The organism is Candidatus Didemnitutus sp. (genome assembly GCA_019634575.1).
Lineage (GTDB): Bacteria > Verrucomicrobiota > Verrucomicrobiia > Opitutales > Opitutaceae > Didemnitutus.
The window spans coordinates 288,358-400,009 of record JAHCAY010000001.1 but is presented as its reverse complement, the minus strand read 5'-3'; the positions used below and the strand labels follow the sequence as shown (position 1 = coordinate 400,009).

Sequence of the window (111,652 nt, the reverse complement as noted above, 5' to 3'; positions counted from 1 at the left end):
GTCGTCGTCGGGCTGATCTCGGCGTTCTCGTTCATCCTCATTAACACGTTGGGCACCACGCGTGGCGCGGCGCTGCAATCCGCGCAGGGCATGTTGGCGAATTTGATTGTTGCTGCGCGCACCAAGGCGGCCGCCTCCGGCCAGTCGAGCCGTATCCTGATCCAGTTCGACGCAACGAGCAACACAGCGGCGACGCGTTTTCTGAGACACCTCGTGCTGCAAGTTCAGGTCAGCGGGACGTGGCAGTCACTGACCGAGGTCTATTTGCCGGAAGGAACGTATATTCTCCCGGGGAACTACGCATTGCCCTTGGGCTTGCTTGCCGCGACCGATACGCCGTGGACGCGGCCTAGCGATAACCAGGATATGCGTTCGACCGCGTTGCGGAGCGGTAATATCACCGTCGCGGCGATCAATGGGGGCACCACTGAACAATGGACAGGCATGGTCTTCTCTGCGAACGGCACTACCACGAACTCCAACGGGGCGCTCATTGTTGCTGCCGGTCGACCGCGCGCCCCAGCGTCGTATGGTTCGGGGGAATCGCCGGTGGAATTATTGCACCCTGAGCAGGTGCGTGGCTTGAGTATCAGCACGTATGGCGTGGCTGCGTTGATCAACAGCCGTGCGGGCTTCTGAGCGATGAGACGTCGTGGATTTTCTCTCGTGGAGGTTGTGATTGCCGTTGGAGTGTTCGCCGGAGCCATCGCCGTGGTCCTTGCGTTGCTGCCGTCGCTGACTGCGCAGTCGGCTTCGTCAGCAGACGCGCTCGTGGCGCAACGCCTGCCGGATGCGGTGCGAGTGGAAATGCAGAGACTGGCCACGATAGGAAGCTTCGACGCTTTGGCGACCAACGTGCCAGTGATGACCGGGCCCTTGGACAACGGGCTAGCGTTCGTGGCTGCGCGTGATGGGGCTCGATTACACACGCTGAATTATCTGTCGACGGCGACTGGCGACGTTCTGTTGCTGCGCGAACAGTATTTTCTGGTCGAGATTTGGCGCTTCCCGGCGGCGCCGCTTGCTTACGAAGCCACGGGGGCTGTGTTGCCGGTCTACGTTCGCGTATCGTGGCCTTATCGGGTGGCCGATGCTGGTTCGCCTGTCGCCCTTGAGAACCGCAACTCACTTACTTTCACCTGCGCGATCAATCGATGAAACGTCGAGTCCAGGGCTTCACGTTACTTGAGCTGTTGGTGGCGGTCACCCTCACGCTGGGCATGGCTGCGGTGATGCTCGCCGTCACCACGGGCACTCTGAACGTCTGGCGCCGCTCGCAGGATCGTTTCTCCACGTCGGTGCAAGCGAAGCTCGCGTTGGACTTCCTAGAGCGAGACCTGCATGCTGGAGTTTTCCGTTCGGACGCGGCGACAACGTGGCTGGCGGTGGATGTCACGAACAGTTCTGGCAGCCTGGTAAGCCGGGGGTGGCAGGTTGCGTCGTTGATGAAGCCGTCGACTGGCGAAAGCCTGAATCTGTTGCCCACGAGCGATGACGGGCGCAATTCCCCTATTTCAAACGCCCGTTTCGGAGTGTCGGGGACTTGGCTACGGATGATCAGCACGGTGGCCGAGTCCGGCACGGATGGTGCGTTGCCAAGAGCGGTCGCTTATCAGGTGGCCCGGCGTCCGCAGACCGGTGCCATCTCGGCAACAAATCCTGCCGAGGTCCGTTACGCGCTCTACCGGGCAGCGGTCTCCTCATCGACCAGTTTTGCAAACGGCAACGACGTCACTGCTGGTTACGGAACCGCGCTTTCCGTTGTGAACGCCAGCGACGCGATTCTTAGCAATGCTGTCGATTTTGGTGTGTGGCTCTACGTTCAGGCTGCCGATGGTTCGCTGCGACGCATTTTTCCGGCTGATGCCGGCGACATTTCACACGCCGCTCGCGACTCCGGTGGCGCGCCGGACGCCAACCGTTATCCCAGTGTCGCTGATGTGATGATTCGCGTGTTGTCAGAGGAAGGCGCTCGTCAGGTCGCTGCCATGGAGCAGGCAACGATCGCGCGGCCGTCCAACTACACCAGCGACGCCGAATGGTGGTGGTCGGTTGTCGAGGCGAATTCGAGCGTCTATGTCCGACGCATCGAACTGAAAGGCGGTGCACGGTGAGACGTGGGACGTGCGGCTTCGCGCTGGTGCTCACCCTCGCGTTGTTGGGCTTATTGGTGTTGGCCGTTTTCGCACTCAGCGCACTTGTCCGCGTCAATGGACAGGTGTCCGCAAGCAGTGCGGCGCAGTTGCAGGCGCGGCAGAATGCCTTGTTGGCACTCGGGATTGGCTTGAGTGAACTGCAAAAAAACGCCGGCCCTGATAGTCGCATCACGGGAATGGCTGGTGTCGCCGGCGTGCCGAACGCGGCGGCGAGTTCCACTCGATACTGGACCGGAGTTTGGCGGGACGATGGCACTTTTGTTTCGTGGCTAACCTCGGGGGCGATTGCGTCAAACAATGCGGGAACCGATACCATCGAGTTGGTGGCCACTAGCAGTGTTGGCACGGCTTCATCGACATCGGTCAATGTGGAGAAGGAACACGTGATCGCTGGAAAGATCCCGATCGGCATTTTGGGGACAACGGTGGGGAAATATGCCTTCGTTGTGCTGGACGAAGGCTCGAAGTTAGGGGCTGGCTCAGACGGCGTGACTTTAGCGAATTCGAATGCTGTGCCGCGGATGAGTTCAGGACTCTTGACTAACCAGCTAAATCTTCGCACGGCGCTTCAAAACAACCCAGCGAACGTGCTGAAAGCTGTGTCGTTTGAGCAGCTATCGATGATTTCGACGCCCGCGTTGACCCCTTCCGTCCTTCAAGACACCTTTCATTACGTCACTCGATCCAACAGATTCGTAAGCGGCGGGCAGTTGATGACAGGGGCGGTAAATCTAAATTCCACTAACACGCTCCTCTGGCGGTCGATCCTAGATACCTACAACTCAGTTACGGGAGTGCCGCAGATTTCGGCGAGCCTAGTGACGTCGCGTGGTCGTGCTATCGGCGATGGTTTCGCAGCTTCGAATACCGGGAAGTCCTCTGGGGGACCATTCACGTCGGTCGCCGGATTCAGTGCGTATCTCGCGACGATTTTTCCTGGGTCGAGCTCTCCAACGGCGGCGCAAATCGTCCAAGCGCTGGGGGCGATGCTGCAGGTCCGATCGGATACCTTTCGCATCCGTGCCTACGGAGAAGCGCTGAATGCTGTCGATTCAACGCAGACCGAGGCGGTCGCATATTGCGAGGCGATCGTCCAGCGCACGCCTGACACCGCGCCGAACGGGCTAGGGCGGCGCTTTGTCGTGACTTATTTTCGCTGGCTGGGGCCTGGTGACATCTAGAAAAATCTTGTGGATTTTTTCGGAAAACTATGGCTTTTACGCCGTTCCGCAGGCCCTCCCGGCCAACGGTAAACGCCAGGGTAGCTCAGTGGTAGAGCAGGGGACTCATAAGCCCTTGGTCGCCGGTTCAATCCCGGCCCCTGGCACCAACCTTCGCCCCTTCGGGGACTACGGTTGGCGGGCCAACCTCAGACGATCTGACCATCGCAGACCCGCCGGGTTGACGTTGATGAAAATGGGGCGTTGAGCCTTCGGACATCGTTCATAGCTTTCGAGCACGGGCCATGCATGTATTACGCTTACATCCTGGAAAGCCTTTCGCGCCCCGGTGAACGCTACACAGGCAGCACGTCGGACCTGAAATCGCGGCTTCGTGAGCACAACGCCGGTCTCTCCGCGCACACGGCGAAATTTCACCCGTGGCGCATCGTTTTCTACGCCGCATTCGAAAACGAACCCAAAGCACGCGCCTTCGAACGATACCTGAAGACCGGCTCCGGTCGCGAATTCTCCCGCCGCCACTTTTGATTCCAACTGGCTGGCCGGGCACTTGCCCGCCGGAGTCCAAGCAAAGCTTGGCGTAGGCGGGTCCGTGTGTTTCGTCGCTACTGTGGTTAAGCAAACCTACGATCTCGTCATCCTCGCCGCCGGCATGGGCAGCCGTTTCGGCGGGCTCAAGCAAGTCCAGCCTGTCGGGCCGCATGGCGAGCTGATCATCGAGTATTCGATCTTCGATGCGCTGCGCGCGGGCTTCGACCGGCTTGTGCTCGTCATCCGCAAGGACATCGAGGCCGACTTCCGCGCCACGATCGGCCGCCGCCTCGAGTCGCGCATGGCGGTCGAATACGTTTTTCAGGAACTGGACGATTTGCCGGGAGTGGCGCGAGCGAGCTCGCTGCCTACGCGGACGAAGCCGTGGGGCACGGGCCACGCGGTGCTGGCGGCGCGCGACGTCGTGAAGCGACCGTTCGCCGTGATCAATGCCGACGACTTCTACGGTGCTTCCGGCTACCGCGCGCTCGCGGCGCATTTTGCCGCGTCGCGGGACTACGCGCTCGTTGGCTATCCGCTGCGGCAAACGTTGTCGGAGCACGGCAGCGTGAGTCGCGGCGTGTGCGCGGTCGATGCGGCGGGTCGGTTGAAGCACATCACCGAGCTGACAAAGATCGAACAGACCGCGACGGGCGTGCGCTATCTCGACGGCGCAGGCGCCGCGCAGCCGCTGACCGGCGACGAGACGGTGTCGGTGAACTTTTGGGGCTTCACGCCGGCATTACTGCCGCAGTTGCAGGCTCTGTTCGCGGAGTTTCTCGCCGCGCGCGGCGCCGATCCGAAGGCGGAATTCTATCTACCGACGGCAATCAGCGACCTCAATGAACGCGGCGCGGCCAACGTGGCGTTGCTGCGCAGCGAGAGCGCGTGGTTCGGCATCACGTATCGCGAGGACTTGCCGACGGCGATGAGCGCGGTGCGCGAGTTGGTGGCGGCGGGGCAGTATCCCGCGCCGCTGTGGAGCTGAGCTTCGTAGCGCAGGCTTCCAGCCTGCTGGGAGCGACGGGACAGGCTGGAAGCCTGCGCTACCTCGACTTGGCCCGTTTCAACTCAGTTCCGCGAGGATCCCGCGCAGTTCGCGCTCGGGGTCTTCGTGGTTCTGCTCGATGGCGAGTTGCAGCGCCTGCTCGAGCCATGGCTTCGCATCGGTCGCGCGGCCGAGCGCGAGCAGCGTTTTGCCGAGGAGAATGCGGGCCATCATCCAGTCGGCTTTCTTTGCCGCGCAAAATTCGAGATGCGGCACGGCTTCGGTGTCCTTGCCCTCGCGCAGCAGGGCCTGCGCGAGGCTGAAGCGGAACATCTCGTTCTCGGGCTGCGCGGTCACGAGGGCGGCAAAGCGGGCGGAGCTCATGGCTGGGCGCGGTGCGCCGGTTTAGGTTGCTGGTTGAGGTGTAGTTTCAGGCGGAAGGAAAAGCGAAGTCGGCGGCCAGGGGCGTGTCGCGCTTAAACTTCGACTTCCAACTTAAACCGCGCGGTGCGACTGCGTCGCGCCTTATTCGGCGAAAATCACGATCGCGGTCGCGTTGTCGAGGCCGCCGCGCTCGCGTGCGAGTTCGACGAGGACGCGCGCGGCGGTCTCGGGTGCGTGGGCGTTCGCGAGGTGTTTGGCGATTTCGTGCGGCGTGATGCACCGCGTGATGCCGTCGGTGCAAAGCAGGTAGCGGTCGCCGGTCTCGATGGCGTGCGCGTCGATGTCGCCTTCCAGCGGCGGCGGCTGGCCCACGCAGCGGGTGAGGGCGGCGCGGTTTTCCGACAGGAGGTAGGTGGGTTCGCCGCGCGCGGCGCGGGCGCGCATCTCATTTTCCAGATTATGCTCGCGGGTGAGCGCCTCGAGGTCGCCGGCGCGGAGCCGGAACATGTAGCTGTCGCCGACGTGCACGACGTTCACGGCACCTTCCGCGAAATGCGCGAGCGTCAGCGTGGTGCCGATGCCGTAGCGCGGACTGAGCTGGCGGCCGAGCGTGAACACGGCGTCGTTGGCGCGCGCGAGCGCAGCAGAGTAGTCGAAGGGTTTCCGTGCGTCCTTGAGAAACCACTCGGCGAACTCGTCGAGTGCGGCCCGGCTCGCGGCGGCACCGGCGGGCAGGCCGCCGATGCCATCGGCCACGGCGTAGAGTTGCAGGCCGTCGTCGCACAAAAAGCTGTCCTCGTTCTGCTGCCGGTAGCAGCCGATGTCGGTGAGGGCGGACGAGCGCAGCTTCATGTTCGGCTCCAAGTTGCGCGGGCCGCGCTCAAATGAAAGGACGAAAAATCCGTTCGCGGTCGGAGCGCGTGAGGCGTTCGTAGCGCGGCGTTGGCAGGCTGGCGACGAATTCGCGGCCGTAGGCCTTCGTGAGCATGCGCGGGTCGAGAATGGTGACGATGCCGCGGTCGGACTTGCTGCGGATTAGCCGGCCGATGCCTTGGCGGAATTTGCCCAGCGCCTCCGGCAACGCGAGCTGGGCAAAGGGATTTCCTCCCTCCGAGGCGACCCATTCGGCCCTAGCTTGCGCGACCGGGTGATTGGGTGGCTCGAACGGCAGGCGCGTGATGATCACCTGCGAGAGGGCGTCGCCGGGCACGTCGATGCCGGTCCAGAAACTCTCGGTGCCGAAGAGCACACCGTTGCCGGCTTGGCGGAGTTTCTCGGCGAGTTCGGAACGGGAGACGCCCGATTCCTGGACGAGGCATTTGCGACCGGCGGCGCGGTAGTCCGGCTCGAGTCGCGCGGCGACGGCGAGGAGATCGCGGTAGCTCGTGAACAACACGAGTGAGCCGCCGCGCACTGCGAGCGTGCAGAAGCGCACGTAGTCGGTGATGGCGTCGAGCGCGAGTTTGCCCTCGGCGGAGGCGGACGGCTCCGGCACGTCGGCGGCGAGGTAGACGCGCATGTGCCGTTCGTAGTCGAACGGCGATTTTTCGATCACCGTCTCGACGGCATGTGCGCCCACGCGCTCGCGGAACGGCTCGATCGAGCTGCCGGTGGCGAGCGTCGCGCTGGTGAGCACGCACGAAGTTTCGCGCTGGAAAAGCCGGCGGCGCAGCTCGGCGGAGACATCGAGTGGCGCCGAGCGCAGGCTGACGACGAGTTCCTTGCGGCGGTCCACCATCTCGGCCCAGTGCACGTCGCCTTCGCGCGCAAGATCGAGCCAGGACTTGATCGCGTCGCGGTAGGCGGAGAGGCGCTTCTGCTTCGTTTCCACCTCGACGTGCGCGATGTTCTCCGGCGGCAGGCACGTGCGCAGTGCGTCGAGGCGCGCGACGACGCTGTTGAGCGGACCGGCGAGGAGGTGTTCGACGGCGTCGGCTTCGCGCCAACGCTGGAGGCTCGATCCCGCGGGAATTTTCTCCGCGACGGTGGCGAAAAAATGGTCGGCTTGCTCGGCGGCGATTTCCACGGCGCGCTGTCCGCCGGTGTCCTTGTGGCGGACGAAGAGGCCTTTCTTGCGCTTCGGGTTGAAGAGCGCGTGGAGCTGTCGCCGCAGTCCGGCGGAAGTGAGCGCGAGGCCGAGGTGTTCGGTCGCGATGTCGGGCACGGTGTGCGCCTCGTCGAGGACGAGGAAGTCGTCGAGCCGCAGGATGCCGCGCGCGAGCGACTTTTCCTGCGCCGCCTGCACGGCCATCAGCGTGAAGAGCAGGCTGTGGTTGACGATGACGAGATTGGCGGAATCGCGGCGCTTTTTGGCGCGCTGGTAGAAACACGCGGCGCTGTCGCAGTGTTTCGAGGAGCAGGCGTCGGAGTCGGCAGAGACTTCGTCCCACACTTCGGGCGCGACGCGTTCGGGCAGGTCCGCGAGCAAGCCGGTTTCGGTTTTCAGCGCCCAGGCGGCGAGGCGGGCGAGTTGCTCCTGTTCGGGCGTGGCGAAGAGTTCCGTCTTTTCCTGGAGCGCGCGGGCGAGTCGGGTCGTGCAGAGGTAATTGCCTTTGCCCATCAGCACGGCGCTCGTGAAGTCGCGATACGCAGCGAGCTCGGGCGCGGCGGCGAACAGGCGGCGGCAGTTCGCAAGGTCCTTGTCGCGCACCTGTTCCTGCAGGGTCTTCGTGTGCGTCGAGACGAGAAACTGCCGGCGCGTGTCGACGGCGTGGATGATGCCGGGGATGAGATACGCGAGGCTCTTGCCGACGCCGGTGCCGGCCTCGCAGAGCAGGCTGGTGTCGCCCTCCATGGCGGCGGCCACGGCGTGCGCCATGCGTTCCTGCTCGGGGCGATGTTCGAGACTGAGACTCGTGCACAGCCAGCCGTCGTCGGCGAACACGGCCGACGTCAGCTCCACGGCGCGCGAGACGGCCGCGCCGCCGCCCTCGTTGAGACTAATCATCAATTACGACTGAGCTGATGACTTTCAAACGGGGCAAATTTATTTGCGAGCGTTTGCCCTCGAAACAACTCTGAGGGCATGGCAGCCGAAGCGAAACCAGGTGCGGAATGGACGCACGAGTTGATCAAGTTCCTGCAAACGCAGCCCGCAGTGGCGGCCGTGCGCGTGAACTCCGCGGACATGACTGTGTCGGTCGCCACGCTCGGGAGCGTCGACTCCGCGCAGCTCGAACAACAAATCCAGCAAGTGCTGCTCGCGATCGAGGCGAAGCTCGCCACCGGCCGCGCGCGCGGCGAAGGACCGACGACCGAACCGGGCTTCGTCGTGAAGCAGACGGGAAGCGTGACGACGGTCGAGCGTCCGACGTGCGAGACGGCGCCGAAGTTTTACCAGTGGAAGGAATACGCGCTGCCGGAGGAGGAGCACGCGACCGACGAGGCGCACGGGCACGGGCACGGCCACGGCGGCGAGGAAGGCGAGTGGAAGTTGCTCGGCACGCTCGCGGCGATTTGCGGTGTAGCGGGCATCGCGGGCTTCGTAGCCGAGAAATTCGGCGCGCCGAACTGGGCGCAATTCGCACTCTACGGCATCGCCCTCGTGGCCGGCGGCTGGGATGCGGCGATCGATTCGTGGGAGAACTTGCGCGAACGCCGGCTCGACATCCATTTCCTGATGCTGGCGGTCGCGCTCGGCGCGGTGTGCGTCGGCGCTTACGGCGAGGCGACGCTGTTGCTGTTCCTCTTCTCGGCGTCGGGCGCGATGGAGGCTTACGCGATGGATCGCACGCAACGCGAGGTGTCGTCGTTGCTGCACACGGCGCCCAAGGAGGCGACGGTGATCGAGGCGGACGGCGCGCAGCGCGTCGTGACGATCGATCAGCTCACGGTCGGGCAGCGCCTCGCGGTGAAGCCCGGCGAGATGTTCGCGGCCGACGGCGAGATCGTGAAAGGCGAAACGGCGAGCGACGAGTCGACGCTGACCGGCGAGGCGGTGCCGGTGGAGAAGAGCGTGGGCTCGCACGTGTTCAGCGGCACAATCAACATCTGGGGCTCGGTCGAAGTGGATGTCACGCGCCTGCCGAGCGAGAGCACGCTGCAAAAAATCGTGCGCCTCATCCAGACTGCGCAGAAATTGAAGGCGCCGAGCCAGCGGCTCACTGATCGCTTCGGCGGGAATTACACGCTGCTGGTGCTCGGCGCGGTCACGGCGATGTTCCTCGTGTGGTGGCTCGGTTTCGGGCTGCCGCCGTTCAAGAGCGTGGACGGGCACGCGTCGGCGTTCTACCGCGCGATGACGCTGCTCGTCGTCGCGAGTCCGTGCGCGCTGGTGTTGTCGATTCCGTCGGCGATCCTCGCGGCGATCGCGTGGGGCGCGAAACACGGCGTGCTTTTCCGCGGTGGCGCGGCGATCGAGAAGATGGCCGAGATCGACACGGTCGCGCTCGACAAGACGGGCACGCTCACGACCGGCGAATTGGCGGTCGTGGCGGTCGAGAGTTTCCCGGCGGGGCGCGAGCGCGAGTTGCTCGAACTGGCCTACGCGCTGGAACGCCACTCGCATCATCCGATCGCGCGGGCGATCACGCATCACGCGCGCAAGGAGAAGGTCACGGTGCGCGAGGTGGCGCGCTTCGAATCGATCACCGGACAGGGCGTGCGCGCCCAGGTGGGCGACGGACACGCGTTCCTCGGACGGCGCGAACTCGTGGCGGCCGGACCGTTTGCGCAGTGGCTCGAAAAGGTGCCGCCGGCACCGGCGGAATTTTCCGAGGTGTGGGTCGTGGCGCCGGGCATCGTCGGGCGCTTGTTGTTGAAGGACCAACTCCGCGCCGAATCGCGCGGCGTGCTGGCGGCGCTGAAGGCGAACGGCATCCGCACCTACATGCTCACCGGCGATCGCCGGCACACGGCCGAGTCCGTCGCGAAGGAACTCGGCGTCGATGAAGTCCGCGCGGGCCTCTCGCCGGAGCAGAAGGTCGAGATCGTGGACGGCTTTCGGCAGGAGGGGCGCAAGGTCGCGATGGTCGGCGACGGCGTGAACGACGCGCCGAGCTTGGCCGCCGCCTACGTTTCCGTGGCCATGGGCGCGCGCGGCAGCGACGCGGCGCTCGAGCAGAGCGAGGTCGTGCTCATGCACGACCGCATCGAGAATTTCCTCGCGGCACTGCGCCTCAGCCGACGCGCCCGCGCGATCATCAAGCAGAACCTTTTCATCTCGCTCGGCACGGTGATCGTGATGGTCGGCGTGTCGCTCGTGGGCTCGATCCCGCTGAGCCTCGGCGTCGTGGCGCACGAAGGCAGCACCGTCGTGGTGTGCCTGAATTCCTTGCGACTGCTGTTGGGGAAGAACGACTGAGGCGCAGTAGGCAGCGATCACGCCTAACGAGAAGGCACGTGAACGGCACCATACTCAAGAGTGAAAAGACGCACAATAAGCATTATGTCTTAAATCAGGAGGGACGTAATGCGCGGTAAACGGAGTTGCCCGAAGACACTGGTCCAATTTCGCCCGTCCCTCGCCATTTGTGACCACCGTCAGCCCAATAGCATTCCCGTGATTTGGGCAGCGATGCCTTGCACGACTGTGCTTCCACCGTCCTCAATCAGGTAGTGACCGACGCCCTTGAGCAGCATGTGGCGCGCCTGCGGGAGGAATTCGCGCCAGCGGGTGAAATAATGCAGATTGAAACAGAAATCGTCTGCGCCCCACAGCACTGCAACGTCGCGCTCGCGCAGCAGCGGCAGGCGCCGCTCGATGTCGGCAAGCGCGCGATCCGACGCGGTGCCCCGCCCGCTCGGGATGTCGACGACGAACCGGTGCGTCGCGATCCGGGTCGCCCAGGAATCGTAGGGAAACAGGAAACCGCGTTTCACGTCGGCCGGCAGCGGTTTTGAAACCGCCATCCATGTCGCGGGCCAGGCAAAGCCGTTGCCGCCGCGGACGATCAACTCCCCAAGGAGCGGTGCCCGGCAGAGACGGATGCGCCACGGGACCACGGCGTCGGCGAAGGCGGCGGTGTTGAGAATGACGACGCGGCCGAGCTTCTCCGGCTGCGGCAACAGCGCGCCGAGTCCGATCGGGCCTCCCCAGTCGTGCACCACGAGATGGATTTTCCGAAGCTGCAGCGAATCGAGCAGTGCACGGAGATTCGCGACGTGATTGGGCAGCGTGTAGTCCCACCGTTGCGGTTTGTCGCTGAGTCCGCAGCCGATGTGGTCCGGCACGATGCAGCGCATCTGACCGCGCAGCGCGAGGACGACGTCGCGATAGAAAAACGACCACGTTGGATTGCCGTGCACCATCACGACGGCTTCGTCGCTGCGCGGCCCCTCGTCGAGATAGCTGAGCGCGCCAGCGGGCGTCACGAAACGCTGCGGCGCGAAGGGATACAGCTTTCGCAGCCAGTCCGGGAGTTGGGCGGCGGGCGTCATCACCATTCGAGAGCGAGCATGAGGCTGTTGATGCCGCTGCCGATGCCGAGGAGTGCCACCTTCTGGCCGGCGCGCACGGCGCCCTGCTCCATGGCGCGCGCGAGTGTCGTCGGCAGCGCGGCGGATCCGGTGTTACCGAGCGTCTCGAACGACGAAAAGTCCTTCGCGAGATCAAGGCTGAGCGTCTCGTAAAGCTTGCGGCGGTGCGCGCTCCCGACTTGGTGACAGATAAAGCGGTCGGGCGTCGCCTCGTCCCAACCGCTCTCCTGCTTGAATTCGCCCCAGGTGCGGCGCGCGACGTCGATGCCGGCGATGAGCAATTGCTCGGAGTCCGTCTCCATCGCGAGGCCGTCGCCGGCGCTGTCGCCCTGGCAGAGGTCGCTGTGGGTCGTGTCGGCCAGCGCGGCTCCGGCGACGAGGCGATGCCGGGGCGCCCCGGCGGGCAGCTCGTCCTCGTGACAGACGACTGCGGCCACCGCGGCGGAACCGATGGTGAGGTTGGCGAAGAACGGCTTGATGGCGTTGCGGTCGAGGTTGGCGGCGAGCAGGTGCTGGATCGTGCGCTCGACCAGCGGGCGGCCGTTTTCGCCGGAGACGACGATGCCGGCGCGGATCTGGCCGGCGTCGATCATGCCGCCGAGCAGAACGAGACCGTTGAGGAAACCGAGGCAGGCGTTCGACACGTCGAAGACCTGCATGCCACCGCCGAGGCCCATCTTGTGGTGCACGAACGTCGCCGTGGCCGGCTCGAGCATGTCGCGGCAGACGGCGCTGTGCATCAGCACCTGGAGTTTCGCGGCGGGAATCCGCGAAATGCCGAGCAGCTTGCGCCCCGCAGCGGCGCTCGCGTCTGAGGGCCGCGTGCCGGCGGACCACATGCGTCGCTCGCGAATGCCGGACATCAACTCGAGGCGCCCTTCCGGCAGGCGCAGGCGCTCATACATCGGGCGCAGACGCGCCTCGATGTCGGCGGACGACCAGATTTCCTCCGGCTCGACGGCGGCGATGGACTCGATGCAGGCGTGACGGAAGCGCATCGCTTACTTCTCCGGCCGCATGGCGAGGCGGATGATGTCCTTGTCGAAATAGTTCGAGCCGAGACCGGCGTCGACGACGAGTGTCGTGCCGTTCACGCCGCTGCTGCGCGGACTGAGGAGGAAAAGCGCCGCGTTCGCCACCTCTTGCGTCTCAAGCGCGCGTTTGCGGAAGGTCATTTTCTCCGCGTAAAGGTAACTTTCGAGGTAGCCGGGGATGCCGGCCGAGGCGCTGGTCTTGAGCGGGCCGCTGCCGAGGACGTTGACGCGGATGGCGGTGTCGGCACTGAGCGATTTGGCGAGGAACCGCGCGCAGGAATCGAGCGCGGCCTTGATCGGCCCCATGTAGCCGTAGTTGTCGGGCGTCACGAGCAGCGACGAGATGCCGATGGTGACGATCGAGGCGTCCTTCGCGAGGTGCGGCTTGAAGGCGCGTGTCAGCTCGACAAGCGAGAAGGCGGAGATGGCGGTCGCCTGGAGGAAGTCGCCGCGCTTCGTCTCGGCGAAGGTCTTGAAGCCCTCGCTGTAGTTGGCGAACGCGATCGAATGCACGACGCCGTGCAGCGGCGCGAAGCCCGCGGCGGCGACCTCGGCGGCGAGGCGCTCGCAGGCGCCGTCCTGCTCGACGTCGCAAAGGAAAACCGGACGGTCGGCCAGCAGCGCCTCGAGCGATTTCCGGCGCGCCTCGGAGCGGACGGCGTAGACGACGCGGGCGCCCTGCTCCTCGAGCGACTTGGCGATCAGCCACGCGACGCTCTTCTTGTTGGCGACGCCCTGGACGAGGAAGGTCTTTCCGGCGACCTGGAGGAAGTCGTTCATGCGGTCGTGACCTGGCCCTCGGGCTTCTTCCACGCGACGGCAAAGTCGACGTTCATGACCTTCTTGCCTTCCGGCGTCTTCATCACGCCCGTGAGAAAGTGGAACTCGCCGACCGTTTCCTTGCGCTTCACCTCGATGGTGACGGTGTCGCCGGGATAGACCGGCAGGCGGAAGCGGATGTCGGAGACCTTGGAAAGCAACGGCACGCCGCCGCCCTGCCCGGCCGCGCCGGCCATGAGCTTCGCCATGAGGCAGGCGCCGGTCTGGAAGACGGCCTCGCTGAGCAGCACGCCGGGCGTGATCGGCGCGCCGGGATAGTGGCCGCGGTAGAAATCCTCCTCGGCGCGCCAGGTGCGGCGGGCGACGAGCGTCTCGCCTTCGTGGGAGACGATCGCGTCGACGAACAGGAACGGCGGACGGTGCGGGATGAGTTGCTCGACTTCGTTCACGGGAAAATCAGGCGGCGGTGCGCTTCGCCGCGGCGAGGGCCTTGTCGATCTGGTTCGCGACGATCACGCCGTAGTTGATGGTGCCGAGCCAGCCCGACATGATGATGCCGACCGAGCCGGCGTGGTAGAGGCCGGGCAATTGCATCGGCAGGTCCATCGAAATTTTCAAACCCTCGAACTTCGTGCCGAACGACGTGCCGTGCCAGTGTTTCGTGTAGTATTCCACGGTGCGCGGCGTCGCGGCTTCCTTCCACTCAACCTTGCCGCGGATGTCGGGGATGAAACGCTCGAGCGAAGCAAGTGATTCCTCGATAAGGCGCTCCTTGTGCTTCGCGTAGTCCTCGTCGGACATGCCCTGCCAATCCTGATAGCGCGCGTTGATCGATACGACGACGGTGTAACGGTCGGTGCCGGGCCGCGTGTCCGGGTAATACATGGAGAACGTGCGACTCGTCGTGTGCAGGTCGACGAGGGCCTCGCTCGAGAACTTCGGCTCGTCGGAGGTGAACACGAGGTCGCCGATGTGCGGGAGCGTCTCGCCCTTCTTGATGCCGAGGTAGACCTGGCAGGAGCTGCTGTTGACGCGCACGGCCTTGGTCGCGGCGACGAACTCGGGCGTGAAGCTCTCCTCGCCCGCCATTCGCAGGACGGTGTTCTTGACGTTCGAATTCGAGAGCACGGCGCCGCAGCGGATGGTTTTGCCGTTGGCGACGACGCCGCAGACACGTTTCCGGCCGTCGACTTCCTCAGTGAGAATTTTTTCGACGAGCACGTGTTTGCGAATCTCGACGCCGTTTTTCTTCAGCTCCTCGGCCATGCGCTTGATCAGGACATCCGTGCCGCCTTGGAACGTGAAGACGCCCTTGCTCATGAAGTTCGAGAACACGATGCCGAAGGTGATTGCCGGATCGTCCATCGTGGAACCGTTGGCGTAGGCGATCGGCTCCATGAGGAGGCGCTTCACATCGTCGCGACCCGGGAAGTAACGCTCGAACATTTGCCCCGTCGTCTCGGTGTTGTTGTCGTAGAAATTCATCGCGCGGAGATCGGTGAAGAATTTCTCCACGGTCTCGGCGGGGATATTGAATTTTTCGACTAGCTGACGCGTGAAGTCATCGCGGTCGAACGTCGTGTCGATCTGGAACTGCGGGTTGATGAACCGCACACCCTTGAGTTGCACGATGGCGTCGGCGATGTCCTGGCTCCAATACTTGCGGCAGGATTTGATCATGCCGTGCGGGAAGCCGTGCAGCGAGATGTCGAAGATGTGTCCGCCCTTGCGGGTGAACCAGGTCGCGAGGCCGCCGAGTTGGTAGTGGTGCTCGAGCAGCAGGACTTTGTGGCCGCACTTGGCCAGCACATTGGCGCCGGTCAGGCCGCCGAGGCCGCTGCCGATGACGATGACGTCGTAGTGATCGTGGGTTCCTTTGAGCCAGTCGTAGGCCATGAAAGCGCCCGAACTAAGAGTGCGCGCGGAGGCAGGGCAACCGGGAAGTTGAGGCGACGGACGCGACGGTATTCGAGGTGGTCGCCGGTGTCCCTACCGGCGACACGAACGTTGTTACCGCTGAGATGCTCCTTGTGGCCGCTGGCGACAGCGGCGACCACCTTAAGCGAGGAGTAACTCGGCCGGCGACGCTGATCCTACTTCGCGTTTCCCTGCAGCACGTGGTAATTCGCCATCGAGATGCCGCTGAGCATGGCGCCGATGATGCCTAAAAAGCCCTGGTCGGTGCCGCAGAGATAGAGATTCGAGAGATGAGTGCGGCCGTCGCGGATTTTGCGCGGGGCGCCGTAGATCGCGCCGTTCAGGTGGCCGGTGAATTTTTTCACGGTGCGCGGCGTGAACATGTCGGTCGTGAGCAGGTTCGCGGCGAGTGTGGCATCGTCGACCGGTGGCAGGAAGCGCCGCGCGCTGCGCTGGATCGCATCGAACCAGTGTCGTTTCTCGGTCTGATAGATTTCCTCGGGCAAATTTGCCCAGCGATCGAAGTTCGCGAGGCAGGTCACGCGCACGAGGCCCTCGGGCAAATCCGCGCCGTCGGGATAGGCGAAGTTGTTCGGAAAGCAGATCACACCGCTGCGCAGGTCGACCGGCTCGCTGGCACGCTCGTAGGCGAAGCGTGGCGAGTCGTTGAAGAAAATGATCGTGTCGTCGCCCCACCCCCAAGTCGCCGGCGCGGATTTGAACACGGAAATCGTCTCAGCGTAAGAGAGCTGGCCGGTGTTCGCGTCGGCTTCGGCGGTGTGTGCGGGTTCGCAGAGGCGCATCGTTTCCGGGTAACCGGCGGACGAGATCACGTGGTCGGCGGTGATCTCGGTGCCGTCGTCGAGCACGAGCGTCGCGGCGCGGCCGTCACGTTCGACGATGCGCGCGACACCGCATTTCATCCGGCGCTCGCCGCCGGCTTGGCGGAATTTTTCCAGCAGCACACGGATGATCACGCGCACGCCATCGAGCGGCCGGGCGAAGCCTTCGAGGTAGAGCGCCTTGAACATGATCACGAACTGCCCGAACTCCATGTCTCGCTCCTGCGCGCTGCCGTAATACATCACCGGGCAGAAAATCATATCGGTGAGCAGCGGGTCGCGGAGGTGCTGAGCGACGACTTCGCGCGCGGAACGCGGCTGCGCGTCGAGCGAGACGTCGTCGTAGGTGCGGACGAGTTGAACCAAGGCGCCCCACCCGGCCGCCTCATGCGGGAATTTCTCGCGCACTTCGGCGTCGAGCACGGCAAAGTCGTTGGTGAAGCGCAGCGTCGTCTCGCCGCGCGAGCCGAAGGCGATTTTCGACTGCTTTTGCGGGCAAAGGGCGAACTCGTCGCGGTCGATGCGGAGCTGGCGCAGGAGCTTCGTGAGCGGCGTGCCTTTGACGCCGGGCGGCACGAAGTTGGTCATCGCGTGCAGGCCGACGTCGAACTTGCGCCCGGCGATGCTGTAGAAGCTGTTCAGACCGCCGGGGGCGTTGTGGCGCTCGAAGATGCAGACGCGTTTGCCGAAGTGCGCGAGGCGGATGCCGGCGGCCAGGCCGGACATGCCGGCGCCAATGATGACGGCGTCGTAGTGCGATGACTTCATCTCAAGACAGAAGAGGAACCACAGATGGACACAGATTCACACAGATAGACCGGGCTCGTTTTGCAAACGCCCGTCCGGCATCTGGGTCGATCTGTGTTCATCTGTGGTTCAAAGCGGGGTTGCGCAAAGAAAAAGGCGGGGTCGGAGACCCCGCCCTACAAATTGAAACCGAGCGCTGACGGTTAGGCCTTGGCCTGGAACTTGGGGGTCAGGTATTCGGCGCAGCTGTCGAGCGAGGCGAGCTGCATGTAGTCGGCCTCGGGAACCTCGATGCCGTGGCGCTTGCGGAGCTCCATGACGATGTCGAGGAAGTCCATGGAATCGAGCTGGAGCTGGTCGCGCAGGCGGACGTCGGGCTTGATAGCCGTGAGGTCCTCGTCAGGAGCGATGTCGGAGATGATGTCGATAACCAGCTTCTTGCAGGCGTCTTTCGTCATGGTGTGCGGAGGTGAGATCAGTCGGTAAATCGCTTGATGATGAGCGTGGAATTAATTCCGAGCATACCGAAGGAATTATTCAGGATGGCGTCAACCCGTTTAACCGCCCGCGGCTTGTTGAGCACGAGGCCCGGGATATCACACTGGGGATCAAGCTCATCGACATTGATCGTCGGGTGGACGACGAGGTCGTCGAAGCTGGGCAGGTTGCCGGCCAGCTCGAGCGCGCCGGCCGCGCCCATGCAGTGGCCGATGAAGCTCTTGGTGTTGTTGATCGCGACGGGTTCCTTGCGGTCCTTGAACACGGCGGCGATCGCCTGACACTCTTGGATGTCGCCTTGGGGCGTCGAGGTCGCGTGGGTGTTCACGATGTCGATGTCGTCGACGGTCATCCCGGCGTTCGCGAGGGCCTTGCGGACGCACTCGGCCTGGCGTTCGGGGTTGGGCAACACGTAGTCGGTCGCGTCGGAGTTGACGCAATAGCCGGCGATCTCGCCGTAAATTTTCGCGCCACGCGCCTGCGCGTCTTCGAGGCGTTCGATGGTGTAAAGGCAGCCGCCTTCGGAGATGACGATACCGTTGCGGGCCTTGTCGAAGGGGCGGCTGGCTTTCGTGGGGTCGGAGTGCGCGGCGAGCGCGTTCTGGCTCTTGAACCCGGCAAAGATGCCGAAGGTCTGCGGGCTCTCGCTGATGCCGCCGGCGATGGCGATGTCCACCTCGCCGAGGCGCAGCATCTGCGCAGCGTGGATCAGGCCCATGTTGCCCGCGGCGCAGGCGGCGCCGATCGTGTAGGCGGGGCCGGTGATACCGAGATTGAGCGACACTTCGCCCGCCGGATTGTTGGCCACGGTCCTCGGGTTGTGGTGGTGCGTCCAGAACTTCGTGTCGTATTTGAACTGCGAGATGTTGTAGACCTCGTTCTCGGTCTCGACGTTGCCGTGCTCGGTGATGCCGACGTAGATGCCGACGCGGCTCTTGTCGCGCGTGTCGAGATTCACGCCGGCGTCAGCCAGCGCCTCGCGCGCGCAATACACGCTGATGCTGCCGGCGCGCGTGCCGATACGGACGTCCTTTTTCTTCTGATACTTCAGCGGGTCGAACGTGCACATGCCCGCGGGCCAGCGTCCCATGTAGCGGACGTCGACGGTCGTGATGCCGGAAACGCCTTGCAGCAGGTTCTGGCGAAACTCGGCCAACGTATTGCCGTTCGGTGCGGTGAGGCCGACTCCGGTGATGACGATGCGGGTTTGCTTCATGTGGCGGGCGGGAAAATGGACACGGAATTGCCTAGCCACCGGAAATGCAAACCCAATAGAAACTCGCCTCCCCATGAAAGTCCTCGTTGCCGGCGGCGCCGGCTACATCGGCAGTCACTGCGTGCGCCAGCTCCAAGCCGCCGGCCATCAACCCGTCGTCATCGACAATCTCGTCTACGGCCACCGCACGGCGGTCGCACCGGACGTGCCGTTCTACGACGTCGATTTCGGCGACGCCGCCGCGATCGGGCGCGTGTTCGACGCGCATGCGATCGACCTCGTGATGCACTTCGCCGCCTACTGCTACGTCGGCGAATCCGTCACCGACCCGATCAAGTATTACCGCAACAACGTCGCCGCCCCGCTCACGCTGCTGGAGACGATGCTCAAGCGCGGTGTGCGGAAATTCGTCTTCTCCTCGACCTGCGCCACCTACGGCATCCCGCAGCGGATGCCGATCACCGAGGACCTGCCGCAGGCGCCGATCAATCCCTATGGCCAGACCAAGCTCGACTTGGAGAATCTGCTCAAGGCGCTCGCGCGCTCCCATGGTCTGAGTTTTGCCGCGTTCCGCTACTTCAACGCGGCCGGCGCCTCCGAGGACGGCGTGATCGGCGAGGACCACGATCCGGAAACGCATTTGATCCCCGTCGCGATTGGTGCCGCGCAGGGTCTCCGCCCTGCCCTGCAGGTTTTCGGCACCGACTATCCGACGCCGGACGGCACCTGCCTGCGCGACTACGTCCATGTCGACGATCTCGCCCGCGCGCACATCGCGGCCTTCGACAAACTCGGCGCGCCCGGCACGCAACTCTTCTACAATCTCGGCACCGGCACGCCGACTTCGGTCCTCGAGGTCATCAAAGCCGTCGAAAAGGTCAGCGGTCTCAAGGTTCCGGTGAGCTATGCGCCGCGTCGTGCCGGCGATCCGCCGGCGCTCTACGCCGACGCCACCAAGGCGAAAACCGAGCTCGGATGGACGCCGAAATACACGCACATCGACCCGATCGTGGCGACGGCGTGGCGCTGGCATCAAGCCCGGCCCAAAGGCTACGGCGACCGCAAATAGGCCGTCAGCGCGGGTCAGTGTTTTTTGGCCGCGCGCCTTTTGGGCGCAGGCGTTTCAGCAGACGGCAGTTTGTCGCCGAACAGCTGTGCCAGTGCCGCGCGTTCGTTGCCCGGATTCGCAGTCGCAATCGCCGCGAGCAGACGCGCGGCGAGCTCCTCGATCGATTCGGCTCCACCCGCGCTCGAATCCGCCGGTGTTTCGGTCGGCGCGGACGGCGGAGCGCTCGTCGAGCTGTCCGCAGCCAGTTCCTCCTGCTCACCGGCCTGCCGGACTTCGTCGGGCAAATCGCGCGGCAGGATCGCGTCGCCAGTCGCGGCGACGGCGCTGCGATAGACAACGTTCTCGAGTTCGCGGACGTTGCCCGGCCAGCGATAGCGGCAGAACAGCGCGAGCGCTTCCGGTGAAACTTTGCGCACCTTCGTCTTCTTCGCCTTGAAGAGTCCCTGGAGGAAAAAGTCGACGATTTGCGGCACGTCCTCGACGCGTTTGCGCAGCGGCGGGAGCTTCACGCGGACGACGTTGAGCCGGTAGTAGAGGTCCTCGCGAAACTTCTTCTCTTTGACGAGCACCTCGAGGTTCTTGTTCGTCGCGGCGACGACACGCACGTTGACCTTGATGGTCTCGATGCCGCCGACGCGCTGAATTTCGCCTTCCTGGAGCACGCGCAGGATCTTTGTCTGCGTGGTCGGCGTCATGTCGCCGATCTCATCGAGAAAAATCGTGCCGCCGTCGCAGAGCTCGAATTTGCCGAGGCGCTGCGCCGTGGCGCCGGTGAACGAACCGCGCTCGTGGCCGAAGAGTTCGCTCTCGATCAGGTTCTCGGGAATCGCGGCGCAATTCACCGCGACGAACGCTTTCGCGGAGCGATGGCTGTGGCGATGGATGGCGCGCGCGACGAGCTCCTTACCGGTGCCGGACTCGCCCGTGATCATCACCGAGGCGTCGGAGGCGGCGAATTGGCCGATGGCTTTGAAGACTTCCTGCATCGCGGGCGAAGTGCCGACGATGCCTTCCTTGTGCTCCTCGGAATTCACGACCGGCTGGTAGCTGCTGGCGGACTTGCTGTCGGCCTGGGTGCGCAGCGCACTCTCGACGAGCGCGAGCAGCTTCGGCGGATCGAACGGCTTCACCACGTAATCGTAGGCGCCGTATTTCATCGCCTCGATCGCGGTCTGCGCCGTGCCGTAGGCCGTCATGAAGATCACCAGCTGCCGCGGGCTCGCGGCGCGGATGTGTTGCAGCGTCTCGAGGCCGGTCATGCCGGTCATGCGGTTGTCGAGCAACACGACGTCGGGCGCCTGCTTCTTAACCGCCGCGACGCCTTCCTCGCCGCTCGCGGCCTCCTGGACGCGGTAGCGTTGGGAGCTGAGCACGCGGTTGAGCGAGTAACGCACCTCGGTGTCATCGTCGATGACCAGAATGGTGGGTGCCGGAGTGTCGGTGGACATGGATTGTATTAGCGCTTTCGGAAGCGATGGTTCTACTTAGGGCCGATGTTAGGGTGGTCAATTAATCTGTTCCGCGTCTTTGGCATACAGCTCGCGATCCATGTGAGCTTTTTGCTGCTGCTGGCCTATTTCGGCTGGGAAGGCTGGCAGGAAGCGGGCGCGACGGGGGCGCTGTGGAGTTTGCTCGTGGTGACGTTGTTCTTCGGGTGCGTGGTGTTGCACGAATTGGGCCACTCGCTGACGGCGCGGCGCTACGGCGTGCAGGTGCCTCGCATCCTCCTGATGCCGATCGGCGGCATGGCGGAGTTCGACCGCATCCCGCGTCAACCCGCGGCCGAACTGCTGATCACCATCGCCGGGCCGGCGATGAACTTCGTGCTCGTGGCGGTCCTGCTTCCGCTTGTGTGGCACGACCTCTGGTCGGAGCAGTCCGTGCCCGCCTACGGTTCGCAAATGACTCTCATCCAACTAGCGCTCGGCAACCTCGTGATGGGCACTTTCAATCTGCTGCCGGTGTTCCCGATGGATGGCGGGCGCATCCTCCGCGCGCTGCTCGCCCGCAAAATGGACTACCTCAAGGCCACGCGTCGCGCCGTCGTCATCGGAAAAATCGCCGCGCCACTGCTCGCGTTGGCGGCCGCCTATTTTCTTCACTGGTATCTGCTGTCGGCGCTTTTCATCTTCATCTTTTTCGCGGGCGACGCGGAATACCGCATGTTGCTGCGCCGTGAGCGCGAGGCGGCCTACTGGACGGAATGGACCCAACGCATGGCGACAGCGCAGGCTGCCGCCGCAGCGAATCCCGACGACCCTTCCCCGCCGCCACCGCCCCTCATTTTCCACGGTCCGAACTAAGTTCGGCATCTCTTCCAAAAAGGCCTTGCATTCGCCCGGCAAACTCCGCTTTTTGGCCCTTCGCAGTTCTTTGTGGGCTCGTAGCTCAGTTGGCAGAGCGCCTCAATGGCATTGAGGAGGTCGTCAGTTCGATTCTGATCGGGTCCACCACTTTAAACGAAAAACCGCCGGAGCGATCCGGCGGTTTTTTCTTATCCTCAACGAATTGTGCGCGACAGCTCAATCGAGGTCGCGCATGCGGAACGTGAGCACCCACGTGCTCGTCTTGCCGTCCGGCCGGCGTTTGCCCCAGGCGAGACGTTTGAACGACGCGACGGCCGCCTGATCGAATTCCGCACTCCCGGAGGAGCGCGCGACGCGCACATTGCCGATCTCGCCGTTGGCCGTCATGAGAAAGGAAATGTCGGCGGTCAGCGAGTCCGAGACGCCGGTGGGTTTCAGTTCGTCGAAAATCGGTTTCAGCTCGTTTTTCAGCAGCGTCTGGTAGACGAGCAGCTCGTCGGCCTCTTCGCGGGAGAGGGCTTTGCCGCGACCACCACCGTTAGTGTTCGTATCCGAGCCTTGGAGAACGCCGTCCTTGATCCCCTTCACGTCGACGCCCTTGACGCCAGCGTTCGCCTTCGCGGCGCGGGCTTCCGCGGCTTTGCGCGCGGCTTCCTGCTTCGCGATCTCGCGGTCGATTTTCTTCTTCTCGTTCAGATAGGAAACGATCCGCCGGTTGTTCATCTGATCGACGACCTTCTTGGCCTCCTTGGTCAGTGTTTGCTTGGGCTTCGGCACATCCTTGGTCTTCGGCTTCGGCGTCTCCTTGGGCGGTGTCGGCATCACGTCCTCCGGCGGCGGGGTTTTCACCGTCTCGACGACCGGCTCGGGTTGCGGAGCGACTTCGGGCTGGCGGATCGGTGCGTTGACGGGCGGCGTGATTTTCGGCGCCGTGAGGGTGTTGCCGAGCTTGGGCGCGACGAGCTCGCCCGGCGCCGTCGGCGGGCCGACCACGAGATCGAAGATCACCGGCGGCCGCTGCTGCGACTGCACCTGCGCGATGTAGAGCGATAGCCCCGCGACGATCGCCGCCACTGCAGCGTGCAGCAGCAGTGAGGCGAAATAGGCGCTGGGGGAATTCGCGCGCATCGGCGCTCAGGGTGTCTGTGTATCGAAAGTGACCTTGGAGAGGCCGTTCTGTTTCAACGCGTCCATCACGCTGATGAAATGCTGCGCCGTCGCCTTCTGATCCATGCGGATGCGGAAGACCGGCGGTTTCGCTTCGGCGGCGTAGGTCGCGAGGGCTTTCTTCAGATTGGCAATCGGCACTGGTTTGCTGCCGAGCGTGCACGTGCCGTCGGCCTTGATGCTGATCGTCTCGAAACGCGTGTCCTTGTCAGGACGCGCCTGCTCGCTCTTCGACTCGACGGGCAGATTCACCGCAACCGTCTGCTCCGACTGGATGAGCGGCGTCGAGATCATGAAGATGATCAGGAGCGTGAACGCCAAATCGATGAGATTGGTGACGTTCAGATCCGAAATGGGATGCGCGGCGCGCGCGCGGCGGAAAGTGCGGGCCATGGCGACGGCTCCTTATTTCTGCATCTCCAATTCGATGCGGTCCGCGAGCGTGCTCGCGTAGTTCTCGATCTCCGTCGTGAGCGTCTTGGTTTTGTTCAACAAGACATTGTAGCCCACGACCGACGGAATCGCCACCACGAGGCCCGCGATCGTCGTGAGCAATGCCGCCGAGACGCCGGGCGCAAGCGTCTGGATGCTCGCGGTCTGCATCACCGACACAGCGCTGAACGCCTCCATCACGCCCCACACCGTGCCGAGCAGGCCCATGAACGGCGCGACCGTGACCATCGTCGCGAGCCACACCATGCTTTCCTCGTAGCGGAGCACCTGCCGCGCGAGCGCGCGGGAGATGGCGTTCTCCGCGTGTTCGAGGCGCGCGTGCAGCGAGTCGTCGCCCTTCTCCTTGCCGATCGCGGCGGCACGCCAGTAAGCCTCGGACGCGTCGGCGAAAAGATCCGCGTAGGGAATCGAGCGCATGTTGCGGAACGACTCCGGCAGATCGAGCAGCTTGCGCTCCTCGCGCAGGCGTTGTTCGAACTGATTGTTGCGCGCGCGCAGCTTGTTCAGTTCGGAGTTCTTGCCGAGCATCACCGACCAGGCGACGACGCTGAAAATCAGCAGGATGGTGGTGATGACTTGGCCGACCGGATCACAGCGGGCGAAGACTTCGATGATGTTGGTGGTGGCGAGAAAAAGCGGCGCCGAGGCGAGGCTGAGCATGACGCGCCGAGTGTTGGCGCGATTGTTCGGCGCAATCAAGGGGTTTCCTCCCGTGCGCGCGCGGAAAAACGGTTGCCGACCGTCGCTGCCGCACGTTTCGTTTTCTCACCTCCCGCATTCCCATGCCCAACAAGTCCAAACCCGCTGGCAAACTCATCTCGTTCGAGGGCTCCGAAGGCTCCGGCAAGTCCACGCAAATCATGCGTCTCGCCGAGCATCTCCAGAAACTCGGCCGCGAAGTCATCGCCACGCGCGAGCCCGGCGGCACGGAGATCGGCGAGCAAATCCGGAATATTCTCATCCACAACCACCGCGGCGACGAGATGTGCGCCGAGACCGAGCTCCTGCTCTTCACCGCCGCCCGCGCCCAGCTCGTTCGCGAGGTCATCGCCCCTGCCCTGCTCCGCGGCGCCGTCGTGCTCAGCGACCGCTACCTCGACTCGTCCACCGTCTACCAAGGCGTCGCGCGCAACCTCGCGCCCGACCCGGTGAACCAGATCAACCGCTTCGCCGTTGGCAACGTCATGCCGCACCTCACGATCGTTCTCGACGTGCCCACCGAGGTCAGCCTGCAACGCGTCCGCCAGCGCGCCTCCGATCTCCCCGACCGCATGGAGCGCGAGAACATCGAATTCTACAACAAGGTCCGCGAAGGCTACCTGCTCCTCGCCCGCCAGTGGCCCGAACGCGTCGTCGTCATGGACGGCACGCAATCCGCCAAAGCCCTCGAAGAGCAAATCTGGGGCGCCGTGCAACTCCGCCTCCTCGACCTCCAAACCAGCTGAGCCCGCGCGCCGGTCCTCTGCCGACCGGGCTCCGTTCTCAGTCTTCCGTCCTCTGTCCTCCGTCACTCCAGCTCCCTGGCCCGACACGCTCGCCGGCACACCTGCCGTCTCCGTGATCGAGCGCGCGATCGAACGCCGCCGCCTCGCCAACAGTCTCCTGCTCCACGGCGAAAACCTCGGCACGCTCGCCACCGTCGCGCACGGCATCGCCGACCGCCTGCTCAACGACCCGCGCTCGCCCAGCCAGTATTTCGCGCCGAAGCAGCACCCGGACTTCTTCGCCCTGCGCCCCGCCGGCAAGATGCGCCAGATCGGCGCCGACGCCACGCGCGACCTCATCAACCGCATCCAAGTCTCGCCGCAGGTCTCGCACCGCAAGGTCGCCGTCGTCTACGAGGCCGATCGCATGAACGTCGCCGCAGCGAACATTTTTCTCAAAACCCTCGAAGAGCCGCCCGCGAGCACCACGATCCTGCTGCTCACGACGCGCCCTTACTCGCTTCTCGCCACGATCCGCAGCCGCTGCCTGCTCTTCCGCTTCACCGACAGCGGTGCCGAGGCTCTCGCCGGCTGCGAGACCGACTTGATCGCGTCCTGGCAGCAAACGCGCGCCGACTACGCCGCGTGGCTCGGCAAGCTCGCCGACGGCGCTGCCGACAAGCGCGCCGTGGCCGACCAGGTGATCTCCGTCTACGGCCTCATCACGCGCTTCAATGCCGTGCTCTCCGCCGCCACCGAACAGGCGTGGAAGCAGCAAAAGGAAAAGCTCCCTGACGACCTCGACGACGACGAGGTCGACGCGATCCAGACCGGCATCACGAACGGCATCCGCCTGAAACTCTTCGCCGAACTCGAGCACGCCACCCGCGACTTTGCGCAAGCCCGCCTCGCCGCCGGCGACGAAACCGCGCGCCGCTCCACCGTCGCCGCCATCGCCCAGCTCGAACACGACGTCGGTCTCCTGCGCCTGAACTTGAACGAAGCCGCCGCGCTGGAAAATTTCCTCCTCAGCTCGCTGCGGATCTGGAGCCGGAGGTGACCTTGGGGCGTGGTGGTGACCGCGCCGCCGGAACACCGCCTTGGAGGGCGCGGCTACCGCCGCGCCGCGAACGCCTACCCGTATGCGCTACCTCGCGTCATGCCAGCTCAGTTCGTTCATCTCGCCGTGGAATGGCCATGCATCTGATGAATCCACCAAACCCGCCCTAACCGGATTCTGCTGAACATACTCCCACTTGGCTCCGTAGCTCTCGTGACGACGTAGCTGCGTGTCCCAGAAATTCTGCTGCCAAAGATCACGGCCAAGCCCCGAGGCTTTAGCGCTCGTTGCCTTCCAGAAGCTAACCCACACGCGCAATGAGGAAGGAGGAATCGTTCCGGGTGAGCAAAACAGATGAACGTGATCCGGCATCACGACATAGCGGCCAACCAACCAGCGATCAGCCGTGCGCCAGGCTTCGCGCATACATTCATGCATTCTCACATTGGCCAACAAGGGCTGACGGTTACGTGTGCAAACTGTGAGGAACACGATACAGGAACGATCGTTGTTCTCCAATCGCACGTGGTGCGCTGGGCGATGGCGTCTTGGCCACTGCGAAGATTTGAAATCCATTTGGGACCCACGCAAAACTTGGGACCGCGCCAAGTGCGCAGCAATCCCGTTCACGGCGCGGCAGTAGCCGCGCCCTCCCAAACGATACCCCGTTGGGCGGCGCAGCTACCGCCGCGCCACGAGCCACATTCAGGCCGCGCCCCGATATCCTTGACGGGAATTCGCCTTGTCTTGGCGCGGCGGCGGCTGTCTGTGGTTCCTTCCGCGGGATGAACTCAACCAACACCAAGGCCGCGCCGACTCTGCTGCAGATCGCGTGGCCGATCTTCATCGAACAGTCGTTGCGCATTCTGATCGGCGTCGTGGACACCTTCATGGTGAGCCATGTGTCCGACGGCGCGGTCGCCGCGCTGGGCGTGGCCAACCAGTTTGTCGTCCTCTCGTTGATCTGTTTCAACTTCATCGGTATCGGCGCGAGCGTCGTCATCACGCACCACGTCGGCGCGGGCGACGCGAAAGGCGCGGAGAAAATCGTCACGACCGCCATTGCGGTGAACACCTGGATCGGACTGGTGATCAGCACCGTGGCGTTCACCTGCGCGACGCCCCTGCTGCGGCTCATGCAGTTGCCCGACGAACTCATGGTGCACGCCCGGCCGTTCCTCACGCTGATGGGCGGCACGTTGTTCATGGAATCGATGAACGTCTCCCTTGGCGCGTCGCTCCGCGCGCACGGCCACACGCGCGACGCCATGGTCGTCACCACGCTGCAGAACATCATCAACATCGCTGGCAGCTGCGTGCTGCTCTTCGGTCTTTTCGGCGCGCCGAAGATGGGCGTGACGGGTGTGGCGCTCGCGAGCGTGTTCAGCCGCGTCGTGGCCAGCATCATTCTCTGGATCCTGCTCGACCGCCGCTTGCATCTCATGCTGCGCGCGCGGGATTTCGTGGATTTCAGCTTCGATCGCATCAAGCGCATCCTCCACATCGGTCTCCCCGCCGCGGGCGAGCACATGAGCTACTGGGTGTCGCTAATGGTTATCACCAGCTTCGTCGCACGCATGGGCGCGGAGAGCCTCGCGATGATGACCTACACGCGACAGGTGCAGTTGCTCGTGATTCTCTTCTCCATCGCGCTCGGTCTCGGCACCGAGCTGCTGATCGGCCGCCTCGTCGGCGCCGGCGATTTCGAAGGCGCCTATCGCGAGGTGATGCGGAGCGTGCGCATCGGCCTCGTCATTGCGACGACCGGAATCGTGCTCGTGGCAATCTTCGCTAAGCAACTGCTCGGGCAATTCTCGCACGATCCCGTCGTCATCGCCGGCGGCGCGTTTCTCCTCTTGATCTCCGTGCCCTACGAGCCGGGCCGCGTCCTGAACATCGTCATCATCAATGCGCTTCGCGCGACCGGCGACGCCCGCTTTCCGATCTCGATCGCGGTCTTCTCGCAATGGTGCTTCAGCGTGCCGCTGTGCTGGCTTTTCGGTCTGAAATTCGGCTGGGGACTCGTCGGCGTCTGGGTCGCCATGGCCGTCGAGGAGTGGGCGCGCGGCCTCATGATGCTGCGCCGCTGGACGAAGCGATCCTGGCTCCCGCACGCACAGCGCAGCCGCGACGCCGTCGCGCGCGGCGGACGGCTGCCGATGGTATCTGAAACGTAAGCCGCCCTACTCCTCCAGCACCGCGCGCACGAACGCCGCGCGCGCGTCCATGTGCGGATTGTGGCCGGACTCCGGAATTGTCGTCAGCTGCACCCGCGGAAAGTGCCCGCGAATCGCCTCGTGGTCGCTCTCCTGCACGTAGCGCGATCGGCCGCCGAGGATGAACTGCGTCGGTCCCTCGTAACGGTCTGCGGACGTCAGTGCGTCCTTCTCTAGTTGCGGCAATTCGCGCGTCAGCACCGGCAGATTGATCGCCCAAGCCCATTCGCCCGCGTCCGTGCGCACGAGATTTGTCGTGAGAAATTTCCGCATGCCGAGGTCGGGCACTCGCGCCTCAAAACGCATCTCCGCCTCCTGTCGCGACTGGAGATTCGCGAGGTTCAGCTCGTTCATGGCCATGAACTCCGCGCGATGGCCTTGCCAGCTGTAGTCGCGCGGCGCCACGTCGACCACCACGAGTCGCTGCACGCGCGCGGCGTGGCGGCAGGCGAGCAACATCGCGATCTTCCCGCCCATGCTGTGGCCGACGATCGTCGCAGCCGGCAGCGCGTGCGCGTCCATCCAAGCAAGCACGTCCTCCATCATCAGTTCGTAGCTCATCGCATCGGCGTGCGGCGACCGCCCATGGTTGCGCGCATCGAGCGCGATCACATGGAAGTGCGCCGCGAGATCGCGCCCCGTCGTCTGCCAATTGCGCGATGAGCCGAGCAGCCCGTGCAGCACGAGCATCGGCGGGTGGCCGGCACCGCCCAAATCCACGGAAAACAGTTCAACGGACGACATTGCGCTCCCATCGTAAGACTCCCGCGCCGATGGCCAGCCCATTCGCGGATTTTGCCTTGCTGGCCTTCGGGCTCTGACCTCTGACTTCTCGCTTCATGGCAGAAAAGCTCACCCCGATGATGCAGCAGTATTTCGAGGTCAAACGCGGCCTCCCGGCGAACACGCTGCTGCTTTTCCGACTGGGCGATTTCTACGAGATGTTCTTCGAGGACGCCGAAGTCGCCTCGCGCCTGCTCGGCATCACGCTAACCAAGCGCCAGGACTACCCGATGGCGGGCATCCCGTTCCACGCCGCCGACAACTACGTCACCAAGCTCCTCGCTGCCGGCAAAAAAGTCGCGATCTGCGACCAAGCCGAGCCCGCCAAAGCCGGCAAACTCGTCAAGCGCCAGCTCACGCGCATCCTCTCGCCCGGCACCACGCTCGCCGCCAACCAGCTCGAAGCCGCGAAAAACCACTACCTCTGCGCGCTCGAGCTGAATAAACACGGCCTGCACGCCGCGTGGCTCGACGTCTCGACCGGCGAGTTCCGCGTCGCGACCGACGCTCGCCCGGAAAACCTCCTGCCCGTCCTCACTGCGCTCGACCCCGCAGAACTCGTCCTGATCGAAGGCGACCTCGAGAAGTGGAAAGCCGCGCCGCACGACGACCACGTCACGCACAACCTCGCGCACTTCTGCGCCGAGCGCCTCATCACCGAGTTGCCCGGCTACCATTTCGAAACCTCCGGCGGCGCGAAGACCGTGATGGACGCGCTCGGCGTGCTGAACCTCCAAGGCTTCGGTCTCGCCAACAACCATGCCGCCCTCGGTGCCGCCGGTGCCGTCGTTTACTACGCGACGGAAAATCTCTGCGCGAAGCCCGAGAACCTCCGCTCGCTCCAGGAATACCGCAGCGCCCACACGCTGCTCCTCGACCCGGCCACGTTGCGCAATCTCGAGATCTTCGCCTCCATCCGCGGCACGCGCGACGCCTCGCTGCTCGGCGCTATCGACCGCACCACGACCGCCGCCGGCGCACGCCTGCTAGAACGCTGGCTCGCCGCGCCAACGCTTGATCTGCCCGAAATCCGCCGCCGCCAGACCGCCGTCGGCGAGTTCGTCGCGCAGCCGAGCGACCTCGCGAACGTCCGCGAACTGCTCAACAAGGTCCGCGACATCCCGCGCATTCTCGGCCGCCTGCAAAACCGCCTGCGCAATCCGCGCGAACTCGGCGGCGTGCGCGACACGCTCGCGCAAATCCCCGCCATCATCGCCTGCCTCGATTTGCTCGACTCGCACCTCGTCGGCAGCCACGGCGGCGAGATTTCCAAGGTCCGCGCTCGCCTCACCGACTTGCCCGCGCTGCGCGACCTGCTCGCGCAAGCGCTCGCCGACGAGCTCCCGAACGATCTCGCCGACGGCAACTACATCCGCGCCAGCTACGACGCGGAACTCGACCGGTTGCGCAGCCTGACGACCGACAACAAAAGCTGGCTCGCCGAACTCGAGCGCCGCGAACAGGAGCGCACCGGCATCAAGAGCCTCAAGGTCCGCTTCACGTCCGTCTTCGGTTACTACATCGAAGTCACCAAAGCCAACGTCCACCTCGTCCCCGCCGACTACGTCCGCAAGCAGACGACGGTGAACGGCGAGCGCTACGTCACCGAGGACCTCAAGCTGAAGGAAAAGGAAATCTTCTCCGCCGAGGAAAAATCCCTCGCCCGCGAGCAAGAACTCTTCGCCTACCTCGTCGGCGCCGTCCTCGCCGAAGCCGCCGCGCTCCAACGCACCGCCGAAGCGCTCGCCGAACTCGATGTGCTCGGCGGCTGGGCTGTGCTGGCGCGCGAATGGGATTATTGCCGGCCCGACCTCGACGAGGGCGACTCGCTCTCGATCACCGACGGCCGCCACCCGGTCGTCGAGCAGATGATGAAGCAGGAGCGCCTCGGCCTCGCGGGCAGCTACACCTTCGTGCCGAACGACGCCGCGCTCTCCGCCACCGACGCGCAGATCATCCTCCTCACCGGTCCGAACATGGCGGGCAAATCGACTTACATCCGCCAAGTCGCGCTCATCACGCTCATGGCGCAGATCGGCTGCTGGGCGCCGGCGAAAGCCTGCCGGCTCGGACTCGTGGACCGCATTTTCTCCCGCGTCGGCGCCAGCGACGACCTCGCGCGCGGCAACTCGACCTTCATGGTCGAGATGAACGAGACGGCGAACATTCTCAACAACGCCACCGACCGCTCGCTCATCATCCTCGACGAGATCGGCCGCGGCACGTCGACCTACGACGGCCTCTCGATCGCGTGGGCCGTCGTCGAGCACCTGCACCGCTCCGCCGACCGCGGCCCGCGCACGCTCTTCGCCACGCACTACCAGGAGCTGACTCAGCTCGACAAACACCTGCCGCGCCTGCGCAACTTCTCCGTCGCGGTCAAAGAGTGGAACGACGACATCGTCTTCGTCCGTCGCGTCGTCGAAGGCGCCGCCGACCGCAGCTACGGCATTCAAGTCGCCCGTCTCGCAGGCCTGCCGCTGACCGTGATCGATCGCGCAAAGACTATTCTCGCCCAGCTCGAATCCGATGAAGTCACCGTGACGCTTCCCGCCGCACCGCAGGTGAAGCCGAAGAAAAAAATCACGGTCGAGCCGGCTGACGACTCGCAGCTCAGCCTGCTGTGAGCGCTAGGGGCTCTCCAAGGTGAATCCGAGGTGCTGCGCCGCGGTGCGCATTTGTTTATCCGTGGTCACCAATGCACCCGCGCCGCTCTCCTCGAAGCTCGCGAGGTGGAGCGCATCGAGTGTTTTCATGGGTGCAACGGGATGACACGCTAACATTATTTGCGATGCGCGAGCCAGCACGTGGTGGTTGAGCGGGACGAGATGGAAATAGCCCAAGCTCCACTTCATGCGAAAGCGGCTCAACGCCCCCGTCCGAATTTCCTCCGTCCGCTTCTTTTCTCGCTCGAGTCGCAGGAGGGCCGATTGAAACTCGAGCATAGCGAGCCGCGATGAACACAATTGTTGTCCTGCAACCAAGGCAGCGATCGCCTCGCTCTCCGGTTCGCGCACGTGGAGCTTCAGCAGCACAGACGTATCCAGATACAACAACACGGCCAAAATCAAACGTCCCGCTCTGCTCGAATGGCTGACGTTGAATCGGACAAAAGCGGCATCGACCTCAGCCAGGCCATGTCGGGCTCGAACGCCTTTACCTGTGGTTTGGGCTTGTAGCGCGACAACGTAGCCTTCGGCACGCCGTCGCTTGTAATGATAATTTCTTCGCCGCGAGCCGCGCGTTCCAAAAGAGCCGACAATTGATCCTTGGCCATACGCACACTCACTTCGTGAGGCTCAGTCGCGTAGGAAGAGGCCGGTTCAGCAACGCCCGTTTGCCGAGATTTCTTTTTTGCGCGCATGTGGCCATGCGTGGCCACATACATATCCGAGTCAACGTTCAATATCTTTGCTCAAACTCCGCCGGCAGTGGCGCGTGCGCCTTGAAGTGGTGCGTTGCGCCGGCGAATTCGTAACTGAAACTCGTCTCAAGCGAGTGGAGGAACAGGCGCTTCTCGCCCGTGGCCTTTGCGAAGGCGCGGTTCAGACCGAAGTCGCCGTAGGTCTGGTCGCCGACGATCGGCAGGTGGCGCTTGGCGCATTGCACGCGGAGCTGATGGCTGCGTCCGGTATGCGGCTCGAGTTTGATCAGCGACGTCGAGAACGCTCCTTGCTGGTGCCGCACGAAGCTGAATTGCGTCACGGCGGGTATGTGGCCGGCGCTCACGCTCGTGCGCACCTGGCCGCCCTTCTTTTGGACCGCGAGCAGATCGCGCCAGAGTTGAACCCGTTCCGAGGGTTTGCCGAAAACGAGCGCGTGGTAGACCTTGCGGATTTGTTTCCGCGCGAACTGCTCCTTGATCGCCCGCGCCAGCGCGGCCTCCGCCGCGACGAGAATTACTCCCGAGGTCGCACCATCGAGGCGGTTCAGGAGCCAGACGCGCCGCTCCACTCCCGCTTCGTCGGTCCAGATCCAGCTCTCCGCCGCTTCGTCGTAGCGGCAGGTCAGCAGCGAGCGCGGTTCGTCGGCGCGCGAGTTGGGATGCGACAGCACGCCGGCGGGCTTGTCGAACGCCGCGAGGCTATTGGCGTCGTGCGCGCACAACTTGACGCCGAACCCGAGCGGGATGGCCGACCAAAACTCTGCCCCGACGGCGCTCACCAGTAATAGAAACTGAACGTGATCGTCTGCTGTTTGCCGAGCACGGCGATCATCTGGTCGGTCCACTTGCGGTAGGGCTGGCGCATCGTCAGTGCGTTCGTGCATGCGTAGGTGCCCTGCTTGCCGGCGGTCTCCTCGGTGTTCACCACGGAGACTTCGCCTTCGGCATTGAGCGTGAAGGTCACGAAGACATGCGTGCCGGACTTCGGCGCGATGCGCGATTCGTCGAGGATCGAATACCACGACGCCTGCACGATCTCGACGAACTCCTGCATGTATTCGCCGTATTCGCTCCAACGCGCGTCGATGCCGAGGATGCCGATGTTTTGCACGCCGGCCAAACGGTTCTGCAGCACGTTCGGGCGCGCTTGGGTGAGTCGCGGGCGGGCCTTCGGCTTCGGGCGTTGTTCCTGGACGTCGGGGCTCTCGGTGAGGCCGCCGGTCGCGCTCTTGCCGTTCTTTGCGCCTTCCTGGAACTGCGCGGCATTGTTCGAGGGCGACTGGCTCTGCGAAATGTTGCTGCCGACGCCGTCCTCCGACTTGCCGTCGATTTTTTCGGTGCCTTGCAAGGGGATCTGCTCGGCGCGGGCCTGCTGGGCGGCTTGAGGCGTGGCGTTCTCCAGCGCGTTTTGCATGGCGGTCACCGCGGCGCCGTCCTGCGGGCGCGCCATGTCGCCGGAGACGATGGCGGAGTCGTTCTTGATGTCGTCTCGCCCCTTGATGCTCGGGCGGTTCTCCGGATCGGTCTCGGTCGGCTTCTCCTGCTGCGCCGACTGCTGGTTGCGGTTCGAGTAATTGTTCGTCTTGTCCGGCGTGTTTTCGGGCGCGTCCGGGTTCGTTTCGACGAACTTGAAGGGGTCGGGCTGCTTCGGCTGCGGCTCGGGTTGCGCGAGCTCGAAGTTGAACTCCTTGCCGCGGTTCGCCTTCGCGACCCAATCGAGGTTCGAGTGCGAGCCGGCGAACTTCTCGACCGGGAACAGCGGCGCGAGGCACAGCAGCAGGACGTGGAAGAGCAGCGTGCAGAGCAGGCCGATCGCGATCGAGCGATTCGAGGGCGCCTGGACCGGCGAGCTGGGCTCGGGCGCGGTGTCGGGACGCAGAGGATTGGTCGAGGTTACCACTTTCGGGGCGGATTCAGCGCATCAGACCCGCGCGAGTCAAAAGTGTTCTCGTTTCTTCGACGGGAAGGCCGACAATGTTCGTGAGCGACCCGGTATATGACGCGACGATCAGGTCGCCGTGCTCTTGGATCGCGTAACCACCGGCCTTGTCGAGGGTATGGACGCATTCGAGGTAGCGCGAAATGGTCGGCTCATCGAGGGCTTTGAACGTCACGCGGCTTTCCACGATCTCGTCGACGCGCAGACCGTCCGCGCCACCCCACAGCGCCAGCCCGGTGAAAACCGAATGCGTGCGTCCGCTCAACCGCCGCAACATCGCGCGCGCCTCGGCGGGATCGGCGGGCTTGTTCAGCACATGGTTGTCGATACAGACTGTCGTGTCGGCGCCGAGGACGACGGCGTCCGGATGGCGCGCGCTCACCCACTCGGCCTTGAGGGCGGCGTTGTGCAGCACCAAGTGCCGCGGGTCGGCATCCGGAGCCTCGTGCTCGGTCACGGCGGCCGTGACGATCTCGAAGGGCACGGCAAGCTGGCCGAGGAGTTCGCGGCGGCGGGGCGAGGCGGAGGCAAGGATGAGGCGCGGCACGCGGCACAGTTGGCAGGGAAATCGCCGTCCGGCTAGCGGGAAGTAGCTGTTGCCAGCCGCCCGCCCGGTGCCCACGTTTCCGGCGACATGCGGATCGGACTGGCTCAGATCAACACCATCGTCGGCGACCTCGCGGGCAACCAGACACGCATCCTCGACGCCTACCGCCGCCTCGTCGCCGACGGCGCGGAGATCGTCGTCTTTCCCGAACTCGCCGTTTGCGGCTACCCGCCGCGCGACCTGCTTTTCCGGCGCCGGTTTATCGCGGACGTCGAACGCGCCACTGCCGAACTCGCGGCGCAAATCGGCCCTGTGCCGGCGTTGATCGGTTTCGTGGCGGCCAACCCCACTCGCGAAGGCCGGCCGGCTTTCAACGCAGCCGCTTTCTGTCACCATGGCACCATTCGTCGCGTGGCGCACAAATGTCTCCTGCCGACTTACGACGTCTTCGATGAGGACCGCTATTTCGAACCGGCACGCGAACCGGCAACCATCGAATTCGGCGGCCGCCGCATTGGTCTCACCATTTGCGAGGATATCTGGGCGAACGATCTCGGGAGCGCCCACCGCCGCTACCATCTCGACCCGATTCGCTCGCACGCCGCCGCGCAGGTCGACCTCATGATCAATCTGTCGGCGAGTCCCTGGCACTTGGCGAAAAACGCCGTGCGCCTCGAGCTCATCGCCGCTGCCGCGCGCACTTGCGGTTGTCCGATCGTCTATTGCAACTCGGTCGGCGGAAATGATGAGCTTGTTTTCGAGGGACGCAGCGTGGTCGTCGATGCCGTGGGGCGCCCGCTGGCTGGGCTCGCTGCCTTTCAGGAAGAGCTGCGCGTGGTGGACGTCGCCGCCGCAACGCCCGCCGTCGCGGCGCTGCATCCGACTTACGCCCAGGATGAGCTCGCGGACATGTTCGACGGCCTCGTGCTCGGCGTGAAGGACTACGCGCGCAAAACGGGCTTCCGACGTGCGCTGGTAGGGCTCTCGGGCGGCATCGACTCGGCGGTCGTGGCGGTGTTGGCCGTTGCTGCGCTGGGCGCGGAGAACGTCACTGGCATCAGCTTGCCCTCCGCGATTTCGAGTGCGCACTCGCGCGACGACGCCGCTGCGCTCGCGCGCCACCTCGGGATCGCGTTTCATACGATCTCCATCGCCGACACCGTTGCCGCCGCCGATGCCGCGCTCGCTCCGCAATTCGCCGGTCACGCCCCTAGCGTCGCCGAGGAGAACATCCAGGCGCGCGCGCGCGGCCTGTTGCTCATGGCGATGTCGAACAAGTTCAACTCGCTCCTCCTCACCACCGGCAACAAGAGCGAGCTGGCTGTCGGCTATTGCACACTCTACGGCGACATGTGCGGTGGACTCGCCGTCATCTCGGATGTGTTCAAGACGCAGGTCTACGCACTCTCCCGCTGGATCAACCGCGAGCGTGAGATCATTCCGCAGAACACGATCGACAAGGCGCCGAGCGCCGAGCTGCGCCCGAACCAGACCGACCAGGAAAGCCTGCCGCCCTACGATCAACTCGACGCCATCCTCCGCGGCTACGTCGAGGAAGGCCTGTCGCGCGCCGACCTCGTTGCGCAGGGCTTCCCTCAAGCGGTGGTGCACGACGTCGTCCGCAAAGTCGACCTCAGCGAATACAAGCGCAAGCAAGCCGCCCCCGGCCTGAAAATCACGCCCCTCGCCTTCGGCGTCGGCCGCCGCATCCCGATCGTGCAAAAATACGTGAGCTGAATTCCGCAGAAAACGCGCGGCTCCGATTCATCCCCATCGCTAACCTTTTCCCGATGACCAGTTCCGAACAACTCTTTGAACGCGCCAAACAGCTCATCCCCGGCGGCGTGAACTCCCCTGTCCGCGCCTTCCGCTCCGTCGGCGGCGCGCCGTTCTTCACCCGCTCCGCGCAGGGTGCCACGCTCACGACGGCGGACGGCCGCGAGTTGATCGACTTCGTCTGCACCTGGGGCCCCGCGATCCACGGCCACAACCACCCGCGCATCAAGGCCGCCATCGCCGACGCACTCGAGCGCGGCACCTCGTTTGGCACGCCCAATCCGCTCGAAGTCGAAATGGCTGAGCTGATCGTGAAGTTCTTCCCGTCGATCGAGAAGGTCCGCATGTGCTCCAGCGGCACGGAGGCCACGATGTCCGCCATCCGGCTCGCCCGCGGCTTCACCAAGCGCGACAAGATCGTGAAGTTCGCCGGCTGCTATCACGGCCACAGTGATTCCCTGCTGGTCGCCGCCGGTTCCGGCGCCCTCACGCACGGCCATCCCGACAGCGCCGGCGTGCCCGCGGCCTTTGCGCGTGAGACGATCGTCCTCCCCTACAACGACGCCCCCGCCCTCCAAGCTGCGTTCGCCGCCAATCCCGGCCAGATCGCGTGTGTGATCCTCGAACCCTACATCGGCAACGTCGGCTTCATCAAACCGGACGCGGGCTACCTGCAATCCGTCCGCCAACTCACCGCCGCGCACGGCACCGTGTTGATCTTCGACGAAGTCATGACGGGCTTCCGCCTCGCCCGCGGCGGCGTGCAGGAACTCGAGAAAATCACGCCCGACCTCACGACGCTCGGAAAAATCATCGGCGGCGGTCTCCCCGTCGGGGCCTTCGGCGGCCGCGCCGAGATCATGGATTATCTCGCGCCGCTCGGTCCCGTTTATCAGGCCGGCACTCTCAGCGGCAACCCGCTCGCGATGGCCGCCGGCATCATGTCGCTGCGCATGCTCGACGAGTTGAATCCTTACGCACGCCTCGACGCGCTCGGTCGCCAGGTGGTCGCCGCCGCGAAATCCGCAGCGTCCGCCAAAGGCATCCCGCTCCAAGCCCCGCAAGTCGGCTCGATGTTCAGCCTGTTCTTCACGCCGACGCCCGTGCGCGACATGCCCACGGCGCTGAAGTCCGACGCGAAGCTCTTCGGGCGGTTCTTCCACGCCTGCCTCGACGGCGGCGTCTACCTGCCGCCGAGCGCCTACGAAGCGTGGTTCCTCAGCACCGCCCACGAAGGGAATGCCATCGCTCGTGCTTGCGAAACCATAGCGAAGGCCATTACGTCGCTCTAAGAAACGGCCCTTCGTGCCGTTTACCTAGAGCACCATGCGATTTTTCTCCCTCCACGCCCTCGCTGCCGCATTGCTCATCGGCGTCGCGGCGCAGGCGCAGCCGGCGAACGCTCCGGTGCTCCCGCTCTCGGAGTTGCAGCCCGGCATGAAGGGCGAGGTCTGGACCGTTTTCCGCGGCACGCAATCCGAGCCGTTTGCCGTCCAAGTCACCGGCGTCCTCCAAAACGCCCTCGGCCCCGGCAAAAGCCTCATCCTCTGCGAACTCACCGACCCACGCGTCCAACCCATGGGCGCCGTCGCCGGCATGAGCGGCAGCCCGCTCTACATCGACGGCAAGCTCGTCGGCGTGCTCTCCTATCAAATCCAGCGTTTCGAGACCGTCCGTTACGCCGGTTTCACGCCCATCGCGGACATGCTCGAAGTCAGTGCGCTCCCCGCGAGCCTGCCCGCGCCCGCGACGACCCTGCCGATCCCGGTCAACGGCTCGCGCGCGCGCGAAGGTCGCACCGCGCCGCGCGCCGGCGGCAGCACGGATTTCCAGCCGTTCCGCCCCGTCTTCTCGCTCGGCGGCATTGCGCCGCAAGTCGCGGAAGTCATGGCCCCGCAATTCGAGGCCATCGGCCTCAACGCCGTCGCGCTCGGCGGCAACCTCGGCTCGGCCGCCGAGGAAACGCCGACCGCCCCCGCTGCGAATCTCAAACCTGGCGGTGTCGTCGCCGCCGCGCTCGCCGTGGGCGACGTCTCGATGGCCGCCAGCGGCACGGTTTCGCACATCGACGGCACGCACGTGCTGGCGTTCGGTCATCCGCTCATGACGCTCGGCGCCACCGAGGTGCCGATGGCGGAGGCCGAGATCGTCACGATTCTCCCGAGTTCGCTCAACTCCGTCAAAGTCGCCAACACCGGCCGCGTGATCGGCTCGTTTTCGCAGGACCGCCTGTCCGGCATCTACGGCGAGGTCGGCCGCATGCCGCACCTCGTGCCGGTCGAGATCAGCCTGCCCGCGCGCCTCAATCGCAAGAGCCTCCACTTCTCGGTCGTGCAACACGAGATGCTGTTGCCCACCATCGCCGCCACCGGCCTCACCCAGGCCGTGCTCGGCTCCAACGAGGCCGGTCTCACGCGCGGCTTCCGCCTCCGCGCCACCGTCGAATACGCCGGACGCGAGCCGCTCGAATTCAGCCGCCTCTATCCCGGCCCGCAGGGTTTCGCGCAAGGCGTCGGCGAGTTCACGCAGAATCTCCAGCAGTGGCTCTTCAATCCCTACGAGCGCACTTTCCCGGGAAAAATCCGCTTTGCCGTCGAGGAAACCGCCGAGACGCCCGTCGGCTACCTCGAACTCTTCCAAGTCTCCCGCACGACCGCCTCCGCCGGCGACGCGCTGACCGCCACGATCAGCTGGCGCGGTTTTCAGTCGGAAAAATCCACCGAGACCGTCCGCATTCCTGTGCCGCCCGAGTGGACCGGCAAGGACCTCGACATCGTCCTCATGAACGGCGGCCGGCTCGACGAACTCACCGGTCGCCCGCGCACGCTGAACGTCAGCCAGCTCCGCTCCTTCGACGAATACCTCGACGTGCTGCGCGACGCCCGCGACAGCGATGGACTCTATCTCGCCGTCGTCGAACGCACCGAGCTCTTCACCGACAACACCGCGACCACCGTCGAATTGCCCGGCTCCTTCGAGCGCATCGCGCGTTCCGCCGACGCCGCGCGCTACCAGCGTCGCGAGGCCGCGCTCCCGCTCTGGGAAGAGCATCTCCTGCCCGGCCGCCTCTTCAACGCCTCCGTGCGCCGCCCGCTCAAGGTCACGGATTGAGCCGCGCCCGCCGATCCGCGGACTCTCGATTTCTCATGCGCCTTACCGCTCTCCTTGCGTTCGCCGCCCTCGCGTCGACGCTCGCTGCCGATCCGCTCTCCAAGCAACTCGAGATCGACTTCTTCCGCGAAGTCCCGGCTCGCAACATCAAGGGCCTCGCCGTCCGTTCCGACGGACGCCTGCTCGTCGGACCCACCGTGCGCGAACTGCCCGGCGCGATTCCCGCCGACCTGCTCTGGACCTTCGTGCGCGCCGGCGACGACAAAGCCTGGCTCATCGGCACCGGCCCGGAAGGCAAAGTCTTCCGCGTGAACACCGATGTGCGCACCGACTACCAGCCCGAGCTCGCCGTCGATCTCGACGCCACGCACGTCTTCGCGCTGTGCGCGCTCGACGGCGACGCGTTCCTTGCGGGCACTTCGCCGCAAGGCACGCTGAATCTCGTGCGCGGCGGCAAACTCATCGCGTCGGTCGCGCTGCCCGCCGATTCGGTTTTCGCCATCACGCTCCTGCCCAAGGACCCCACGACCGCCCTCGTCGCCACCGGCAATCCCGGACGCATTTACCGCGTCGACCTCGCCAAATTCGCCGCCACCGGCGAGGCCAAGGGCAAGCTTGCCGCCAGCGAACTCGCGAAGCACGGCATCACGACCTTCGGCGAAATGCGCGACCGCAACGTCCGCTCCCTTCTCGCGCTCCCCGACGGCCGCGTCATCGCCGGCTCGGCGCCGAAAGGCAACGTCTACGCCTTCCCCTCCGCCGCCAGCTCGAGCGCCGGAGCCTCGGCCAAGCCGGCCGCGCCGCTCCTGCTGCTCGAGAACCGCGAAGCCGAGACCACCGACCTCCTCGCCGACGGCGACGGCTCGTTCTACGCCGCCATCACCTTCTCCGGCGCGACCGGCGAAGCGCGCCTGAATCGCACGCCCGCGCCATCCGGCGCCGCGAAACAGGAACCGCCCGCGGACGACACTGCCGACGCGCCGCGCGCCGAAAAATTCACCGGCCGCGCCCAGCTCGTCTATTTTCCCGCCGGCGGTTTGCCCGAGACGGTCGTCGCGCGTTCCGGTGCCGCGTTCTACCGCCTGACATGGCACGATGACGCCGCGAATCGCTGGATTCTGATCAGCGGCGGCGAGCAGGGCGAACTGCTCGCCTACGCCCCCGCCGAACGCCGCAGCGTGAATCTCGGCGCCGTCGCCTCGGCGCAAGTGAACGCCATTCTCCCGAGCCACACCGGCACGCGCGGGCTGTTTCACTTGCTGCGCAACAACGCCAGCGGCCTCTCGCAGCTGAACTTCTACGAAACCGCCGACCGCTCGCTCGAAACCCGCAAGCTCGACCTCGGCGCCGCCTCGGAAATCGGCCAGGTGCGCTTCGCCCGACTCGAAGGCGCGGCCGCCGATCGCGTGCGCGTCGCGCTGCGCACGAGCTTCGGCAGCGACGAGCTGGAGGGCTGGACCGACTGGACCGAACTCAAGCCGCTTGACGGCGGCTGGTTCGCGCCGGGCCTGCGCGGTCGCTACATGCAACTGCGCGTGACGTGGCAGTTCCTCCTCGGTGCCGAACCGAACATCGACAAAGCCACGCTCTTCTATCTCCCGCAAAATCGCCGCCCGCAGCTGAACGATTTTCGCATCTTTCCCGCCAACCTCGGGCTCGTGCCCATGCCGGAGCAAACGTCCGTGGCTCCGACCACGACGCTCGGCCAGTTGCTCTTCCCCTCGCCGCGCGACACGAAGGACGACGGCGCGAGCAAACGCAAAGGCGGCCTGCTCAACAGCCCGGTCGTGCCCGCGCCAGGCGCGCAAATCGTCTACTGGACGCTTGCCGATCCGGACGACGACAACCTCGCTGCCACCTTCTCGATCAGTCCCGAAGGCAAGGACGAGTGGACCGACCTCGCGATCAACACCACGGACTCCTTCGTGCAGTTCGACGTCAGCCACCTCCCCGAGGGCCGCTACCGCTCGCGCCTCGCCGTGCGCGAGCAGGCGCCGCGCCCCGAAGCGCAGCGTCTCAGCTACACCTTCGAGACCGATTATCTCACCGTCGACCGCACGCCGCCCGAGATCCTCGCCGCCAAGGCCGAGCACATCGGCGGCGTCTGGCGCATCACGATCGACGGACACGACGCCTTGAGCCTCCTCGAAGGCGCCGAATTCGTGCTCAACAACGGCGCCCACCTCACGCTCGAGCAACCTGCCGACGGCATCCTCGACAGCCGCCGCGAAACCTTCGTCGCCGAGTTCACCGACGCCAAAGCCGCCAATGCGACCTCCGTCGAAATCACGCTCTACGACAAGTCCGGCAACAGCGCCGCCCGCCGCGTCCCGCTGAAGTAGCCGTGTAGCGCAGGCTTCCAGCCTGCAACGAACACCCTTGCCGGCCGGAAGCCTGCGCTACCCGCGCGCCGTCCGCCGCGCGCGGATTTCCCTCCTAATTTGCCCGAAACGCGTTCACGTTCGCGGCGCCATGGCCCTTCTCGGCAAAATCAACCGCCTCCGCATCGTCCGCTTCGCCCCGCCCGGCTACTACCTCGACGGCGGCAGCCACGGCGAAATCCTGCTGCCGAGCCGCTACATCCCCGCCGGCACGACCCCGGGCGACGAGATCGACGTGATGATCTACCGCGACACCGAAGACCGTCTCGTGGCCACGACCGACAAGCCGCTCGCGTGTGCCGGCGAATTCGCCGCACTCCGCGTCGTGAGCCTCACGCCGCGCATCGGCGTGTTTCTCGATTGGGGACTGGAAAAGGACCTGCTCCTGCCGATTCGCGAGATGTCCGGCCCGGTCCAACCCGGCGACAAGGTCGTCGTGCTCGTCATGGTCGACCCGCACACCGACCGCCTCGTCGCCACCGCGCGCTTCAATCGCTTTCTCGACCGCACTCCCGCGCACTACCACGAGGGCGAGTCCGTCCGCCTCCTCGTTGCCAGCCGCAGCCCCATCGGCTACAACATGGTCATCAATCACGCGCACCGCGGCCTGCTTTATCACACCGACGTCCCGAAGCCGCTCGCGATCGGCGACTGGGTCGACGGCTACATCCGCGCGATCCGGCCCGATGGAAAATTTGATCTCGCTCTCGGCAAAGCCGGCTATCGCCGCATCGCCGCGCTCACCGACCAGATCCTCGCCGCACTCGAAGCGAAGGGCGGACAGCTGCCTTACGGCGACAACAGCATTCCGGAGGAAATCCGCGAAGCGTTCGGAGTGAGCAAAAAGGCGTTCAAGCAGGCGATCGGCGCGCTCTACCGCGAACGCAAGATCGTGATCGAACCGAACCGCATCCGACTCGTTTAGCCGCTCGCGCTCAGGCGCGCGGGTGCGCCTTGGCGTAGATTTCCTTCAGCCGCGCGACACTGGTGTGCGTGTAGATCTGCGTCGTCGCCAGATTCGCATGACCGAGGAGTTCCTGCACCGCGCGCAGATCGGCGCCCGAATTCAGGAGGTGCGTCGCAAATGAGTGCCGCAGCTTGTGCGGCGAGAGATCCATCGGCAGATCGGCGACCGCGAGGTAGCGCTTCACGATCAGCTGCACCGCGCGGACCGTCAGGCGATCATGTCGCTCGGTGATCAGCACGGGATGGGTCGGCTTCGGGTCGGGCACGAACTCGTCGCGGAATTTCGTCAGCACTGCCATTGCCACCGCGCCGAGCGGGCAGATGCGTTCCTTGCGGCCCTTGCCGAGCACGCGCGCGCTGCCGGTGCCGAAGTCGATCGCCCCGTAATTGAGCCCCACCACCTCGCTGACGCGCAGTCCGCCGCCGTAAATCAACTCGAGCGCGAGCCGGTCGCGCCAGGCGGTGAACGTGTCGATTTCGTCGCGCTGGAGGAGTTTTTGCGGACCGGCGAGCAGCGTCGCGCTCTGCGTCTCGGTGAGAAATTTCGGCAACGTTTTCTCCAGCTTCGGCAGCGGCACACCGGCGAACGGATTGCGCGGGAGTCGTCCGCGCCGCTGCCAGTAGCGGAAAAACGCGCGCAAACCCGAGACGTGGTTGTGCAGCGTGCGGCGACTGAAACGGCGCTGGCCCTCGATCACGAAGTCCCGCATGTCGCGCGTCGTGAGACCGGCGAGCCCGCGCGCTTGCCAGCGCGCCCCGGTCTGCGTCCAGACGTAGAAATCCTCGAACGCCTGCCGGTAGTTCCGCACCGTGTAGGCCGAATAGCGCCGCTCCTTCGCGAGGAAATCCAGAAACGGCGCGAGCCACTCGGCCACGAGAGCGGCCGGGACCTTCGTTTCGGGCGTGGGCGCCTCCTCGGTCACGATTTGCCTGTGGCGCGCGCCTCGACTTCGCGCGTCACGCGATCGCATTCGCGGCGCAGCGCCATTTCGGGATCGATGCCGCGCGCGCGGCAGGCCGCGGCGATTTCATAGAGCGCGCGGCCGGCTGCTTCCGGCGTGAGTCCGTCCGCGCGGTGGGCGATTGCGGCCGCGTCCACGATGCCGTCCGCCGGCAGCCGCTGCTTGGCGATGCGTTTGTCGATATCCTCGGCGAACATCAACGCCGGCAGACGTGGCGGTAACTTCTTGAAGAGTTGCGACTCCGTCTTCCCCGCCGCGGCTTTCTCCTTGGCCTTGATCCCCTCCCACACGTCGATGACCTGCTCGGAGTTCCCCGCCGTGGCATCGCCGAAGACATGCGGATGACGGCGGATGAGCTTCTCGTTGATCTCGCGCGCCACGTCGTCGAAGTTGAAATCGCCGCGCTCCGCGGCGAGCTGTGCGTGAAAAACGATTTGCAGCAACACGTCGCCCAGCTCCTCGCGCATGTGCGGGATGTCGGCCCGATCGATGGTGTCGAGCAGTTCGCTGCACTCGTCGATCAGGTGGCGGGCGAGGGTTTGGTGGGTTTGCTCGCGATCCCACGGGCAGCCGTCCGGGGCACGGAGGCGGGCCATGGTCTGGCGCAGGTCGTCGATGGCGCTCATGCGCCCACTCTTCGCGTCACAGCGGCGGCGGCAAGAAACTTGTGGTTGCGCTGCCCGGGCGTTCGCCAATCTTGGGCGCTTCTCTCTGCATGGACAAACTCGCCGAAATCATGGCGCACAAACGGCGCGAGATCGCGCCGCTCCTCCGGCCGGTTTTCGAGGAGGAGCTCGCCCGCCTCAACGGCGCCCTGCCGCCGGTGCCGTCCTTCGCGAACGCCCTGCGCCGCGCCGACGGGAAACTGGCCGTCATCGCCGAGATCAAGCGCCGCTCGCCCTCCGCCGGCGCGATCAGCGAAGGCACCAAGGCGATCGATCAGGCCAAGCGCTACCAGGCCGCCCGTGCCAGCGCGCTCTCCGTGCTCACCGACGAGAAGTTTTTCGGCGGACGTATGGCCGACCTCGAGGAGGTCACGCAGTTTTTCCAAACGCAGCCCCCCGCCCTGCCCTGCCTGCGCAAGGACTTCATGGTCCACCCCGTGCAGGTGCTGCAGGCGCGCGAAGCCGGCGCGAGCGCGATCCTCATCATCGTCCGCGCCCTCGACGACTCCGAGATTTCCCAGCTCCACGCCGGTGCGAAGGCCGCGGGCATGAGTGCGCTTTTCGAGATCCACGATGAAAAGGATCTCGAACGTGCCGTGAACCACGGCGCGACCGTCATCGGCGTGAACAACCGCGACCTCGCGATCTTCAAGTGTGACCTCGCGCTCTCGGAGCGGCTCATCCCGCAGTTTCCGAAGGAAACCATCGCCGTCAGCGAGAGCGGCATCTTCACGGCGCGCGATGCCGGTCGCGTCCGCGCCGCCGGCGCCCAGGCCGTGCTCGTGGGCGAGGCGCTGATGCGCGCCGACGACCCGGCCGTGCTGATCCACGAATTTTCCACCGCATGAACACCCCGCAGTTTCCCTCCGACCCACGCGTCGCCGTCGGCGGCCTCTACTACTTCGGCCGCATGGCCGACAAGATCCGCAAGCACGCGCGCGGCGAGTTGCGCGCCGACTTCGTGCCGAACCTCGGTAAAGGCATGGACGCCCGGCTCTGCAGTTTCCTCGGCGTCGATTACGCCGCGCTGTCGCAGTTCGTCCTCACCGGCGCCTCCGACGCCGCCGCCCTCGCCTGGTGCATCAAGCAGGGCCGTCCGCTCAACGACGACCTGATCGTGATCTGGAACGACTTCGTCTCCAAGCGCGGTTGGAACGACGCCGCGACGCCGAACCTGGAGAAGCAAAAGGCCGAGGCCGGACTCGCCGGCCGCGCCGACATCCGGACGATGTTCGAGTTCTGGGCCATCGACGAAGGTCGCCAGAGCTGAGGCATGCCGCTCACGCTCACCGGCACCCGCGAATTGCTCGCCCGCCTCGGCCACTCGCCGAAGCGTTTCCTCGGACAGAATTATCTCATCGACGGCAACATCGTCCGCAAATCCGTCGAACTCGGCGCCGTCGCGCCCGGCGACACCGTGGTCGAGGTCGGACCCGGCCTCGGCACGCTCACCTCGGCGCTGCTCGCCGCCGGCGCGGAGGTCTTCGCCGTGGAAAAGGATGCCACCATGGCCGCGCACCTGCGCGGCACGCTCGCCGTCGAGCATCCCGGCAAGCTGCACCTGATCGAGGAGGACGCGGTCGCGCACCCGATCGCCGGCTTGCCGCCCGAGCGTGCGGCGAACTTCAAGATCGTCGCCAATCTCCCCTACGCCATCTCCACGCCGTGGATGGATGCCGTCCTCGGCGGGCCGTTGCCTCAGCGCATGGTGCTCATGCTCCAGCAGGAGGCGGCCCAGCGCTACGTCGCGCAGCCCGGCACAAAGCAGTTCGGGGCGATCTCGATCTTCATCCAGTCCGCGTTCGCCGCCGACCCCGGACACAAGGTCCCCGCGACCTGCTTTTATCCGGCCCCCGACGTCGAGTCCTACCTGCTCAATCTCGCGCGCCGGCCGGAGCCGTTCATCTTCGCTCCGACGGTGAAGCGCCTCATTCGTGAGTGCTTTCAGCAGCGGCGGAAGCAAATCGGCTCGCTCCTGCGCGGCAAGTTGCCCGATGGCGGCGCGGCGTGGCTCGCCCATCTGCCGGAAGCCGGCCTCGATCCCCGCGCGCGTCCGGAGCAGATTCCCGTGGCACTCTGGCAACGTCTGGGCGTCTAAGGCCGAGGATCGTCTTCGCCCGTGCGTCTCGTGCGCGGCGATCCAACCGAATCCCAACCTTCATGCCTGCGCTTGAAATTCCGCTCCGTGCCCGCACATTCTGCCACCTCGTGGTTTTTCCCCCGTGCATCCGCCGCCTCGCCGCCTTTTGCTTCGGCCTGCTCGCCTTCGCGGCCGCACGCGCCCAAGTAGCGACGCCACCGCCCACTCTCTACGGCGAGGTCAAGGGCACGACCTACGTCGCGCCGGGCGCCCGGTTCCGCATGACCATCCCGGTCTTGCCCGAGCTGGGCGGCCAGATCCGCGACACCGAGAACGTCGTCACCTTCGACGATCCCGTGAGCACGCACGTCAGCATCGCCTGCTTCCCGCTCGATCTGTCGAACAAGTGGGAACTCGAGACGCGCGGCATCCGCGACTACCTGGAGTATTTCTTCAAGGAGTTCGTCTTCCCGGACTTCGCCCAGCGCTTCCCGGGCTCGACCAACGAGGCGAGCCTCTACAGCCCGCAACTGCGCGACGGCGCGTTGTTCGTCTTCTCGCTGCTGCCCGGTGGCTCCGCCTTCGAGGCGCGCTCCAGCGTGCTCGAAGGCCCGGTGAACGGCCCCGCCGTCGCCAAACGCGGCACGCTGCTCTTCGTCCAGAACAACAACATTTTCATTCTCACCGCCGAACTCGCCGAGCGCGTCACGCAACGCTCCGCCTTCCAGAAGACGCCCGAACAGGAGAATGAGATCCTGCGCAGCCGACTCGTCGAGCTGGCCAACCGCATCCAATTGCCCAAGCCCTCCGGCGCCGCCCGTTGAGTCGGCGTGCCCTCGCCCCGATTTTTCTCCACGCATGAAAGTCCCCACCCTCCTCGTCCTGTCCCTTATGCTCGCCGCTCCGCTGTCTGCCCAGTTCGACCTCGCCACGCCCAAGGCGCCCGTCGCCGCGAAGAAGCCGAAGGACGTGACCGTCCACGAGGACAAGCGCATCGACGACTACTTCTGGCTGCGTGAGAAGGAGAACCCCGAGGTCAAAACCTACCTCGAACAGGAAAACGCCTACACCGAATCCGTGCTCGCGCCGGCCAAGGAGCTGCGCGCCGCGCTCTTCAAGGAAATGCGCAGCCGCATCAAGGAGGACGACACCGGCGCCAAGGTCCCCTACCTCGGCTGGCTCTACTACACCCGCACCGAAAAGGATAAGCAGTATCCGATCTTCTGCCGCATCGCGGACAAAGCCGGCGCGACCGAAGAAGTCCTCCTCGACCTGAACAAACTCGGCGAAGGCAAACCCTACGTCGCGGTCGGTCATTACCGCGTCAGCGACGACGGGGCGCGCCTCGCCTACTCCGTCGATTGGACCGGCTACCGCCAATACGAGGTCTTCGTCATGGACCTCGCCACCAAGCAACTCGTCCCGCAGCAAATCGGCCTCGTCTCCGATCTCGAATGGGGCGCCGGCCACGACGTGCTCTACTACGTCACGGAAAACGAGGCGAAACGCTCCGACAAACTCCACCGTTGGACGCTCAGCACCGCGCGCCATGAGTTGCTCCGCACGGAAGACGACGAACTCTTCAACATCGACGTGTCCAAATCGCAGGACGGCCGCTGGCTCTTCAGCACCGCCGAGAGCAAGGTCACTTCCGAGGCGTTCGCGCTCCGCGCCGACGCCGCCACCGGCACCTTCAAATCGCTCCTCCCACGCACCGAGAACGTGAAAGTCTACCCGGAGCACCACGGCGACTATTTCTACTTCGTCACCAATCGCGACGCCAAGAACTACAAGGTCGTCCGCGCCCCCGAATCGCACAGCGCACAGACCGAGGACGTCATCCCGCACAACGCCGCGGTGAAGATCGAGACGCTCACGCCCTTCGCGCGCTACATGGTGATCGAGGAGCGCGAGAACGGTCTCCCGCATTTCCGCGCGTTCAATTTCGCCACCGGCAAATCCTCGCGCCTCGAGATGCCCGAGGCCGCCTACGAAATCTCGCCCGCCTCCAACTGGAATTACAACACCGACGAGTTCCGCTTCGAATACCAGTCGATGTTGCGCCCGCGCTCCACTTTCGCCGCCAACCTCGCCACCGGCGAACGCACGCTCGTGAAGCAGCAGGAGGTGCTCGGCGGCTTCGACCCGAGCCACTACCGCGCCGAGCGCGTCTGGGCCACCATGCGCGACGGCGTCAAAGTGCCGCTCTCGATTGTCTACCGCGCCGACCTCGACCGCACGAAGCCGCAGCCGTTCTGGCTCTACGGCTATGGTTCCTACGGCATCAGCATGCCGATCACCTTCAGCGCCAACCGCCTCAGCCTCCTCGATCGCGGCGTCATTTTCGCCATCGCCCACATCCGCGGCGGCGGCGAACTCGGCGAGGAGTGGCGCGAAGCCGGCCGCATGGAGAAGAAGATGACCACGTTCAACGACTTCGTGGACTGTGCGCAATGGCTCGTCGACGAGAAGTGGACCACGCCGCAGCAACTCGTCACCTCCGGCGGCAGCGCCGGCGGCCTCCTCATGGGCGCCGTGCTCAATCAGCGGCCCGACCTCTTCCGCGCCGCGCTTGTCGTCGTGCCGTTCGTCGACGTCCTCAACACCATGCTCGACGCGTCGCTCCCGCTCACCACCGAGGAATACGTCGAGTGGGGCAACCCGAACATCCGCGAACAATACCTCTGGATGCGCGCCTACAGCCCCTACGACAACCTCAAGCCCGCCTCCTACCCGAACGTCCTCGTCAACGTCTCGTTCTACGACAGCCAGGTCCCGTATTGGGAAGGAGCCAAATACCTCGCGAAGCTCCGCACGCTCGACCACGCGAAAGGCAACGCCACGCTCCTCCACACCAACTTCGGTGCCGGACACGGCGGCGCTTCCGGCCGTTACGACGCCCTGCACGACACCGCGCGCGACTACGCGTTCTTCCTGAGCGCCCTCGGGGTGACGAAGTGACTTTGGAGGGCGCAGCTACCGCCGCGCCGCGAATCGCCATGAAATCCTTCGTCTCGCTTCCCGCCTCCCTCGCTGCCTTCGCTCTCGCCGGTGTCTCGCTCGCCCACGCGCAATCTCCCGCCCCCACTCCGTCCATGAAACCCTACGGCCTCGTCCTCCACGGCGGCGCGGGCGTGATCGAACGCTCCGCCATGTCGCCCGAGCTCGACGCGCAATACCGCGCCACGCTCCAGCAGGCCCTCGACGCCGGCTATGCCGTCCTCGACCGCGGAGGCATGTCGCTCGACGCGGTCATCGCGGCCGTCACGATCATGGAGGACTCGCCGCTCTTCAACGCCGGCAAAGGCGCCGTGCTCAACGCCGATGGCTTCTGCGAAATGGACGCCTCGATCATGAACGGCGCCACCCTCCAGGCCGGCGCCGTCGCCGGGATTCGTCACGTCAAAAACCCGCTCCATCTCGCGCGCGACGTCATGGAGAAATCCAAGCACGTCTTCCTCATCGGCGAAGGCGCGGAGAAATTCGCCTGGTCGCTCGGCTACGAGAACACGCCCAACGAGTATTTCCAGACCGACTTCCGCCGCAAGCAGCTCGAGCGCGCTCGGCAGCTCGAATTGAAGAAGGACAACGGCACCGCCGCCGTCCCGCTCGATCTCACCTCGCCGGGCGTGCGCGACGAGCTGCATTTCATCCGGGAGCAGAAATACGGCACCGTCGGCTGCGTCGCCCTCGACCGGCACGGCAACCTCGCCGCCGGCACCTCGACCGGCGGCATGACCAACAAGAAATTCGGCCGCGTCGGCGACGTGCCTGTCATCGGCGCCGGCACCTACGCCAACAACGCCACCTGCGCCATCAGCTCCACCGGCTGGGGCGAGTTCTTCATCCGCGCCAACGTCGCACACGACATCTCCGCGCAAATGGAATACGCCGGCAAAGCCCTCCGCCCGGCCGCCGCCGCGACCCTCGCCAAAGTCGCCCGACTCGGCGGCGACGGCGGCGTCATCGGCCTCGACGCCCACGGCAACGTCATGACCGACTTCAACTCCGCGGGCATGTATCGCGCCTACCACATCGCCGGCCAGGCGCCCGTGGTCGCGATCTACGGCGACGAGCCTCGTTGATCTGCCAGTGAAGATCCTCGCCGTCTCGGGCAGCCTGCGCGCTGACTCGTCCAACACGCTTCTGCTCCGCGCCGCGGCCCGTCTCGCCCCGCCCGACTGCACCCTCGAATTGTTCGACGGCATCGGCGACCTGCCCCACTTCAATCCCGACCGCGAGGAGGAGCCGCACGCGGCGGTCGCGCGCTGGAAATCCGCCGTCGGCACCGCCGACGGGCTGCTCTTCAGCACGCCGGAATACGCCCACGGCATCCCCGGCTCCCTGAAGAACGCGCTCGACTGGCTCGTCGGCAGCACCGAGATCGTGGGCAAACCCGTCGCCCTCCTGAACGCCTCGCCGCTCTCGACCTACGCCCCCGCCGCCCTCGCTGAGGTATTGCGCGCCATCTCTGCCGACGTCCGCGAGCACGCCGCCATCGAAGTAAACCTCCGCGGACAGCGCCCCGCCGGCTTCGACCCTGCCGCCGACCCGCGTTTCGCCGGCCCCATCCGCGCAGGGCTCGATCAGCTTGCCGCCGCAATCCGCGCTCGACGCGGCCCCGCCCGCGAGTGAAATTCCCGGCTTACCCCCACGCATGACCAAACGTGCCTTGCTTGAACAACTCATCGCGCATCTCTCGGCGGAAGTCGAAGCGATGACCAAAGCCGCCCTCGCCACTCACGCCGAGGCGACCGACGACGAGAACAAGGCCGAGGACAAATACGACACGCGCGGCCTCGAGGCCTCCTACCTCGCCCACGGCCAGTCGAAGGCCGCCGAGGAAGCCGCGCTGGCCCTCGCCCAGTTCCGCGCGCTCTCGCCCCGCGATTTCTCCGCCGCCGACCCGATCGGTCTCGGCGCGCTCGTCGTTCTCGAAAACAAGGGTGCCCGCTCCCGCTATTTCATCGGCCCGCGCGCCGGCGGCACGGAGATCGAGGTCGAAGGCGAGACCGTGATGGTCGTCACGCCGCAATCTCCCCTCGGCCGCCAGCTTCTCGGCCGCCGCCAGGGCGAGTCGCTGATGCTCGATGTGGGCGGCCGTCGCGCCGAGAATCAGATCGCCGCGGTCACCTGACCGAGCAAGTGGAGTCGCTCGCAAAGTAGCGGGAGCCTCCAGCTCCCGTCGCTCCGTGGCGGTCAAAACGGGAGCTGTAAGCCCCCACCACCTTGCACCAATCGGCCCTCTGATCGCGGCGTCGCGCATCGGATAACGGCCCCCGCGTTTCGCCCTTCGCGCGATCGCCGGACCTGCCTCGCGCGCCAACGCCACGCGAGCAAAATAGCGCGGCGAGGACTTTCCCCTTGCTGGCGATTTTCCGGGTGCTGAACTCGACGGTTCATTCGCATGTCCGCCACTCCGGCTCTCCCCAATCCCGACCATGTGCTCCGCCTCGCGGAGGAACTGAAACTCAAGGTGCATCAAGTCGCCTCGACCGCCGAACTGCTCAAAGGCGGCGCGACCGTGCCCTTCATCTCGCGCTACCGCAAGGAGGTCACCGGCGAACTCGACGAAGTCCAGGTCACCGCCATCCGCGACGGCCTAGAGCGCATGGAAGCCGTGGACGCCCGCCGTGGCGCCATCCTCGCTTCGCTCACCGAGCGCAACCTCCTCACCGACGCCCTCAAATCCGCCCTCGGCGCCGCCGAAACGCTCACGGCGCTCGAAGACATTTATCTGCCCTTCCGCCCGAAGAAGCGCACCCGCGCCACCATTGCGAAGGAGAAAGGCCTCGAAGCCCTCGCCGAACTCATCTGGGCGCAGGACCCCGCCAGCGACATCGCTGCGGCCGCCACCGCACTCGTCGGCCACGAATACACGCTCGACGACGGCAAGAACACCAAGGGCAAGATCGAGACCGCCGACGAGGCCCTCGCCGGCGCGCGCGACATCCTCGCCGAGCGCATGAGCGACGACGCCACCGTGCGCGAAAAGCTCCGCGTCGTTTTCCGCGAACAGGCCGTCGTTTCCTCGAAGGTCATGTATGGCAAGGAAACCGAAGGCGCGAAGTTCAAGGACTACTTCGATTGGTCCGAACCGCTCGCCAAGGCGCCCTCGCACCGCATCCTCGCGATGCGCCGCGGCGAGAACGAGTCCTTCCTCATCATGCGCATCACGCTGCCCGACGAGCTCGCCGCTCAGGCCGTCGTCGAGCTGCACTTCGCCAAAAACACTTCGCCCGCCGCCGCGCAGGTCCGCCTCGCTGCGCAAGACGCCTTCAAGCGCCTCCTCGCCCCCGCGATGGAAACCGAGATGCGCATCGAGTCGAAGAAGCGCGCCGACGAAGCCGCGATCAAGGTCTTCGCCGAAAACCTCCGCGAACTCCTCCTCGCCGCGCCGCTCGGCCAGCGCGCGGTGATGGCGATCGATCCCGGTTTCCGCACTGGCTGCAAGACAGTGCTCCTCGACCGTCAGGGCAAGCTGCTCCACAACGACGTCATCTACCCGGAGCGCTCGCCCGCCGAAGCGAAGGACAAGCTGAAGGGCTTCGTCGACTTCTTCAAAGTCGAGGCCATCGCCATCGGCAACGGCACCGCCGGCCGCGAGACCGAAGCCTTCGTCCGCGCCCTCGGTCTGCCCGCATCGATCCCCGTCGTGATGGTCAATGAGTCTGGCGCGTCGATCTACTCCGCCAGCGAAGTCGCGCGCGAAGAGTTTCCCGATCACGACCTCACCGTCCGCGGCGCCGTCTCCATCGGCCGCCGGCTCATGGACCCGCTCGCCGAACTCGTGAAGCTCGACCCGAAATCCATCGGCGTCGGCCAATACCAGCACGATGTCGACCAGTCCGCGCTCAAACGCTCCCTCGACGACCGCGTCGTCTCCTGCGTGAACGGCGTCGGCGTCGAGGTGAACACCGCCTCGAAGCAACTCCTTTCCTACGTCTCCGGCCTCAACGCCGCCACCGCCGCCGCCATCGTCGCCCGTCGCAACGAGAAAGGCGCCTTCAAGTCGCGCGCCGACCTCCTCGAAGTCCCGCGCCTCGGCCCGAAGGCCTTCGAGCAAGCCGCCGGCTTCCTCCGCATCCGCGACGCCGCTCACCCGCTCGACGCCAGCGCGGTGCACCCGGAGCGTTACGCGCTCGTCGAGAAAATGGCCACCGACCTCGGCGCGACCGTCGCCGACCTCATGCGCGACGAGAAACTCCGCAAACGCATCAAGCTCGAGAGCTACGTCACCGCCGACGTCGGCCTGCCGACGTTGAAAGACATCCTCGCCGAACTCGCCAAACCCGGCCGCGACCCGCGCGAGAAGTTCGAGGCGTTCAGCTTCCAGGAAGGCGTGAGCAAGCCCGAGGATTTGAAGCCCGGCATGAAACTCCCCGGCATCGTGACCAACGTCACCGCATTCGGTGCGTTCGTGGACGTCGGCGTGCACCAGGACGGACTCGTGCACGTCTCGCAGCTCGCGGATTCGTTCGTGAAGGAGCCCGCCGAGGTCGTGAAGCCCGGCCAGAAGGTCATGGTGACCGTTACCGAGGTGGACCTCCCGCGCAACCGCATCGCCCTCTCGATGCGCAGCAACCCGCAGCTCGGCCCGCGCACGCCGCAACAGGCCGGCGCTCGCCCCGGCGGCGGCAACGGTCCGCGCCCCGGCGGCAGCGGCGGCATGAATCGCGGCCCCGCCCCGCTCCCGAAGTCCACGCAATCGCTCAACAGCGACTGGTTCAGCGCCGCGCTGAACAAAAAGAAGTGAGCGCGGAACAGCAGAACGCGGCGCAAGAAAACGCAGAGCAATTCGCGCGGCAGCGCGGGTGGGTGCCGACGCCCCCGGCGGCGCCACGCTCAGTGCACGCGCCTCGTCGCCGCCGGGACGTCGGCGGCGAACACCACCGCTTCGCGCGCGCCTCGTAATGATCCCCTGGGTCGCCGCCACGTTGCTCTCAGCTTTCTTCCTCGGTCTCTACGACCTCGGGACGAAGCACGCCGTGCGCGACAACGCGGTGCTCCCGGTCCTCTTCTTCGCCAACCTATGCAGCGCTACCGTCTGGTGCGCGCTCATCGCGATCGACCGCGCCGGCAACGGTGGCGGCCTCCCCGCGATCCTGCACGTCACGCCACTCACGGCATTCCAGCACCTTCAACTCGCCGCGAAATCCTTCCTCGTCGGCTGCTCGTGGCTCTGCGGCTACTTCGCGGTGAAGCACCTGCCTGTCTCCATTGCGTCGCCGATCCGCGCCACCGGTCCGGTCTGGACGTTGTGCGGCGCCCTACTCGTGCTCGGCGAGCGCCCGTCGTGGCTCGAGTTGCTCGGCGTCGCGATCACCCTGACATCGTTCGTCGGCCTCGCGCTCGCCGGCGCGCGTGAAGGCATCCATTTTCACCGCAACAAATGGATCGGCTGGCTCGCACTCGGCACCTTGCTCGGCGCATCGAGTGGACTCTACGACAAATTCCTACTCGGTCGCCAAGGCTTCAGCGCCGCCACGGTGCAGGCGTGGTTCGCGATCTACCTCGTGGCGTTCTTCCTGCCGCTCACGCTGGCGTGGAAATTCCGGCTCTGGCCGCGCAACGAGTTTCACTGGCGCTGGAGCATCCTGCTCGTCTCCTTCGGCCTGCTCGCGGCGGACTTTCTCTACTTCGATGCGCTGCGCAATGCCGACGCCCTCGTTTCACTCGTCTCCAGCCTGCGCCGCGGCAGCACGCTCGTGGCCTTCGCTGGCGGACTCTGGTTCTTCGGTGAGAAGAACGGTCTGCGAAAACTTCCCGCGGTCCTCGGCGTGCTCGCCGGCATCGTGCTTACGCTGCTGGGCTGAAATGGAGCGCGGACTCCGCTCCGCGTCGCCACCTTCCGGTCGCGAACGGCCCCACCGACTCATCTGTTCGTTTTCGCGCGCGCCTTGGTTTTCCGGGGCTTCGCGCCGGGCAACAACGTCCGCAGCCGCTCCGTCGTCGCGTCGCGATCCAACTTCGACGCTGCGACATCGAGCGTGAGCTGTTCCCAATCCGGCCCGTCGGGTGCCGGTTCGATTCCGTTCAAGCGCAGGAACACCAAACATGCACCGAGCGCCGCTCGCTTGTTCCCGTCGATAAACGGATGGTTTCGGCAGAGGTAGAACAGATACGCCGCCGCCATCTCCGGCACGTCCACATAGACGGACTCGCCGCCGAATGTCGCCTGTGGTGCCGCAATCGCAGACTCCAACAAGGCGCGCTCACGCAATCCGTCCGACCCGCCAAAGCCAGCAATCGCAGCCGCGTGGATCTCCAACACGATCTCCATCGTGAGATGGAAACACTCGTCGTGCTCCGTGCTCATGCGAGGCGGCGCATCGTGCGCTGGTAGTCCTTCATGACGCCTTTGATCGCCGCGGTGACCTCCTCCTTCGTCACCACCGGCCGCACCGGCGTCAGGTAGATCGCCCCGCCCTCGTGCACGGTCACATTCACTTCGTCGCCGACCTTCAAGCGCGCGAGGTCCATGAGCGCCGCGTCCAGCATGATGCCCTGCGAGTTGCCGACCTTGGTGATGCGTTTGATCATGGCGTCAAACTATGTATTACGGTCCTGCCCGCGCAAGTCGCTTCTTGTCTCCGCCGCGCCATCGCCCAAGTTCGCGGACAAATGACCTCCTCCGACCTCCAGATCGAAGTCCTCACCGCCGGCACCGGTGCCGCGCCGCAGAAAGGCGACCTCGTCACCGTGCATTACACCGGCTGGCTGACCAACGGCCAGAAGTTCGACAGCTCGCGCGACCGCGACGAGCCTTTCACCTTTGCCCTCGGCATGCGCCAGGTCATCGGCGGTTGGGACCAAGGCGTCGCCACCATGAAGATCGGCGACAAGGTGAAGCTCACCATCCCGCCGCATCTCGGCTACGGCGCGCGTGGCTTCCCCGGCGCCATCCCGCCCAACGCCACTCTCGTGTTCGAAGTCGAGCTGTTGAAGATCGGCTGACCATACCATGTCCGCCGAATCCGAATCTCGCGTCGTCTTCATCCGCGGCGCCCACATCGAGCTCGCGCAGCTGCTCAAGTTCGCCGGCCTCGCCGACACAGGCGGCGAAGCCAAGCAAGTGATCGCCGCCGGCCAGGTGCTGGTCAACGACTCCACCGAGACCCAGCGCGGCAAGAAAATCGCCCCTGGCGACCGCGTGACCTACAACGGCCAGAAGCTGATCGTGCGCGGCAGCTAAGAACCTTCCGGATCTTTTCTTGGCCGTCGAAACGGAGCGTGGTCGTCGCTGTCCCCGGTGACGACCGGCGTCGGTGAAGACACCGCGCCCGCCTCATCAGCAGAAATCAGGATAGGCTCTGAGTCGTTCCTCACATGGTAGCCCGGCCTCTCCGAGGACAGGCTCGACCCGCACTCGGAGGTAGCGGGCCACCACGGCGACGGCTCTCCTATACCTCGCCCGCCGGCCGTCGGAGAAAATTCTGCCGCCGCTCTCCACTCCGACCGCGCGCTGCCATGCGCGCCTCCGGTGCGCTGTAGGCGCGACGCCGGTAACCCGGCCGCTCCGGGTCCGCTGCGCACTTGAGTTGATAATCCTGCATGCGCGCGAACACGGCGAGCAGTTGCTCCCGGTCCGCGTAGTCGTCGAGCCCGGCGGTCTCCAACGCCAGCAATAGCTCGTGCGTCGCCTCGAGCGTCGAGAGACAGCCTTCCTGTGGTTGCTGCTTGATGACGTAGCGGCTCGGCGCCGTGGGCGTGAACATCACGCGCGGCAACCGCTGCAGGCTCGGGCTCAGTCGCAGCATTTTCCGCGCGCCGGCCCACGTCGCATCGAGCAGGAACACCACCAGTCGCCGCGCGCCAAGCTGCCCGCGAAACGCCTCCAACGTCGCCGCGTCCGCCGTCGAGAGATTCAGCGCCTCGCGCCCCGGATAAACGAGCACGCAGAGGTTCGCCTCGTCCGCGATCAACGCCTGCACCGCCTCATCGCGATCGAACTCGATGCCCATGTGCAGCTCCGCGTTTTCCAAACATAGCCGCGTGAGCCGGCCCGTGGCAGCCTTCTCCTGCTTGAACTCCTTAGGATGCATCAGAAACACGAAACGCGTCCGCGTCGCCATCGCGCGCAGCGTTGGGCACCAACACAGCGCCTTCGGCCAAAAGCAGCGGTAGCACATTTCGCGACTCACCGGCGCAGCGAAGCAGTTGCAAGTCGCTTGGCGATGACGAATTCCTCCGCAGGCGCGGCAAAAAATTCAGCTAAACTCTCCGCCCCGGCGCGTCGATTACGAGGGCCCAAGTTATGGCAACCCTGTCCCTACGTGCGAAACTCGTCGGAGCGAACCTTTCCCCCGCCCTGATCCTCGTCGCGCTCGTCGCGGCGTTGGCGATCTTCGCTACCCGCGTCGAGACGGCCGTGACCGCCGGTCGGGAGCGTTCGTTGAGGCTCGCCCTGCTAGCCAAGGAAATGCAGCTGCACACCATCCAAGTGCAGCAGTTTCTCAGCGATGTTTCGGCCACTCGCGCGCAGGACGGCCTCGGCGACGGTTTCAAGGAAGCCGCCGAACACGCGCGGGGCTTCCGCGAAAGCGCCGAGGCTTGCCGCGCGATCTTCGTCGCCAGCCGCGCGACCGAATCCGAACGAGAGCTCGAGCGCATCGTCACCGCTTTCGACCAATACTACGAAGTCGGCCAGAATATGGCGCGGCACTACGTCGCGGGCGGTCCAGCCGAGGGCAACCAGTCCATGGCGGGCTTCGACGCGAAAGCCTCCGCGCTCGGGCAGGCGCTGGATCCATTCGTCGCGCGACACCTGGCGGAGATGTCGTCGTCGCTCGATACGATCTCGCGCGACGTGCGCCGCCTCCGCAATCTCGTGATCGTCGGCGGCCTGCTGGCGTTCGTTGTCTCGCTTGGCTTCTTCGTCGCGACTCAGCGCACCGTGGTCAAACCGCTGATCGCGCTCGCCGCCGAGCTCCAGTCCAACGCGCACGAAACCGCCGCCGCCGCCGGGCAGCTGCAGACGAGCGCGCAGTCCGTGGCGGAGGGTGCCTCCGAGCAATCGTCCTCGCTGGTCGCCTCCAACGACGCGTTCGATCACGTCGCGGGCATGACGCGCGAGAACGCGACCCGCACCGGCAAGAGCAGCTCCTTGATCAAGGAGACGCGTCTATCCGCCGACGAGGGACGCGGCGAGTTGAAGACAATGGGGCAGGCGATGGAGGAAATTCGCGCCTCCAGCGAAGCCATTGGCGACATCATCAAGAGCATGGACGAGATCGCCTTTCAGACCAACATCCTCGCCTTGAATGCGGCGGTCGAAGCCGCCCGCGCCGGAGAAGCCGGCCTGGGTTTCGCCGTCGTCGCCGAGGAAGTGCGCAATCTCGCGCAACGCAGCGCCGCCGCCGCCAAGGATTCCGCCGCCAAGATCACGGCCGCGACCGCCAAGTCAGTCGAAGGCAAAGCCATTTCCGAGACCGTGAGCACGCGCATGGCGGACATCATCGAAAAGGTGCACCAGATCGACGACCTCATGAGCGAGATCGTGCAGGCCTCGCACACGCGCGATTCGCACATGCAGGAGCTCAAGAAGGCCATGGACTCCATGGAAACCGTCACGCAGCAGAATGCCGCGGCGGCCGAGGAGAGCGCGAGCGCCGCCGTCGAATTGCAGAGCCAGGCCGACTCGCTGCACCGCATCGTGAACCACCTCGAGTGCGTCGTGAGCGGTCACGTCGTCACGGCCGACTTCGACGACATCCCGAAGCCGGTCGAGCTCAAGATCCCCGCCGCCCTGAAGCGCGCCGCTGCGCCTTCGGCCCGCCAGTCGAAGGCCGATCCGGTGCACGCGTGACCGGCGGCGCATCGCCCTGAGGTCCTAGCTTGTCAGCCCCGCGCGGACGCGTCGTGCTCGCGCGATGTCATCGCCGCTCCCCGCTCCGCTCGCTCCCCTGCCCGGCCGCCCATCGGCCGACGCAGTGCTGGAGGGTTTCCTCGCGGCGATGACGGCACGCGGAATCTCCCTCTATCCGGAACAGGAAGAGGCAATTCTCGCGCTCTTCGACGGGCAGAACGTCGTGCTCAACACGCCGACCGGTTCCGGCAAATCCCTCGTTGCCGCCGCGCTCCACTTCAAGGAGCTCTGCGCCGGCCGCCAATCCGTCTACACCTGCCCGATCAAGGCGCTGGTGAACGAGAAGTTCCTCTCGCTCTGCCGCGACTTCGGTCCGGAAAACGTCGGCATGATGACCGGCGACGCCTCGGTGAACCCTCACGCGCCCGTCCTCTGCTGCACCGCCGAGATTCTCGCCAACATCGCCCTCGCCCGCGGTGACCGCGCCCCGATCGGCGCGGTGATCATGGACGAGTTTCACTACTACTCGGACGTCGCGCGCGGCTACGCCTGGCAGGTGCCGCTGCTCACGCTGCCGCAAGCGCGTTTCCTCCTCATGTCGGCGACGCTCGGTTCGACCGAGTTTTTCGAAAAGGAGATGACCAAGCTCACCGGCGCGCCGTCGCTCACCGTGCGCAGCGATCGCCGGCCCGTGCCGTTGAGCTTCGAGTATTCCGAGACGCCGTTGCCCGACAAACTCGCCGACCTGCTCGCGCTGAACCGCGCACCGATCTACCTCGTGCATTTCACGCAACGCGCCGCGAGCGAAGCCGCGCAGGCGCTCATGAGCCTCAACGTCTGCACGAAAGAGGAAAAGGCCGCGCTCGCCACCGAGTTGGAACGCGTGAAATTCAACAGTCCCTACGGCCGCGACATGAAACGCTGGCTGCGCCACGGCATCGGCGTGCACCACGCCGGCCTGCTGCCGAAATACCGCATCCTCGTCGAACAGCTCGCGCAAAAGGGCCTGCTCAAACTCATCTGCGGCACCGACACGCTCGGCGTCGGCATCAACGTTCCGATCCGCACCGTCGTCTTCACCCAGCTCTGGAAATACGACGGCAACAAGGCCGCCATCCTCAGCGTGCGCGATTTCCGTCAGGTCGCCGGCCGCGCCGGCCGCGCGGGCTACGACACCACCGGCTACGTCGTGGTGCAGGCACCGGAACACGTCATCGCCAACAAGCAGGCCGAGGCCAAAGCCGCCGCCGACCCGGCGAAGAAAAAGAAACTCGTAAAGCAATCCGCGCCCGAGGGCAGCGTCGGCTGGGACGCGAAAACCTTCGAGCGGCTCATGACCGCGCCGTCGGAGGAGTTGCAGTCACGTTTCTCCGTTTCGCACGGTATGCTGCTGCTCATGCTCGGCCGCGACACCGATGGCTGCCGCGCCATGCAGCGCCTGATCCGCGACTGCCACGAAACGCCGACGAAGAAAAACGCGCTGCGTCGCCGCGCCTGGCAGCTCTTCCGCGCGCTCGTGGATCGCAAGATCGTCGAAATCCTCCCGCTCGACGCGCGCCCGCCGTCCGGTCGCAAGGTCCGCGTCAACGTCGAGCTGCAGGACGATTTTTCGCTCCACCAAGCGCTCTCGCTCTACCTCATCGACACGCTGCCGCAGCTCGACCGCGCGAGCGCCGACTATCCTTTCGACGTGCTCACGCTCTGCGAAGCCATCGTCGAAGATCCCGATCAGATTCTCCGCAAACAGGTCGACCGCCTTAAGACCGAAAAGCTCAACGAGCTCAAAGCCGCCGGCGTGCCCTACGACGAGCGCATGGCGCAACTCGAGGAAATCACCGAGCACCCGAAGCCGAAGCGCGAGTTCCTCTACGACACCTTCAACGCCTTCGCCGCCGCGCACCCCTGGGTCGAGCAGGAGAACGTTCGCCCGAAGTCGATCGCGCGCGAGATGTTCGAGCGCTACCTGTCTTTCGCCGACTACATCCGCGACTACGGCCTCGAGCGCGGCGAGGGCCTGCTGCTGCGCCACCTGATGCAGACCTTCAAGGTCCTCTCGCAGACCGTGCCCGAGTCCTTCAAGACCGAGCCGGTGGTCGAGATGGAGGACTACTTCCGCGAACTCATCCGCGGCATCGACTCGTCCCTGCTCGAAGAATGGGAGCGCCTCCGCAACCCCGAGTTCGTCGCCGCCGACGCCACCGACAAGCCCGCGCGTCCTGCGTCGTTCGACGTCACGCGCGACGCCGCCGCGTTCCGCCGCGCGGTGCGCATCGATGTTCTCGGCTTCCTGCAGGACGTCGCGTCGCGTGACTGGGAAGCCGCCGCCGCGCGGCTCGCCGAACCCGACCTCCCCGTCGGCGCAACCCCGGATGCGGCGCGCCTCGCCGAATCCCGCCACATCGAGAAAGCCTTCCTCGCCTACTTCGACGCCCGCCGCCGCTTCCGCCTCGATCCCGAAGGTCGCTCCGCGCTCAACACGCACCTCGACGAGCGCGACGACGGCACGTGGACCATCGTCCAAGTGCTCATCGACGCCGAAGGCGCCAACGATTGGGAAGCGACCTTCACGCTCTCGCTCGCCGAATCCCGCGCCGCCGCCGCACCCGTGCTGCGCTTCGCCTCCGTCGCTCCCATCGGGACGCCACCGGAGGCGGACTGACGCGCGCGGGACGACACTTCGCGCCGTTCGGCGCTCCTGACGCGTTTCCCTCGCGGTTGGTCGTTTTCCCGATGTTCTCCGATCGGCAACCCGCACACTCGCGCATCCCCCAAAACCGATGAAAACCCGCCTCCTCTCACTCGGCCTCGCGCTCGTCGCCCCCGTCCTCGCGCAAAATCTCACCCTCCCCGCGGCCAGTCCGCGCGCCAGCGTTGCCCAAACCGTCGGCATCACCCGCATCAGCGTCGACTACGGCCGCCCCGCCGTGAACAAGCGCGAAGTCTGGGGCAAACTCGTTCCCTACGGCGTCGCCGATCTCGGCTTCGGCACCAGCCACGCGGCGCCGTGGCGTGCGGGCGCCGACATCAACACGACGGTCACCTTCCAACACGATGTGCGTGTCGCCGGCCAACCGCTCCCCGCGGGCGCCTACGGTCTGCACATGATCCTCGCCGCCGACGGCGGCGTGACGGTGATCTTCTCCCACGACCACGAAGCGTGGGGCAGCTTCTTCTACGATCCGGCCCACGATGCGCTCCGTGTTCCGAGCAAACTGGAAGACAACGCCGCGCCCCACGAACTCCTCACCTACGAATTCACCGACGTGACGAAGAACAGCGCCGTGCTCTCGTTGCTTTGGGAGAAGAAGCGCATCGCGATTCCCGTGACGGTCGACACCGACGCCGTCGTCGTCGCCTCGCTCAAACGCGAACTGACCGGCAGCAACGGCTTCGACGACCGCGCCTGGAGCGCCGCCTCGAACTACCTCGTCCAAAACAATCTCGATCTGAACCTCGCTCTCGAGTGGGCCAACCACGCGGTCGATCCGCGCACCGGCCAGGTTTCCTTCGCCGGGCTCTCGCAGAAAGCGATTGTGCTGGAGAAGCTCGGCCGCACCGCCGAGGCCGCCGCGGCCATGGACCAAGCCCTGCCGCTCGGCACCGCGCCCCTGATCCATCAATACGGCCGCCGCCTCATCGGCGCGAAGCAGTTCGAGCGCGCGCTGGAAGTGTTCAAGTATAACGCCCAGCGCTTCCCCGACGTCTGGCCGGTGAACTACGGCCTCGCGCGCGGCTACAGCGCCGTCGGCAACTACCCCGCCGCACTCGAGGCGCTGCTCAAGGCGCAGAAGCAGGTGCCCGCCGGCGACACCGTCAACGCCGCCGCCATCGCCACGAACATCGAAAAACTCAAACGCGGCGAGAACATCAACTGAGCGCGCCGCCAACCGCCTTCGCGCTCATCGTCCTCCGCCTTTCAAGGCCCGTGCCCCACCGCGCGGGCCTTTTGTTTTGCCCCGTGTCGGCGCACGCGAAGCCCCCGCCCTCCTTCGCTTGCCGCTCCGCTCGCGCAACAGCCGCACTTATCGCGCGGCCGTGAAAACTATCACGGCCGCCTCTGAGCACCGTATGCCCGGGGTTTGCCTTTGACCGGTTCGCGCCGGCCGGCCTACCGTGGCGGTCCTTCTCTCCACCACCATGTCCGCCTCGAAGCCGACCATCATCTACACGAAGACCGACGAAGCGCCTGCGCTCGCCACCTACTCGCTCCTGCCGATCGTGCAGGCGTTCACCAAACACGCCGACATCGCCATCGAGACGCGCGACATCTCGGTCGCCGGCCGCATCATTTCCGTGTTTCCGGAGTTCCTGACCGAGGCGCAGCGTCAGCCCGACTACCTCGCCGAGCTCGGCGCGCTCACGCTCAAGCCCGAGGCCAACATCATCAAGCTCCCGAACATCTCCGCCTCCGTCCCGCAACTCAAAGAGGCCATCGCCGAACTCCAAGCCCACGGCTACAAGGTTCCCGATTACCCCGAAGTGCCCAAGACCGACGCCGAAAAGGACATCAAGGCGCGCTACGACAAGGTGAAGGGCTCCGCCGTCAATCCGGTCCTGCGCGAAGGCAACTCCGATCGCCGCGCGCCGAAGGCCGTGAAGGATTACGCGAAGAAACACCCGCACTCCATGGGTAAGTGGTCGCCGGACTCGAAGACCTCCGTCGTCACGATGGGCCAGGACGATTTCTTCGCCAACGAGAAGTCCGTCACTCTCGCCACCGCCACGACCGCGCGCATCGAGTTCGTCGGCACTGACGGCGCGGTGAAGGCTCTTCTTCCGAAGCTCGCACTCAAGGCTGGCGAAATCATCGACGGCACCGTCATGCGCAAGGCCGCGCTCGTGGCGTTCTACGAACAGCAGATCGCCAAGGCCAAGACCGACGGCGTGCTCTTCTCGCTCCACCTCAAGGCCACGATGATGAAGGTCTCCGACCCCGTCCTCTTCGGCCACTGCGTTCGCGTGTTCTTCAAGGACCTCCTCGCGAAACACGCCGCGACCTTCGCCGAACTCGGCGTCGACCTGAACAACGGCTTCGGCGACCTCGTCGAAAAACTCGCCAAGCTCCCCGCCGACAAGAAGGCCGCCATCGAGGTCGACATCGCCGCCGCCTACGCCGCCGGCCCGCAGGTCGCCATGGTCAACTCCGACCAAGGCATCACCAATCTCCACGTCCCGTCCGACGTCATCATCGACGCCTCCATGCCCGCGATGATCCGCGCCGGCGGCAAGATGTATGACCGCGCCGGCAAACTCGCCGACGCGCTCTGCGTCATCCCCGACAGCGCCTATGCCGGTGTCTACGCCGCCACGATCGACTTCTGCAAGAAGAACGGCGCCCTCGACCCGAAGACGATGGGCTCCGTTCCGAACGTCGGCCTCATGGCCCAAGCCGCCGAGGAATACGGCTCCCACAACAAGACCTTCGTCGCACCCGCCGCCGGCACGATCCGCGTCGTCGACGAAACCGGCAAGGAGCTGCTTTCACACGTCGTCGCCGAAGGTGACATCTGGCGTGCCTGTCAGACCAAGGACGCTCCGGTGCAGGACTGGGTGAAGCTCGCCGTCACGCGCGCCCGCCTCAGCAACACGCCGGCCGTGTTCTGGCTCGATAAAGCCCGCGCGCACGACGCCCAGATCATCGCCAAGGTTGAGAAATACCTGAAGAACCACGACACGACCGGCCTCGATCTCCGCATCCTCCCGCCCGCCGAAGCGTGCAAGTTCTCCCTCGAGCGCATCGTCAAGGGCCTCGATACGATCAGCGTCACCGGCAACGTTCTTCGCGATTACCTGACCGACCTGTTCCCCATCCTCGAGGTCGGCACGAGCGCCAAGATGCTCTCGATCGTCCCGCTGATGAACGGCGGCGGCCTCTTCGAGACCGGCGCCGGCGGCTCCGCGCCGAAACACGTCGAGCAGTTCCAGCAGGAAAATTACCTGCGCTGGGACTCCCTCGGCGAGTTCTTCGCCCTCGCTGCTTCGTTCGAGCACCTGAGCATCGTCGCCTCGCACAAGAAGGCCAAGGTCCTCGCCGAAACACTCGACGCCGCCAACGGCAAGTTCCTCGAGAACGACAAGTCGCCCGGCCGCAAACTCGGCACGATCGACAACCGCGGCAGCCACTTCTACCTCGCGCTCTACTGGGCCGAGGCGCTCGCCAGCCAACACACCGACGAGGAACTGCACCGTCTCTTCGTCCCGATCTACGCGGAACTCGCCGCGCAGGAGCAGACGATCGTGAAGGAACTCGTCGCCGTCCAAGGCAAGCCCGCCGACATCGGCGGCTACTACCAACCCGACGACGCGAAGGCCTCCGCCGCGCTCCGCCCGTCGAAGACCTTCAACGACATCCTCGCGCAACTCTGATCTCGACGCGCGCGGAACGTCACCTTCTCGAACCCAGCCGCTCGGCTGGGTTCTTTTTTTTCGCCGGGCGCCGTCAGGCGTCGACGATCGAACTGTCCCACGAACGCAGCGGTCGGGCCTGATGGCAATCGGGACAAGTGATCACGTCGAGCGATGTCTGGCAGTGCGGACACACCGCGTTGACCGCAAACGGGTCATAGGCGTGCTGGCACGCCGGGCAGACCCAAAACTCGCCCCGCGGCGGCGACGCGTGACACGAAGGACACTGGAATCCCGACCGTCGCGGCAACTGTTCTATTTTTCTCAACGCTCCCGCGGCCTGAAAGCTCCGCCAACACTGCGACAACAGGTAGAACGCCAACACGCCCTCCCAGATCGACATATCCCAGAGCGCCAGGCCGGCCAAAGCTACGCCACCAACCAAGCCCACGATCGTCGCCGCCTTCAGGCTGCGCGCGCGCCCGAGCGGATACCAGAGCAGCGAGCGTAGGATTTGGCCGCCATCGAGCGGATAGACCGGCAGCAGGTTGAAAATCAGCAAGCCCACGTCCATCCAGATCAGCGCGCTCAGGAAGTGCGCGAGATCCGGATTGTCCACGAGCAGTCCCGTTCCGCGACACGCCCAGCCCAAGCCGATGAACACCGGTAGCAGCACCACATTCACCAGCGGCCCGGCCGCGATGCTCCACAGCATCGCCCCCGCCCGTTGCGGCGGCGCCACGTAGGCCACGCCGCCCAGCGGCCACAGCACGATCTGGTCCGCGCTGCCACCGACCTGCCGGCACGCCAGCGCGTGGCCGAACTCATGCAATGTCACGGTCACGAACAGCGCGAGGTATTCGAGCAACGCCCAGACCGGCGACACATAGCCCGGCGCACGCTGCGAAACGGAATAGATCGCGATGATGAACCACGACCAATGCACGTGCACATCGATGCCTTGGAAGCGAAACAGACGAAAGGACCCCTGCTGGGTGGGCGACATGCGCGAGAGGGCAACAGCTGCAGCAGCGCGGCGCAATCCGTGAATCGCTTGCGGGCCCCGCTGCCGAACTACGTCCGCCGATCCAGCCAGCCGATCGCGACCGCGAGTGCGAGCATCAACGCCAGCGCGAGCACGATGACACCCGACAAAGCTTCCTGCGCGATCGCCCCCGAGAGCGCAGGAAACACCGCGGCTCCGAGCGCGCCGGCGCCCGATTGCCGCCCAATCACCGTCTGCACCGCCTCGGGCGCGAAGCGGCGCGGCACCTCGTGCATCAGCCCCGGATAAACCGGCGCAAATCCCAGACCGATCAACGCGAGCGACACCACAGCCACAAGGCCTGAGCCTCCGAATGCAAATCCGAGCGCACTTGCTCCCGCGAGCAGCGTCCCCGCTCGCACGATCGCGCGATTGGTCCAGCGACCGTGCACGAAGCCAATCCCGATTCGGCCTGCCGTGATCGCACCGTAGTAGCCCGCCACCCACAGCGCAGCCCGCTCCGGCGCGAAGCCGCGGTCCACCACCAAGATCGTGCCGGCCCACAGGCCGATGCTCAGTTCGGCCCCGGTGTAGAGCGCAAAAATCACCGCCGACAACCAGCCCTCGAAAGAGGCGGCGGTTCGTGTCGGCGTTGCGGACGCCGCCGCGGCCGTCGCGACCGCAGCGTGAGTCGGCACCTTTTCCCACAGCCTCAGGGTGGCGAGAAATAAGGCCGCCAACCCCAGCTGAATCGAGCCGATCGCCAGGTAACCTCCGCGCCAGCCATGCGCCGTCGCCAGCGCCCGTCCCATCACCAACGGCCCCGCCGTCGCGCCGATGCCCCAGCATGCGTGCAGCCAATTCATGTGCCGCCCGGAGTAGTGCCGCGCGACGTAGCCGTTGAGTCCCGCGTCGACCGCGCCAGCCCCGAGACCGAGCGGAATCACCGCGATGAACAGCATCGCTGCGCTGTGCGCCTGCGACAACAGCAGCATCGCTCCGCTCGTCAGCGCACAACTCACCAGCACCACCGGCCCCGTGCGGAATCGCGCCGCCACCCAGCCGCTCGAGAAACCAGACGTCGCCGTGAGCAGCGTCCCTACAAGCATCAACACGCCCGCCAGACCGACCGGCAAGCGCAGCTCCGGATAAACCGCCGGCCACGCGACGCCGAGTGTGCCATCGGGCAATCCGAGGCTCACGAAACCGAGATAGATAATGACCAGGAGCAACCCGGCGGCACGCGACAGTGACATGACCGCGCAGAGTTAAGCGGACACGCGCCATCGATTCCATCCTCGTTTCTCGCCGCATTTGTGGTCGCGCACACGCTCGTCGCAATTTCCCCAATGGTGTCCGCGCGTCCGCTTGTCGTTCGTCGATGAATGGTCACCGTTCTACGCGGTGACATTCCACCCTCCGAAACCTCCTCGACCAACCACGCAATCAACATGGCTCGCGTCACCACCTACCTCAACTTCGCCCGCGAAACCGAAGCGGCGTTCACGTTCTACAAGTCGGTTTTTCGGACCGAATTCGCCGCCCCCATCATGCGCTTCACCGACGGGCCACCGTGCCCGGGAGCTCCCGCGCTCGCGGATGCCGACCAGCGTCTCGTGATGCACGTCGCGCTGCCGACCATCGGCGGCCATGTGCTCATGGGCTCCGACGCGCCGACCTCGATGGGCTTCACCGTGAACCTCGGCAACAACGTCTACATCAATCTCGAACCAGACACGCGGGCAGAGACCGACCGCCTCTTCGCTGCGCTCGCTGCTGGCGGCAAAGTGGAAATGGCCCTGCAAGAGATGTTCTGGGGCGCCTACTGGGGCACGCTCACGGACCAATTCGGCGTGCGTTGGATGTTCAACTGCACCGCGAAGTGACGCCCGGCGCGGGCTTGCTTGCGCGAGAAGATTCGCCCGAAGATCCCGGCTGAACCGCCTCGCCCATGGCAGCCGAAATCACTCCCGCCGTCTCTCCGGAGCAGCTCGCGATCGTGCGCGAGCTGTTCTCGGAATACGCGGCGGGGCTCGGCGTCGATCTAGGCTATCAAAACTTCGCGGACGAACTCGCCGGCTTGCCGGGAATCTACGCGCCGCCGCACGGCTTCCTGCTCCTCGGCTGGACGGAAGGAGCACCCGGTGGTTGCGTGGCGCTTCGTCCCCGCAACGACGACGTCGCAGAGATGAAGCGCCTCTACGTCCGTCCTTGTGCTCAAGGAACCGGACTCGGGCGCGCGCTGGCCGAACGATTGATCGAGGAAGCGAAGGCCGTCGGCTACCGCACGCTTTGGCTCGACACGCTGCCCGGCATGGAGCGCGCGCAACGGCTCTACGAGCGACTGGGGTTCGTGCGCCGTGCGCCCTACTTCGACTCCCCGGTCGCCGGAAACGTGTTCATGGAACTCACGCTCCGGCGATAAGGGCGCCGCTCACTGCTTGATGTCCGGCTCGACGACTTGCGCGAGTTGGAGGAGCGATTCCTGCCAGCCGAGGTAGCACATCTCCGCTGGGATCATCGCCGGGATGCCCGTCTGCGCGATGCTCACATCGGTGCCGCAGAGCACCGGTTTCAGGTCGACGGTCACGGTCATTTCGCCGGGGAGATTCGGGTCGTCGAACTTGTCCGTGTAGCGAATCCGCTGCCCGGGCACGAGTTCGAGATACGTGCCGCCGAACGAGTGCGCATGTCCCGTGGTGAAATTCGTGAACGCCATCTTGAAGGTCCCGCCGACTTGGGCGTCGCAATGAAACACGCGGGCGGTGAAGCCGAAGGGCGGCAGCCATTTGGCCATGGCGTCGGCATCGATGAAGGCGCGATAGACTTTCTCCGGCGCGGCGCGCAGGACGCGGTGAAGGTGGACGGCGTTGGTGGACATGGCGTGGGTTTTCCGTGGTTGGTGGTTTCGGATAATGATTTCACATCCTCTACGGTTGAAACCCTGTCGCGCGGACACCGTCTTGGGAAGTGTCGAGCGCCCGCAGTTCCGGTTGCTCCCGCCTCTTCCAGGCGATTTCCTCCTGCTGTCGCCCTTTCACCCATGAACGTCGCGCCTCCCGTCCCCCGGCGTAGTCTCCCGCACCTCCTGACTTTCGCCCTCGCTGCATTCACCGGCATGAGCGCCGCCGCCGCAGACATGCAGGTCGCGGGCAAGACCGTCGAGCTGCCGGACTTCACAGTCACCGATAGCCGCGTGCTGCCCGAAGCACCGCCGTGGCACTACGGACGCGTCGGGCGCTTCGAAGTGCTCTCGAGCACGACCGCCGGCCGCACGCGCAAGCTCCTCGCTGATTTCCAGAAATTCCAGCAGGCGCTCACGCTGCTCTGGCCCGCCCAGCCCCGGCCGCTCGCGAGCGCCACCCTCGTGCTCTGCGCCCGCGAGGGCGAGTTCGCGTCGCTCCTGCCGCCGGGCGCCAACGCGAAACAGGACGCGCCGCCCAGTCGCTTGCTGCGCGACGCCGACTCCCTCGCTATCGCCGTCAATCTCGCCGCGGATCGCTTGCTCATCGACGACGCCAGCGCCCTCGCCGCCAACGGCGCCACATCCGTCGAACTCGATATCGACCACGCGCAGCTGCTCTATCGCGAATACGTTTTCTCGCTCCTCAATCAGTCTGCCAGTCGCCCGCCTCCGTGGATGGCCGAAGGCCTCGTGCAAATCGTGATGGACGCCGAGGTGACCGATCGTTGGCTCAACTACGGCAAGATCGACACCTTCAAGGGCGGTGCGACCGGTGGCGAAGCCGTCGGCTCCGACGAGACCGATCCCTCCGCGGGTGGAGCCGCCGTCGTCGGCGAGCAACCGTTCAACGTCGTGCTGCGCCACCGCAAGCTGATGCCGCTCGCGCAATTTTTCGCCCTCACCGCCGACGCCCCCGAGGCTCGCTCCCCGCTCGGCAACAACCTCTGGGCCAAGCAAGCCTACCTGTTCGTGCACTTCTGCCTCTTCGGCGAAGACCTCCGCTATCGCGACGCCATCGTCCAGTTCGTTGGCCGACTTGCCCGCGAGCCGCTGAGCGAAGCGTTGTTCCGCGACTGCTTCAAAATCGGCTTCGCGCAAATGGAAGAGGAACTCCGCGCCTACATCCGCCACGTCCGCCACAAATATCAGAGCTACGACATCAAGCCGGAGGACCGCCTCAATCCCACGGACATCGTGCTCGCCGATGCCAGTCCGGCGCAAATCGGCGTCATCCTCGGTGACGCGCAACGCCTCGCGGGCAATCTCGATCGCGCCGCTGCGACCTACCGCGAAGCCTACCAGCGCGGGAGCCGCGCCCCGGCCTTGCTCGCCGGCCTCGCCCTTACCGAAGCGCACGCCGGACAATCCACGCGCGCCGCAAAATTCCTCGAAGCCGCCTGCGCCGCCCATGTCGAGCGTCCGTCCGCCCACGCTGCTCTCGCCCGGGCGCGATTGACCGCCGCGCTCGCCCACCCGGCCGCCGACGGGAAGCTCGATGCCGCGCAGATGGCGACCGCGCTGGCTCCCGTTTTCGAAGCGCGACAACACCCACCGCTGATCGCCGAGACCTACCACGTCGCCGCCGATGCGTGGGCGGCGAGTGCCGCGGCGCCGAAGATCGCCAACCTCGCTGTGCTCGACGAAGGCCTGAAAGCCTTCCCGCGGGACAGCGCCCTCGTCCTGAAAGGCGCGCACCTCTACGCGGCCATTGGTGCAAACGACATCGCCGCATCGATCGCGCGGATGGGCGCGCGGTTCGCGACTGATGCGGACGCCCGCGAGCGTTTCGCGCAGTTGCTCGCGACGCTTCCGCCCGCAACGAAGTAGCGCCTCAGAGTGGAGTCGCGGCGACGGGCGGCACGTAGGCCCTGCGCGCCTTGCGCACGCGAGCGTGGTTTTCATCCGCCCAACGCACCAGTGGCTTCACTTTCGCGAGGAGCGATTCGCCGAGCTCGGTCAGCGTGTATTCGACTCGCGGTGGGATCGTCGGAAACACTTCGCGCGTCACGTAGCCGTCGCGCTCCAAGGTGCGGAGCGTCTGCGCGAGCATGCGCTGCGAGATATCGCCGATCGCCCGCTTCAACTCCGTGAAACGCAGCGTGCCGCGCTCGAGCGCGCTGAGCGTCAGCAGACTCCAGCGGTCGCCGATGCAATCGAGGACATCGCGGACCGGACAGCGTTCTTCGAGGCCGGAACCCGGTTCGACCGGTGGCAGGGCAAGGGTGGCAGGCATGGCGGGTTGGTTACGGGTGGGTAACCGAGTGACGAAAAACACCCCTCTTGTGGGGACGCGCCCGTCTCGGTATTCTTTCGTAACCAAGGGCGACTCCCGCACCGAAGCAAGCGCCGAGTGCGAACCGCCCGCCCACAACCTCCTCTCCTCCCATGATCGCCATCACCGCCGCCACCGGACAACTCGGCCAACTCGTCGTCGAGCAACTTCTCACCCGCATCCCCGCCGCGCACATCGTCGCCGTCGTGCGCGATGCCGCCAAAGCCGCCCCGCTCGCCGCGCGCGGGGTCGTCGTCCGCACCGCGGGCTACGACGACCCTGTCGCCCTCCAACGAGCCTTCGCCGGTGTCGAGAAGGTTCTGCTCATCTCCGGCACCGATTTCGGCCGTCGCGCGGCACAGCACGCGAACGTCATCGCCGCCGCGCGCAGCGCTGGCGCCGGGTTGATTGTCTACACCAGCTTGCTGCGCGCGAACGCGACGCCACTCAACCTCGGACCCGAGCACCACGCCACGGAGCAGATATTGCAGCAGTCCGGCGTCCCGCACGTGATCCTGCGCAACGGTTGGTATCACGAGAATTACACCGCCAGCATTCCGCCCGCGCTCGCGCACAACGCCTTTGTCGGCAGCGCCGGCGACGGACGTATCGCCTCTGCGGCACGCGCCGACTACGCTGCCGCCGCGGTCGCCGCACTCACCGGCGGCGTGCAGCCCAATCAGACCTACGAGCTCGCGGGCGACCACGCCTACACGCTTGCGGAATTCACCGCCGAGCTCTCGCGCCAGACGGGCCGGAGTATCCCTTACGTAAATCTGCCGGGGGCGCAGTATGCCGAAATCCTGCTGAAGGCCGGACTCCCGCCGCCGCTGGCACACGGCCTTGCTTCCTGGGACGTCGGCGCCTCGCAAGGCGCGCTGTTCGACGATCAGCGGACGCTGAGCCAGCTGATCGGCCGCCCGACGACACCGCTCGCGGACGCCATCCGCGCGGCGCTGCCGCGCTGATCGTCAGCACCGCACTGTCGCCCGCTTCGGCGCGCTCGGCGCGCCGCGGCGGGATTTCATGATGTAGCTTTCAGCGTCGGGGATCCTGCAATCGGTATCGCCGACGTCCACCGCGATGCGGCCAATCTGTCGCGCCGCCGCGATCGCCTTGTCGCCGAGCGGGGCGACGTAGGTGCCGACCGCGATCACGAAGTAATTCATCTGCTGCCGCACGCGATCGGGTTGCGCGTGGATGGTTTTCGTCACGCGCTCCAGCAGTGCGGTCAACAGCTTCATGTCCAGCTCCGCGTCCGCATGCGTCGTGACCCACGCCCCGAGTGTGGACCAGCCGGCTTGCGCCAGCGGCTCCTTTTTCGCATCGATCCAGCGCAGCGCCAGCGCGAGCCCATCCGGGTTTTCCGACGCCACCCACGACACGATCGTGTTCGAGATCATGCGCCACCCGGCCCGGTCCGCCCAAGTCTGCAACTCCCGACGCGACATCTTCGCGCCGTCGGCGACCATCCCGGCGAGGTATTGTGCGTCGCCATTGCCAGTCGCGTAGAGCTCGAGGGCGAGCGACTGGTCGCCTTTGATCTTCTTCGCGATCGTCTTCAGGTCCGCCACCTTCACGCCGAAGAACGGCTCCTTCGCCCCGTGCTTCAGGAAGATCCGCTTCGTCGCCTCGCTGCCCTTCGCCGCCAACGCTGTCATCACGTCGTCGAGTTGCATGGCCGCCGTTACTAGGGTCGTGGTTCCGCGGTGCACGCCAATTTTCGGCGGCGTCGCGGGAACCCGGCGCAGCGCCCGGGAATTCCCTTTAGCTTTCCGCCCAAGTCGACGAATACTGGGCCATGCAACTGCGCTACCCACGCGAGGCTCTTCGCAAAATCATCGAACAGGCCATGGTCTACCAATGCGCCTGCCCGGCTCAGGTCTGCAAGGCGATCGGGCAGATGCGTGAACTGCACAAATACCAGCAAGAGTGCCTCATCGACCAAGGCGCCGATCGCTCCGTGCACGAACGCATCGCGCTCGCCGCCGCCAAGGCCCACGCCGAGCTCGAGCAATGCCTCGCCGACGTTCTTCGCCTCGAAGGCTGGAATGCCGAGACCCTCGAGATGCCGTCCGACCTCGCCAAACGTCGGCGCGCGCCGTGAACGCGACAGCACCGCACATCCTCTGCATTGGCTCGGTGCTCTGGGACATCATCGGCCGCTCGCCCCACAGCATGCCCCACGGTGCGGATGTGCCCGGCCGCATCACGCGCGTGCCGGGCGGCGTTGCCCTGAACATCGCCCTGACGCTGCGCCAACTCGGACTGCAACCCGCCGTGCTCACGGCGCTTGGTTGCGACGACGAAGGCGACGAGCTCATCGCCGTCTGCCAGCGCCGCGGAATCGATACGCGATTCGCCTTCCGCTCTCCGCACCAGCCGACCGATCGCTACCTGGCGGTCGAGGACAACCAGGGCCTCGTCGCCGCAGTCGCTGACGCGCACTCCCTCGAAGCGGCCGGCGACCGCATCCTCGCCCCGCTGGCGGACGGCCGGCTCGGCAGCGAGGAGCGCCCCTGGCGCGGTCTCATCGCGCTCGACGGCAATCTCACGGCGGCGCTGCTTGCCGAGATCGCATGCTCGCCATTGTTCGCGGCGGCGGATTTGCGCGTGGCACCTGCGAGTCCGGCCAAAGCCGAGCGTCTGCGGCCGGTGCTCGGCCACCCTCGCGCCACCTTTTACGTCAATCTCGAGGAAGCCTGCGTGCTGTGCGACACGCGCTTCGACGACACCACCGCGGCGGCGCATGGTCTGCTCGAACGCGGTGCCGCGCGCGTGCTCGTCACGGCCGGCGACCGTGCGTGTTGCGACGTCCAGCGCGGGGCGGACTTCATCTGTGGCACGCCGGAAAAGGTCCGCGTCCATCGCGTCACCGGCGCCGGCGACGCCTTCATGGGCGCGCACATCGTCGCGGAGCATGCCGGAGCTGACCGGCGAACCGCGCTGGCGGCCGCGTTGCGCGCCGCGAGCGCCCACGTCATGGGCGAAATCGGCACGTGAGGAACGCCTTGGCTTCCGCGCGCGAATGCCGTCACATGGCGCTCATCGCATGATGCTGCCGCTGCAATTTTCCGCCGAAGTCGAAGCCGCCCGCGTGGAGCGCCGTCCGCTGGTCGCGCTCGAATCGACGATCATCACGCACGGCATGCCCTACCCGCAGAACGTCGCCACTGCACGCCGCGTCGAGGCCGAGGTGCGCGCTGCCGGCGCCGTGCCCGCCACGATCGCCGTCATCGACGGCCGCATTCACATCGGCCTGAGCGACGCGGAACTCGAGCAACTCGGTCGCGCCCGCGACGTGATGAAGCTCTCTCGCGCCGACCTCGCCGTGTGCGTCGCCACCGGCCGCACCGGCGCGACAACGGTTGCGGCGACGATGATTTGCGCGCGGCTCGCCGGCATTTCCGTGTTCGCCACCGGTGGCATCGGCGGCGTCCATCGCGGCGCCGAGTTGTCGTTCGACGTTTCCGCCGATCTCCGCGAACTCGCGGAAACGCCCGTCTCCGTAGTGTCTGCCGGTGCCAAGGCGATCCTCGATCTGCCCAAGACACTCGAGGTGCTCGAGACGCTCGGCGTGCCCGTCATCGCGGTCGGCCAGGACGAGTTTCCCGCTTTCTGGTCGCGCTCCTCCGGGCTGCGCGCGCCGCTGCGTCTCGACCGCGCGACCCAGATCGCCGCCGCGCACATCCAGCGCGCGCGTCTCGGATTGCCGGGCGGGCAATTGGTGGCGAATCCGATTCCGGCGGCCGCGGAGATTCCGCGCGCTGTCATCACGCCGTTCATCGAGCGCGCGCTCGCCGAGGCGGCCGAACGCCGCATCGCGGCGAAGGCCGTGACGCCCTTCCTATTGCAGCGTCTCTTCGAGCTGACCGACGGACGCTCGCTCGAGGCGAACATCGCACTGGTCCTGAACAACGCGCGCTTCGGGGCGGAGATCGCGCGCGCAATCTCCGCCGCCAGCGCGACGAGTTAGACCCGCACGGTCACCCGCATGAACGTCGCGGGGATTTCCACGCCGCCCTTGCCGGGGCGATTGTGCTTCTTCGCCTCGGCCACGAGTTCGCGCTGCAACTCGTCGGCGCGACCGTTTTTCTCCGCCGCAGCAAAGGCATTCATGGTCGGGCCGTAGAACCGGCGGAACACGTCGATGAAGCCCTCGGGCGTCAGGTTTGCGGAACGAAAGAAGAATGTGTCGCGCGCGAAAGTCACGCTCTGCACCGGCACGCCGGCCTGCGCGAACCGTTCCGTCACGTGCGATTCGACGCCCCACAGCATCGGACTGACGAAGTCCGCGGGCGGCGGCGGAGTGAACGCCGCGCTGATCCGCAGCAGCTGCGATACGAAGGACGTGGGGTCGTTCGGAATCCAATTTCCCATCACGATCCGCCCACCGGGCTTGGTCACGCGCACCATCTCCCGCGCCACATCGTTCGGCTTCGGCGCGAACATCGCTCCGAACACGCTCAGCGTCAGGTCGAAGGTGCCGCTCGCCACGTCGTCGAGGCGGCAGGCGTCGCCGTGGCGGAACGTGAGCCGCGTGAGTCCTTCGGTCGTTGCGCGGCGGTTGCCCGCGGCGACCAGATTGCGCGCGATGTCGATGCCATGCACCTCAGCGCCGAGCCGGGCGAGCGGGACGGCGGTCGTGCCGTCGCCGCAGCCCAGGTCGAGCGCCCGCAACGGAGCGCCAAGGTCGAGCGAGCGCACCAAGGCCTCGCCGGAGTCGCGCATCGTCGCAGCGATGGCGGTGAAGTCGCCCTTTTCCCAGAGCGCCTGGTTAGGATTCGTGGATTGTTCCATGCGCGTGAACGTGCGCGCCCGGCAGCGGCTGTAAACGGCGTGGCGTTTCGTCTTCCGCCTTGGGCCGAGCGGCCCGAATAATGCTGGCCCGTTCCGCTGCGAAATCACCACGCGCTCGCGACCAGTGGAATCGAAGGCCGGGAGCCGCGCGCTTCTTGCTTCCGGTTGAGGGGCTCTCCGGAAACGGGTTTTCACCGCAGGCAGCGCGCTGGCACGCGCCCATTGCGCTCTGGGGCGCGGCCAAGGTCGCGGACTACGGCTTCGGCAAAGCGCGTCTCAGAAAAACCTCTGGAGGGCGCGCGGATCGCGCTTACTTCGCCAGTTCGTAGAGATACTCGGCGAAGGAGAGCGTCATGCCGTCGTATCCCTGGACCTGCGGATTCGCCGACTCGATCACGAGATACTCGTCCGGCGCATGCGCACCGCCGCCGTGGCCGAGACCGAAGTGGCCGGCGGCGAGATTCAGCGGGGCGTCGGTGAAAATGTAGCCGGGATAGGACCCCGCGAGGCGCGGCCAGAGAATCGCCTCGACGCCGTTGCGCTTCAGGACGGCGAGCTGCGCTTGAATCAACGGCGCGCTCGAGGGCGTGGCCGTCGGGCTGTAGCCGCCGGTGTAGTTCACTTCGATGTCGCCGAAGCCGCGTTTCGCGAGGTGCGCCTTGAGCTTTCGCACGGCTTCGTCGGCGGTCTGATTCGGCACGAGGCGGAAATCCAGTTTCGCGGACGCCTTCGTGGGCAGCAGCGTCTTGCCGCCGGGGCCGGTGTAGCCGCCGTAGATGCCCTCGATGTTGACCGTCGGCTGCGAAACGTAGTGTTCCATCGCCGCGGCGAACGGCCGATCCGCGATCCACTTGCTGCTGGCCGACGCGACCTTCATCTGACGCTCGCGCGTCGGGCCTTTCACGGCGTTCGCAAGAATGCCCTTTTCCTCCTCATTGAGCGGGCGGACATTCTCGAACCAGCCGTCGATCGCCACGGTGTTGCCGTCGGCGGCCACGAGCGTGTTCAACGCCTGCACGAGATGCCACGCTGGGCTGTCGACGAGCGATTTGAAGGACGAGTGGACGTCGCGCGTCGGGCCGCGCCCCCAGGCGGCGCCGCTGGAGGTGAGTTCGACTTCGATCACGCCCTTGGCGCCGAGATTCACCGTGACCGAGCCGTCGAGGCTCTGCGCGGGAAAGGGCATCCACACGCCGGTGCACTTCGCGAGCGCGGCTTGCACGTGGGGCTGGTGGACGATTTGCGCGATGTGCGGCGAGCCGATCTCCTCCTCGCCTTCCGCGACGAGAACGAGGTTCACCGGCAGCTTCTTGCCGGCGGCGCGAAACGACTCGATGGCTGCGAGGAATGCCGACTCCGGGCCTTTCTGGTTCGTGGCGCCGCGCCCGATCATGACTTTGCCGTAGCCCTGCTTCTCGACGATGCGGCCCTCGAGTGGCGGCGAGGACCACTCCTGCGGGTCGAACTGCTTCACATCATACATGAAATAGATGCCGACCGTCCGGGGCGCTCCGGCATCGAGCGTGGCGAAGACGCCGGGTTTGCCGTCGGTCGGGATTACTTCGGTGTGCTGAAAGCCCACGTCGCGCAGCATGGCCGCCATGCGCTCCGCGCCGTCCGGATATCCGCGGTTCTCCGCCGCGATCGCGGGATGCGCGATCCACTCCTGCAATCGCGCGATGGCGCGGTCGTGGTTCTTCGCGATCTCGATTTTCAGTGCGGCGAAATCCGCCGCGTCATCCGCCCGCGCCCATCCAAACGAACCCGCCATGGCAACGGCGGCCGACAAGAAGAGACGTCGCATCATGCCGGACGACGATGCGTCCCCGGAGCGGCCCCGCAACGGCAAAGCTCGGCGTCGATTCCAGCCGCGCGCTCCGACGGTCGGCGCGCGCGGGCGCAGTCTTCAGGCGCGGCAGGTCTCGTCCATGATGCGGACGAGCGTGTCCTCGACTTCCTGCGCCGTCGCAGCCGCGCCCGGGGCGTTGAACATGCCGAGCATGGCAGAGGGCTTGATCGTCGCGAGCACCGTGCGGCCGTTTTCCTCGTAGACGGAGATACGGCACGGCAACGCGGTGGAAATCTCGATGTCGTGACCGAGCACGACGGCTGCGTGCTTCGGGTTGCAGATCTCGACGACGCGGCATTCGCGGGGGAACGGCACTCCCTTGCTCTCCATCTTCTCGCGGAGGTTGTGATAAGCCTGCACGCCGAACTTGTGCGCGGCAGAAACTTCCTGGAGGCGGGCGCAGGCGGTTTCGACGGTCTGCGGGCTGGTGCGGGTGATGAGCAGGGCGTTGGACATGGCGATGGGGGTTGCCGGCAAGCTGGCAGATTTTCACGGCACGGGGAACGCGATTTTCCGTCCGCCCGCCGCCGCACGAACCGATTTTGCCATGACTCCTCGTGGAATCCGGCTTCGCTCGCGCCATGGACGCACCGGCCTCTTCCCTGTTTGCCCGCCTCGGCGGCCGCCCGCACCTGCTGCAGTTGCTGCGGCACTTCTACGCCGACGTCCGCCAGCACCGGGAAATCGGCCCGATCTTTCTCGCCCAAATCGACGACTGGCCGGCCCACCTCGAGAAGATCGCCGACTTCTGGTCGAACGTCACCGGCGGTCCGGTGCGTTATGGCGGCGGGATGCCGCGAAAACACTTCCCGCTCGGACTCGAGGCGCGGCATTTCGAGGTTTGGCTCGACCTCTGGCGGCGCAACTGCCGCGCGCAGCTTCCCGCGGTGGAAGCCGAGGAGATGATCCGCGCCGCAGAGGAGATCGGCCAGCGCCTGCGCGACATGATCGCCCAGCACGCCGCCGTGCGGCCGTCGCCCGAGTCCTGAAGCGGACTCAGTAGTGGAACTGCTCGGAGACGACCTTGCCGTCCTTCACGTCGTAGACGCAAAGCTCGGCCATCTGCATCCGGCCCTGCCCCTTCATCGTCACGTCCATGCTCATCGTGCAGGCAAACGAGTTCGTCGCGACGACCGGCTCCGACACGCTGAGCGCGTGCAGGGTCTCGATCATGGCATCGAACTGGCGGCCTTTCTGAATGATGGCGGCGAGACCGCGCGTCTCCTTTTCAAAGGCCGGCGTCTTGCTCGGTTCGATGCTGATCGCGTCGTCGGCATAGAGTTCGCGTTGGGCGGCCTCCCACTTGGCCTGGCGGCAGTGGGCGACGAGTTTCTGGGCGATTTCGACAGTGGTCATGGCGGGCGTGACGAGGGTTGAAGCGTGATTGCGTCGCCACTCTAGCACGCGCTCCTGACAACCTCGTGTCAGGAGACGCTGATGCCCTCGCGGGCCGCTACCCTCGCCCGCCACGCCGGACGGTCAGCCACATGCCACCGAGCACCAACGCCCCCGACAACCCGAGTTGCCAAGACAGCTCCTCGCCGAGCAAGAGCACTCCGCCGGAGGCGGTCAGCACCGGCACCAGCAACTGAAATGTTCCCGCCTCGATCGGTGAGAGCTCCGGCAGCACCCGAGCCCACAAGGCGTAGGAAAGTGCCGTCGTGACCGCGCCCATGAATACGCCCAGCGCGATGCCGCTCGCCGACCACACCAGCGCATCGCGCTCCACCCAGGCGAGCGCCGGCAGCAGCAACGCGACGCCCAGAAAGGCTCGCGCGTTGGCGGCCAGCGGACTGGAGCGGCGACGGAGCAGGAGCGAATATCCGCCCCAAGTCGCACCGGTCAGCGCCAGCAGCCCCACCCCGAGCGGCGTCGATCCCTTGACCTTGCCAAAGGCCAGCACTCCCACGCCCGCCAACGCCAGGACGGCGCCGCCCAGCGCGCGCCGCGTGGGTCGCACGCCGCCCGCCACTGTCATCGTGAGAATCACGAGCGCATAAAAGACGAAAGTTCCCGCGGCAGCCGTGATGAACCGATAGCCATAGGAAATCGCCGGTGCGTAACCGGCCAACGCGAGCAGCAGCGGCCAGTCCGTCCATCGAGGCACCACTTCGGACGCCCGGCCGTAAATGGCGAGGATGACCGCGAGCATCGCCGCGCCGGCGGCGAAGCGCGTGATCGTCACCGCCGCCGGGTCGAGCAGGTGGCGACTGACGAGGAGGCGCGTCAGCAGGCTGTTCGCGGCGAAGCACGCGAGCACCAGCAAGACCCAAAGAAGCGTGGCAGGCCGGCGCACGTTCAGGTGCCGCGCTCTCGCAGCCACGTCGACGCGCAAGCGAGGAGTTCCTGGTGCGAGTCGAGCGCGAGCTTGTTCTTGATATTCTCGCGGTGGGTTTCGACGGTCTTCACCGAGACGCCGAGCCGCTCGGCAATCACCCGCGTCGGCAACGGCAATCCCACAAGGCGAAACACCTGCAGCTCCCGGTCGGTCAATTGCGCATCGATGCCATCGCCCGTGCGCCGCACCGGGCCGCTGTCCGCGAACATCAAACTCGAGACGATGGCGGGCACGACGAGCCGGCCTGCCGCCACCTCCCGCACGGCGCGGAAGAGCGAGGTTACGGCGTCGCGCTTCGAGATGAACGCGCGGGCACCGGCCCGGAAGGCGCGCAACGCGTAGACGTCCTCCGACTCGAGCGTGAACACGACGATGCGCACGTCGGGCGCGAGGACGCCGAGTTCCTTGATCAAGGCCAGCCCATCGGCTTCGCCCAACATCAGGTCCATCACCACGACCTGCGGCGCACGACGGAGCACGAGTGCCTTGAGCTCGTTCGGCGTCGCGGCGCTGTCGACGGCAGCGAGGTCGCACTCGTCGCCGACGAGGCGCACCAATCCCTCGCGTAAGGCGGGACACTCGTCGGCGATGGCCAGGGTGAGACGCGGTCGGCAGGGTTCGTGGGCTTGGACCATGGCGCGCAACAAAGCGCGGTCGGTCCATACAGCAAGCAATCAGCACTTTTTCGCCAGGCGTGGCACTTTTCGCTCAGGAACCGCCCGACTGGCGAATCAGGGGCGCGCCCCGATGCCGGTGCGCCTGGTTCTGCTAAGGTCGGCGCATTCCTTTCCCTCTTATGCCCAAATACGTCATCGAACGCGACATCCCGGCCCTCGGGGCCTTCACGCCCGCCCAACTCGGCGAGGCCTCCCGCAAATCCTGCAACGTCCTGCACGAACTCGCACCCCGCGTCCAGTGGGTGCAGAGCTATGTGACGGGCGACCGCATGTATTGCATCTACATCGCCGCGAACGAAGAGGCCGTGCGCGAGCACGCTCGCCGCGGCGGCTTCCCCGCGAACCGCGTCTCCGAGGTGAAGGCGATCATCGATCCCACCACCGGCGGCGACTGAGTCACTCAACCCTGCCCATTTCATCCCCACTCCCATGAAAGCACTTCCACGCTCCCTCCGCTCCCTCCTGCTCGCCGTCGCGGCCTGCGTCGCCCTCGGTTCCGTCTCCGCCGCCGAACAACCCAAACCCGAGTCGCTGCCGTCCGGCCTCAACATGTATGTGATCGAGCGCACCATGCCCGGCCTCGGCAAGCTCACGCCCGCCGAGTTGAAGGCCGCCTCGCAAAAATCCTGCGGCGTGCTCCGCGACCTCGGCGGTCAGGTCACCTGGCTCCAGAGCTACTGCACCGGCGACAAGATGTTCTGCGTCTATCTCGCCCCGAATGAGGCAATGGTGCGCGAGCACGCGCAGCGCGGCGGCTTCCCGGCGGACGCCGTGCTCAAGGTCAACACCATCATCAGCCCGAAGACCGCGGAGTAATCCGTTTTGCTGTCAGTGTGCCACGTCGGCCGGTCTGCTCGCGCGGACCGGCCGGCTTATTTTCCGCGTCCCGGAGCGCGGGGCTTGCGCGGGCCCGCACCGGCGGCATCGTCGGCGGGATACCTCCCATGTCGGACCCCGTCGCCGCCCCCGCCCCTGCCTCTCCGGATTCGCCCCGCGAAATCGAGTGGCTGAAACAAACCTACCAGCCGAGCGCCATCAACCTCACCGCGCGCGGCGTCATCGTCGGCATGCTGATCGGCGCGGCGATGAGTCTCTCGAATCTCTACGTCTTCTTCAAAACCGGCTGGAGCATCGGCGTGACGCTCACGGCCTGCATCGTGGCCTTCGCGGTGTTCCAGGCGCTCCAAGGCTTGCGGCTCACGAAGAAACCGCTCACCGCGCTCGAGAACAACGCGCTCAGCACCGTCGCCTCCGGCGCGGGCTACATGACCGGCGGCGGCAACATGGCGGCGTTCGGCGCCCTGCTCATGGTCACGACCGTGCGGCCGGAACCGCTGCCGATGATCGCGTGGTTCGCGGTGATCGCGGCGCTCGGCGTCTTCGCCGCCATCCCGATCAAGCGCCAGCTCATCAACCAGGAAGGCCTGTCGTTTCCGACCGGCACCGCGACCGCCGAGACGATCAGCTCGATCCACGGCGCGGCCGCCGGTGGCGGAGCCGACAAGGCCAAGTGGCTCGGCCTCGCCGCGGCGTTCGGCGCCGTGCTGACGCTCCTGCGCGACGCCTTCAAACTGCTCCCGACGCAATGTGCGATTCCGTTCGCGAAGCTCGGCGGCCGTTCCCTCGCTGAGTGGACGCTCGCGCTGAAGGTCGAGGTCGTGCTCTTCGGCGCGGGCGCGCTCACCAGTTTTCGCGTCGGTTGGTCGCTGCTGTTGAGCGGTCTGCTCACCTACGGCGTGCTCGCGCCGGCGCTCGTCGAGCGCGGCATCGTCACCTCGGTGAGCTACAAGGGCATCGTGGCGTGGACGCTGTGGCCGGGCGCGGCGATCCTGGTGGCGTCGGGCATCACGTCGTTCGCGCTCGATTATCAGAGCATCCTCCGCGCGTTCACCGGCATCGGGCGCATCTTCCGCCGCACGAAGGAAACCGAGCAAGGCATCGCGGCCGTCGAGTGCCCCGAATGGTGGTTTCCCGCGGGCTTCGTGCTACTGTCGCCGCTCGTGATTTTTCTGATGACACGGCTGTTTCAAATTCCGCTCTGGGCCTCGCTGGTCGCGGTGCCGCTGGCCGTGATCATGGGCTTCGTCGCCGCGCGCGTCACGGGTGAGACCGATGTCACGCCCACCAAGGCGCTCGGACCCGTCACGCAGGTGCTCTACGGCGTCATGTCGCCGGGCAATCTCACGGGCAACATCATGTCCGCGAACGTCACCGGCGGCATCGGTCTGCACGCCGCGGATCTGCTCACTACCCTCAAGACCGGCTGGCTGCTCGGCGCGAAGCCGCGGCACCAGTTCTACGCGCAACTCTTCGGCGTCGTCGCCGGCGCCATCGTCATCGTGCCCGCGTTCCGCCTGCTCATCCCCGATGCCAGCGTGCTCGGCGGCGAAGACTGGCCGGCGCCCTCGTGCGTCGTCTGGGCCGGCGTCTCGAAGGCGTTTTCCGGCGGTCTCGCGGCGCTCCACCCGAGCGTGAAGCCCGCGATCGCCGTCGGCCTGTTGCTCGGCGTCGCCATGGCGCTGTGGGACAAGTTCGCGCCGAAAAAAATCCGTCCGCTGCTTCCCTCGCCCGCCGGCGTCGGCATCGCGATGGTGTTGCCCGGCAGCAATTGCATCGCGATGTTCCTCGGCGCGGCGTTCGCCGAGCTCATGCGGCGCTGGAAGCCGAGTCTCGCGGAAAAATCCGTCGTGCCGATCGCCTCGGGGTTCATCGCCGGCGAGAGCCTGATGGGCATCGCCATCATGGCGTGGGACCAGCTCAAACGCTTTCTCTGAGCCGGCTCACTCGAGCCAAGCGCCGCCGAGCCACACCAGCGCGAGGATCGCGGAGAACAGCGCGAACGATAGCGTCGCACTCATCGTCAACGCCAGCGCCACCGCGCCTACGGCGTCGAATCGACGCGCAAAGGCGCCGCGCCACAGCATGCGCACGCCCGCCGCCAGCGCGACCAGTGTCGCGACCACAATCGCGCTGCTCAACGGCCGCGCGGCGCCCGGCGTCGCGAGCCACCCCAGTCGCCCCGCGGCGGCCAGCAGCAGCGTGCCCGCGCCCATCGCCGCGACGACAAAGACGGCTCCGTGCACGAGGGCGTTTTTTCGGACTTCGAGATCGGCAGGGGTGGGCTTTGACATCGTGGCACGTTCGCGTCGCTCCGCGCTCCGCGCGAGCCGTTTCTACGCGCGGGAGTCGGTCGTCAGATCTTCGGCACGCGCAGCGTGCTGATCATCGCGCTGCCACTCAGCGCGAACAGGATGGTCAGCGGATGCAGCCCGAGTCCGCCAATCGTCCATTGCCCGAGCCAGAAGTCGTCTCCGAGTTTCCCGGCGAAATGCAGGAACGCGAGGAACAGCACCAGAAACACGCTCGTGGGAATCGGCGTGCCCTCGAAATACTTCACCTTCCCCGACTCGTCCGCCAGCGCCGCGGCCGTGGCGTTGAACCGCGCGAGGCGGCTGATGCCGCAGGCGACGAAATAGAGCAGGATCGCCACGTCGAGCGCCCCGCGCATCCCGACCGCAAAAGCAATCGCGGCCGGCGCCAACCCGAAGGAGATCACATCCGCCAGCGAATCGAGGTCTGCGCCCAGGAACGACGATTTGCGCCGCCACCGCGCCACCCGCCCGTCCGCGAAGTCCAGGACGAGCGCCACTGGGAGCAACGCCATCGCGCCGACCAGCCAGCGCGAGTCGCGCGTCACGAGATACTGCATCGCCGCCAGCACCGCGCCGCTGCCGCACGCGCCATTGCCGAGCGTGAGAAAATCCGCGGCGACGAACGAGCGGATCAACGAAAACGGCTTGGGGCGTTCGCGGGAGTCGGTGGGCATGGCAGCGCCGCGAACCTTACCCGCCATGCGGCGGGCAACACAGCCCGAAATTGCCGGATTTGGCCGACGCGACGCGGCCGAAGCCGGTCACTCTCGGATTGGCAATCGTCTCGGCCCGGGCGACACTCGCGCCATGCAGTCGCTCGCCCCATCGACTCGGATTGGCGTGGTCGTGATCGGTTATTTTCTGGCGGCAGCGGTCGCTTTTCTGGCCGTCCTGCTGCGCCAGCATTTCATGGATCCGGCCGACGCACTGGCTTCCAGCGGCATGCATGCGTGGGGCGACGTCATGATGTTCGTCGAGGTGTTCTGCATTGTGGGACTCGTGCCCACCACGCTCGCGCTTTTCTGGTTGCGCGCGGTGCCGCGGTTCTGGCGCGGGCTCGCATTCGTGGCTGTCGTCGTCGCTCTGACCGGGCCCGCGTGGCTCGCGCTCGCGGCGGTCAGCGCCCCGCAGTCGTTCTGGGCCATCGCCGCTCCGTTGCGAGTCATGGCGATGCCGGTGGGCGGCGGATTTTGGTTCGTCGGTGGCGTCTTTGCTCCCGCGAAACGTGAACGCTGGTTGCTCTGGGGCGCGGCGCTCATCGAGGCGACAGGCTTTGTCGTCACCGTGCTGGTGAAGATCGTCGTTCCGCTCGCGCGTTGACCACGCGGCGGTGGTTGTGCCGCTGGCGAGCTGACTTGGCTCCGAGGGTTCGCGCGGCTCCTCCCGTCGGCCAAAGCCCGTTTGAACGGAAGTGGCCGCGGGAGGAGACGCGGATTGCCGGGGATGAACCCTTGAAGCATCGCTCGCCCCGAGGGCGAGGAGCACCCGGCAGATGGCCTGGAGAGAGAGGACGCGCGGCCCGCGACATCGGATCGCGCGTCTGGGAAAGTGTTGGCCGCCGCTCGGCAGGGAGTTTGCACTCGACCTGCCGAGCGGCGACCACGACCGCGATGTCCACCCGGCACGCTGACGTTTGTGCGGAAACGCCGGCGAATACGGATGGACGTGGCCCGCCAGATGATGATGCGCCCCAGCGCCACCATCCGGCTTGCGGTCGTTAATTCTCGTGCGCGCCGAAGCGCGCTTGGTCATGCCATCGACTTCCCGTGCCGCACTGGGCGAAACCGTTTTGCCAGTGCAGGCTTCGTCGGTCGGCGCCTCCGGCTGGGAAGTTGGACATGAGGTGAAATCAAAGAACGAGCGGCGGACTACATCGTGCCCTGCCCTTTCATCCACTGGATGGAGTAGCGCACGAGCTCGGAGCCGGACTCGAGATTGAGCTTCAACTTCAGATGCTCGCGGTAGGAATCGATGGTCTTGATCGAGAGATTCAGGCGCTGGGCGATGAGGCGCGTGCCATAGCCGTTGCCGATCAGCTGGAAGACTTCCATTTCGCGGTCGCTCAACGTGTCGATCGGCGAGACCAGTTCGTCGGTCTTATGGTTCACGAAGCGATGGAGCATTTTCTCCTTCATGCGTTCGCTCAGGAAGATCTCGCCCTGCTGGATGCGTTGGATCGCAGTGATGATCTTCTCACTCGCCTCGTGCTTCATCAGGTAACCCATCGCGCCCGCGCGCAGCGCGCGCTCGGCGTAGAGGTTCTCGTCGTGCATCGACACCACGAGGACGCGCAAGTCGGGCGATTGCGCGCGCATGCCTTTCGTGAGCTCGATGCCGTTGGTCGAGCGGAGCGTGATGTCCACGATGGCGAGGTGCGGCTTCAAGCGCTCGACCAGTTCGAGCGCTCGCGGCGCGCTCTCGGCTTCGCCCACGATTTCGAGGTTCGGTTGCAGTGAAATGAGTGCCTTCATCCCCTGCCGCGTCACCGGATGATCGTCGACCAGCAGCACGCGTGTCGTGCCTGCGTCCGCTGGCGCGAGCCGCGGAGCGGGAGCTGCCTGCAACGGCAACACGCGGGCGGCCTCCGGTGCATTGGCCAGCGCGACAGTCTCGTCGCCCGGAAGAAACGCAGTCTTCAACACGGTGGACATGAGTCAGAGTAGTTCACGCCCCAGGCCGCTCTCGCGAAACCTCGCGAGCGTGGCAAAGCCGGTCACACGGCCAGGAGGGCATTGAAAGTCTTCGGACATGGAAATGGCAGCGGAACGCTGGGGACGAATCCAGCATAGCCCAGACGAGTTTCGCTTCCTATCGGGCCTCAATCGGCCGCGCGGGTAGGAAATCCCCCGACACGCAAGTCCCCACGCTCGCAACTCCGTGTGTGCGCTTGCCGCAGCACTGCCGTGCGCGAAAACCGTGCCCCACGGCGTCAGCTCATCCGCGCAACCACACCGGGGCGCTCACACCAGGCTCATCGGATCAACGTCGAGCACCTGGGTTACGTCCGCCGGCCACTCGATTGTTTGCTGCAACTTCACCAGCGCGGCCACGACCTTCGCGGTGCGGTAGGTGAAATACCAGATCTGGAAGCGATATTCGTCCTTCACCTTCTCGATCGGCGCGGGGGACGGGCCGCGGATCTCGATCTCGGTGCCGAGCTCGGCCTCGACCTTTTTCGCCCATTGCTGCGCGAAGAACATGATCTTCTCCGGATTCGGACCGCGGAATAGGTGATGGATCAGGTGGCGATACGGCGGATAGGCGAAGTTCTTGCGCATCGTCAGCTCCGCTTCGGCGAAGCCCTCGAAGTCCGACTTCTTCGCGAATTGGATCGCCTCCGCCTGCGGAGTGAAGGTCTGCACGACGACTTCGCCCGCGCGATCGCCGCGACCGGCGCGACCGGCGACTTGCACGAGCAACTGGAAAGTCCGTTCGTTCGCGCGGAAATCCGGCACGTGCATCGAGATGTCCGCATCGATCAGCCCGACCAGCGTCACATTCGGAAAATCGAGCCCCTTGCCGATCATCTGCGTGCCGATGAGGATATCGATCTTGCCCGCGCGGAAGTCGCCGAGGATTTCGCGAAACCGGTGTTTCTTGGACATCGTGTCCGTGTCCATGCGCTCGAGCCGCGCGCGCGGCAGCACGCGGCGAACTGCTTCCTCGACGCGCTGCGTGCCGAGGCCGCGCCAGCGTATTTCCGGCGAGGCGCACGATGGGCACACGGCGGGCGCCCCGCGTTCGTGGCCGCAGAGGTGGCATTTCAGCGTTTCGTCCGCGCGATGATACGTCATCGACACGCTGCAATGCGGACACTCCTCGACGTGACCGCATTTGCGGCACTGCATCGACGACGAGTAACCGCGGCGGTTGATGAACAATATGGTCTGCTCCTTGCGCGCGAAACGCTGGTGCATGTGGTCGACGAGCAGCCGCGAGAGCGTCACCAACCCGCGCGAGCGCATCACCTCGATGCGCATGTCGACGATCTGGATGTCCGGCAGTTTCTTGTCGTCGACGCGCTTTGTCAGACGATCCTGCACGTATTTGCCGGCGCGCACGTTCGCGACCGACTCGAGCGACGGCGTAGCCGAACCGAGGAGACAGACCGCCTGTGCGAGTTTCGCGCGGTAAACCGCCACGTCGCGTCCGTGGTAGCGCGGCGTCTCGTCCTGCTTGTAGGCCGGCTCGTGTTCTTCATCGACGACGATGAGCCGCAAGTCGCGCACCGGCGCAAAGACCGCCGAGCGCGCGCCGACCACCACCCTCGCCTGTCCCGACGCGAGCGCCGTCCAGCCGTCGAGCCGCTCGCCTTCGCTGAGATGACTGTGCCAGACGACGGTTTTCTGCCCCGCCGCTTCGAAGCGACCGCGCAACCGTGCGACCGTCTGCGGCGTGAGCGCAACTTCGGGGACGAGGTAGATCGCGCTGCCGCCGGCCGCGAGCACCGCCTCGACCGCGCGAAGGTAGACCTCGGTCTTGCCGGAGCCGGTGACGCCGTTGAGCAGGTGCACCGCAAACTTGCGCTTGTCGAGACTCGCACCGACCGAGGCGACCACGGCGGCCTGCTCGGGATTGAGCTCAGGCGGCTTGCTCGCCACGACTTCGCCGCCGCTCCAGTTGTCCGCGTAGGCAACGCGCTCGACGTGCCGCAGCTCCTCGCGCACGACGCCGTGCCTGAGCAACGCATTCGCGACGGCAGCCGTCGCACCGAGGCGTTGCAGCACGAGCGATTTCTTCACCGGGCGAAACTGCTGCTTCAGGAAATCGTAGAGTTTGGCCTGCTTCGGGGCCTTGCGCGTGAGCGCCGCATGCTCGTCGGGCGTGAGCTCGCGCGCGATCGCGAGGTATTTGTCGTGCTTGAGCCGCGCGCCTGCGCGCACCGCGCCGGGAATCATCGTTTCAAGCACGGAGTCCATGCGCGCCGCGTAGTAGCTGCTCATCCAGCGCGCCAGTTCGAGCAGGTCCGAGGTCAGCGCCGGGAATTCGTGCAGCACCTCGGCGATCGGCTTGAGCTTTTCCAACGGCACATCGGGCAGCGCATCGGTCTCGAGCACCAGCCCGATGCCATGCCGGTGGCCGATCGAGATGCGCACGAGCGAGCCCGCGCCGACGGCGTCCACGAGCGAGGCCGGCACCTTGTAGTGCAGGAGCTTCTCGAAACCCGCGAGCGGCTGGACGGCCACGATCATCGCCTGAGACGATGCCCGCGCACCGCGTGAGGCAATGCGTTTCCGCCGACAAAGGACGCGTCGCCTTCCGCGTTGACACTCGGAAACGCCGTCCCCGATGCTCCGGATGTGAGCGTCGAGGCTGCCCGCGAAAAATTCCAATCCTACCTGACCGAAAAAGGTCTCCGCGTGACCAGCCAGCGCCTCGCGATCTTCGACGCGGCGTTCGCGCAAAAGGAGCACTTCACCGCCGAGGAGCTGCTCGATCATGCACGCGCCATCGACGACTCCGTGTCCCGCGCCACCGTCTATCGCACGCTGCCGATCATGACCGAGAGCGCCCTTCTGCGCGAAGTGGATATCGGCAAGGGCGAGAAATTTTACTTCCCCTCCTCCGGCAACACGCAGGTCGCGCAGGTCGTCTGCGTGGATTGCGACAAGATTTTCGAGATCAGCGCCCCGTTCATGGAATGGTATGGCAGCACGGTCTCCTCGAAGCTCGGCCTCAAGCCGATCTCCCAACGCCTCCAAGTCAGCGCGCAGTGCATCGCCTTCCGCGAAAAGCACGCGTGCCCGAACCACGCCAAGTAATCCATGTCCCGCCCGCCGAAGAGCGACCCGGCCTTCGAAATCACCTTCTTCGAATCCGTCTACCGCCGCTGTCCGCGCTACGCCGACGTCATCGAACTCCTCGGCGGCCTCTACACCAAGACCGGGCGCATCGCCGACGGCCTGCGTATGGACCGCAAGCTGGTCAAACTCCAGCCGACCAACGCCACGGCGCACTACAACTTGGCGTGCAGCTTCGCGCTCAGCAACCGCCCGCTCGACGCGCTCGATGCGCTCCGCGTCGCGCTCAAGCTCGGCTACACCGACCATGAGTGGATGCGCCAAGACCCCGATCTCGTGAGTCTCAAGGTCGATCCGGAATTCCTGAGCATACTCGCCGAGGTCAAAAGCGCGGCAAAGGGCGGAAAGTCAAAGCGCCGTTAAGGGGCGTGCTTCAAACCCTGCCTGTCAGCGCAAGTCCAGCGGCGTTGAGTTGGGCGATCCAGACAGAGAAACCGCTGATTGCTGCGTTGCGGCAGTAGCCACCGCGCCGCCCCGTTGTGGGAGCGAGCTTGCTCGCGACCCGTGGGGAACCTTCGCGAGCAAGCTCGCTCCCTCAATTTTGACTGCACCGGTCTCCAGCGGATTCAGTCGCCTGTTTCACCTGATCCCGAAAACCTGCTCGATCATCGTGCGCAAGTCGCCACCGGGTGCGTATCCGCCGCCGCGCACGCGCACGAGATCCTTGCAACGGCGTGCGCGCAACGCCGCGGAGTCGGCCGAAACGATCCGCACTTCCCCGCTGCGCAGACCGACCACTTCGCTCGCCGACAACGGCGTCCAGGCGAACGGCAGCCCGGTGCCGTTGCACGCGACCTCCCAGCCGGCCACGAGTCCGTCGATCGGCTTCCGCAACAGCGCCGGATAGCGCTGGATGAAGTCCGGCACACGCGTCGTCGCGATGCGCAACGTGACGACCGGACGGAGCCGGTCGAAATACTCCGCGAACGAATCGACGCGCCCCGTGCGCCACAGACGAAGAAAATCCAACGGGTCGATACCCATCAGGTTCATCCCGTTGAAGTCGCCGTGCTCGTTCCGATTGCCGAAGCGCCGCATCGCATACCAGTTTTCAAAACGGTCGGTCATGCGCAGCCCGATTTCGAAATGCAGGTGTCCGCGCTCCTTCGGGATTCCTCCGCCGCTCGAACTGCGTCCCATCACGCCGAGTGTCTGCCCCTTTTCGACGCGCACGCCCGGCCGGATGCCCGACTGGATCGCCGCGAGATGCGCGTAGAGCGTGTAGACGGCCGGTTTCTGCTCGGGATGCTCGATGACGATGTAGCGCCCGTAGTTGCTCGAGCCCGGCGAGGTGCTGACGTGTTTCACCACCCCGTCCATCGCTGCGAAAACCGGGTCCGCCGGCTCGCCGCGGCGGTCTCGCGCGGTCGGCTTGATGTCCAGACCTTCGTGGAACTGCGTGCCGCCACTGCGCACACAACCGAACAGCCCCGACTCCGGATCCCCCGACACTGTGGGTTGGATGAACTCGTCAATGCGTCCCGTCGTCCACGCCTTCTGCGGGGTTGGGAAAACGAGATCGATCTTCGCGCGCGCGACCGGCGCGAGCGCAAGCAAACCAAAGACGAGCGTGGAAAGCAGCCGCCTCATCGCCGGGCTTTGCGCGCCGCTTCCGCCAGATCGGCGGAAGTGCGCTTCAGTCGCTCGACCTGCCCCGGCAACTCGGCCTCGGACGTCTCGAGGAAAATCAACACCGCGCCATCCGCGATCGCCTGATCGATCCGGCGCGCGCCGACGAACTGGTCGTTCAAGGCCAGCGCGAGCCGCCGGCCGATGGCGCCGACGCTCAACCGATACAAATCACGCGACGCGGCGGGATTCAGCTGCACCAGCAGGCAGCGCCCGAGATCCACCTGCGCCACCTCGGCGTTCGCGATGTCGTATTCGACGACGACTGGTTTCGGCGCGACGGCGATCGTGACGCCGCTCTGCGGCAGCGTCACCGCCACTCCCGCCTCGCTCGGTTTGGCTTCGAGGTAGAAGCGCGCCACGAGCGGCTCGTAGTCCTTCGGCTTGTCCGGTGCCGTGCTCTGGCAACCAGCCAACGCGAGCGCGGCAAGAGCGAGGAAAGCGAAGCGCAGCGACGTCATTGGCCGGGAGTTTTCGGGGCGGCCGAGAAGGCTTCAAGCACTTCCGCGCCGACGGCGTCGGCCAGCAACCGGCCGCGCGACGTGAGCTGAATGCGCCCTTCCGGCGAGTGCGTGAGCAATCCGTCGAGCAGCAGCTTCGGCAGGAAGTCGTGCAGACTTTCCCACGGTGCCGTCGGGTATTTCGCGCGCAACTCCGGCAGCGAAACGCCGGCGTTCATGCGCAAGCCGAAGATCACGCTGTCCGCCGCGAGCAAGTCCGGTGTGAGCGGCGTGCGATCTGTCGTCGCACGCCGCCCCGCGGCGACATCCGCGTGCCACTGCGTCAGGTCCGGCGGGTTGCTCGCGCGCCAACCGGCGAACTGCGATGCGCCCGACGGTCCGAAGCCGATCCACTCGTTCATCCGCCACGTGTTGAGATTGTGCCGGCAAACGTGGCCCGGCCGCGCGAAGTTCGACACCTCGTATTGCGCGAAGCCGACACCGTCGAGGAACTCCCAGGTGCGCAGGTAGAACGCCGCCTCCTTCTCCGGGTCGAGCTTCACCTTGCCCTGCGAGAGTTTCACCCACAGCGCCGTGTCCTCCTCGAAGGTGAGGCAATACGTCGACAAATGGTCCGGCGCGAGCCGCACGACCTCCGTCAAATCCGCGCGCCATTGCGCCTCGTCCTGATTCGGCAACGCAAACATCAGGTCGAGATTCACGCTCGGAAAACCCGCCGCGCGGATCAGGTCGTAGGCGCGATAGATTTGCTTTGGATTGTGCTGGCGTCCGAGCGCGTCGAGCAGCGCCTCGTTGAAACTCTGCACGCCGAGCGAAATCCGCGTCACGCCGAGCTCGCGCAGCACCTTGAGTCGCTCCGCCGTGACGGTCGCCGGGGCCATCTCGACACTCCACTCGGCTGGCGCACCGCCGCAAAAATCCACCATCGCACGACCGAGCTGTTCGAGCTCGCCGGCGCGCAACAACCCCGGCGTGCCGCCGCCCCAGAAAGCGGTGTCCACGCGCCGATCGCCCCGCGCCACGAGCGCCGCCTCGTCGCGGATCGCCACGAGGTAGCGCGGCACGGCATCGGCCTTCGGCACGGTCTGGTAGAACGCGCAAAAGTCGCACGTCGTCGCGCAAAACGGCACATGCACGTAGACACCGAGCGCCGACGCGGCATCGCCGGGCGCCGCGACAGCTCCGTTCCGAGACTTTTCTTGCGCTAGGGGGAACCCGGCCATTAGAAGTGCGTCAATTTCCGATCAGCCAACGGCCTGCGAGGCCCGGCGCAACCTTTTCCCATGCAACCCTTCTCTTCCCGTTTCCGCCGCAACACGGCGCTCGTCAGCGCGATCATCGCGCTCGGCTTCCTGGCCGGCTGCCAGTCGCTGACGATCACCAACATGACGCCGGACAACGTGCCGGCCAATCCGTCGCAGATCTACACGATCACCGCGAACTTCAAGCCGGCGAGCTACACCATCGATGAGTCCAGCATCAAGCCGCGCATCGTCATCGACGGCCAAATCTACCCGATGACCAAGAGCGCTCAGGCCGACATCTGGGAATTCGACTACCAACTGCCCGCCGGCCGCACGAACGCCTCGTATTATTTCATCGTCGCCTACCTCGGCAAAGACGCCCCCGCCGGCGCCCTCGCGAGCGAAATGCACTCCGAGCTCCAACACCTGAACATCGCCGGCCGCTACGTTCTCCGCCCGGAAGCGAGCCGCGCCCCCATCGGCGCTCGTGTCAGCGTGCTCGGCGCCGGCTTCACGCCGAACGACGTCGTCTATTTCGACAACAGCCCGACCCGCACCGTCTTCGAGTCGCCCAGCTCGATCAGCTTCTTCGTCCCGGCCGTGGAAACCGGCCGCAGCTACACCCTGCGCCTCGCTGGCGGCGGCACCGCCCTCGCCGTCGGCTCGTTCCGCGTCGACGCCATCAACTTCACCGTCTCGCCCACCGCGCTCAACCTTCGTGCCGGCGAACAACAGGCGATGACCTTCACCATTCCGCAACCGGCTCCCGCCGGCGGCATGCTCATCGACGTCCAGACCGACGTGCCCGAGAGCATCGTGATGCCCGAAGTGATCGTGCCCGCCGGCCAGACCAGCGTCACGATCGCCGTCCAAGGCGGCAAACCCGGCACCGGCTCGCTCTTCTTCAAGAGCAGCGCCGGCGAAAGCAGCGTGCCGGTGACGGTGACGAAGTAAGCCCCGCGCCCACCGCGCGGGCTCGCGCCGATGAGAAAGCTTACCCTGATCGGCGCCGTCGTAGTTCTCACCGGCCTCGCTTGGCTCGGCCATGAAGAAACGAATCGCGCGTCGCCGCACGCAGCGCCCGCGGCGACGCGGACCACTCCCGTTACGATCACCGGCAGCGTGGTTCGCCCCGGCGTCGTCCAACTCGCTCCCGGAGAAACCTTCGCCCGCGCCATCGAGCACGCCGGCGGACCGCAGCCTTACGCGAAGATGAGTGCCGTCTATCTCGTCCGTGACTCGGGCACGACCCACCGGCGCGCCCAACCGCTCGACATGACCCGCGAGTTCACTGTCCCGTCGCCGCGAGCTGGGGACCGCCTTTTCGTTCCGGAACGACTCGATCTCGCCCTGCGCTGATGGACCTGACCTCGCTGGACTGGGAAGTGCTCGATCGCCTCCGCGAGACGTTCCTTACGGACGCCCGCACCGAGGGACCGTATTGGCACACGATCACCGACCTTGAGGCCTACGACCTCACCTACGCTGAACGCATCGGCTGGAAATGGGACGCAGTGCTCCGCGAGTTGCGCCTGCGCAACTGGACCGCACCGGCCAACGCCACGGTATTCGATTGGGGCTGCGGCAGCGGCGTGGCCGGTCGGCGCGTCGCGGACCTTCTCGGCGCGACCAACGTCGCCCGACTCGTTCTGCACGATCACTCGCCCCTCGCCGTGGAATTCGCCGAGCACCGCGCGCGCACGGCGTTTCCTGATCTCGCCGTCGAGCGCGCGAACTACCGGTTCCTGCAAGAAGGCGCCATCGACGTCCTCGTGGTCAGTCATGTGCTGAACGAGCTCGATGACAACGGTCGGGCCGAGCTCCGCAGCCTCCTCGCCCGCGCGCAAACGGTCCTCTGGGTCGAGCCCGGCACACATGAAGTCGGACGCGCGATCATCGCTTGGCGGGAGCAGGCGCGCGCCGACGGCTTCAACGCCGTCGCGCCCTGCCCGCACGCCGCCGCCTGCGGTCTCCTCGCCGCGGGCCGCGAACGCGACTGGTGCCACTTCTTCGCCGCGCCGCCGTCGGAAATTTTCGCCAGCTCCGAGTGGGTCAAATTCGGCCAGCGCGCCGGCATCGACCTGCGCTCGTTGCCCTACAGTTTTCTCGTGCTCGACCGGCGATCGTGGCCGCAGCCGACCGACGCCTCGCGCATCCTCGGCGAACCGCGCGTCTACAAGGGCTACGCCAAAATTTTCAACTGTTCCGCCGTCGGGATGGAGGAACTCATGCTCCAGCAACGCGCTGACAAGGAGCTGTTCAAGTCGCTCAAACGCGCCAGCGGGCCGCTCGTCTATCGCTGGTCGCGCGTCGGCGACCGCATCGACGCCGCCACTCGCCTCCTCCCCTGAAATTCGTCCCGAGTTTGGGACGGTCTAATTTCGAATCCGAGCGTTGGCGCGACCCGCGCCGCCAGTCGCTTTGCGCAAAGCACTGCGTATCAGCGGTCCAAATTCGATTCACCCATGGCACATCGCGTGCGAAAGAATGAGGCGCCGCTTAACCGCGCGCCCCTCCCATGACGCTCCGCCTCCGGCTGCACTCGTCGCTCGCTCTGCTCTTCGCCGCAGCAGTGCTGACCGGTGCGTCGGCCCTCGCCGCCGACGAGCAATACACCGAATCCGCCAGGGCAAACGGCAAGGCCGGCGAGCCAGCGAAAAACGTCAACTCCCCCGCCATGCCGCCGGCGGACGACGCCGGCAACAGCACCGTCGCCGAACCCGCACCGACGCCTCCTGCGCCGCCCACAGCTTCCCCGAATGCCGCTTCGCCCGCGCGCGATGCCGCGAAGCCCGTGCGGCAGACCAAGCAACGCCCCGCGTGGCCGCCGCCGCCCGAGTTGATTTCGTGAGCGAGCTTGGCCGCACGCCGCGTTTTCTCCATTTTATCCTGCATGATCTCGCTTCGCTCCGTCGAAAAAATCTATCCCCTCAAAGGCGGCGTCTTCTACGCCCTGCGCAACATCAGCCTCGAAATCAACGAGGGCGAATTCGTCTCGATCATGGGACCTTCGGGCTCCGGCAAATCCACGCTGCTCCACATCCTCGGTCTGCATGACAGCGCGTGGAACGGCGAATTCACCCTGCGCGGCGAGCCGATTCATAAACTCGACAAGAAGAAGCGCTTCGAGCTGCAGAAAAAGCACATCGGCTTCGTCTTCCAAAGCTACCACCTCCTCGACGACCTCACCGTTTACGAGAACCTCGAGATCCCGCTCTCCTACCGCGACACGCCGAAGAAGGAGCGCGAGTCCATCGTCTGCGACGTGCTCGATCGCTTCGGCATCGTCGGCAAAAAGGATCTCTACCCGAACCAGCTTTCCGGCGGACAGCAGCAGCTCGTCGGCGTCGCCCGCGCGCTCATTGCCAGCCCGTCGCTCATCCTCGCCGACGAGCCGACCGGCAACCTCCACAGCGACCAAGGCCGCGAGATCATGAAGCTCTTCAAGAAGCTCAACGAGGAAGGCACGACCATCATCCAGGTCACGCACTCCGAGGAAAACGCCTCCTACGGTTCGCGCACCGTCCGTCTCGCGGACGGTGTGATCGTTTCCAAGTAAACCGCGCCACCGGCGCGCTCGGCCAGCCGATACCCCATGCAGTTCTTAAAAATCGCCTTCCGGCAGGTGAGGCAGCGCCCCGGTTTCACCTTCATGGCGGCCTTCTCGCTGGCCCTCGGCGTCGGGTTGGTCGCGACCCAGTTCAGCCTCATCGACGGCATCCTCCTGCGCGGCCTGCCCGTGCCCGGCGCAGAGCGCCTAATGCACATCTCCCTGCGCCCGCCTGGCGCGGAGGCCAGCGACGAGTGGACCGCGTTCCCCTATCGCGACTTCCTGCAACTGCGCGAACGCCAGACCACCTTCGAGTCGCTCGCAGGCATCACCGCCGGCGGGTTCAACCTGAGCGGCAAGGGCCGCGTGCCCACGCACGAGCCGGGCGCGTTCGCGACGGCCAATCTCCTCACCACCCTGGGAGTCGGTCCCGAAATCGGCCGTTGGTTTTCGGCGGAGGAAGATCGGCCCGGGCAACCCCTGCTCATCGTTCTGTCCCACGCCCTGTGGGTGGAGGAGTTCGGCGCCGACGCGTCAGTCCTCGGTCGTGCACTCACCGTCAACGGCGACGCCGGCACGATCATCGGCGTGATGCCGCCGAAATTCGTCTTCCCGGTAAATCAGCGTCTCTGGATCAACATGCGCCCCGCGGCAAATGACCCGCGCGTGTATCGCGTCGAGCGCGCCGAGCTTTTCGGCAAGCTGCGGCCCGGTGTCGCACGCGCGCAAGCCGTCGCAGAACTGTCTTCGCTCCAGGCCTCGCTCCAAGCCCTGTGGCCCGAAACCAACACCGGCATCGATCACGTCCAGGTGCAACCCTTGCAGTTCGCCTACGCCGGCGGCGGCACGCAGCCGATTCTCTATCTGATGCTCGCGATGACCGGCCTCATCCTCGCTCTCGCCTGCGTGAATGTCGCCAACATGCTCCTCGGTCGCGCGGCGCAGCGCACACGCGAGCTGGCCGTGCGCACCGCGGTCGGCGCCAGCCGCGCGCGCATCGTGCGCCTCATGCTCGGCGAATCCAGTGTGCTCGCTGCACTCGGCGCCGCCGGCGGCGTGCTACTCGCCTACTTCGGCATCGAGTGGCTGCAAAGCTACCTGCAATCCGCCATGGAGATTCCGGGCTGGTTCGAGTTCCGACTCGACGCCCGCGTCGTCGGCGCGGCCATCGGTTGCACAGCGATCGCCGGTCTCCTCGCCGGTCTCCTGCCCGCATGGCAAGCCTCGCGCCTCGACATGAACACAGCGCTCAAGGACGATCACCGCGCCGCCTCCAGCATCGGCGTGGGCCGCATCGGCCGCTGGCTCGTCACGGCGCAGATCGCCTTCACCTCCGCGCTGCTCGTCGCGGCCTGCGTGCTGGGCTGGACGATCTACACACTGCGCTCCGCCAATCTCGGCTACCACCCGGAACAGCTGTTGTTCGGACGCATCGAGTTGCAGGAGCAGACGCAGGCCACTCCCGAGCTCCGCGCGCGCTTTTTCCGCGAGATGATGGCGCGCCTCAGCGCCGAGCCCGGTGTCGAAGCCGTCGCCGTCACCAGCCGCGACTTCATTGGCCCCGGAGTGCCCACACCCGTCGCGCCGGAGGGCGTCGTCTTCAAGCACCCGAACGACCGGCCGAACGTCTGGCTCGAAGTCGTCTCCACCGACTACTTTCGCCTCGTCGGTGTCACGCCCGTGCACGGCCGCCTTTTCGACAGCCACGATCAATCCGGCGCTCCGCGCGTGGCCGTGGTCAACGAATCCTTCGCCCACCGCTTTTGGCCGGGACAGGACGCCATCGGCCGTCGCTTCAAAAACGGCCAGACCGACGACAACTGGGTGCAAGTCGTCGGCGTCGTGCCCGATCTGAAGATGCAGGGACTTTTCCTGCCCGAAGGCCAGAACGGCGAAGGCTTTTACCTCGTGCAGGACCAGATGGGTTGGGGCTGGCTCAACCTCTTCGTCCGCACCAAGGGCGACCCGGTCCAGGTGATCGCTCCGCTGCGCCGCGCCATCATCGCGCTCGACCCCGATCAGCCCGTGCACTCGCTCTCCACGCTGCAAGAGCGCACGCGGCGCGCGCTGCACGGCTTCAGCGTCGCGGGCGTCATGTCCGCCACGTTTGCGCTCGTGACGCTCTTCCTCGGCTCCATCGGCGTCTATGGCGTCACCTCGCTCGCCGTCAGCCGGCGCACGCGAGAGTTCGGCGTCCGCATGGCACTCGGCTCCACCGTCGGCGAAATTCTCCGTCTCGTGCTCTGGCAAGGTGGCCGGCAGATCACGCTCGGACTCGCCATCGGGTTGGTGGGCGGTCTCCTGCTCACGCGCCCGGTCGGCAGTATTTTCGGTGCCGGCGCGATGAACAATCCCCTCATCTACCTCGCCGTCGCGTTGCTGACGTCGGCCGTCGGTCTTTTCGCCCTCTGGATTCCCGCCCGGCGCGCCGCTCGGATCGATCCGATGGAGGCGCTGCGCACGGAGTAGCGAGGCGCGCGCGTTGCTCGGATTTCTACCGCCCCACCGCTTCGGCCGTCGGTCGCCGGTGGTGCGTGCACCTTTCCCAAATTTCTGTGCACCGAACGCGCTCGCCGATTGCCGGACGGCGTTGCGCACAACTATCTTCGCCGCTCGCTCGATGAAATCGCTGCTGTTGCGACTCCCTCCGGGCCTTGCCCTCATGTTCACCCTCGCGTCCGGCGCCGCGCCGGATTTCGGCCCATCGGTGCTGATCTTCGGCCCCGGTGATCGCGACATCCAGGCGCGCCTCGACGCCGTCTACGCACAGCAGGAGCGCAGCGAGTTCGGCCCCGGCCGCTTCGCGCTGCTCTTCCGCCCCGGCGAATACCACGCCGACGTGCGCGTCGGCTACTACATGCACGTGGCTGGATTGGGGCGCTCGCCCGACGACGTGCATATCACCGGTGCGGTCCGCTCGAAAGCGAGCTGGATGAAAGGCAACAACGCCACGATCAATTTTTGGCGCGTCGCGGAGAATCTCAGCGTCACTCCCACCGTCGAAGGCAAGGTCAACGTCTGGGCCGTCTCGCAGGGCACTTCCTTCCGGCGCATGCATGTGCGCGGCGACGTCCACCTCTGGGACGGCGGTTGGGCCAGCGGCGGCTTCATGGCCGATTGCCGCATCGACGGCACGGTGAACTCCGGCACCCAGCAACAGTGGCTCTCGCGCAACGATACGTGGGGACGCTGGATCGGCTCCAGTTGGAACATGGTCTTCGTCGGTGTCGACCGTGCGCCCGACGGACGCTGGCCCGATCCCGCCTACACCGTGGTCGATCGCACGCCGGTGAGTCGTGAGAAGCCGTATCTCTTCACTGATGAACACGGCGACTTTTTCGTGTTCGTGCCCGACTACGCGCGCGAGTCGCAAGGCACCACTTGGAGCACGGGCCGGCCGACGCCCGGTCGCGCGATTCCGTTGAGTGAGTTCTACATCGCGCGTCCCGAGCGCGACACCGCGGCCACACTCAACGCCGCGCTCACCGCCGGAAAACATCTCCTGTTTACGCCCGGCAACTACTCGCTCACAGCTCCGCTCGAAGTCCAGCGGCCGGAAACGATCGTGTTCGGCCTCGGCTTTCCAACGCTCATCTCGACGACCGGCCAACCGGTGCTGCGCCTCGCCGACGCCGACGGCATCGTCGCCTGCGGCCTGCTCCTGGAAGCGGGCGAACACGAATCTCCACTCCTGCTGGAAGTCGGCCCCAGCGGCAGCAACGCGACGCACGCTGAACGCCCAATCGCGCTCCACGACATCTTCGCCCGCGCCGGATCGAGCGTCGCCGGACGCACACGCTGCTTCGTCGAAGTGAACAGCGCGCACACGCTTCTCGATAATCTCTGGCTCTGGCGCGCCGACCATGGTCCCGGCGCCGGCTGGGAGAAGAACCGCAACGCATTCGGCCTCGTCGTCAACGGACGCGACGTCACGGCCTACGGGCTCTTCGTCGAACACACCCAAGATTACCAGACGCGGTGGAACGCCGACGGCGGACGCGTTTATCTCTATCAGTCGGAGCTGCCCTACGACCCGCCGAATCAAGCCGCCTGGATGAACGGCAAGACACGCGGTTTCGCCTCCTACAAAGTCGCCGACAACGTCCGCACTCACGAAGCCTGGGGCCTCGGCGTCTATTCGGTATTCCACCACACGCCCGTGATCCTCGACAACGCCGTCGAAGCGCCCGCGGCGCCGGGCGTAAAGTTTCACCACCTCATCACGCTGCGCCTCAACCGGCAGCCGGGCAGCGGCATCGCGCACGTCATCAACGGCGTCGGCGCCCCGGTCATCGACGCCAAGATGGCGCGCGTCGACGAGCACTGAGCCACACCCGGTCCAGGTAGGCGGCGCGCTCGCGCGCGCCTGTCCGAAAAAGCCTTGCCGCGCCAGCAGGCGCGGCTGCAACGTCGTCCCTTATGTCGAAACCCACCTGCCCAGCCTGCACGCTCGAAGACGTCCTTGAGCATCCCGACAAGTGGGAATGCGCCACCTGCGGTCACGAATGGCCCAAGGAAGAGGCACCCGAAGCCGCGCGAGTCGTGAAGGACGCGCACGGCAACGTCCTCGTCGAGGGCGACACGATCATCACGATCAAGGACCTCAAGCTCGGCGGCGCGCAGGTGCTCAAGGCCGGCTCCAAGGCGAAGAACATCCGCCTCGTCGACGGCGACCACGAGATCGATTGCAAGATCGACGGCATCGCCCTCGCACTGAAGGCGTGTTTCGTGAAGAAAGCCTGACGCGCGGCTCAGCCGATGTCGGTCACGGGCGCCGGTCGCGTCGGCACAGGAATCAACTCGAGGTAGACGTGCGTCGCGCCGCCTTGCGCGATCGCGTCGATCCCCGTCGCCACCTCGGTCAACGCGCACGGCCGGGCCTCGCTCTCGCTCGGGCCCATCTTGCACGCGAAATCCCACCCGCGGAAACCCTCCTGCGGCGGACGCTGCCGGGCGCGACGCAGAAACTTGTTCACCTCGTGGCGGATCTTGTCACGCACGCGGGCGTCGTCGCGACCGGCTTGCTGGAGCGGGAAAGTCTTCTTCATCGCGCCAGCGTTGCGACCGGAGCTCGCGATACAACGCGAATCCTGCTCCGGCCAAAGTGCACTTGAGCCGCGTCGCGCGACGCGTTGAATGCCGCCCGCCATGGCTCGCTCTCCCGTCATCGTCTACGCCTACGCCAAATGCAGCACCTGCCGCGACGCCACCCGCTGGCTGCGCGAGCGCGGCGTGGAATTCGTCGAGCGCCCGATCTACGAGCAGCCGCCGACGCCCGCGGAACTGCGCGCGATGTTGCGGCATCAGGACGGCCAGCTGCGGCGGCTCTTCAACACCTCGGGCATCCAATACCGCGAGCGCGGTCTCGCCGCGAAGCTCCCCACGATGTCCGAGGCCGATGCCCTCGCGCTGCTCGGCTCCGATGGCCGGCTGGTGAAACGCCCGTTCGTGCTCGGCACCGACGTCGGCCTGCTCGGTTTCGATGCGCAGGCGTGGGCCGCGGCGTTCCCGCGTTCATGACGCCTCGCCGGCGTCCCAACCGGTGAGGACGACCAGCGCGGCAAGAATGAGGGCGGTGAAAAGCATGACGGTCTGAATTCTCGACGGACGAGAGTGTCGGCTTCGGACACAGCCGCTGACTTTGACTGGCAGGCCTTGATGACCAGTGCGGATGCTTCGCGCGGACCGACTATTCCGGCCGAACCTGAGCGCGCAAAAACTCGACCACCGCCGGAGCGGCTGCCGCAGGCAACTGGTGTCCGCCGTCGTGAATGAAAGTCGCGGTGAAGTTGCGGCTCGCCGACGCGTAGCGCGTGACGAATCCGTCCGCGCGCACGCCGTCGCCGGTGCAGGCGTTCAGTTCGCGCAGATGTGCGATCATGCGCTCCTGCCACGCGAACTTCACGAGTTCGTCGTTCCGGCCGGCGAGGTGCAGCACCGGCGCGGGAGTCAGACGGCGAGCGAATCGGCCCGCCACGGCGGACGAGGGCGCGAAGGCCGCGAACACATCGCGTCGCATCGCCCACAGCAAATACGTGAATCCCCCGCCATTCGAATGGCCGGTGGCGTAGATGCGGCGCACATCGACCGCGTAGTCGTGACGCAACGTCGCCAACACTGCGTCGAAAAAAGCCAAATCGCGGTCGCCCTGATCACCCGGCCCCGCCTGCCAGCCGTTCAGCTTTCCGTCGCGGTCGGTCAACTGACCGGGCGTCGGCAAGCCTTGCAGGCACACGACCATCGCTTCGGGCCACAGATGCGGAATCGGCATCGCGCGCGCGATTTGCGCGGCGTTGCCGCCGTGCCCGTGGAAGAGGAAGACCACCGGCGCGCCGTCAGGCGCAGCTTTCTCCGGCAACCAAATCTGTGCTTCGCGATTCACCCCCGCGACCTCCCACGTGCGATGAACCGGCTCGCGCGCCAGGACGGGCGATACCGTCGCTAACGTCAGAGCGGCGAGAATGAGACCGGTGGGCCAGCGCATGTCGGGATGACGCGCGCTCGGCCGCGGCGGTTGCAGTCGCGCTCGGCTCCGCGCCTACTTTTTCAAGCCGGCGCAAAAGCGCGTGAGGCGCTCGACGCCCTTGCGCAGGATCTCATCGGACGTCGCGTAGCTCAGTCGCAGATAGCCTTCGGCGCCGAACGACGAGCCAGGGACCGCGGCGACCTTTTCCTGTTCGAGCAGCTTGGCGCAGAACTCGGAATCCTTGAGGCCGAAGCTCGAGATGTTCGGGAAAAGGTAGAACGCACCGCCGGCGAGCAGGCACGAGACGCCGGGGATCTTGTTCAGCTCCGCGTGCAGCCATTTGCGGCGGCGGTCGAAGGCGGACTTCATCTCCTTGATCGCGGCGTCGGCCTTGGCCTTTTCCTTCAACGCGGCGAGCGCGCCGTATTGGGCGAAGGTCGTGGCGTTGGAAGACATCTGGCTCTGGAGTTCGCCGCACGCTTTTGCGATGGGCGCGGGCGCGACGAGCGTGCCGAGACGCCAACCGGTCATCGAATAGGTCTTGGAGAAACCGGCGACCGTGATCGTGCGCTTCTCGACCTCGGCACCGAGCATGGCGAAGTTCACCGGCTCGTTACCGTCGTAGATCAGGTGCTCATACATCTCGTCCGCGAGCACGTAGAGATTGTGTCGCACGCAGACGTCGGCGAGCGCAGCGAGTTCAGCGCGGGTGTAGACGGCGCCGGTCGGATTCGAGGGCGAGTTGAGGATGAGCAGCTTCGTCTTTGGCGTGATGGCGGCCTCGAGGACAGCAGGCGTGAGTTTGAAACCAACCTTGTCGTCGCACACGACGAACTTCGGCGTCGCGCCGGCGAGCTTCACCATTTCCGGATAACTCACCCAATACGGTGCGGGGACGATGGCCTCGTCGCCCGGGTTGCAGGTGGCGAGGACCGCGAGGTAGCAGGAATACTTGCCGCCCGGCGAGACGACGACCTGCGCGGGCGTAATCTTGTAGCCGTATTCGACCGCGTAGCGTTCGGCGATGGCGGCTCGCAGCGGCTCGATGCCGGGCGTGGGCGCATACTTGGTCTTGCCGCTTTTCAGCGCGGCGATGGCGGCCTCCTTGATGAACTCCGGCGTGTCGAAATCCGGCTCGCCCGCGGCGAAGGAGCACACGTCCTCGCCCGCGGCGATCATGGCTTTCGCTTTCGCATCGATCGCGAGCGTCGGCGAAGGCGAGACATTGCGGGCCCAGACGGAGAGCGGAGGCGGTTGGCTCATAATCGGAGCCCGACTTAAGGGCGCGCCGTTGGCCAACGCAAGTCACGCGTCGGCAACTTCGGTCATAGGTGAAGGCGCTTAACGCGAACGCGCCTTCTTCGTTCGCGGCGTGGTCTTCCGGGGAGTCTTGGGCGTGCGTTTCGCCGCGCGCTTCGGTGGCTGAGAGTTCTTGCGGGCAGTCTCGGCGGCGGGACGCGTGGAGGCGGGACGCGATTTCGCGCGCGGCGAAGGTTCCGGCTCGTGCGGCACCGCACTCGGCATCTCGATCTCCAACTGGCCGGCGGCAGCTTGGTCGAGGTGCGGCAAATACGAATCGACGGCGAGGCGCACCAGTTGGCCGATGCTTGTCTGCTTCGCACGCGCGATGCGCTTCAGATCGCGACGCACCTCGATCGGCAGACGCACGCTCATGCTCACATGCGCCGGGCGCGGCACCGCGACGTCCTCGAAATCGAAGCACTCCAATGCCGCGCGGATGATTTCGCTGACCGATTTCGCCTTCCTCTCGCGCACGGACTCGTTCAAGCGATCGAGGAATTCGGCCTCGAGTTGGATGCCAGTCGGGACGTCCATGGGCTAGAATCGCTCGATCTTTCCGCCCGGAACTTCCATTGCCGGCCGCGCCAGCGTCTCTGGCGCGAACGCCTCGGGCGTCAACGGCAGGTCGAGCGCCACCGCGGCGACGGCGAACCGGGTCTTCGCCCGCGTCCGATGATTCCGCAGGTCGATCGACTTCACCAGCCACTGGTCGCCGACCTTCTTGAGGTCGAGCACCGTGACGGTCTTGAGCGGCTTGCCGTCCGTGTCGATCCACTCGGCCTGCGTCATCGCGGCAAACTGCGTATCGAGAAACACCCGGACCGCGGCAGGCGCCAGCGTATCGGCGGGCGCCACGAACGAAGCCGGCGGATAAAGCAGGAACGCGTGCGCCGGGCGGCCGCGCACGTTGGCCACGCCTTCGTAGACGAAATCGCTCCAGCGCATAAACGGCATCTGCAAGTCGAACAGCGTGAGATCGGTGCCTTGCACGGGTGCCAACCACTGTTCGACGGGCAACAGATGCGCGGTCGCGCTCTGTTCACCGGCGTTCCAGGCCCAGACTTCCGCCTGCGCGCCGCCGTGCAGGAGATAACGCTGCTCGTGGTTGCCGGCCTGACTCGAAGGATCGACGACAACGAGTCGCGTCAGCGGGCCGTCGGAGCCCGGCATCCCGAGCATCTCGCCACTCAGCGCGCGCTCGTCGCCTTGGCGCGGAATCACGGTCAGCTCGAACTTCAACCAGTAGCCGCCGCGAATGCCGACGTTGCGGAAGCCGGCGAGGATTTGCGCGCCCTCCGCTTGGTCGGGCTTGCCGATGAATTTCGGAGCCGGTCGCGCCGCCAGCGCAGCACCCGGAAGCACAAGGGCCGCCCCAACGAGGGCTGCAAAAAACAAAACCCGGCGAACCGGGTTTCGAAGAAACTTGTTACTTCTTGGGCTCACCGGGCGTCGTTGGCGCAGGCGTCGTGGCCGGCTGGGCGGCCGGAGCGGTGACGGTCGGAAGTTTCGCATCGGCGGCCGTCTGGTGCTTCGACTGGTAGATGTGCGCCAGATAGAGGCCGAAGCTGAGCACGAAGAAAAGAATCGCCGCGTTGATCGTGGCCTTGCTCAACACGTTACCGGTTTCGGCACCGAACGCGGACTCAGCGGCACCGCCGCCCATGGCCGCCACGCCGCCGTCCGATTTGGCCTTCTGCATCAGGACAACGAGGACCAGAAACAGCGACACGAGGATCAGAACCACCGTGAAAATATTGATGAGCAAGTTCATGAAAGGGCCGAACGAACGGATTCCGACCCGCTTTGTCAACCAAAGTTCTGACCGCTTCGCCCGCCGCGCCACTCGGGAACCGCCGGGCCGAGCGAACGTCTCAATTCCCCACCCTACTCCCATGAAAATCTCCACGCTTTCGCTCCGCGGCCTGCTGGCCGCCGCCGTTTGCAGCGCCACCCTGGTGGCCGTCGCTGCGGGCAAGGCCGATAAGACCGATCCCGCGGCCAAGCCCGCCGACCTTCAGCTCCAGATCAATGTCCCTCCGACATGGCGGCCCTTTCTCGACGACCGCATCGCGGACTCGCTGGCCGGGATCCTCACCGACACGTTCAAGCGCCGCGGCTTCACCGGTGTGATCGACTTCATCCCCGACGCCGAGCGCGCCCCCAAACCCGAGCTCCCGCTGCTCACGCTCAACCTGCTGACTTGGCGCATCGACCACGTGGGCAACGCCGAGTGCACCCTCTCCGCGGGGCTTTCCGCGTCCGGCGGAGAGAAACGCGATCTCGGCATCGTCACGCAGACGCAGATCACATGGATTCAGGAGCGGGGCCGCTACGGTCTTCGCGGCTTCGAGGTCGCCAATGCACTCGAGGACGCTGCGACCGCCGCCGTGCGCGACCTCTACAAGCGCGTGGACGAAACCGGTCTGGTGCAGGGTTTCCCGCCGCCTAAGCCCAAGAAATAGTCCGGCCACCGCACGGCGCGCGGCACCGGCGAGCCACATTATTCGACCGACGAGTCGGGCCTCCCCGACTCATCAGCGCGTCAGAGCGTGACGCCCATGCGTTCCAGCACGCGCGCGAGATCGTCGTTGCCGTGATACTCCACGATGATGCGCCCGTGCTTCGGCGCATGGCGCAGTGTGACGCGCGCACCGAGATGGCTGGTGAGTTTCTTCTGCACGTCGGCGAGCGCCGTCGTTTCCGCCGCCGGAGCGCTGCGCTTCTTTCCGGGGCCGGTCGCACTGCCGCGCCTTCCCTGCACGATCTCCTCGAGTGCGCGGACGCTGAGGCCGCTTTCGATGGCGCGCCGCGCCAGCACGAGGCGCTCGGGGCCGTTGTCCAAGCCGAGCAGGACTTTCGCGTGCCCCACGCTGAGCATCGCCTTGCCGAGATAGCTCTGGATTTCGGGCTCCAGCGCGAGCAGGCGGAGGGAGTTGGCTACCGTCGCGCGACCACGGCCGACGCGCTGTGCCGCGGCGTCCTGCGTGAGATCGAAATCGCGAATGAGACTGGCGTAACCATGCGCCTCCTCGATCGGGTTCAGGTCCGCGCGCTGCAAATTCTCGATCAGAGCGAGCGAGGCCGACGAGGCGTCGCTCGAGGTCATGACGCGAGCCGGAACGGTCTTCAGCTTCAGCTGCTGAAACGCGCGCCAACGACGTTCGCCGGCGATGAGCTGGAACTTCTCCCCGACCTGCCGGACCACGATGGGTTGGAGCAAGCCTTCGGCGCGGATGCTCTCGACGAGGTCGGCAAGCGCTGCGGGATCGAACTCCTTGCGGGGTTGATACGGGTTCGGCTCCACCTGCGCGACCGGGACTTCCCGGTAGCCGGGCAAGCCGTCGTGCACCGGAGCGGCAGGAGCGGCGGCAGGCGCGTGGCCCGCAGGGGCGGCGGCGGCTAGGAGAGCGGGTTTGGCCGGGGTGCCGCTCGCGATGAGCGCACCGAGGCCGCGACCGAGGCGGGAGGGGGGCGGTTTGGCCATGTTATTTGGCGAGAGGGATGAATAGCGTCTGGCCGACGCGGATCTTCGTCGGGTCGCTGACTTTGTTTGCGTTGATGATATCCTGGAGGCGTGCGCCGTTCTTCTGCGCGATCGAGGAGAGCGTGTCGCCGGTTTGCACCGTGTAGTTGACGCCTTGTTTCGGAAAATCCTCGGAGAAACTCGTCTGCACCGCCGGGCGCGCGGCTTGGTTCTTGGCGAGCGCCTCGAGCGCAGCGTTCGTTTGTTTTCCCAGGCGCTCGAGCTGCCCGGCGACTTGCGCGAGCACTTCGCGTTTCTGCTCCGCGAGGTCGCCTTGCACCGCGCGATTGAGCTCGGCGATCGCCTTGTTGAGTTGCTCGACGGTCGCGTAGCTCTGGTTCGCCCTGGACTGCAGCGTGGCGTTTTCGCGCGAGAGTTGCTCGATGGTCAGCGACAGTTCGCCGATGCGCTGCTTCAGCTCGCGGACATCCTCCCGCACACTCGCCAGCTCGAACGCCGCGTTATTGGCCGGCTGGGCCAGGACGGTGACGGTCGCGAGACTCCCGAGTAGAAACCACGTTCGCATATCGGCAGCTTGGAAAAAAGCCGGTCGAAAACAAGCGAAGACCCGTCAGCGCGGCGGACGCGGGAAAGGCTTCGCTCCGACCAACTCCGGCATCGGCTGCGACGGCAGCAGCGTGCCCGCCACGATGGGGAAGCCGCGGAGAAATTCGCCTGCTTCGAGCATTTTGCCGCCGGGTCGTTGCAGACGGAGCACGCGCAGCGCTCCGGCGCCCGTCGCGACCAGAAGCCCCTCGCGGTCGGCCCCGAGAACGCAACCGGGCTCGCCGGATTTGTAACCTAATAGGTTACAAACCTCCGCGGAACCGAACTTGATCGGCTGGCCGGCGATCTCGACGGTCGTCGCCGGCCAGGGAAAGAGTCCGTTGATGCGCGCGGCGAGGGCGGCGGCAGGGCGCGTGAAATCGAGCGCGCCGTCCGCCTTCTCGAGCTTGCGGCAAAACGTGGCGCCCGCGTGGTCCTGCTCGCGAAACTCCTGCGTGCCGGCGGCGAGCTTGGGCAGCGCGCGCGCGATGAGCGGGACGCAGGCGGCGGCCAGCTTCGTTTCGACGCTGAGGGCAGTGTCGCGCGGCCCGATCTCGACGCGTTCCACATCGGCCACCGGGCCGGCGTCGAGCGCGGCGACGATGCGCATGAGCGTGACGCCGGTCGTGCTCTCGCCGCTGGCGACGGCGGTCTGGATCGGCGAGGCGCCGCGGTATTTCGGCAGCAGCGAGGTGTGGAAATTCAGCGTGCCGAGACGCGGCGCGTTGATGAACGCGTCGCGCAGGATGTGGCCGTAGGCCATGACGAGCGCGAGGTCCGCGTTGCAGCTCGCGAGCGTGGCAAGTTCGGCTTCGCGCAATCTCTCCGGCTGGTGGACGGGGATGCCGCGTTCGTGGGCCCAGAGCTTGATCGCGTTGGGCTGCACCTTTTGACCGCGGCCGACCGGCCGGTCGGGCTGCGTGAAGACCGCGACGATGTGCGCGCCGCTCCCCTCGCCTGCCAGCCAGTTCAGCATCGGCAAGGCGATCGCGTCCGAGCCCATGAAGACAATTTTCAGCATCTGAGGGATCCGCGGAGGGCCCGCGTCCTCGCGGGCCGATTTTCAGAGACTGGCCTAATTTCCGCTCGTGGCCCGCGGAGACGCAGGCCCTCCGAGAGGCTCAATGCTAATTCGGCGTAGTGTGGTGCCTCAGTCATCCAACACGATCGGCTCGCCCGCGAAATCCGTGTCGATGTCCTCGTCAGCCGCGGCGGCTTCGTTGCGCTTTTGGCCGCGCCGCGAGAGGCGCTCGTCGATCGAGATCTTCTTCTTGCCCACGAGATCGAAGTGGATCGGGCAACCGTCGAGGTGGAACTCCTCGACGAGTCCGCCTTCGAGGTAGCGGCGATAGCTTTCGGTGAGCTTCTCCTCACGGTTGCAGAAAATCTTGATACGAAACGGACGGTTGCCGGTCTGCGTGGCGTAGTAGGCGCGGAAGCGCTGGCCACCGACCGCGGGCGGCGGAGTGCGGTCGGTGAGCTCGACGATGGCGGCGTTGAGTTTCGCGGTCGGAATCTTGCGGCCGAGGCGTTCGTCGAGGGCGCGCGCGGACTTGAGCATGCGCTCGATATCGTGGCCGGTCAGGGCGGAGACGAACATCACGGGCGCGCCGGGGGTGAAGAACAGGCGGTCGTAGAGCGCCTTCTCGAACTTTTCGCGGAAATCGCGCTCGTTGTCGTATTTTTTCAGGTCGCCGCGGCGGATGGCGGCGAAGACGAGATCCCACTTGTTGACGATGACGACGATCGGGCGTCCGGCGCTGACGATCTCGCCGGCGATGGCCTTGTCCTGCTGCGTCACGCCTTCCATCGCGTCGAGCACCATGAAAACGACGTCGGCGGTGTGGATGGCGTCGATGGAGCGGACGCGGGAGAAATATTCGACCGAGGAAGAGAGCTTCGTCGCGGGGCGGATGCCGGCGGTGTCGATGAGACGGAACGGCCAGACCTTGCCGTCG

113 protein-coding genes and 2 tRNA genes (2 of these 115 running past the window's edge) are annotated in these 111,652 nt (G+C 65.8%); 60 read left to right on the top strand and 55 right to left on the bottom strand.

Going from position 1 to position 111,652, the window contains the following annotated elements; genetic code table 11:
* The 7 genes from KF715_01700 to KF715_01670 all read left to right on the top strand — a co-directional run.
* On the top strand, positions 1–639 hold the 3' portion of the coding sequence (locus tag KF715_01700; protein MBX3735377.1) for a prepilin-type N-terminal cleavage/methylation domain-containing protein. The gene continues 57 nt to the left of window position 1, outside the view; the window shows 639 of its 696 coding nt (coding positions 58–696); the start codon falls outside the window, past its left edge; the stop codon is at positions 637–639.
* Between the two features lie 27 nt (positions 640–666).
* Entirely contained in the window at positions 667–1,158 is a 492-nt protein-coding gene (locus tag KF715_01695; protein ID MBX3735376.1) for a hypothetical protein, read from the top strand.
* Positions 1,155–2,114, top strand: coding sequence for a prepilin-type N-terminal cleavage/methylation domain-containing protein (locus tag KF715_01690; protein ID MBX3735375.1), 960 nt, complete (start codon positions 1,155–1,157; stop codon positions 2,112–2,114). Before KF715_01695 ends, KF715_01690 begins: the two co-directional genes overlap by 4 nt.
* A gap of 26 nt (positions 2,115–2,140) precedes the next feature.
* Positions 2,141–3,337, top strand: coding sequence for a hypothetical protein (locus KF715_01685; GenBank protein MBX3735374.1), 1,197 nt, complete (start codon positions 2,141–2,143; stop codon positions 3,335–3,337).
* Between the two features lie 74 nt (positions 3,338–3,411).
* A tRNA-Met gene (locus tag KF715_01680) sits at positions 3,412–3,486 on the top strand.
* Between the two features lie 139 nt (positions 3,487–3,625).
* Complete coding sequence (locus tag KF715_01675) at positions 3,626–3,865, top strand: GIY-YIG nuclease family protein (protein MBX3735373.1); 240 nt, start codon at positions 3,626–3,628, stop codon at positions 3,863–3,865.
* Between the two features lie 124 nt (positions 3,866–3,989).
* Positions 3,990–4,856 carry a nucleotidyltransferase gene (locus KF715_01670; GenBank protein ID MBX3735372.1) on the top strand — a complete coding sequence of 289 codons (867 nt, stop codon included), beginning with the start codon at positions 3,990–3,992 and terminating at the stop codon, positions 4,854–4,856.
* 78 nt (positions 4,857–4,934) lie between these two features.
* Here the strand turns inward: KF715_01670 and KF715_01665 are convergent, their stop codons facing one another.
* The 3 genes from KF715_01665 to KF715_01655 all read right to left on the bottom strand — a co-directional run bounded on the left by KF715_01665 (position 4,935) and on the right by KF715_01655 (position 8,187).
* Entirely contained in the window at positions 4,935–5,240 is a 306-nt protein-coding gene (locus KF715_01665; protein ID MBX3735371.1) for a tetratricopeptide repeat protein, read from the bottom strand.
* A 141-nt stretch (positions 5,241–5,381) separates the two neighbouring features.
* Complete coding sequence (locus KF715_01660; protein MBX3735370.1) at positions 5,382–6,092, bottom strand: serine/threonine-protein phosphatase; 711 nt, start codon at positions 6,090–6,092, stop codon at positions 5,382–5,384.
* A 28-nt stretch (positions 6,093–6,120) separates the two neighbouring features.
* Positions 6,121–8,187, bottom strand: coding sequence for an ATP-dependent DNA helicase (locus KF715_01655; GenBank protein ID MBX3735369.1), 2,067 nt, complete (start codon positions 8,185–8,187; stop codon positions 6,121–6,123).
* 78 nt (positions 8,188–8,265) lie between these two features.
* Between KF715_01655 and KF715_01650 the strand changes: the two genes are divergently transcribed.
* A complete protein-coding gene (locus KF715_01650; protein ID MBX3735368.1) occupies positions 8,266–10,542 on the top strand; it encodes a cation-translocating P-type ATPase in 2,277 nt (758 codons plus the stop codon).
* A gap of 179 nt (positions 10,543–10,721) precedes the next feature.
* Here the strand turns inward: KF715_01650 and KF715_01645 are convergent, their stop codons facing one another.
* The 8 genes from KF715_01645 to KF715_01610 all read right to left on the bottom strand — a co-directional run bounded on the left by KF715_01645 (position 10,722) and on the right by KF715_01610 (position 18,691).
* Entirely contained in the window at positions 10,722–11,618 is an 897-nt protein-coding gene (locus KF715_01645) for an alpha/beta fold hydrolase (protein MBX3735367.1), read from the bottom strand.
* Positions 11,618–12,655 (bottom strand): 3-oxoacyl-ACP synthase III, encoded by a 1,038-nt coding sequence (locus KF715_01640; protein ID MBX3735366.1) that lies wholly within the window; start codon positions 12,653–12,655, stop codon positions 11,618–11,620. Before KF715_01640 ends, KF715_01645 begins: the two co-directional genes overlap by 1 nt.
* A gap of 3 nt (positions 12,656–12,658) precedes the next feature.
* Positions 12,659–13,471 carry an SDR family oxidoreductase gene (locus KF715_01635; GenBank protein ID MBX3735365.1) on the bottom strand — a complete coding sequence of 271 codons (813 nt, stop codon included), beginning with the start codon at positions 13,469–13,471 and terminating at the stop codon, positions 12,659–12,661.
* Positions 13,468–13,920 carry a beta-hydroxyacyl-ACP dehydratase gene (locus tag KF715_01630; protein MBX3735364.1) on the bottom strand — a complete coding sequence of 151 codons (453 nt, stop codon included), beginning with the start codon at positions 13,918–13,920 and terminating at the stop codon, positions 13,468–13,470. The genes KF715_01635 and KF715_01630 overlap by 4 nt, the downstream gene beginning before the upstream one ends.
* Positions 13,921–13,927: 7 nt before the next feature.
* Positions 13,928–15,367 carry an NAD(P)/FAD-dependent oxidoreductase gene (locus tag KF715_01625; GenBank protein MBX3735363.1) on the bottom strand — a complete coding sequence of 480 codons (1,440 nt, stop codon included), beginning with the start codon at positions 15,365–15,367 and terminating at the stop codon, positions 13,928–13,930.
* Positions 15,368–15,564: 197 nt separating this feature from the next.
* Positions 15,565–16,998: an NAD(P)/FAD-dependent oxidoreductase gene (locus tag KF715_01620; protein MBX3735362.1), complete on the bottom strand. Its 1,434-nt coding sequence runs from the start codon at positions 16,996–16,998 to the stop codon at positions 15,565–15,567.
* Positions 16,999–17,180: 182 nt separating this feature from the next.
* Positions 17,181–17,435: an acyl carrier protein gene (locus KF715_01615; GenBank protein ID MBX3735361.1), complete on the bottom strand. Its 255-nt coding sequence runs from the start codon at positions 17,433–17,435 to the stop codon at positions 17,181–17,183.
* A gap of 17 nt (positions 17,436–17,452) precedes the next feature.
* Entirely contained in the window at positions 17,453–18,691 is a 1,239-nt protein-coding gene (locus tag KF715_01610; protein MBX3735360.1) for a beta-ketoacyl-[acyl-carrier-protein] synthase family protein, read from the bottom strand.
* A 73-nt stretch (positions 18,692–18,764) separates the two neighbouring features.
* Here KF715_01610 and galE point away from each other — a divergent pair, with 73 nt between their 5' ends.
* The gene (gene galE / locus KF715_01605; GenBank protein MBX3735359.1) at positions 18,765–19,760 is read left to right on the top strand and encodes a UDP-glucose 4-epimerase GalE; all 996 of its coding nucleotides are present in this window, start codon (positions 18,765–18,767) and stop codon (positions 19,758–19,760) included.
* A gap of 14 nt (positions 19,761–19,774) precedes the next feature.
* Here the strand turns inward: galE and KF715_01600 are convergent, their stop codons facing one another.
* Positions 19,775–21,208, bottom strand: a complete 1,434-nt coding sequence (locus KF715_01600) for a sigma-54-dependent Fis family transcriptional regulator (GenBank protein ID MBX3735358.1) — start codon at positions 21,206–21,208, stop codon at positions 19,775–19,777.
* Between the two features lie 102 nt (positions 21,209–21,310).
* Between KF715_01600 and KF715_01595 the strand changes: the two genes are divergently transcribed.
* On the top strand, positions 21,311–22,063 hold the full coding sequence (locus tag KF715_01595) for a site-2 protease family protein (protein ID MBX3735357.1): 753 nt from the start codon (positions 21,311–21,313) through the stop codon (positions 22,061–22,063).
* Between the two features lie 74 nt (positions 22,064–22,137).
* Positions 22,138–22,213: transfer RNA gene (locus tag KF715_01590), tRNA-Ala, on the top strand.
* A 69-nt stretch (positions 22,214–22,282) separates the two neighbouring features.
* On the opposite strand, the gene KF715_01585 is transcribed toward KF715_01590, so the two are convergent.
* The 3 genes from KF715_01585 to KF715_01575 are packed head-to-tail and all read right to left on the bottom strand — an operon-like array spanning position 22,283 to position 24,346.
* Positions 22,283–23,194: an energy transducer TonB gene (locus tag KF715_01585; GenBank protein ID MBX3735356.1), complete on the bottom strand. Its 912-nt coding sequence runs from the start codon at positions 23,192–23,194 to the stop codon at positions 22,283–22,285.
* 6 nt (positions 23,195–23,200) lie between these two features.
* Complete coding sequence (locus tag KF715_01580) at positions 23,201–23,626, bottom strand: biopolymer transporter ExbD (GenBank protein MBX3735355.1); 426 nt, start codon at positions 23,624–23,626, stop codon at positions 23,201–23,203.
* A gap of 12 nt (positions 23,627–23,638) precedes the next feature.
* Positions 23,639–24,346, bottom strand: a complete 708-nt coding sequence (locus tag KF715_01575; protein ID MBX3735354.1) for a MotA/TolQ/ExbB proton channel family protein — start codon at positions 24,344–24,346, stop codon at positions 23,639–23,641.
* A 122-nt stretch (positions 24,347–24,468) separates the two neighbouring features.
* On the opposite strand from KF715_01575, the gene KF715_01570 reads away from it, so the two are divergent.
* The gene (locus KF715_01570; protein MBX3735353.1) at positions 24,469–25,131 is read left to right on the top strand and encodes a dTMP kinase; all 663 of its coding nucleotides are present in this window, start codon (positions 24,469–24,471) and stop codon (positions 25,129–25,131) included.
* Between the two features lie 52 nt (positions 25,132–25,183).
* On the top strand, positions 25,184–26,170 hold the full coding sequence (locus KF715_01565) for a DNA polymerase III subunit gamma/tau (protein ID MBX3735352.1): 987 nt from the start codon (positions 25,184–25,186) through the stop codon (positions 26,168–26,170).
* A gap of 87 nt (positions 26,171–26,257) precedes the next feature.
* Here KF715_01565 and KF715_01560 read toward each other — a convergent pair whose 3' ends face one another.
* Complete coding sequence (locus KF715_01560; protein MBX3735351.1) at positions 26,258–26,746, bottom strand: transposase; 489 nt, start codon at positions 26,744–26,746, stop codon at positions 26,258–26,260.
* Between the two features lie 209 nt (positions 26,747–26,955).
* On the opposite strand from KF715_01560, the gene KF715_01555 reads away from it, so the two are divergent.
* Positions 26,956–28,347: an MATE family efflux transporter gene (locus tag KF715_01555; protein ID MBX3735350.1), complete on the top strand. Its 1,392-nt coding sequence runs from the start codon at positions 26,956–26,958 to the stop codon at positions 28,345–28,347.
* Positions 28,348–28,353: 6 nt separating this feature from the next.
* On the opposite strand, the gene KF715_01550 is transcribed toward KF715_01555, so the two are convergent.
* Positions 28,354–29,130 (bottom strand): alpha/beta fold hydrolase, encoded by a 777-nt coding sequence (locus tag KF715_01550; protein MBX3735349.1) that lies wholly within the window; start codon positions 29,128–29,130, stop codon positions 28,354–28,356.
* Between the two features lie 95 nt (positions 29,131–29,225).
* Between KF715_01550 and mutS the strand changes: the two genes are divergently transcribed.
* The gene (gene mutS, locus KF715_01545; GenBank protein ID MBX3735348.1) at positions 29,226–31,796 is read left to right on the top strand and encodes a DNA mismatch repair protein MutS; all 2,571 of its coding nucleotides are present in this window, start codon (positions 29,226–29,228) and stop codon (positions 31,794–31,796) included.
* A 3-nt stretch (positions 31,797–31,799) separates the two neighbouring features.
* Here the strand turns inward: mutS and KF715_01540 are convergent, their stop codons facing one another.
* Genes KF715_01540 through maf form a run of 5 tightly spaced genes read right to left on the bottom strand, consistent with a single transcriptional unit; the run spans position 31,800 to position 35,049 of the window.
* Positions 31,800–32,228: a type II toxin-antitoxin system VapC family toxin gene (locus tag KF715_01540; protein MBX3735347.1), complete on the bottom strand. Its 429-nt coding sequence runs from the start codon at positions 32,226–32,228 to the stop codon at positions 31,800–31,802.
* Positions 32,229–32,236: 8 nt separating this feature from the next.
* Positions 32,237–32,557, bottom strand: a complete 321-nt coding sequence (locus tag KF715_01535) for a type II toxin-antitoxin system prevent-host-death family antitoxin (protein ID MBX3735346.1) — start codon at positions 32,555–32,557, stop codon at positions 32,237–32,239.
* A gap of 14 nt (positions 32,558–32,571) precedes the next feature.
* Positions 32,572–33,438 (bottom strand): RNA pseudouridine synthase, encoded by an 867-nt coding sequence (locus KF715_01530; protein MBX3735345.1) that lies wholly within the window; start codon positions 33,436–33,438, stop codon positions 32,572–32,574.
* On the bottom strand, positions 33,330–34,454 hold the full coding sequence (locus tag KF715_01525; protein MBX3735344.1) for a hypothetical protein: 1,125 nt from the start codon (positions 34,452–34,454) through the stop codon (positions 33,330–33,332). Before KF715_01525 ends, KF715_01530 begins: the two co-directional genes overlap by 109 nt.
* 13 nt (positions 34,455–34,467) lie before the next feature.
* Entirely contained in the window at positions 34,468–35,049 is a 582-nt protein-coding gene (gene maf / locus KF715_01520; protein MBX3735343.1) for a septum formation protein Maf, read from the bottom strand.
* A 78-nt stretch (positions 35,050–35,127) separates the two neighbouring features.
* Here maf and KF715_01515 point away from each other — a divergent pair, with 78 nt between their 5' ends.
* The 5 genes from KF715_01515 (at position 35,128) to KF715_01495 (ending at position 43,233) form a co-directional block, all read left to right on the top strand.
* On the top strand, positions 35,128–36,777 hold the full coding sequence (locus tag KF715_01515) for an NAD+ synthase (GenBank protein MBX3735342.1): 1,650 nt from the start codon (positions 35,128–35,130) through the stop codon (positions 36,775–36,777).
* Between the two features lie 53 nt (positions 36,778–36,830).
* The gene (gene hemL / locus KF715_01510; protein ID MBX3735341.1) at positions 36,831–38,108 is read left to right on the top strand and encodes a glutamate-1-semialdehyde 2,1-aminomutase; all 1,278 of its coding nucleotides are present in this window, start codon (positions 36,831–36,833) and stop codon (positions 38,106–38,108) included.
* A gap of 34 nt (positions 38,109–38,142) precedes the next feature.
* Positions 38,143–39,927: a hypothetical protein gene (locus tag KF715_01505; GenBank protein ID MBX3735340.1), complete on the top strand. Its 1,785-nt coding sequence runs from the start codon at positions 38,143–38,145 to the stop codon at positions 39,925–39,927.
* Positions 39,928–39,962: 35 nt separating this feature from the next.
* Positions 39,963–42,269, top strand: coding sequence for a hypothetical protein (locus KF715_01500; protein ID MBX3735339.1), 2,307 nt, complete (start codon positions 39,963–39,965; stop codon positions 42,267–42,269).
* A 130-nt stretch (positions 42,270–42,399) separates the two neighbouring features.
* Positions 42,400–43,233, top strand: coding sequence for a hypothetical protein (locus tag KF715_01495; GenBank protein MBX3735338.1), 834 nt, complete (start codon positions 42,400–42,402; stop codon positions 43,231–43,233).
* A 10-nt stretch (positions 43,234–43,243) separates the two neighbouring features.
* On the opposite strand, the gene KF715_01490 is transcribed toward KF715_01495, so the two are convergent.
* Complete coding sequence (locus KF715_01490; protein ID MBX3735337.1) at positions 43,244–44,245, bottom strand: tyrosine recombinase XerC; 1,002 nt, start codon at positions 44,243–44,245, stop codon at positions 43,244–43,246.
* Complete coding sequence (locus KF715_01485; protein MBX3735336.1) at positions 44,194–44,862, bottom strand: MazG family protein; 669 nt, start codon at positions 44,860–44,862, stop codon at positions 44,194–44,196. The genes KF715_01490 and KF715_01485 overlap by 52 nt, the downstream gene beginning before the upstream one ends.
* A gap of 89 nt (positions 44,863–44,951) precedes the next feature.
* Between KF715_01485 and trpC the strand changes: the two genes are divergently transcribed.
* The 10 genes from trpC (at position 44,952) to KF715_01435 (ending at position 55,797) form a co-directional block, all read left to right on the top strand.
* Entirely contained in the window at positions 44,952–45,749 is a 798-nt protein-coding gene (trpC, locus tag KF715_01480) for an indole-3-glycerol phosphate synthase TrpC (GenBank protein MBX3735335.1), read from the top strand.
* On the top strand, positions 45,746–46,171 hold the full coding sequence (locus KF715_01475; protein MBX3735334.1) for a DUF5069 domain-containing protein: 426 nt from the start codon (positions 45,746–45,748) through the stop codon (positions 46,169–46,171). Before trpC ends, KF715_01475 begins: the two co-directional genes overlap by 4 nt.
* 3 nt (positions 46,172–46,174) lie before the next feature.
* Positions 46,175–46,999 carry a ribosomal RNA small subunit methyltransferase A gene (rsmA, locus tag KF715_01470; protein MBX3735333.1) on the top strand — a complete coding sequence of 275 codons (825 nt, stop codon included), beginning with the start codon at positions 46,175–46,177 and terminating at the stop codon, positions 46,997–46,999.
* A 62-nt stretch (positions 47,000–47,061) separates the two neighbouring features.
* Entirely contained in the window at positions 47,062–47,805 is a 744-nt protein-coding gene (locus tag KF715_01465; protein MBX3735332.1) for a hypothetical protein, read from the top strand.
* A gap of 34 nt (positions 47,806–47,839) precedes the next feature.
* Positions 47,840–49,942 carry a S9 family peptidase gene (locus KF715_01460; GenBank protein MBX3735331.1) on the top strand — a complete coding sequence of 701 codons (2,103 nt, stop codon included), beginning with the start codon at positions 47,840–47,842 and terminating at the stop codon, positions 49,940–49,942.
* Positions 49,943–49,980: 38 nt separating this feature from the next.
* The gene (locus KF715_01455) at positions 49,981–51,066 is read left to right on the top strand and encodes an isoaspartyl peptidase/L-asparaginase (GenBank protein ID MBX3735330.1); all 1,086 of its coding nucleotides are present in this window, start codon (positions 49,981–49,983) and stop codon (positions 51,064–51,066) included.
* 7 nt (positions 51,067–51,073) lie between these two features.
* The gene (locus KF715_01450) at positions 51,074–51,616 is read left to right on the top strand and encodes an NAD(P)H-dependent oxidoreductase (protein ID MBX3735329.1); all 543 of its coding nucleotides are present in this window, start codon (positions 51,074–51,076) and stop codon (positions 51,614–51,616) included.
* A gap of 22 nt (positions 51,617–51,638) precedes the next feature.
* Positions 51,639–52,118 (top strand): GreA/GreB family elongation factor, encoded by a 480-nt coding sequence (locus tag KF715_01445; protein MBX3735328.1) that lies wholly within the window; start codon positions 51,639–51,641, stop codon positions 52,116–52,118.
* A gap of 270 nt (positions 52,119–52,388) precedes the next feature.
* Positions 52,389–54,737 carry an RNA-binding transcriptional accessory protein gene (locus KF715_01440; GenBank protein MBX3735327.1) on the top strand — a complete coding sequence of 783 codons (2,349 nt, stop codon included), beginning with the start codon at positions 52,389–52,391 and terminating at the stop codon, positions 54,735–54,737.
* A gap of 157 nt (positions 54,738–54,894) precedes the next feature.
* A complete protein-coding gene (locus KF715_01435) occupies positions 54,895–55,797 on the top strand; it encodes an EamA family transporter (protein MBX3735326.1) in 903 nt (300 codons plus the stop codon).
* A 59-nt stretch (positions 55,798–55,856) separates the two neighbouring features.
* Here KF715_01435 and KF715_01430 read toward each other — a convergent pair whose 3' ends face one another.
* The gene (locus KF715_01430) at positions 55,857–56,300 is read right to left on the bottom strand and encodes a type II toxin-antitoxin system death-on-curing family toxin (protein ID MBX3735325.1); all 444 of its coding nucleotides are present in this window, start codon (positions 56,298–56,300) and stop codon (positions 55,857–55,859) included.
* Entirely contained in the window at positions 56,297–56,524 is a 228-nt protein-coding gene (locus KF715_01425; GenBank protein ID MBX3735324.1) for a hypothetical protein, read from the bottom strand. Before KF715_01425 ends, KF715_01430 begins: the two co-directional genes overlap by 4 nt.
* Positions 56,525–56,605: 81 nt before the next feature.
* Here KF715_01425 and KF715_01420 point away from each other — a divergent pair, with 81 nt between their 5' ends.
* Positions 56,606–56,938: an FKBP-type peptidyl-prolyl cis-trans isomerase gene (locus KF715_01420; GenBank protein MBX3735323.1), complete on the top strand. Its 333-nt coding sequence runs from the start codon at positions 56,606–56,608 to the stop codon at positions 56,936–56,938.
* A 7-nt stretch (positions 56,939–56,945) separates the two neighbouring features.
* Complete coding sequence (locus tag KF715_01415) at positions 56,946–57,176, top strand: RNA-binding S4 domain-containing protein (GenBank protein MBX3735322.1); 231 nt, start codon at positions 56,946–56,948, stop codon at positions 57,174–57,176.
* 208 nt (positions 57,177–57,384) lie between these two features.
* Here KF715_01415 and KF715_01410 read toward each other — a convergent pair whose 3' ends face one another.
* The gene (locus tag KF715_01410) at positions 57,385–58,125 is read right to left on the bottom strand and encodes a DTW domain-containing protein (GenBank protein MBX3735321.1); all 741 of its coding nucleotides are present in this window, start codon (positions 58,123–58,125) and stop codon (positions 57,385–57,387) included.
* 113 nt (positions 58,126–58,238) lie between these two features.
* Here KF715_01410 and KF715_01405 point away from each other — a divergent pair, with 113 nt between their 5' ends.
* The 4 genes from KF715_01405 (at position 58,239) to KF715_01390 (ending at position 66,155) form a co-directional block, all read left to right on the top strand.
* Positions 58,239–59,789, top strand: a complete 1,551-nt coding sequence (locus KF715_01405) for a hypothetical protein (GenBank protein ID MBX3735320.1) — start codon at positions 58,239–58,241, stop codon at positions 59,787–59,789.
* A gap of 64 nt (positions 59,790–59,853) precedes the next feature.
* A complete protein-coding gene (locus KF715_01400) occupies positions 59,854–62,448 on the top strand; it encodes a DUF3516 domain-containing protein (GenBank protein ID MBX3735319.1) in 2,595 nt (864 codons plus the stop codon).
* Positions 62,449–62,566: 118 nt separating this feature from the next.
* Positions 62,567–63,664, top strand: coding sequence for a DUF2911 domain-containing protein (locus tag KF715_01395; protein ID MBX3735318.1), 1,098 nt, complete (start codon positions 62,567–62,569; stop codon positions 63,662–63,664).
* Between the two features lie 262 nt (positions 63,665–63,926).
* Positions 63,927–66,155: an NADP-dependent isocitrate dehydrogenase gene (locus KF715_01390; GenBank protein MBX3735317.1), complete on the top strand. Its 2,229-nt coding sequence runs from the start codon at positions 63,927–63,929 to the stop codon at positions 66,153–66,155.
* A gap of 73 nt (positions 66,156–66,228) precedes the next feature.
* On the opposite strand, the gene KF715_01385 is transcribed toward KF715_01390, so the two are convergent.
* Positions 66,229–67,140 carry a M50 family metallopeptidase gene (locus KF715_01385; protein MBX3735316.1) on the bottom strand — a complete coding sequence of 304 codons (912 nt, stop codon included), beginning with the start codon at positions 67,138–67,140 and terminating at the stop codon, positions 66,229–66,231.
* A 68-nt stretch (positions 67,141–67,208) separates the two neighbouring features.
* Entirely contained in the window at positions 67,209–68,375 is a 1,167-nt protein-coding gene (locus KF715_01380) for an MFS transporter (GenBank protein MBX3735315.1), read from the bottom strand.
* 195 nt (positions 68,376–68,570) lie between these two features.
* On the opposite strand from KF715_01380, the gene KF715_01375 reads away from it, so the two are divergent.
* Both KF715_01375 and KF715_01370 read left to right on the top strand, forming a co-directional pair.
* A complete protein-coding gene (locus KF715_01375) occupies positions 68,571–69,005 on the top strand; it encodes a VOC family protein (GenBank protein MBX3735314.1) in 435 nt (144 codons plus the stop codon).
* Positions 69,006–69,070: 65 nt separating this feature from the next.
* A complete protein-coding gene (locus KF715_01370; GenBank protein MBX3735313.1) occupies positions 69,071–69,544 on the top strand; it encodes a GNAT family N-acetyltransferase in 474 nt (157 codons plus the stop codon).
* Positions 69,545–69,553: 9 nt separating this feature from the next.
* Here KF715_01370 and KF715_01365 read toward each other — a convergent pair whose 3' ends face one another.
* Positions 69,554–70,000: an SRPBCC family protein gene (locus tag KF715_01365; protein MBX3735312.1), complete on the bottom strand. Its 447-nt coding sequence runs from the start codon at positions 69,998–70,000 to the stop codon at positions 69,554–69,556.
* A 162-nt stretch (positions 70,001–70,162) separates the two neighbouring features.
* On the opposite strand from KF715_01365, the gene KF715_01360 reads away from it, so the two are divergent.
* A complete protein-coding gene (locus tag KF715_01360; GenBank protein ID MBX3735311.1) occupies positions 70,163–71,911 on the top strand; it encodes a hypothetical protein in 1,749 nt (582 codons plus the stop codon).
* Between the two features lie 4 nt (positions 71,912–71,915).
* On the opposite strand, the gene KF715_01355 is transcribed toward KF715_01360, so the two are convergent.
* Entirely contained in the window at positions 71,916–72,317 is a 402-nt protein-coding gene (locus KF715_01355) for a helix-turn-helix transcriptional regulator (protein MBX3735310.1), read from the bottom strand.
* Between the two features lie 152 nt (positions 72,318–72,469).
* Between KF715_01355 and KF715_01350 the strand changes: the two genes are divergently transcribed.
* A complete protein-coding gene (locus tag KF715_01350) occupies positions 72,470–73,324 on the top strand; it encodes an SDR family oxidoreductase (protein MBX3735309.1) in 855 nt (284 codons plus the stop codon).
* Positions 73,325–73,327: 3 nt separating this feature from the next.
* On the opposite strand, the gene KF715_01345 is transcribed toward KF715_01350, so the two are convergent.
* Positions 73,328–74,035 carry a DNA alkylation repair protein gene (locus KF715_01345; protein MBX3735308.1) on the bottom strand — a complete coding sequence of 236 codons (708 nt, stop codon included), beginning with the start codon at positions 74,033–74,035 and terminating at the stop codon, positions 73,328–73,330.
* Positions 74,036–74,157: 122 nt separating this feature from the next.
* Here KF715_01345 and KF715_01340 point away from each other — a divergent pair, with 122 nt between their 5' ends.
* The 3 genes from KF715_01340 to KF715_01330 are packed head-to-tail and all read left to right on the top strand — an operon-like array spanning position 74,158 to position 76,332.
* The gene (locus KF715_01340; protein ID MBX3735307.1) at positions 74,158–74,463 is read left to right on the top strand and encodes a hypothetical protein; all 306 of its coding nucleotides are present in this window, start codon (positions 74,158–74,160) and stop codon (positions 74,461–74,463) included.
* Positions 74,460–75,359: a hypothetical protein gene (locus KF715_01335; GenBank protein MBX3735306.1), complete on the top strand. Its 900-nt coding sequence runs from the start codon at positions 74,460–74,462 to the stop codon at positions 75,357–75,359. The genes KF715_01340 and KF715_01335 overlap by 4 nt, the downstream gene beginning before the upstream one ends.
* Positions 75,360–75,408: 49 nt before the next feature.
* Positions 75,409–76,332, top strand: a complete 924-nt coding sequence (locus KF715_01330) for a pseudouridine-5'-phosphate glycosidase (GenBank protein MBX3735305.1) — start codon at positions 75,409–75,411, stop codon at positions 76,330–76,332.
* Here KF715_01330 and KF715_01325 read toward each other — a convergent pair.
* The 3 genes from KF715_01325 to KF715_01315 all read right to left on the bottom strand — a co-directional run bounded on the left by KF715_01325 (position 76,329) and on the right by KF715_01315 (position 79,461).
* Positions 76,329–77,156: a class I SAM-dependent methyltransferase gene (locus KF715_01325; GenBank protein ID MBX3735304.1), complete on the bottom strand. Its 828-nt coding sequence runs from the start codon at positions 77,154–77,156 to the stop codon at positions 76,329–76,331. The two genes, KF715_01330 and KF715_01325, sit on opposite strands and share 4 nt — an antisense overlap.
* Before the next feature lie 310 nt (positions 77,157–77,466).
* A complete protein-coding gene (locus KF715_01320; protein ID MBX3735303.1) occupies positions 77,467–78,963 on the bottom strand; it encodes a M20/M25/M40 family metallo-hydrolase in 1,497 nt (498 codons plus the stop codon).
* A gap of 99 nt (positions 78,964–79,062) precedes the next feature.
* Positions 79,063–79,461, bottom strand: coding sequence for a DUF302 domain-containing protein (locus KF715_01315; protein ID MBX3735302.1), 399 nt, complete (start codon positions 79,459–79,461; stop codon positions 79,063–79,065).
* Between the two features lie 125 nt (positions 79,462–79,586).
* On the opposite strand from KF715_01315, the gene KF715_01310 reads away from it, so the two are divergent.
* Positions 79,587–79,994, top strand: coding sequence for a group III truncated hemoglobin (locus KF715_01310; GenBank protein ID MBX3735301.1), 408 nt, complete (start codon positions 79,587–79,589; stop codon positions 79,992–79,994).
* Positions 79,995–80,001: 7 nt separating this feature from the next.
* Here KF715_01310 and KF715_01305 read toward each other — a convergent pair whose 3' ends face one another.
* From KF715_01305 to KF715_01295, 3 genes are all read right to left on the bottom strand, one after another.
* The gene (locus tag KF715_01305; protein ID MBX3735300.1) at positions 80,002–80,361 is read right to left on the bottom strand and encodes a nuclear transport factor 2 family protein; all 360 of its coding nucleotides are present in this window, start codon (positions 80,359–80,361) and stop codon (positions 80,002–80,004) included.
* A gap of 97 nt (positions 80,362–80,458) precedes the next feature.
* Positions 80,459–81,340 carry a DMT family transporter gene (locus tag KF715_01300; protein ID MBX3735299.1) on the bottom strand — a complete coding sequence of 294 codons (882 nt, stop codon included), beginning with the start codon at positions 81,338–81,340 and terminating at the stop codon, positions 80,459–80,461.
* Positions 81,304–81,978, bottom strand: coding sequence for a response regulator transcription factor (locus tag KF715_01295; protein ID MBX3735298.1), 675 nt, complete (start codon positions 81,976–81,978; stop codon positions 81,304–81,306). Before KF715_01295 ends, KF715_01300 begins: the two co-directional genes overlap by 37 nt.
* A gap of 161 nt (positions 81,979–82,139) precedes the next feature.
* On the opposite strand from KF715_01295, the gene KF715_01290 reads away from it, so the two are divergent.
* The 3 genes from KF715_01290 (at position 82,140) to KF715_01280 (ending at position 84,794) form a co-directional block, all read left to right on the top strand.
* The gene (locus KF715_01290) at positions 82,140–82,415 is read left to right on the top strand and encodes a DUF4242 domain-containing protein (protein MBX3735297.1); all 276 of its coding nucleotides are present in this window, start codon (positions 82,140–82,142) and stop codon (positions 82,413–82,415) included.
* A gap of 34 nt (positions 82,416–82,449) precedes the next feature.
* Entirely contained in the window at positions 82,450–82,836 is a 387-nt protein-coding gene (locus KF715_01285) for a DUF4242 domain-containing protein (protein ID MBX3735296.1), read from the top strand.
* 128 nt (positions 82,837–82,964) lie between these two features.
* Positions 82,965–84,794 carry an OPT/YSL family transporter gene (locus KF715_01280; GenBank protein MBX3735295.1) on the top strand — a complete coding sequence of 610 codons (1,830 nt, stop codon included), beginning with the start codon at positions 82,965–82,967 and terminating at the stop codon, positions 84,792–84,794.
* A gap of 6 nt (positions 84,795–84,800) precedes the next feature.
* Here KF715_01280 and KF715_01275 read toward each other — a convergent pair whose 3' ends face one another.
* Both KF715_01275 and KF715_01270 read right to left on the bottom strand, forming a co-directional pair.
* Positions 84,801–85,151: a hypothetical protein gene (locus tag KF715_01275; protein ID MBX3735294.1), complete on the bottom strand. Its 351-nt coding sequence runs from the start codon at positions 85,149–85,151 to the stop codon at positions 84,801–84,803.
* A gap of 62 nt (positions 85,152–85,213) precedes the next feature.
* A complete protein-coding gene (locus KF715_01270) occupies positions 85,214–85,807 on the bottom strand; it encodes a CDP-alcohol phosphatidyltransferase family protein (GenBank protein ID MBX3735293.1) in 594 nt (197 codons plus the stop codon).
* Between the two features lie 37 nt (positions 85,808–85,844).
* Here KF715_01270 and KF715_01265 point away from each other — a divergent pair, with 37 nt between their 5' ends.
* Positions 85,845–86,492: a hypothetical protein gene (locus tag KF715_01265; GenBank protein ID MBX3735292.1), complete on the top strand. Its 648-nt coding sequence runs from the start codon at positions 85,845–85,847 to the stop codon at positions 86,490–86,492.
* A gap of 548 nt (positions 86,493–87,040) precedes the next feature.
* Here KF715_01265 and KF715_01260 read toward each other — a convergent pair.
* Both KF715_01260 and priA read right to left on the bottom strand, forming a co-directional pair.
* Positions 87,041–87,823 (bottom strand): response regulator transcription factor, encoded by a 783-nt coding sequence (locus tag KF715_01260; GenBank protein MBX3735291.1) that lies wholly within the window; start codon positions 87,821–87,823, stop codon positions 87,041–87,043.
* Between the two features lie 309 nt (positions 87,824–88,132).
* Positions 88,133–90,364, bottom strand: a complete 2,232-nt coding sequence (gene priA / locus KF715_01255; GenBank protein MBX3735290.1) for a primosomal protein N' — start codon at positions 90,362–90,364, stop codon at positions 88,133–88,135.
* 108 nt (positions 90,365–90,472) lie between these two features.
* Between priA and KF715_01250 the strand changes: the two genes are divergently transcribed.
* Both KF715_01250 and KF715_01245 read left to right on the top strand, forming a co-directional pair.
* Entirely contained in the window at positions 90,473–90,934 is a 462-nt protein-coding gene (locus KF715_01250) for a transcriptional repressor (GenBank protein MBX3735289.1), read from the top strand.
* A gap of 3 nt (positions 90,935–90,937) precedes the next feature.
* Positions 90,938–91,336, top strand: coding sequence for a hypothetical protein (locus tag KF715_01245; GenBank protein MBX3735288.1), 399 nt, complete (start codon positions 90,938–90,940; stop codon positions 91,334–91,336).
* A gap of 216 nt (positions 91,337–91,552) precedes the next feature.
* On the opposite strand, the gene KF715_01240 is transcribed toward KF715_01245, so the two are convergent.
* Genes KF715_01240 through hemW form a run of 3 tightly spaced genes read right to left on the bottom strand, consistent with a single transcriptional unit; the run spans position 91,553 to position 94,286 of the window.
* Positions 91,553–92,563 carry a M23 family metallopeptidase gene (locus KF715_01240; protein MBX3735287.1) on the bottom strand — a complete coding sequence of 337 codons (1,011 nt, stop codon included), beginning with the start codon at positions 92,561–92,563 and terminating at the stop codon, positions 91,553–91,555.
* The gene (locus KF715_01235) at positions 92,560–93,063 is read right to left on the bottom strand and encodes a hypothetical protein (GenBank protein ID MBX3735286.1); all 504 of its coding nucleotides are present in this window, start codon (positions 93,061–93,063) and stop codon (positions 92,560–92,562) included. The genes KF715_01240 and KF715_01235 overlap by 4 nt, the downstream gene beginning before the upstream one ends.
* Positions 93,060–94,286 carry a radical SAM family heme chaperone HemW gene (gene hemW, locus KF715_01230; protein MBX3735285.1) on the bottom strand — a complete coding sequence of 409 codons (1,227 nt, stop codon included), beginning with the start codon at positions 94,284–94,286 and terminating at the stop codon, positions 93,060–93,062. The genes KF715_01235 and hemW overlap by 4 nt, the downstream gene beginning before the upstream one ends.
* Positions 94,287–94,346: 60 nt before the next feature.
* Between hemW and KF715_01225 the strand changes: the two genes are divergently transcribed.
* The 8 genes from KF715_01225 (at position 94,347) to KF715_01190 (ending at position 102,600) form a co-directional block, all read left to right on the top strand.
* Positions 94,347–95,261 carry a cell surface protein gene (locus tag KF715_01225; protein ID MBX3735284.1) on the top strand — a complete coding sequence of 305 codons (915 nt, stop codon included), beginning with the start codon at positions 94,347–94,349 and terminating at the stop codon, positions 95,259–95,261.
* Between the two features lie 30 nt (positions 95,262–95,291).
* Entirely contained in the window at positions 95,292–95,666 is a 375-nt protein-coding gene (locus tag KF715_01220) for an SLBB domain-containing protein (protein MBX3735283.1), read from the top strand.
* Complete coding sequence (locus KF715_01215; GenBank protein ID MBX3735282.1) at positions 95,666–96,658, top strand: hypothetical protein; 993 nt, start codon at positions 95,666–95,668, stop codon at positions 96,656–96,658. The genes KF715_01220 and KF715_01215 overlap by 1 nt, the downstream gene beginning before the upstream one ends.
* Before the next feature lie 167 nt (positions 96,659–96,825).
* Positions 96,826–97,158, top strand: coding sequence for a hypothetical protein (locus KF715_01210; GenBank protein ID MBX3735281.1), 333 nt, complete (start codon positions 96,826–96,828; stop codon positions 97,156–97,158).
* A 42-nt stretch (positions 97,159–97,200) separates the two neighbouring features.
* Positions 97,201–97,866, top strand: coding sequence for an ABC transporter ATP-binding protein (locus tag KF715_01205; GenBank protein ID MBX3735280.1), 666 nt, complete (start codon positions 97,201–97,203; stop codon positions 97,864–97,866).
* Between the two features lie 36 nt (positions 97,867–97,902).
* A complete protein-coding gene (locus KF715_01200) occupies positions 97,903–100,326 on the top strand; it encodes an ABC transporter permease (protein MBX3735279.1) in 2,424 nt (807 codons plus the stop codon).
* 151 nt (positions 100,327–100,477) lie between these two features.
* On the top strand, positions 100,478–102,184 hold the full coding sequence (locus KF715_01195) for a hypothetical protein (GenBank protein ID MBX3735278.1): 1,707 nt from the start codon (positions 100,478–100,480) through the stop codon (positions 102,182–102,184).
* A gap of 92 nt (positions 102,185–102,276) precedes the next feature.
* Positions 102,277–102,600, top strand: a complete 324-nt coding sequence (locus tag KF715_01190; GenBank protein ID MBX3735277.1) for an alkylphosphonate utilization protein — start codon at positions 102,277–102,279, stop codon at positions 102,598–102,600.
* A gap of 8 nt (positions 102,601–102,608) precedes the next feature.
* On the opposite strand, the gene KF715_01185 is transcribed toward KF715_01190, so the two are convergent.
* Positions 102,609–102,905, bottom strand: coding sequence for a hypothetical protein (locus KF715_01185; protein ID MBX3735276.1), 297 nt, complete (start codon positions 102,903–102,905; stop codon positions 102,609–102,611).
* A gap of 100 nt (positions 102,906–103,005) precedes the next feature.
* Between KF715_01185 and KF715_01180 the strand changes: the two genes are divergently transcribed.
* Positions 103,006–103,377, top strand: coding sequence for a Spx/MgsR family RNA polymerase-binding regulatory protein (locus KF715_01180; protein ID MBX3735275.1), 372 nt, complete (start codon positions 103,006–103,008; stop codon positions 103,375–103,377).
* A 169-nt stretch (positions 103,378–103,546) separates the two neighbouring features.
* On the opposite strand, the gene KF715_01175 is transcribed toward KF715_01180, so the two are convergent.
* The 5 genes from KF715_01175 to secG form a co-directional block, all read right to left on the bottom strand.
* Entirely contained in the window at positions 103,547–104,341 is a 795-nt protein-coding gene (locus KF715_01175) for a prolyl oligopeptidase family serine peptidase (protein MBX3735274.1), read from the bottom strand.
* Between the two features lie 54 nt (positions 104,342–104,395).
* Positions 104,396–105,586, bottom strand: a complete 1,191-nt coding sequence (locus tag KF715_01170) for a pyridoxal phosphate-dependent aminotransferase (GenBank protein ID MBX3735273.1) — start codon at positions 105,584–105,586, stop codon at positions 104,396–104,398.
* A 78-nt stretch (positions 105,587–105,664) separates the two neighbouring features.
* Positions 105,665–106,159: a ribbon-helix-helix protein, CopG family gene (locus KF715_01165; GenBank protein MBX3735272.1), complete on the bottom strand. Its 495-nt coding sequence runs from the start codon at positions 106,157–106,159 to the stop codon at positions 105,665–105,667.
* A gap of 3 nt (positions 106,160–106,162) precedes the next feature.
* On the bottom strand, positions 106,163–106,987 hold the full coding sequence (locus KF715_01160; protein MBX3735271.1) for an outer membrane lipoprotein-sorting protein: 825 nt from the start codon (positions 106,985–106,987) through the stop codon (positions 106,163–106,165).
* 64 nt (positions 106,988–107,051) lie between these two features.
* Positions 107,052–107,396, bottom strand: a complete 345-nt coding sequence (secG, locus tag KF715_01155; GenBank protein MBX3735270.1) for a preprotein translocase subunit SecG — start codon at positions 107,394–107,396, stop codon at positions 107,052–107,054.
* 121 nt (positions 107,397–107,517) lie between these two features.
* On the opposite strand from secG, the gene KF715_01150 reads away from it, so the two are divergent.
* Entirely contained in the window at positions 107,518–108,087 is a 570-nt protein-coding gene (locus KF715_01150; protein MBX3735269.1) for a hypothetical protein, read from the top strand.
* Positions 108,088–108,167: 80 nt separating this feature from the next.
* On the opposite strand, the gene KF715_01145 is transcribed toward KF715_01150, so the two are convergent.
* From KF715_01145 to der, 4 genes are all read right to left on the bottom strand, one after another.
* Complete coding sequence (locus KF715_01145) at positions 108,168–109,109, bottom strand: ParB/RepB/Spo0J family partition protein (protein ID MBX3735268.1); 942 nt, start codon at positions 109,107–109,109, stop codon at positions 108,168–108,170.
* A gap of 1 nt (position 109,110) precedes the next feature.
* Entirely contained in the window at positions 109,111–109,674 is a 564-nt protein-coding gene (locus KF715_01140) for a LysM peptidoglycan-binding domain-containing protein (protein ID MBX3735267.1), read from the bottom strand.
* Positions 109,675–109,719: 45 nt separating this feature from the next.
* Positions 109,720–110,697, bottom strand: coding sequence for a methionyl-tRNA formyltransferase (fmt, locus tag KF715_01135; protein ID MBX3735266.1), 978 nt, complete (start codon positions 110,695–110,697; stop codon positions 109,720–109,722).
* Between the two features lie 147 nt (positions 110,698–110,844).
* Positions 110,845–111,652 carry the 3' portion of a ribosome biogenesis GTPase Der gene (gene der, locus KF715_01130; GenBank protein ID MBX3735265.1) on the bottom strand. 680 nt of this gene lie beyond the right edge of the window, so only the last 808 of its 1,488 coding nucleotides appear in the window; its start codon lies off the right edge, out of view; the stop codon is at positions 110,845–110,847.

Excerpts from the sequence above, each read along its gene's own strand:
- KF715_01485 (MBX3735336.1), bottom strand. The coding sequence starts at position 44,862 with ATGAGCGCCATCGACGACCTGCGCCAGACCATGGCCCGCCTCCGTGCC.
- KF715_01640 (MBX3735366.1), bottom strand. The coding sequence starts at position 12,655 with ATGCGCTTCCGTCACGCCTGCATCGAGTCCATCGCCGCCGTCGAGCCG.
- KF715_01600 (MBX3735358.1), bottom strand. The coding sequence starts at position 21,208 with ATGTCCACCGACACTCCGGCACCCACCATTCTGGTCATCGACGATGAC.
- KF715_01420 (MBX3735323.1), top strand. The coding sequence starts at position 56,606 with ATGACCTCCTCCGACCTCCAGATCGAAGTCCTCACCGCCGGCACCGGT.
- KF715_01310 (MBX3735301.1), top strand. The coding sequence starts at position 79,587 with ATGGACGCACCGGCCTCTTCCCTGTTTGCCCGCCTCGGCGGCCGCCCG.
- KF715_01625 (MBX3735363.1), bottom strand. The coding sequence starts at position 15,367 with ATGGCCTACGACTGGCTCAAAGGAACCCACGATCACTACGACGTCATC.
- KF715_01425 (MBX3735324.1), bottom strand. The coding sequence starts at position 56,524 with ATGATCAAACGCATCACCAAGGTCGGCAACTCGCAGGGCATCATGCTG.
- KF715_01215 (MBX3735282.1), top strand. The coding sequence starts at position 95,666 with ATGGACCTGACCTCGCTGGACTGGGAAGTGCTCGATCGCCTCCGCGAG.
- KF715_01180 (MBX3735275.1), top strand. The coding sequence starts at position 103,006 with ATGGCTCGCTCTCCCGTCATCGTCTACGCCTACGCCAAATGCAGCACC.
- KF715_01225 (MBX3735284.1), top strand. The coding sequence starts at position 94,347 with ATGCAACCCTTCTCTTCCCGTTTCCGCCGCAACACGGCGCTCGTCAGC.
- KF715_01435 (MBX3735326.1), top strand. The coding sequence starts at position 54,895 with ATGATCCCCTGGGTCGCCGCCACGTTGCTCTCAGCTTTCTTCCTCGGT.
- KF715_01515 (MBX3735342.1), top strand. The coding sequence starts at position 35,128 with ATGCGGATCGGACTGGCTCAGATCAACACCATCGTCGGCGACCTCGCG.
- KF715_01500 (MBX3735339.1), top strand. The coding sequence starts at position 39,963 with ATGCGCCTTACCGCTCTCCTTGCGTTCGCCGCCCTCGCGTCGACGCTC.
- KF715_01550 (MBX3735349.1), bottom strand. The coding sequence starts at position 29,130 with ATGTCGTCCGTTGAACTGTTTTCCGTGGATTTGGGCGGTGCCGGCCAC.
- KF715_01535 (MBX3735346.1), bottom strand. The coding sequence starts at position 32,557 with ATGTATGTGGCCACGCATGGCCACATGCGCGCAAAAAAGAAATCTCGG.
- KF715_01165 (MBX3735272.1), bottom strand. The coding sequence starts at position 106,159 with ATGGACGTCCCGACTGGCATCCAACTCGAGGCCGAATTCCTCGATCGC.
- KF715_01665 (MBX3735371.1), bottom strand. The coding sequence starts at position 5,240 with ATGAGCTCCGCCCGCTTTGCCGCCCTCGTGACCGCGCAGCCCGAGAAC.
- fmt (MBX3735266.1), bottom strand. The coding sequence starts at position 110,697 with ATGGGCTCGGACGCGATCGCCTTGCCGATGCTGAACTGGCTGGCAGGC.
- KF715_01290 (MBX3735297.1), top strand. The coding sequence starts at position 82,140 with ATGCCCAAATACGTCATCGAACGCGACATCCCGGCCCTCGGGGCCTTC.
- KF715_01360 (MBX3735311.1), top strand. The coding sequence starts at position 70,163 with ATGAACGTCGCGCCTCCCGTCCCCCGGCGTAGTCTCCCGCACCTCCTG.
- KF715_01415 (MBX3735322.1), top strand. The coding sequence starts at position 56,946 with ATGTCCGCCGAATCCGAATCTCGCGTCGTCTTCATCCGCGGCGCCCAC.
- KF715_01645 (MBX3735367.1), bottom strand. The coding sequence starts at position 11,618 with ATGACGCCCGCCGCCCAACTCCCGGACTGGCTGCGAAAGCTGTATCCC.
- KF715_01345 (MBX3735308.1), bottom strand. The coding sequence starts at position 74,035 with ATGCAACTCGACGACGTGATGACAGCGTTGGCGGCGAAGGGCAGCGAG.
- KF715_01430 (MBX3735325.1), bottom strand. The coding sequence starts at position 56,300 with ATGAGCACGGAGCACGACGAGTGTTTCCATCTCACGATGGAGATCGTG.
- KF715_01620 (MBX3735362.1), bottom strand. The coding sequence starts at position 16,998 with ATGAAGTCATCGCACTACGACGCCGTCATCATTGGCGCCGGCATGTCC.
- KF715_01615 (MBX3735361.1), bottom strand. The coding sequence starts at position 17,435 with ATGACGAAAGACGCCTGCAAGAAGCTGGTTATCGACATCATCTCCGAC.
- KF715_01280 (MBX3735295.1), top strand. The coding sequence starts at position 82,965 with ATGTCGGACCCCGTCGCCGCCCCCGCCCCTGCCTCTCCGGATTCGCCC.
- hemW (MBX3735285.1), bottom strand. The coding sequence starts at position 94,286 with ATGGCCGGGTTCCCCCTAGCGCAAGAAAAGTCTCGGAACGGAGCTGTC.
- KF715_01585 (MBX3735356.1), bottom strand. The coding sequence starts at position 23,194 with ATGCGCGCGAATTCCCCCAGCGCCTATTTCGCCTCACTGCTGCTGCAC.
- KF715_01175 (MBX3735274.1), bottom strand. The coding sequence starts at position 104,341 with ATGCGCTGGCCCACCGGTCTCATTCTCGCCGCTCTGACGTTAGCGACG.
- KF715_01265 (MBX3735292.1), top strand. The coding sequence starts at position 85,845 with ATGGCAGCGCCGCGAACCTTACCCGCCATGCGGCGGGCAACACAGCCC.
- KF715_01185 (MBX3735276.1), bottom strand. The coding sequence starts at position 102,905 with ATGAAGAAGACTTTCCCGCTCCAGCAAGCCGGTCGCGACGACGCCCGC.
- KF715_01495 (MBX3735338.1), top strand. The coding sequence starts at position 42,400 with ATGGCCCTTCTCGGCAAAATCAACCGCCTCCGCATCGTCCGCTTCGCC.
- priA (MBX3735290.1), bottom strand. The coding sequence starts at position 90,364 with ATGATCGTGGCCGTCCAGCCGCTCGCGGGTTTCGAGAAGCTCCTGCAC.
- KF715_01150 (MBX3735269.1), top strand. The coding sequence starts at position 107,518 with ATGAAAATCTCCACGCTTTCGCTCCGCGGCCTGCTGGCCGCCGCCGTT.
- KF715_01145 (MBX3735268.1), bottom strand. The coding sequence starts at position 109,109 with ATGGCCAAACCGCCCCCCTCCCGCCTCGGTCGCGGCCTCGGTGCGCTC.
- KF715_01315 (MBX3735302.1), bottom strand. The coding sequence starts at position 79,461 with ATGTCCAACGCCCTGCTCATCACCCGCACCAGCCCGCAGACCGTCGAA.
- rsmA (MBX3735333.1), top strand. The coding sequence starts at position 46,175 with ATGCCGCTCACGCTCACCGGCACCCGCGAATTGCTCGCCCGCCTCGGC.
- KF715_01380 (MBX3735315.1), bottom strand. The coding sequence starts at position 68,375 with ATGTCACTGTCGCGTGCCGCCGGGTTGCTCCTGGTCATTATCTATCTC.
- KF715_01205 (MBX3735280.1), top strand. The coding sequence starts at position 97,201 with ATGATCTCGCTTCGCTCCGTCGAAAAAATCTATCCCCTCAAAGGCGGC.
- KF715_01575 (MBX3735354.1), bottom strand. The coding sequence starts at position 24,346 with ATGCTCAGCCTCGCCTCGGCGCCGCTTTTTCTCGCCACCACCAACATC.
- galE (MBX3735359.1), top strand. The coding sequence starts at position 18,765 with ATGAAAGTCCTCGTTGCCGGCGGCGCCGGCTACATCGGCAGTCACTGC.
- KF715_01670 (MBX3735372.1), top strand. The coding sequence starts at position 3,990 with ATGGGCAGCCGTTTCGGCGGGCTCAAGCAAGTCCAGCCTGTCGGGCCG.
- KF715_01560 (MBX3735351.1), bottom strand. The coding sequence starts at position 26,746 with ATGGATTTCAAATCTTCGCAGTGGCCAAGACGCCATCGCCCAGCGCAC.
- KF715_01365 (MBX3735312.1), bottom strand. The coding sequence starts at position 70,000 with ATGTCCACCAACGCCGTCCACCTTCACCGCGTCCTGCGCGCCGCGCCG.
- KF715_01405 (MBX3735320.1), top strand. The coding sequence starts at position 58,239 with ATGGCAACCCTGTCCCTACGTGCGAAACTCGTCGGAGCGAACCTTTCC.
- trpC (MBX3735335.1), top strand. The coding sequence starts at position 44,952 with ATGGACAAACTCGCCGAAATCATGGCGCACAAACGGCGCGAGATCGCG.
- KF715_01190 (MBX3735277.1), top strand. The coding sequence starts at position 102,277 with ATGTCGAAACCCACCTGCCCAGCCTGCACGCTCGAAGACGTCCTTGAG.
- mutS (MBX3735348.1), top strand. The coding sequence starts at position 29,226 with ATGGCAGAAAAGCTCACCCCGATGATGCAGCAGTATTTCGAGGTCAAA.
- KF715_01490 (MBX3735337.1), bottom strand. The coding sequence starts at position 44,245 with ATGCGATCGCGTGACGCGCGAAGTCGAGGCGCGCGCCACAGGCAAATC.
- KF715_01200 (MBX3735279.1), top strand. The coding sequence starts at position 97,903 with ATGCAGTTCTTAAAAATCGCCTTCCGGCAGGTGAGGCAGCGCCCCGGT.
- KF715_01210 (MBX3735281.1), top strand. The coding sequence starts at position 96,826 with ATGACGCTCCGCCTCCGGCTGCACTCGTCGCTCGCTCTGCTCTTCGCC.
- KF715_01285 (MBX3735296.1), top strand. The coding sequence starts at position 82,450 with ATGAAAGCACTTCCACGCTCCCTCCGCTCCCTCCTGCTCGCCGTCGCG.
- KF715_01295 (MBX3735298.1), bottom strand. The coding sequence starts at position 81,978 with ATGGTCCAAGCCCACGAACCCTGCCGACCGCGTCTCACCCTGGCCATC.
- KF715_01655 (MBX3735369.1), bottom strand. The coding sequence starts at position 8,187 with ATGATTAGTCTCAACGAGGGCGGCGGCGCGGCCGTCTCGCGCGCCGTG.
- KF715_01530 (MBX3735345.1), bottom strand. The coding sequence starts at position 33,438 with ATGCACGAACGCACTGACGATGCGCCAGCCCTACCGCAAGTGGACCGA.
- secG (MBX3735270.1), bottom strand. The coding sequence starts at position 107,396 with ATGAACTTGCTCATCAATATTTTCACGGTGGTTCTGATCCTCGTGTCG.
- KF715_01610 (MBX3735360.1), bottom strand. The coding sequence starts at position 18,691 with ATGAAGCAAACCCGCATCGTCATCACCGGAGTCGGCCTCACCGCACCG.
- KF715_01260 (MBX3735291.1), bottom strand. The coding sequence starts at position 87,823 with ATGTCCACCGTGTTGAAGACTGCGTTTCTTCCGGGCGACGAGACTGTC.
- KF715_01650 (MBX3735368.1), top strand. The coding sequence starts at position 8,266 with ATGGCAGCCGAAGCGAAACCAGGTGCGGAATGGACGCACGAGTTGATC.
- KF715_01245 (MBX3735288.1), top strand. The coding sequence starts at position 90,938 with ATGTCCCGCCCGCCGAAGAGCGACCCGGCCTTCGAAATCACCTTCTTC.
- KF715_01340 (MBX3735307.1), top strand. The coding sequence starts at position 74,158 with ATGCAACTGCGCTACCCACGCGAGGCTCTTCGCAAAATCATCGAACAG.
- KF715_01455 (MBX3735330.1), top strand. The coding sequence starts at position 49,981 with ATGAAATCCTTCGTCTCGCTTCCCGCCTCCCTCGCTGCCTTCGCTCTC.
- KF715_01375 (MBX3735314.1), top strand. The coding sequence starts at position 68,571 with ATGGCTCGCGTCACCACCTACCTCAACTTCGCCCGCGAAACCGAAGCG.
- KF715_01195 (MBX3735278.1), top strand. The coding sequence starts at position 100,478 with ATGAAATCGCTGCTGTTGCGACTCCCTCCGGGCCTTGCCCTCATGTTC.
- KF715_01355 (MBX3735310.1), bottom strand. The coding sequence starts at position 72,317 with ATGCCTGCCACCCTTGCCCTGCCACCGGTCGAACCGGGTTCCGGCCTC.
- KF715_01325 (MBX3735304.1), bottom strand. The coding sequence starts at position 77,156 with ATGGAACAATCCACGAATCCTAACCAGGCGCTCTGGGAAAAGGGCGAC.
- KF715_01305 (MBX3735300.1), bottom strand. The coding sequence starts at position 80,361 with ATGACCACTGTCGAAATCGCCCAGAAACTCGTCGCCCACTGCCGCCAG.
- KF715_01475 (MBX3735334.1), top strand. The coding sequence starts at position 45,746 with ATGAACACCCCGCAGTTTCCCTCCGACCCACGCGTCGCCGTCGGCGGC.
- KF715_01460 (MBX3735331.1), top strand. The coding sequence starts at position 47,840 with ATGAAAGTCCCCACCCTCCTCGTCCTGTCCCTTATGCTCGCCGCTCCG.
- KF715_01220 (MBX3735283.1), top strand. The coding sequence starts at position 95,292 with ATGAGAAAGCTTACCCTGATCGGCGCCGTCGTAGTTCTCACCGGCCTC.
- KF715_01330 (MBX3735305.1), top strand. The coding sequence starts at position 75,409 with ATGATGCTGCCGCTGCAATTTTCCGCCGAAGTCGAAGCCGCCCGCGTG.
- KF715_01690 (MBX3735375.1), top strand. The coding sequence starts at position 1,155 with ATGAAACGTCGAGTCCAGGGCTTCACGTTACTTGAGCTGTTGGTGGCG.
- KF715_01320 (MBX3735303.1), bottom strand. The coding sequence starts at position 78,963 with ATGATGCGACGTCTCTTCTTGTCGGCCGCCGTTGCCATGGCGGGTTCG.
- KF715_01400 (MBX3735319.1), top strand. The coding sequence starts at position 59,854 with ATGTCATCGCCGCTCCCCGCTCCGCTCGCTCCCCTGCCCGGCCGCCCA.
- KF715_01385 (MBX3735316.1), bottom strand. The coding sequence starts at position 67,140 with ATGTCGCCCACCCAGCAGGGGTCCTTTCGTCTGTTTCGCTTCCAAGGC.
- KF715_01240 (MBX3735287.1), bottom strand. The coding sequence starts at position 92,563 with ATGAGGCGGCTGCTTTCCACGCTCGTCTTTGGTTTGCTTGCGCTCGCG.
- hemL (MBX3735341.1), top strand. The coding sequence starts at position 36,831 with ATGACCAGTTCCGAACAACTCTTTGAACGCGCCAAACAGCTCATCCCC.
- KF715_01445 (MBX3735328.1), top strand. The coding sequence starts at position 51,639 with ATGACCAAACGTGCCTTGCTTGAACAACTCATCGCGCATCTCTCGGCG.
- KF715_01370 (MBX3735313.1), top strand. The coding sequence starts at position 69,071 with ATGGCAGCCGAAATCACTCCCGCCGTCTCTCCGGAGCAGCTCGCGATC.
- KF715_01505 (MBX3735340.1), top strand. The coding sequence starts at position 38,143 with ATGCGATTTTTCTCCCTCCACGCCCTCGCTGCCGCATTGCTCATCGGC.
- KF715_01395 (MBX3735318.1), top strand. The coding sequence starts at position 62,567 with ATGAAAACCCGCCTCCTCTCACTCGGCCTCGCGCTCGTCGCCCCCGTC.
- KF715_01350 (MBX3735309.1), top strand. The coding sequence starts at position 72,470 with ATGATCGCCATCACCGCCGCCACCGGACAACTCGGCCAACTCGTCGTC.
- KF715_01675 (MBX3735373.1), top strand. The coding sequence starts at position 3,626 with ATGTATTACGCTTACATCCTGGAAAGCCTTTCGCGCCCCGGTGAACGC.
- KF715_01235 (MBX3735286.1), bottom strand. The coding sequence starts at position 93,063 with ATGACGTCGCTGCGCTTCGCTTTCCTCGCTCTTGCCGCGCTCGCGTTG.
- KF715_01390 (MBX3735317.1), top strand. The coding sequence starts at position 63,927 with ATGTCCGCCTCGAAGCCGACCATCATCTACACGAAGACCGACGAAGCG.
- KF715_01635 (MBX3735365.1), bottom strand. The coding sequence starts at position 13,471 with ATGAACGACTTCCTCCAGGTCGCCGGAAAGACCTTCCTCGTCCAGGGC.
- KF715_01580 (MBX3735355.1), bottom strand. The coding sequence starts at position 23,626 with ATGGCCCGCACTTTCCGCCGCGCGCGCGCCGCGCATCCCATTTCGGAT.
- KF715_01170 (MBX3735273.1), bottom strand. The coding sequence starts at position 105,586 with ATGAGCCAACCGCCTCCGCTCTCCGTCTGGGCCCGCAATGTCTCGCCT.
- KF715_01275 (MBX3735294.1), bottom strand. The coding sequence starts at position 85,151 with ATGTCAAAGCCCACCCCTGCCGATCTCGAAGTCCGAAAAAACGCCCTC.
- KF715_01440 (MBX3735327.1), top strand. The coding sequence starts at position 52,389 with ATGTCCGCCACTCCGGCTCTCCCCAATCCCGACCATGTGCTCCGCCTC.
- KF715_01555 (MBX3735350.1), top strand. The coding sequence starts at position 26,956 with ATGAACTCAACCAACACCAAGGCCGCGCCGACTCTGCTGCAGATCGCG.
- KF715_01140 (MBX3735267.1), bottom strand. The coding sequence starts at position 109,674 with ATGCGAACGTGGTTTCTACTCGGGAGTCTCGCGACCGTCACCGTCCTG.
- KF715_01660 (MBX3735370.1), bottom strand. The coding sequence starts at position 6,092 with ATGAAGCTGCGCTCGTCCGCCCTCACCGACATCGGCTGCTACCGGCAG.
- KF715_01570 (MBX3735353.1), top strand. The coding sequence starts at position 24,469 with ATGCCCAACAAGTCCAAACCCGCTGGCAAACTCATCTCGTTCGAGGGC.
- KF715_01465 (MBX3735332.1), top strand. The coding sequence starts at position 47,062 with ATGCCTGCGCTTGAAATTCCGCTCCGTGCCCGCACATTCTGCCACCTC.